The sequence below is a fragment of the Marinagarivorans algicola genome, from assembly GCF_001292705.1.
Taxonomy (GTDB): domain Bacteria; phylum Pseudomonadota; class Gammaproteobacteria; order Pseudomonadales; family Cellvibrionaceae; genus Marinagarivorans; species Marinagarivorans algicola.
The window spans coordinates 1-115,343 of sequence record NZ_LGAK01000001.1 but is presented as its reverse complement, the minus strand read 5'-3'; the positions used below and the strand labels follow the sequence as shown (position 1 = coordinate 115,343).

Below are 115,343 nucleotides of genomic sequence, written 5' to 3'. Positions count from 1 at the left end.
GCATCAATTATTTGCAAGCACAATCACAATTTAATAATGTGATTATTGCCGAAGGCATCGGCGCAGCCCGCGCACTGCGCTTTTTGCAAGCACTAGAAGCCGATGACTCACTTATCGACTCAACCCCTGAAGACATCGTCTTACAACACCCTTTGCGCGCGCTCGTTATCATTAATGCAGAGCATCATTTAACCGAAACACCTGAGCTCGATATACCTACCGCACTGGCCGCACTACCGATCCCTTTGCTAGACATTCACACACAACATTTTCAACAGCACTCAGCCAGAGCTGCACAACAGCTCAGTGCGCGTAAAAAAGCGCTGGCCAATAGCGATGTACCTATTTATGTGACGCGCACTCTTAATAGTGCGAGCGTCGACCAAAAAGGCGAACACCGATTGACACGTATTATCCGTGGTTTTTTATATCAGCATGCCCAAGGCAAAAAAGATACCCGCTAAGTGCCGTAAACTCCCCCCTGACTCAACTCACACTTTAGGCTACAATGCGCCCTTTTTTAAGCTGGTGAGAGTTATGAACCTAACATCCTTGACTGCAGTGTCTCCTATTGATGGCCGTTACGGCAGTAAAACCTCAAGCCTACGTGGCATTTTTAGTGAATTTGGCCTGATTCGCGCCCGTGTTGAAGTAGAAGTTCGCTGGTTGCAGCAGTTAGCCGCTCACCCGGCTATTACTGAAGTCCCCACATTCAGTCCCGAAGCCTCAGCGGTACTCGACAACATGATCGCTAACTTTAGCGAAGCCGACGCCGAAGCCATCAAAGCCGAAGAGCGCGTTACTAACCATGACGTTAAAGCTGTTGAGTACTTTATTAAAAAGCGTATTGCCGATAATGCCGAGCTCAATGCCGTGACTGAGTTTGTGCACTTTGCATGTACCAGTGAAGATATTAATAACCTCTCACATGCCTTAATGCTAAAAGCTGGCCGCGATGATGTTTTAATTCCTTTAATGCAAAAGATTGTTGACGCAATTGCCGATAGCGCCGACAGCTATGCTGATGTGCCCATGTTAAGCCGCACTCACGGTCAAACAGCATCGCCTAGTACTATGGGCAAAGAGTTTGCCAATGTCGCCATCCGCTTACAGCGTCAAATTCAGCAAATTAGCCACGTTAACATGCTCGGTAAAATCAATGGCGCCGTCGGTAATTATAATGCCCACATGAGTGCCTATAATGAAATCGACTGGCAAGCGAATGCCGAGACCTTTGTAAGCTCGTTAGGACTCACCTTTAACCCTTACACCACGCAAATTGAGCCGCACGATTACATTGCCGAGCTATTTGATGCGATTGCACGCTTTAACACCATTATGATCGATTTTAATCGTGATATCTGGGCGTACATTTCAATGGGTTTCTTTAAGCAAAAAACCATTGCCGGTGAAGTAGGATCATCGACAATGCCGCACAAAGTTAACCCCATTGATTTTGAAAACTCAGAGGGTAATCTAGGCTTGGCTAACGCTGTATTTGGCCATATGGGCGCCAAACTACCCATCTCACGCTGGCAGCGCGACCTTACCGACTCGACCGTCTTGCGCAACATGGGTGTCGGTTTTGGCTACAGTACCATCGCGTATGAGTCGGTACTCAAGGGCATTAGTAAATTGCAAATCAACGAAGAGCGCCTAGCACAAGACCTTAACAGTGCGTGGGAAGTACTTGCCGAGCCAATTCAAACGGTTATGCGTCGCTACGGTATCGAAAAACCCTATGAGAAGCTCAAAGCATTAACGCGTGGTAATACCATTGATCAAGCAACGATCAGTGCATTTGTTGAGACGCTAGACATGCCCGCACACGCCAAAAAAGACTTGCAAGCCTTGAGCCCTGCAACCTATATTGGCAATGCCATCGCGCAAACACGCGATCTACCCAATCAGCTGGCAAAGCTTAAATAACCATTAGCTAAAACCCTTTAAGTATTAGGGCTTTTCTACCCCGCATTAAACAACCCCAGCACACAAAAAGCCCTTTAATAAAGGGCTTTTTTTATTTTTAAATATTATGGTCTGCCACACCGGTTACCATAAGTTTTTGGTCGTAGCGGCCGCCGGTCTATTATCATGCAAAAAAAAACGCCCATCAAACCACTTACCCACCTAGGCGACTTGCCCGTACAAGACTTTTTACGCGACTACTGGCAAAAAAAACCGCTATTTATCAAAAATGCACTCGCCAATTGGCAAGCGCCACTCGACAGTAATGAGCTAGCAGGGCTCGCCCTTGAAGATAGTGTTGAGTCTCGGCTCATTATTGAGCAAACCTGCAAAAACCCCTTAAACAGCCAATGGCAGCTTGAGCATGGCCCGCTGCCCGAAGAACGCTTTGCAACACTCCCGCCCAGCCACTTCACCTTACTGATTCAAGCGCTGGACCAAATCTGCCCAGAAGCCCACGATTTACTTCAACAATTTAAATTCTTACCGCATTGGCGGGTCGATGACATTATGGCCAGCATTGCTCCTATTGGAGGCAGTGTGGGGCCACACTTTGATTACTATGACGTGTTTTTATTGCAAGGTACCGGCAGTCGCCGCTGGCAGATAGGCCAATCATGCAGCGAACAGTCGCCCCTATTGACCGATTGTCCATTAAAAATTCTGACGGAATTCGATACGCAAGCACAATATTTGGCGCAACCTGGCGACCTACTCTATATACCAGCCAACATCGCGCACTGGGGCATTGGCGCGACAGATGACTGCACCACTTATTCCATTGGCTTTAGAGCACCCAGTTATAGTGATATTTTGCTAGACCTAAGCCAAGATATTGCCAGCGAACTCAGCGCCGATATACGCTACCGCGACCCTGAAAATTTACCGGCCAATCTGGGGGGAGAAATCACACAGCAGGTCGTAGAGCAAATTGCTGAGCGCTGCCGCAACTACTTTACACCCGCACGGGTTGGTCAGTGGTTAGGCTGCCACCTGACCGAAGAAAAGCGCTGCAGTCCCGATATCACCACGGGTGAATTTAACACCGATCACCTCGTTATGACCGCTAATACCCGCGCGGCCTACACTGTGAACCCCGACACGCCAGCGCCTCCTAATATCGGCCACCATTTACATCATCACAACGCACCACCTGACTCAACAACGATCAACCAAAAGCCACAAGCCACCGTTTTCATTAATGGTCAAAGCTGGCAAACAAGTCTAACCTTAGCGTGTGCATTATGTAACTATACGGCCATTGAGCCTCAACATTATTCGGCTGATGATTGTGCCGTCATAAACCAGTGGATTGACCATGGATACCTCAACCTGCCTTAACCCACCGACCTTAACGCCGATTGTTAAGGTGCGCCAGGTGCGCTGGCCTGCAGACGCCTCGGCGCTCGAGTCCATTCGCGAGCAAGTGTTTATCAAAGAGCAAAAGGTCCCTCCACATATTGAATGGGACGGCCAAGAGCAAGACTCACAGCACTTTATCGCTTACTACAACGGCACGCCTGTAGGCACTGCACGCCTTGTTAAGCACTACAAGCTCACCCGTATGGCCGTTCTTAAGCATTATCGTAACCAAGGGGTTGGTAATGCTCTGATAAAAGCTGTCAGCCGCTCAGCGATGCATGCCGGCATGAGCGAGCTGACCGCCAATGCGCAGATTGATGCCCTTGGCTTTTATTTAAAACACAACTTCACCGTTACCGGTGATAGCTACTACGAGGCCAATATTCTGCATAAGCCCATCAGTAAACCTTTAGGCTTTAGTGCACCTTAAACCGCTCTACTCTAACGCCAATACATCAATCCAACAGCGGATCACACACTATGGCCCAACACAACGATGCAGCCATCACTCAGCCGCCAAGTACGCAACCTCCACAAGGCGACACTGGCGTCATTCGGTTTGACACTCTCCAAAGCGCCAGCGACGCCCTGTATATGGGCATTCAAACAGCGCAGCGTGACATCACTATTTTTTGCTACTCCCTAGAGCCAGCACTATACAGCTGTACTAACCTCACCAATCACATATCGCGCGTCGCCCGCCGCCATCGTAACGCCCTAGTACGCATACTGATTCAAAATCCAAAATCACTGTATGGCCATCAGCATTTGCTAGTCTCACTCAGCCAGCGCTTACCCAGCTCAATTCAAATACGTATCTTGACGCAAGAACACCCACAACCACAAACAGCCTTTTGCATTAGCGATCGCACAACCTTAGTCTTTTTTAATCAAGAATCCACCTATCAAGGCTTTTTTTGCCGCCAAGCCAGCGCCGAGTCTCGCCATGCTCTAGAGACCTTTGATCACCTATGGCAGCACTACGCTGTCGAAGATCCAGAACTCAAAGCCATCACCCTGTAACGCTAGTAATCATTCAGGCTTAGTGTACCCATATGACCCAAATCCGACATTAAAATATTGGCTGCAAATTTATCTGTCTAAGTGCAGGGGTAAGGTATTCAAACCGCGGCGCCAGCGTTAAACTTACGCACCGTACAAAAGGTTTGCTCTTGAAGGCTCTGCACAGAAGCCAGATGTAAAGGCCCCGCCCCCGCTCTCTACAGCGTTTTTCTCTACAGCGTTTTCCTCGACTGTGCTACAAGCCACTTCTGTTTAACTTTTTGCCGCATTGAACTCGATGAGTAATATGTTAATGTTGCCACGCTAATGATCGAGGCCTATCTTACATAGCTTTAGCTCAGCTCACACAAACTGGGTGGCTAGTATCTTTAGGCACATAATTTCTATAGGAAGAGATAAATCGTGAAAATTTTACATATTCAATATGCAGGTGATTTTCCGGAAGCATACAATCGCCTTATAAAAAATAATGGGAAAGAGAATTATTACGGACAAAGGTACTCCGTGAATTCGGTTGTACAGCAAGCGAAAAGCAATATAAGCGTTATGGTGCTAACCTTAAAGACAGAAGGCTATAGGGTCAAACTAGAGAACAATCTCATTGCCGTTGGAATGAATAAAAATAAAACCGACTACACTGCAATAGAAAATGAAATATCACAATTTTCTCCTGACTCCGTTATTTTACGGACTCCAGACCACAAGATTTTGAGATTTTTAAGAAAGCGCCAAATAAATACACTCCCCGTATTTGCTGACTCCTTTGAGAACATCCCCATTTGGAAAGTGAAAACGCAACTAAGACATTTTATGCTAGCAAGGGAGTTAAAATCTAAGTCTATAAAATGGGTTGCAAACCATCAAATCAACGCGGCTAAATCATTAAAAAATCTAGGCATAAACCCCAGCAAAATATTACCGTATGATTGGGAACACTCTGACAACCCATCAAACTGGAAAAAAAATATACCAAACAACTTAACTGAAAAGAAAATAGTTATTTTTTATGCAGGTACAATATCTCACTCAAAAGGGGTTTTTGATTTAGTTCGTGCAATGAGCGAGCTACATAAATTCGGCAGAGATTCCATTTTGAGAATTGCAGGAAAAGGAGACGAAGAAAAGCTGATTAATTGTGCTAGCAATCTGGGAGTCAGCAGTCAAATTGAGATGCTAGGGCTAATAAACCATGAAGAGGTCTTTTCTAATATGAATGAATCTGATGTTGTCGTTGTGCCAAGCCGTCATTCATATCCAGAAGGTTTACCGATGACGATCATGGAAAGTTTAATGGTGCACACCCCAGTGGTTGCATCAGATCACCCAATGTTTATTGGGCGTGTGGGCTTGAGAGGAAGCGTCGTTTTCTTTAGAGAAAGAGACTCAGTAGATCTCAGTGAAAAAATTGTATCAATTTGTAGTAACTTGGATACTTACAAAAAAATGAGCAAAAATGCAAAACTAGAATGGCAAGATCTCAATCTAAAGTTAAAATGGGCTGAAATGATAAATAAGTGGATCTCTAACCCTAGCGTTGATCTCTCCCAATTTGTGTTGAGTACTTGTGATCACTAACGGGCTCCTATGAGCCTTCATTTCTGGATAAGCGATCATTCAATCCTGAGGTACTCTTTATTATCCAAATACGACGTTAAAATATTGCTGGCAAATACGTGTTAAGCGTGCCATTTTTTACGCCTCTCGCATTGAACAATAGCATACCGTTTAGAGCGAGATATTGAGAGAGGAGGACGTCTTATATTGATCGCTTACCTTAGCAGATGCACTGTCTAACCCTTGCTTTCCCTGCAAGAGCTGACACTTAAATACCGAGAAAATAGTCCATCACACCCTATCAGGCGAGATTTTTCAGCTTGGCTAAATAGGTGCAATTCAGTATTGATTATGCACATAAAAAGCCTTACCTAGGACTTATTCACATCGTTAAAGAAAAGGCTTATAGGCATTACTTGCTTTACCAAAACGGCTAACATTAACACCCAGCGCATGCGCCCAACCTAAAAATAATTCACTATGTGCGCGCAAATTATTTCCTTTGCGCCCATTATAGTGCTGTCCTGTTTTCATAGAGCCATCAAGGTGACCAATCGTCATATAGGGCATATTTTCACGGCGATGATCATAAGTACTGAATTCACTTGTCGCAATAATCAATGTTGAGTCAAACAATGTGCCTGCGCCATCAGGAATCTCTTTAAGGCGCTGAGTCAGATAAGCCAGTCGCCCATAATACCAACGCTGAATACGAGCATGATCCCGCCTAGCCTTGACCTTATTACCATTGGCGTGGCCCATTTCATGATCGTGCCGCTGGTCATTACCTCGCGCTTCAAAGCCTGGAATATTCAGGTGTGTATAGTGCTGCCCTAGTGCCGGTACAGCCAATGTTCCACTTCCGCTAAATTGCATTAAAGAGCATCGCGTTCGATCTAGCGCTAACGCTGCAACAGTCGTATCTATAGCAATATCAACTAACTTACCGAAGTTTTCTGGTTTAGCCCAGTATTTGCTCGTATCTGTAGTGTTTCCATTGGTATTAGTCCAACCATTGGGCACATTAAAATTGACATTCACTGATGGGTCAGAACCTGATAGGTCAAGATTTGCAAGAGCTTCTTTTTCAAGCTTTTCGAATGATGCAAGAAGCACTTCCATTTTATGCCGGGCCTGCTCTCCACCTAAGCATTTAACAGCCTCAATTTGGGCCGCAGCTTGCTCTAAAAAATTGGCTCGCCCATAATCAGGGGAGTACCCCGTCATGGTGTTATTAGCTCCATCAGGAATTCCATTGCGAAACAATTGCATATATGTGTCCATGGGGTTCCAATTTGAACTACCAAATGTTCCTCCGCCAACACTGCGCGCTGGTGATGTATAAGAATCTGCAGCCCCCCTCCCCTTCACATGAGCACCATAAACAGGCATATAAATCGATGAAGCGCCTTTTCCTAAGCGAGACCCTATAACCTGATCAAAACTACCTTGCTTGGGTGTCCCGCCGGTTAATGCTCCGCCGACTGCTTTAGCATGATCATCATTCTGGCCTTCATCACCTGTATTATAAAAGCCACTATATAGATTGATATCTTGCTCATGTTTTTTGAGCGGCTGTAAAATATAGGTTGCCGCACCAGAGGTATCTTCTATAAAATTGCCGCTACGATTTCGATCAATCGCATCGCCCACAACCTCCCAATTATTGATATTATCAGGCCTAATAATATCAAGCCCATTAATACTCGCCCCCATATTAATATTGAGATCACCAAAGCTGCGTGGCCAATATGCCCTTTGCGTACAACCTTCGGGCGTGTACCAAATAATGCACCGTTTGAAATTAGTGTTTTGCGCTAAAGCCCTTTCTACAAATGAACCCATTAAAGAAGTAGAAGCTATTGCGGCTGTATTTGTGCGAATAAAATCGCGACGATTAAACTTTTTCATTAGTGATTGACCTCGCAACTCATCGCATGAGATTTAATATGTAACGCTTTAAAAGATTCGCTAGTGACCAACGTTCTAATGGCATCGTTAATTGATCCACCTTCGGAGACACCCGTAAAAATCTGATCAAAACTCGTGCTTTCGATTGCTTTCGGGTCTCGACCTAAGGCAAACCGATACAATTGACGTGAAAAACATTGAGCCATGGCCTGAGAGCTACCTAGTTTCAGGCCCAACTCCACTGGATTTTGATAAGACCCTGCAATATCGACCTGCATGGCCAAGTGACCTTGACGTTGAGCCCCGCCTGGATATAGCTTCCCAGAATCATCGTATGCATCAAAAATACGCCCTATCGGATCTACAATAATATGACACCCACGACAAGCAGAGGCTTCAGTTCTGTCTGAAGTATTTTCATTTTCAGCTGCCGCATCGGCAGGTGGTGGTGGCATAAAATCACAAAACATGCGCTCAAATATGACTTTACCTCGGAAAATGGTATTTTTATCGCGGCCATGATTGCCATGTGCTTGCAAATAATAAGCTTGCGTTAAAATGCCCAAACGCTGTGTATTCGCAGGCCAATGGTAAATTGCCCACTGACTTGTTGGCGCTGGCACACCATAATGCTCAGCCAACGTTCCATTAATAAAGCTGTAATCCGCCGTAAATAATTCACTCAACGGTAAATCATTTTCAAGAATATGCTTAATAAATCTCCGCGTTTCTTCATAAGCAGCGACCGTGACATTATTTAGATTACCAAGAGGGCGAGATGGCTGCATTCCGAGCCATTCAAAAATAAACCGCGTTGCAGAGCTAATAAACTGATCATCTGACATCATATTATTAACGCGCGACAATAATGTATCGAAATCATTCGACTGTGTTAATGCCTCAATAAAGGATTGCTGAGGTGGTGCGTCGTTCAGCGTATAAGATATACGTGTTGCCAATTCACGCGGTGTTAGGTGTAAACGACCTGCCGGCAAAGCTAGCTCGCCAAATTCTAATTTATACACAAAACGGTAATCTACTAGCATCAGCGACAACCCTGAACTCAGCGCCTCTTCCACATCAGCACCGGCATCAAAAGACTCGGAAATCACATGGGCTATACGATGGATATCAGGCGTCGTTGTTGGCGAGGGTGAACTCATCAATTGGTCGCACCGCTGAGCGCCACACATACACACACTATTGGCTGAGCTGCTATCTGAGCAATCATTTGCCATGTCTCCGAATAATGCTTTGCAATGCGCTGTTAAATTACATTGATCGGCAGGAATCATTGATGCATTGTTATTATTGTTATTTGAGACTACAGGCGCTGCAGATTTGACACCACGATAAAGAATCTCCATTGGCTCGGATAAATGATCTTTAACGCACTGCATAGTATTATTTTGCCAATTGCACTGAGCGGCAAATTGTTGCGCGATGGCTGACGCGATCACTTCAGCAGCACCTACCAGCTCTCGAAAATCCGATGATAAATCGGCCGCATTATTAGTGTATGCACCAAAGGGGCCCGTTGCATCACCTAGCATCGTCACATCCGGGAAAGCCTGTAAATCAAAAGCCGCACTCACTGTAGAAAAATATTGTGACGCAGTTAAACGCATTTGAGGGCTTTCAATATCACCATTTTCCAAGCTCTTAAGGCCCGTACAGCCGTTTTCTCCGACGATATCACCCTGCTTTGAGGCACACTGATCAATCACATCAGGAACATTATCCCCATCCGTATCAGCAGCCTTTTCCTCCGCAGAGCAGCCGGCTAATTGTCCAGCACTATCAACCGTTTGGTTGGCTGGCGTACTTGGGCATTGGTCTTCAGGAATTAAAACACCATCACCATCACGGTCACGCTGTTTTGGCGAGCATCCTGATTTAGTGACAACACTCTCTAAGTGTGTACCAGGGCAATCATCATAGATATCGGCAACACCATCTGAATCACCGTCATTTTGTGCCATCGATAGAATTTCAAAAGCAACGACACTGGCATTGTTTGTCGTACCAGTCAGCTCAATCAATAACTCTCCATCTGAGACAGTAATATTGTTAATCGCTTCGGTTTTAGCGATATTTTGGCCGCCAGCTTTTTTAAAAATATCGTAGCCTGTCAGTGCCTGCTGACCTTCAATAGACACATCCATAACCCGCTTATTCGCCTCTGTGAAGTACACCTCAGCAAGGTGCAACACCACATGATAAGAGCCATTATCAAGAGGTACTCGGTAGGACAAGTTACTACCCCAACGCTCTTTGTGGTAAAGCACATCATCAGTTGTATTGCCTACATCGTGACTATGATTACCCGTGGTAGCCCCCAAGGAGCCAGCATAATATTGCGCATCGTCTGCAATAAACACCGTACCATTGCGACTCACATACTGCTCACCACCGGCATTAAGGGCAAATACAACCTCTGATTTAGCCTGAAGGTTCTTGCACCCTGTCGCATCTATCGCTTTTTTATCTTGGGGTAATGTTTCACATAGATCATCAGAATCGGGGATGCCATCATGATCGGCATCACCGATGACCACTTCCGGAGCAAATTCAATCAACATAAAATTGGCAACATCTGTTGCACACGTACTGCCAGCGGTATCAGTACACACATTGGGGCGTGGCATGTTCGCTGAAATATAAGCTGCCAACCCCTCACGCTCACCACAATGACCCATCACTTTATTTGAGCATTGATAATCCCTAATTGCCAAGGCCGACCCGCCTTCACCCTTAGCTCCATGACAAGCAACGCAAGCCTGAGAAGAAAATTGTTTTTTGCCACGCTGATAAGATGAACAGCCATCAACATCAACCACTGCACCGAATACGGTATTTAAGCACCCGTCGCCTTCTATCGCGTCAGTAACACCATCTGCATCCATGTCATCTGTTCCTCCAGCAGCCGAGCTCGCAGAGCCCGTTGGCAGGCTCGAAACACTCGTTGAAGAAACCCCCAAGCTGCTCTTTGAAGAGCTCGGCTCAGTACCTGCAGAACAGCCCACCAAACAAACAACCAATAGAGCCACCACAGTATTAATAGGCAGCCAATCGATGCTTCTCAGTACATTTACCCGCATAATTAGACCCTTTAGTTAAACTATTATTTCTCTTCTATTCACGCATTGAAGATTGAAAACCACAAAAATAAAGTCATATTTGGTAAATTAGAAACCATACTCATAAACTTTATTTTTTATATCCTATCCCTCTTAAATAGAAAACAGTGAAATAAAAGTCTCTACCTGATCACAAATTCTTATTGTCTCAGTATCCCGCGTACAAGTTGAGAAGGCTCAACTGGCAATGAGACCCCACAAGGCCCAAAAGTCGCTGGTAGCTTCTCGATAGAGCAGAATTTGGGACGCTAGGCCTTATGGTATTGATTTTTTGGGTTTATCGAGAAGATAAGCCAAATTTAACGGTGTTTCGGCACATTGATCTTCGGTATTGGCCAGTCGCGCAAGAAAGAGGTTAGATGAGTACGATAAAGGCTTGTTATTGTTAAGGCTTGTTATTATTGTTATTGCCCAAAGGCAGCCTACTTCACCGGTCTGGTTTAACGAAATACTCTGAGCATAGTCGGTACGATTCTCCAAAGAAAACAGGGGGCGTTAAACGAGTTTGTGCCCCAGATGCAAAAGTCGGATCTGATGGTATTATTTTAGTTAATGACCTAATAACCATCAAAGCGGTAAATACGGCCATTTTCATTAATTTGCGCGGCATATTTTAAGGCTTCTTCGGGCGAGTAACTAAAATGCTTTATTAATGTACAAAAAATATGATAAAACTCATTTTTGATACTGGTCGAGAAAATACCCGGATCATCGCTTCCTAGAGACACAATTAAATTTGCATCGCCGTCGATAGCGCGCTCGGGTATTTTAAGCCAGCGAAAGACATGATGCTCGTGCATTGATTGGTAATGGCTAATTCTGATATTGCTCGTAGGCAGTGTTTCTATGACTACACCGTATTTTTCAATTTCATGCTGCACATACTGCTGTAATAACAATAAAGCATCAGCATCAAACCCCGTCACACACACCTTTGTTTTTTTAGCGCTGCGCATCAATACGCCTACATCAAACCAGCGCATACGCAGACATTCAAGCGCCTCTAAACCGACATGCTCTTTTGCCTTTTTAACCGCCTCTATTTCTTGCCAAAGCCAGCTGGTATAACTTAAGCATTGCCCCTGTAAATAGCCCTCTAGTGCTTCGGGCAATAAGTGGCGGTACTTGAAGGCGTCTTGCAGTACATCAATGGTCATTGGCGAGGGCAATAATAATGCTATTAAACGTCTAATCTCTCGCTCTACCCACTCTAAGTTAATACGGGTTGTATTTGTTGAAAGCACCACTTGCCGCACAAATAATAAATCATCTAGCCATGCACCTTGCTCCATATAAATAAATTTAGGCATAGGCTCAAACCATTGTTTGGGTAAAATCCCAATCGCTGTTGCGTGCCCTAGTCTATCGCCATTACGCAAGGCCAATAATGTCACAGCATCATGTACCGCACGTATACCACTGACTAAATGCTTAAAGTCTTCGCCTACGTGATAGGTAAAATGACGAATATGGTGATAACGACAAAAGCGATAAAGGCCCGCAAAAACATCCGGCGGTGCCTCTAGCTCATTAGCGGCCGCATCAATGCCGGTTAAAATCTTTTTTAGTGCGGGGTTATTATCGAGTAGCTCGACCAACAAATGCGCTTGCGTCAACAAATTATTGCGCAGTGTTTGGTAGTAGGCTTCGCCTGCTTTAGGCTGCCAAGGTCTTTTAATAAAATGCGTCACCAAGCGCAGTGCAGGCTTTTTAATGGCAGATACTTTAAGGGCTAAGTCATTTAAATCGCAGGCACTGTGTAAAGCGTATGGCTCGGCCCCTTGGTGATAACACAAAAAGCCTTCAAAAACCTTTGAGAGCAAATTGATATTTTTGGCATTGCTTGACTTAGGCGCAATACGGCATTCGAGTGTGGCAAGTTCAGCCGCACCGCTCGTACTATTGCCTTGCAATTGCCTAAAGCGAGCCTCATAGGCTAACTCTATATGCTCGCGCACACCATCGTCTGCAAATTTTTGAAACCAATCAAACCCCGCTTGATCGGTGCGCTGCACCGCAAAGCGCTGGAAGTTATTCATGCACAATATATACAATAAATAGCATGCATCAATCAGCGGATCAGGGGCTGCCTTTAACTGCGCAAGTAAGCGCACCTGCCAGTGCAGCTCGGCCAAGTGCGGTCTATGCTCGGTATCGCTGAACAAGGCTTTTTCTAATGGAAAAGATAGCGCTTCATGGTGTGTAGGCTCGGTGAGTACGCTCTTTAAGGTTTGTATCGCTTGGCGCCGCTGGGCTGGGCTGGGCCCGTTTAAACACAACAATAAGGCTTCGCGTACCTGCCTGGCCACTATGAATAAATGGTGAATATCATTAGGCTGTTTAAAGACTGTATTGGCGGCATACAAAAGCTTAACGCGCTGACACCTGAGCGAGTCGGTTAAGTACTCTACCGTTGCCTCTGGGTGGCATAATACATGGCACCATAAACTCTCGATACTGGTTGTGCCATTTAAATGCATGTGGCTTTCGTGTAGCCCTTGCCGCGCAATATAATCTTCGACCACACGGTGATAAACACACGGCAAGCTGCTATTGGGCACTTTCTCGCGCAATGTGGCCAAAAGCTCAAAGGGTTGATTAACCACAGCAGGGTGTAATTGCGCAACCAATTGATAAGCCACCACCGGCAATGCACATTGATTAGCCACCCAGCCTTGCCACGCATCAAACGCTTGCCTATCAATCGCTAAACGCCGATTATCTTGATCAAAATAATAATCAACCGCCTGCCCAAGCAATACACGCGACCAACTGCCGTCATCGTGTTTGGTTTCAATCAAATCATCCCAGTAACCTAAAAATACTTGATCGGGCCAGCGGTTATGTTTTTGCTGGCAGGCGGTATACACCACCTCTTTTAAGCCGCCATCAAAATCACATAACTCGCCCGTTAACAATAAAGGCATTTGCTTTAACACAAAATCAAATACCGCAGGCTCGGCCAAAAAAAACGAGTTAATTAAAATCATAATCTTCTCTATTTTTTAGTGATCTTAAATAGCGCCTACAATAGGCAAAGCCGAGACAAAAGCCATCATATGTAATTTATCACCCTCCTCAAACGCTTTAATCAATTCACAACTATCGCCATATACTGATTTTAAAATACTTTTTATATGATCAGAAATAAAATCTACGCCTTTATTATCTTTATTAATTTTTAGCAAATAAGGCAGCAATAGCGGGCAAGCGATTAGCGATGTGGTCAGAGGTAAATTTTCTTTAAAGGAATCACTTTTATAACTATTCAATGATATCTTTTCAAACACATTGTTTAAATTATTTTTTAGCTCATTCGATGAGAATTTAGTGTTTTTAGCCATATTTAAGCATGATCTTAAACTATTACTGCTGTTATTACCAAAACGAACCTCTTCAATAAGGACTGAATTAACTAGCTTCCAAATATAATTAGCCATCAAATCGTAAAGGGTCCACACTATTTCGCCATCAGTGCTATTCAACTTCCTCTTACTACCATTAATATTTGACAACGAATACATCAATCGCGTCCAAACCTTGCCGATTAGTAATGAAGAATACTGGCCTTTATTACACTCTTCAATCCACGTATATAATATATTAATTAATTTTTTATAGTTCTCACTGGGCGCTTCTATATCATCGATATCATTTTCATTTTCATTTTCACCGTATATTTCTCTAGCAATATCATTAACGTCAGCGTTATTTAAAAAAGTTGGTGAACCGTATGTTTTTATGGGTTCCAACTTATTAATCATATTTTTTACCGCATCTTCATCTTGACAGCCTAACAATTGAGCAGTAGAAGCAATCAGGCAATAAATTGAAATATAATCTCTGCCTTCATTGGCTGTAATAGCGGAATGCGCGGAAAAGAGAATAGTCTTTGAAGCCAAAAATGTCATAAATTGAATACCTTGTTTATTTATACTTCTCTCAAAACTAGGCAACGTAGTATGATTTATACATTTCATACCATTATTATCTGCATCATTGTTATACAATTTTTCTATTTCAGTATATAAAATACTTTTATTGACCTTTTTTAATTGCCTAGGCGTACGAATAACACCCGACCAAAATTGAGCATTGCCATGTGTTCCGGATTTAAAGTGGTTTAATATAATGGGGCTAAAATGTGCTGATACACTATAAACATCTTGGTAGGTTTGTAAGCCAATATACGATAAATAATCATTTGATGTACAGCCACCTCTAAGCAGGCCAGCCACATGGTTCATATAGATATTAGATGCCGCGCCACCGGTTAACATTAAGCTTAAAGCTTTACCTAGAGGGTTAACCCCATCTGAGGTGTAGCTGGCAATAACCGATGACAAGAATATTTGCGAAGCGTTATAGCTTTCATGGACGGCATCGGGGCGGTCGTAAAATCCGGTTTCAAGGTCGCCGTATTGGTGGCACAATGTAAATAAGGCCATGCCAATTCTATTAGGGTGAGCATAGGGGCTTATTAAGCTGTCGGCATCAATCCCTTCTTTTTGTAGGGCGCCGATATAGCTTGCCCTTAAAGCCGTCTTAAAGGCAGTATAATTATCGCTATCGTTAGCTGGGCGCTCGGCCCAAGCTTTAAGTATTTGTAACGTTGTGCGCACCGGTAACGACAATATAAAGTAACGGTACGCACCTACATGGGCAGGTCTTAAATTAAGCGCTTGTGATAGCATAGTCTCGATATATGTTTTAACAGGCTGACCTGTCTTATGATCTTTTTCGTTGTGATGATCAATTACATAAATAATACCTTGTTTAAACCGCTCATCGGCTAACTCACGAAAGCTCTTTAATTTAATGCGCTGCTCTACCGGTAAAATTTTGGCTAAATATTGTTGCTCTAAATGATCGACCAAGTCGACAGCGACTGTACTCTCAGGTTTTACATTAAACTCTTTTCCTTTTTTTTCTTTAACAATATAGCTGTACAGCTTTAAGTCGCCAGATATTAATATAACCAATTTTTGGTGTGTTAAATATTTACGTATCAGCTCTAAAGCATCGTACGCTTTGCTTGTATCGGTATCGACATCATCAAAGGCGACAATAAAAATATCTTGATTTAAAGCGCTAGCGGCACTATCAATCAACTCATGAAAACGCGCCTCTAAGGCTTGCCCACCCATGGCATGCTTTAACGATTTATTTAAAAACCAGGCGGCATCTTGATCTTTTGACTCTACACCACTATTGAGCAATTTAAGCCCTTCGGCCATGGCTTCTAGCTTTTCGTTAAACTGGCAGTATTTTTGATCGTCGCCACAACACGATAATTGATTTTTAAGCAATGCATTCAGCTTAGCCACCAAATCAACTAACAGATGCTGATGTGTTTCGACTAATGTGGGGTCAATAATAGTGATAGGCAATATTTTATCATTTTTGTTTTTAAAATATTCCTGCATCACGGCGCGTAAAAAAGTGGTTTTACCTGCACCGCGCTCACCGCCAATAAAAATTGTATTATTGTGCCTAGGCCGGTCAAACTCATGCAACCATGATCCATGCGTATCATCAGCGGCTGAGCTCGCTAAACGGTTAACGCCCTTGGCAATGGTATTAAGCAGCTGATCAAGTTTAGTTTTTGCTTCGTATTGAAAAAGCTGCTCGCCGAGCATACCGTTATTTTGCAGTGATTGGCGTAAATCAATAGTGATATTTGGCGCGCTTGTCGTGTGTTGCTCACTTTGAGCAGGAGAGTTGGCCGTGCGAGTTCCTTAAGGTCATCAAGGTTGTGACGCCCTGAGCTGCGCCAGAATTTACTGTTATTCAAAATAACAGTCTGCCTTAATTTTACAAAAGCATGCGGCCTTTTGCGCCATTTGTTAAAAATTTTGACCAATACCTTATCGCTTAAATATTTAGCCGCCAAAAGAGAGATTTATTCACAAAATATGTACTTGCCGTAATAACACTGCGAAATTAAAAAAATAAAATTTTTAGCATTTCACTATATACCAACATTCAACATTCAAAGCGCTCGGGCAGCACGATAGCGCTAATTCGAGAGAATAAATTCAATAACCCGCGCGTACAGACACAGCCAAAGGTACTTTCTGAGTATCAAAAAGCCAAAACCTAAAGACACCACAACTTAACGGCTCAACCGGCCTTATCTAATGCTTGAGCAGCCAAAAATTTTTGGGGTAACCGATGATATTCATTTAGTCGATGGGATCGGCAGCGCGTGAATATCCTACTCCCGCGGCATGGGTACATACCTGCACGTCAACCGGTGTTATAACCACATACCTAATAATCACACGCTTACCGTCTATATTAGAACGCTTAAATATCGATATTAACGCTTGCCTATTACAAACACAGCATTTTGAGCGTGAGCATTCGTCGCGCTTATGCTCTTTGCATTTGCGACACTGCGGATGCATTAACGGCGTGCTTTCGCAAGCGTTGCCCTGCCGCCATTGACTAAAGCGCTAACACCAAAAAAGGCCCCTTAACGGCGGCCTTTAAAGGGTGGTGCTTTGCTATTGAATGCCATCGCAATCAATAATAGGCTATCTCGTAGTCGCTAAAAAAAACGACTCGTCGATCGAGCTAGCCCATCATCTTTGCTGCAATATCATCGAGTGCTTCGCACGACTCAAGTACATTACCCACAGTGGCTTCGGCTGTTTCGGGGTCTAGGTGTAAGCTTTCAAAAAGCTTACTGGGGATAGGCATAGGCAACCTAGAGCCTATGCCTCTACGCGCGAGTAACTGCTCGGCCACAAACAATAAATGCGCGTACTCGGCGTGCTCACCTTGATAGCTGGGGTTAAATTGTTGCCTTAAGGCGGTAATCACCTCGCTTGGCATACTCCAAGTTTCGAGTAGCCAGCTCGATATTTGGCAACTACTCACTCCTACAATGCTTTGCTCTACGGCGTGGCTTTGGATATGAGGATTGGCCTCTAGGTGGCGACTGATATTCGCGTAATACGGCGGAAACACTTCAGCCAAAATAAGATGGCCAAAATTGCATAGCAAACCGGCTAAATACGACATGCCGAATGCTGGGCGATGCTCTCGGGGTATGCTCGTTACCAAACCCTCGACCACCGCCGCCACACAAATAGCATGCTGCCAATAAGCCGCTATTTGTTTTTGGCTCATGACGCTGGTGCTCATAGTTTTGCCCAAGGCTAAACCTAGCGCCAAGTTAAGCACCATATCAAAACCCAATACCCGCACAATAGCATCGTGTACCGACTTTATTTTGCCTGGCGCCGAATAATACGGTGACGCTGCCCAACTGACCACCTGCGCCGCCAATGATGGATCTAGCTCTACAATGTCCGTTAAATCGCTAATATCGGCTTCGGGATTGGCTCGCAATTTAATAATGCGCCGCGCAGTATCGGGTAAAGGCGGTAACTCTAAGGTATCTTCTAAGCGCTGCTTAATACGCAATTGTGTAAAACGCTGCACTGATGCGGCAATTTGTATATCATCATCGACACTCGACACCAACAATTCTGATACTGCCGAGGCGATACTCGCCACATTAGCCGCAGTCACCATGGCACAAAAAACCTCACGCTTTACCTCAAGCATTTGCTCGTGATCGCCGGTTTCTAGCCACAATGTGCCAAATTCTAGCAAGGCGCTATCGACCAACGTGATGTTTTTTTGCCATTGCGGTATCGCTGGTACCGCGGTTAAGCCCACCTCGCTGAGCGTGTGCGCTAACTCTTCTTGGCTGAGTGCTGTGAGGTTACGGTTAAACTCATTCGCGACGGCGTCTAAATTTAGCATGCGATTCCAAGGGAGCAGTACTTGCACTATGCCTTTGCTGTCTTTTAGCAAAAGCGATTTAACCAAACACGCTTGTGCACTCGCGGCTACTGGCTGCTTAGGAAGGGATTCGCGTAGCTCATAATGAATATTATTAGTTTCCAGCATTTGCAAAATACTAGCGGGCAATGGCATGGGGTATCCTCTTCACAAAATTAATCTATACCTTAAAATATAGCCCTCCAATTGATTAAAAAACAACCACTCATCGGCTAAAGCAACTCACCGACACACCCTTATAACTCAAGCTGTTATGGCAAGAGCTATCTGGCTAAAACTCTGCCTAATAGAGTCAAAGCAGTTATTAAAGCGTGCAAATACTGCCGTTAATGTATTAACAGCTATCACCATTAAAAGCCATTGGCCACGCCTTGGGTGCACAGTGCCCGCACCACAAGCGATTCACATTTGTCCGATAGCCACTAAACCCTTCACTTTATAGGGGTTAATCGCTTTTAAAAACGATTGCGTAAGGTTTGAAAATATCTATCGCACTTACTTGATTTTTGGTAGTCTGACCACCAAGATTAGCAAATAAGTAAGGCCGCTTTTTAAACGCGACTACTACTTACGCTTTTTAATGATTTTTATTATCTAGGAGCACGACCATGCAACAGGCCTATTCTGCCAGTTCCGTCAAACATATTGAGACTCACAAGGTCTTACGTAACACTTACAGCCTGCTATCTGTCACTTTATTAGTGAGCGCTATTTCTGCATTTATAGGTATGGCTATTGGCTTATCTCATATTATGGGAATGGTACTTTCTTTTGGTGCTATAGGGGTTTTGTGGTTTGTTTTGCCTAAAGTGGCTAACTCATCGAAAGGCATTTTGGCTGTCTTTGCCGTTGCCGCAATGCTTGGCGCAGGCCTTGCCCCTACACTTAGCTACTACATGGGCACCGCAAATGGCGGCATGATTATTATGCAAGCGCTTGGTGGTACTGCATTAGTGTTTTTTGCCTTATCAGGCTATGTCCTCACTACCCGCAAAGACTTTAGCTTTATGGGTGGCTTTTTGATGGTTGGCCTTATTACTGTTGTGGTAGCCAGCTTGGCATTTATGGTATTGGGTTTGTTTGGTATTCACATGCCTGCTGCTAGCCTAGCCATTAGTGCAGTTGTTGTTTTACTGATGTCTGGCTTTATTTTGTATGACACTAGCGCCATCATTAACGGCGGCGAAACCAACTACATTATGGCAACCGTTCGCTTGTATTTAGATATTCTCAACTTATTTACCGCATTGTTACACCTTTTAGGCTTTTTAAACGACGACTAAAATAGCCCTGCCGTAAATACTAAAAACCGCCCGTTTTACGGGCGGTTTTTTTATGCGTATCATTCGCCTTTTTATCATTGCGAGTTGCTTATTATGCTTTTTACCCTTGTTATTCATGCCGCTCCGCATTCACTACTGGGGAGCACCGCTTATAACGCGTATCAATTTGCGCAGTGCTTACTGCAAGAAGGGCACCGTATTCATCGTCTCTTTTTTTACGGCGAAGGCGTGCACAACCTCAATGCACAAGCCATTACCCCTCAGGGGGAGTTTGACTTACCCGCCGCATGGCAAGCACTGATTGAGCAATATCAGCTCGATAGCGTAGTGTGTATTGCCGCAGCACTTAGGCGCGGCGTATTAGACGACAACGAGCAAAAGCGCCATCAAACACCGCAACGTGCACTCGCTAACAACCTGCTCACTGGCAGCGAGCTTAGCGGTTTGGGCCAACTGATTGATGCCACTGCCCACAGTGATCGCACCATTACATTTGCCTAAAACAATCACAGCCTAGCCCCTATAGGAGGCCTGTAATGGAAACCCAAACACATATTGCGCAATACGACTTACTCTTTATTTTTAGCCACAGCCCTTACGGCAGTAGCTTAGGCCGCGAAGGCTTAGAGGCAGCATTGGCTGCTGGTGCCTTTGATCAAAATATGGCTATTATCTTTATGGGTGAGGGTTTATGGCAACTTAAAAGCCAGCAAGATACTGTTGACGCGCAACGTAAAAACCATCAAAAAATGACCAGCGCACTGCCTATGTTTGGTATTGATGCGCTTTACGCACAAGCCAGCGGGCTCGATGAGCGGCAACTCGATCTTAGCGACTTTTATCTAGCGGCTAAACCCGTTAGCGATGAAACTATTGGCGAGCTCATTCGCCAAGCCAAACAGGTACTGAGCTTTTAATGACGTTACATATTGTTAGCCAAAACAACCCTTTCGTGTTAAAAAACTGCCTTGCGGTGGCCGGCCCTAATGATGCCTTAGTGTTTATTAACGATGGCGTGTATGCGCTTGCCACTCATGCAGCTCTTGTAAAGCGCCCACTTACTTACGCCCTAGCACACGATATTACAACCCGCGGATTAACACTCAACCACTTGATAGAGCCTTTAAGTTATAGCCAGTTTGTTGCGCTTAGCTGCCAGTATAACCCTGTGCAAAGCTGGTATTGATATCGCGCTTAATTCAGCACACCACTGAAGGGGTACACCGCTGAACAGATGGCGATATTAACGCCTCCAGAGATGATGTATTAACAGATGACCTATCAACATAAAAGTGAAAACACATGAGTCACATTACAGCGCCGCTAGACGCTGAAGGTTTTTTATTGCGTCTAGAAGACTGGACACCTGACATTGCCCGGCATATTGCCCAGCAAGAAGGCATTACACTCACACCGGCGCATTGGGAGATTATTACCAGCTTACAAACATTCTATAAGACCTTTGAGGTTGCTCCGGCAATGCGGCCACTGAGCCGATACCTTGCCAGTACTTTGGGCAAAGAAAAATCAGGCAGTATTTATTTACTCAAGTTATTTCCCGGTAGCCCAGCCAAGTATGGCGCTAAGATTGCGGGCCTACCCAAGCCCGAAAACTGTCTGTAAAACGCCGAGTCACGCCACCTAACTATACGGGCATATAGGTGGCGCAGTAGGCAAGGCAAAATAGAAATGAGCCCCTTGCAGTACCTCAGACTCTAACCATAAGCGGCCACCATGCTGAGTAATAATTTTTTGGACAATACTTAATCCAATCCCGCTACCGCCGCCGTATTCTCGGCGCCCATGCAAGCGCTTAAACATATCAAAAATTTGCGCTTGATACGCTTGGGCAATACCAATGCCGTTGTCTTTAATGCCATAAATAATTTCATTGTGTGCTTGCTGGCAAGTGATGACGATATGCTTTTCTGTATTATCATTGTATTTCATGGCATTCGTTATCAAGTTTCTAAAAACTTCTGTCATTCTAACTCTATCACAATAAAGAGCGGCTAAAGGGGTCTCTAGGCTAACATATACATTAAGCTCTTCAATGCGAGGTAATAATGACTCTAAAACATCTACCAACAGCGTATCAATATCGACGCTGCCCATGGCCAGCTCGGCTTTGCCTAATCGTGAAAAGCTCAATAAATCACTTATTAAGCACTCCATATGGTGCGTTAAACGGGTAATACTGTGCAACATATGACGCCCATCAACATCTAATAAGTCAGCATAGTCTTCTTGTAAAAATGTAGCGTAATTTGAAATTCCACGCAGCGGCTCTTTTAAATCGTGGCTGGCAATGTGGGCAAAATCATCGAGCTCTTTATTCGAGCGCTTTAATGCTTCTGTCTTTTCTTGATTATCTTGTTGTAGCAATGTTTCATCGGTTGAATCCCATAGAACACCTCGGGCGCGAACAATGCGCTCTGCATCATCTAAAAAATACCGGTACTTGCCCGTCACCCAAATAACGCGACCAAACGCGGTGAGCATACGACAGCAAAACTCCGTTACCTCTAGCGTTTGCTTGGCCAGCTCGTCAACTAAGCGCACCTCGGCCAAATCGAGTGGGTGGATGTACTCTGATAAGCCCGCCACCTCGCCCGAAAAACTGCCCTCTTGCATATCTAAAATTTTATAAATATTCGCACTCCAGCGAATTAAATTATCTGATCGGCGCCATTCCCAGCTACCCAATCCCGAGGCATCTAAACCCAAAGCAATTAATTCATTACGCTGATTAAGGCGCTGTTTTTGCTCAAAGCGCTCTTGCAAGTTATTAAATACAATCACAGCACCTATATTTTTATTCTGGTCAGCTAACAACGGGGTACACACGTACTCCACTGGTAAGCAAGTACCGCTTTGGTGTGTAAAATATGCATCGCCTACACGTGTGCTCTGCCCTAATGAACAAGCTTTAAAAATAGGATCATCGTTATTGCCATCGTCCGTGAACACCGTACTATAAAAATTTTTGTGTAACAACGCCGCTTCGCTATACCCTAAAATGGTGCATGCAGCTAAATTCATATATGTCACACAACCACGTGTATCAATGCCGCACACGCCCTCACCTAAATTAGCCATCAATAAACGGAGTTGATTTTCGCTATCTCTGAGTGATTTTTGACTTTTAATCCGCTCAGAAATATCGGCTATTAACACCAATGTACGTATGGCGCCCGCCCACATGACCGGCGAAAAAGTCACCTCAACAGGTAAATAACGTGCATCTAACCCCAACATATTAGCCATTAAAATAATTGGTAATGGCTGGGTATTTTTTGCCGATTCCCCCTTTAATAGTTGCGTAACTAAATCTAAATCGCAATCAGGTAATACCTCTTTCAGACAGGTGTGACCAATCGCCAAAGCCATCATGCGCTGGGACATTTGATTGGAGTATATAATCACGCCGTCACTATCGACCACCAACAGTGACAGCGGCATAGCTTCGATAACACCGTTGAGTGTTTGCGCTTGCTTACGCCGCTCGGTCATATCTTCAGCAACACCCAAGATATAACGCGCCTTGCCCTGATCATCTAAAATTAAACTTTTACGCGTATATAACCAGCGCTGGCCAATCGCACTATCGACTAACTCTTCGCCCACCTCCAGTACACCACCATGCGCGATTAACTGATCCTCTTCTGCGGTACGGCGCTGCGCATCAAGTGGCGAAAAAAAATCATGCGCTGTTTTACCTTCATAGGCGCTTGGGTGCATACCTAGCACTCGCTCCACATGGTGATTAACGCGTAAATATTTTCTGGTGACGACATCTTTAACAAATACAAACAGCGGAATATTTTCGAAAACAGTATCTAAAAATATCCGCTCTTGTTCGAGTGCTTTTGAATGCTCTGTCACTGCTTGCTCTAGAGATTCGGCACTGACTAGCGCACTTAAAATAAATACTGAAAATAACGTTATTAATATTAAAGATAATATTGTAATCGGCAGTAATGCGCTTTGTAGTTGGTAATCGAACCATAATGGATCGTATACTGCCCTCAAGCGCCATTTGCGATCACCGACGTGTAGATCTTGCTCAAACGCAATGGTATAAGGCAATGCTGCTAGGCGCTCTATACCGCCCGAGCCAAACAACTTTTGCCCCGAGTCTATATCATCAATGTGAAAGGCATGATAGCGACTAGTATATTGCAGGCCAACCTCATACGATAAACTCGCCATATCAATAACAGCGGCCAGCAATCTTGAGCGATTATCGGCAAATAATTGATGAGCTAAAAGTACAATAGGTGAACCCGTAGTTTGCATTATTTGATCGGTATTAAGTGTACTATTTATAGCAATCAACGCGTACCGGCGTGGCCGCTCGGCAGCAGCTTGCAATGTGTATAGCATACGCTTGTCATGGGCTAAAGGGATTCGCTTAATCGACTCAAAGGCTTTGACGGGGTAAGTATGAGAAATATAATAATTCGTAATTTTTTTATCGTCATATTGAGCTGTGAGTAACGCCGTTGCAAAATAAGGAAGGTCATCATTCAGCGCTTGCTGAGATAAAAAGGCTTTTTTGGCGGTAGTGGTGTAAAGGCTATCAACGTGTTTTTGCTCGTTCATCAAAAAGAAGCGCAATGTTTGTATTTGCTGATAGACAGTATTTATGCGATCGCGAAGCTTATCGGCACTTTGAGTCAATAATGTTTTTTGCTCAAAAGATATATGCACCTTCAGTTGATGATACAGCACGCTATAACACATGGCCGATAAAAGAAATAAGCCCAGCATAGGCACAGCAATTTTTAATTTACGGCCAAAGTCTACTCGAGGGTTAGGCATTGTCACTAGCAAAACGCACGGCACTATAATCGCCACACCACACACATTACCCCAAAACAAACTGACAACCACATCAAACACAGGTAGTGGCGCATCATCAGCATCATACAACCATAGCGCTGGTAACAAGCACGCCACACATATCACAGCAGGAAACACTCCCGCCATAATAATTAAGCGCCATAACTGCGTGCCCCGAGTAAAAACCCACAAACTATCAACGCAAAATAAACGCACCCACTTAGCGGCTAAATAAGCCTGTAATGCTGGTACAAATACCAAACTGCTAATTAACAACACATGCGCTAAAAAAACAGATAATAATACCGGTGTATAGGGGTCATTGACTAAGCTATTAAAACTTAAGCGTTGGCTGAAAGCATAAGCAAATAGGCCACCGAGCATGATAGATAGCGTATGAATATTACCTCGTAATAATAACAGTGATACAGCGACTCCAGAAGCCGGCCAAAATACACTTTGATAACTCGCCGATGGGGCAAAATCAATACTCAGTGAGACACAACAATAATAAAGAAGACTCGCAAGTAAAAGCTCTGCCACTTTAGATATCAGTACACGCTCAGCAAGATACCGACTCAACGATGTAAAAATAGCGATAGCACGTACCGTGAATTGATTCATGACTTAAACCCAACACCGTCTTAAGCACCGCCAAGAATAGACTAAGGCTTGGGATTAATCAGCGGATAACGTTTAAAAAATGCAGGCCAGCCATCTTGTACCGACGAGGGTTTACCAAAATAAAACCCTTGCAATAGGTCACAGCCTACGTTTGAAGCCAGCGATAATTCGGCTTCTGTCTCTACACCTTCAGCAATAATATCGAGCCCTAAACTATGCCCTAATGCCGTTACCGCGCTAATCACTTTTTTATTGCGTGAGTCACGTGCATTATCTAAAAAGAAGTGCTTATCGATTTTTAGAGTATCTAAGGGTAACTTTGTTAGATACGCCATTGAGCTATACCCTGTGCCAAAGTCATCTACCGCTATGCGTAAGCCCTTATCATGCAAACGATTAAGTAACGCTACACTGCGCTCTGGGTAGAGCATAAGTGTTGACTCTGTAATCTCTAATTCAACCCGTGTAGGGTCGACTTGATGCTGAGCGATAGAGTCTTCTACCGAGCGCGTAATCGATTTGCTATAACAATAATTAGCAGGAATATTCAAACATAAATCAGCGCCAATATTGCCATCGGCCAGTTTTTTGGCTTGACTAAAAGCCTCAAAAAATAACCAATCATGAAAAGGATCGGCCAAACCTAATCGGTCGATCATTTCAATAAGCTCTAAGGCATACACCTCGTAATCTTTTCTTGGCCAGCGACTCAATACCTCTAATCGCCTTAAATCGTAACCCTGTGCGCTCACAATAGGTTGAAAGACTAGCGCCAAATCACCGTTGGCAATAGCCTTAGGTAAATCGCGCTCTAATACCTGCTGGCGCGTCCATTCGCGCTTGTATTTCTCAGAAAAACTAACAAAACTCAGGCCATCACTACGCTTGGCTCGCTGTAATGCTTCATCGGCTTGTTTTAATAAATCGTCACCACTACTGGCAGTATTGGGAAAAATAGATATCCCGATAGATATTTTTATGGTTTGATTTTTACCCTCTACCAAAATAGGCTGCTCAATCGCCTCTATTAATTTTTGTGCAATGCTATTGCACATATCCGTTTCTAGCTGCTCAAGTAAAATAGCAAATTCATCGGCACCTAAACGCGCGGGGCTATCTGTGGCGCGACAATTTTTACGGATACGGGCAGCTACTTCTTTTAATACTGCATCGCCATGCTTTTGACCATAACGATCATTCAGCGGTTTGAATTTATTAATATCAATATGCAAAATGGCACATTTTTGATTGTAACGGTTACATCGATGAATAGCTTGACCTAAACGATTGATCAACAGACTACGGTTTAACAAACCCGTTAAAGCATCATAGTGCGCGAGGTGCGTTAATTGCTTTTGTAAGTTTGCCGTTTGTAATGCACTACGAATGGCACCGTACAGCCTTGTCGCATCCACATCACTTTTTACCAAATAATCTTGCGCGCCGTTTTGTAGCATCTCAATGGCGGTGTCTTGATCACCTTCGCCAGTCAACACAATAACAGGCAGTCGTTCGGCAGCGTAGTCATGCCGAATATTCTTCAACACTTGTAGACCGTTCTCGCCCGGTAACTGATAATCTAAAATGCAACAACATGGGTTGAACTGCTCTATGATCGCTTGGATATTTAAGCCATCGTTACGCTCGAGCACTAACGGAAACTCATGCTTGTACTTTTTAAGGTAGCGTTTATAAGCTTTACGGTCATCGGGATTATCATCGATGATTAAAATAGGACGCTCTTGCTCGAGTGTATTGCTCATTCAATAGCCTCAAAGCACGACAAGGGTAAACGCGCGGTTTGCAGCCAAAAGGCAATAATATGATCAATAGCCTGCATAAACCCTGCCGAATTCAGCGGCTTTGTTACAAAGGCGTTCGCGCCCGCCTGATAGCTACGCTGAATATCACGCGGGGCATCTGAGGTGGTCAGCATAACGGCCGGTACATACTGGAGGCTCTGGCGAAGACTCTGCAGTAGGCTTATGCCATCTTTTCCTGGTAAATTAATATCCAAAAGCAATAAGCCTATCATTGACTGCTTAGATTTTTCATCGGTTAAGTACGCTAAGGCTTTTTCAGCCTGCGCAAAATGAATTAATGGGTTGTTTATCTCGAGGCGACGTAACGAGCGCTTAAGCGCCAGTACATCATCATCGCTATCATCCACGACACAAATCACTGGCATTTGATAGCTGACTTGTTTATCTGCGCTTACCACTCATGTAACCCTCAACCAGTCCTGCCTAGAAAACCCATCAATAAAAATGTGGCACCTTAATTGAGCATAGTTGATGACTTAAAAGCTGCAACACACACTCAGCTAAAGCCACTATTTAGCTAAGCTTTGCGTTACAATAATAGCCGCTAACCCAGCACCCACAGCTCCCAAGAAAGCTCACCCAGAAGGTACTCGCATGACCCAAGATGAATTAAAACAAACCGTCGCCCAAGCCGCCTTAGACTATATCGCACCTAAGCTTACGCCTACGAGTATTCTAGGTATTGGCACAGGCTCTACGGCTAATTTTTTTATCGATGGGCTTGCCGCTTATAAGCAGCACTTTGCCGCTACAGTTGCCAGCTCTGAGGCGAGCGCACAGCGCTTAGCCTCACTTGGGATTAAAGTACTCGACCTTAATGAGGTCGAAGGCCTCAGCCTATATGTCGATGGTGCCGATGAATGCAATGCCGCCCTTGAGATGATCAAAGGGGGGGGCGCAGCACTCACACGTGAAAAAATAGTCGCCGCCACCGCCGATGAGTTTATTTGTATTGCTGATGAGAGCAAAATGGTAACGACTTTAGGACACTTTCCACTACCTGTCGAAGTCATTCCCATGGCGCGCGCATACGTCACCCGCGAGCTCGAAAAGCTCGGCGCCACCGTGGTCTATCGCCAAGGTGTCATCACTGACAATAACGCCGTTATTTTAGATGTCCACGGTCTTTCCATTACCGAAGCCAAAGCTCTCGAGGCGCAAATCAATCAAATCGCTGGCGTTATTACTAATGGCTTATTTGCAGCGCGACCGGCTAATATATTACTTTTAGGGACTCCCGCAGGCGTTAAGACCCTATACGCCAAAAACACCTAATGCTTAGGGCCGAGGCAATAATAATTTGCCTCATTGGTGTAGAGTTCTGTTTTATCGGCAAGGTGCTCGAAGAGGCGCATGCTGGGTACGTAATGCTTTGAGCAGCACCGCTTAGGAAGTAGAAAACACGTTATTATTGGATCATGTACTTTTGCCTCGCGCCTTCGCTCGGCCTTACCCATAGCGCGCGAATCTTCATATACTCATAACACCAATGCTTATGCTAGAATTGTGACCTATTTTTAGATGCACCCTATTGCTGGTGCGATTTGTTCGGTGCGTCGCAGCTTACCTGCCTCACCGCTTTTTCAATTGACAATAGATGTAGGTAACCATATGTGCGCGGAAAAAACCTCTCTCGACAAGAGCAAAATCAAATTTGTATTGTTAGAGGGTGTTCATCAATCAGCCGTTGATACTTTACACGACGCTGGCTACACCAATATTGATTATCTCAAAACAGCATTAACCGATAACGAGCTCATCGAACGTGTCAAGGATGCGCATTTTGTTGGCTTGCGCTCGCGAACACAACTCACACGCGCCGTCTTTGAAAAAGCCGAAAAACTCATTGCTGTAGGCTGCTTTTGTATTGGCACCAACCAAGTCGATCTACAAGCGGCACAAGAGTATGGCGTGGCAGTTTTTAACGCACCCTACTCCAATACCCGCAGTGTTGCCGAGCTTGTCATTGCCGAAGCTATTTTATTATTGCGTGGTATTCCTACTAAAAACGCCGGCTGTCATCGCGGTGAATGGTTAAAATCTGCAGCGGGTTCTTATGAAATACGCGGTAAAACACTTGGCTTAGTGGGTTACGGATCCATTGGCTCACAAGTTAGCGTATTAGCCGAGGCCCTGGGTATGCGCGTTATTTTTTGCGATGTCGTTAACAAGCTCCCAATGGGTAATGCCAATCAGGTCGCCAACCTTAAAACATTGCTTGCCGAAGCCGATATTGTGAGCTTACATGTTCCCGAGATTGCCGACACCAAAGATATGATGGGCGCAAAGCAATTTGCTCAAATGAAAAAGGGTGCCATTTTTATTAATGCCGCTCGTGGTACTGTTGTTGATATTGATGCACTCGCGGGCGCATTAGAGAGCGGCCACTTAGCTGGCGCAGCTATCGATGTATTCCCCGTAGAACCTAAAGGTAATGACGACGAGTTTATCAGCCCATTGCGTGCTTTTGACCACTGCATTTTGACCCCACATATCGGCGGCTCAACCGCCGAGGCACAAGAAAATATAGGCTTAGAAGTTGCCAGTAAATTGGTCAAATACTCCGATAACGGCACCACCACCAGCTCAGTTAACTTCCCCGAGGTGGCTCTGCCAACACAAACCAACGCACACCGCTTATTGCATGTCCATAGTAACGAGCCGGGTATACTGGTTGCCATCAACCAAGTTTTTAGCAGCAATAATATTAATATTAGCGGTCAGTACCTTCAAACCAATGAAAAGGTAGGCTATGTTGTGGTTGACGTTGCTAACTATAAAGAAGAAGTGCTAGAGCAATTGCGCAATATTCCAGGTACTATCCGCTGCCGCGTATTGTTTTAATTACATATCGAGCGAGATATTGACTGCACTCAACACAAAAGAGGCTTTGGCGCCTCTTTTTTTACGCCTAAAACACATAGACCAAGGCCAATATATGGAGTACCTTTTTAAACAACACTTTAAAGTACGCGACTATGAATGCGATTTACAAGGTATTGTCAACAATAGCGTTTACCAAAATTATCTCGAACATGCACGGCATGAATTTTTACTCAGTAAAGGAATACACTTTGCTGAGCTTGCGCGTCAAGGTGTTAACCTCGTTGTCATACGCGCCGAACTAGACTATAAAGCCTCACTCAGAAGCGGAGATTGCTTTTGGGTTGGCGTTAACCACACGCCCAAAAGCGCCTTACGCGGCATTTTTAGTCAAAGCATTTATAGCGATAACGGGGCGGGCAACACGACGTTAATTCTCAATAGCCTATTCACTTGGGCGGCAATTAGCCCCGAGGGTAAGCCACTAAAGGCTCAGCACATTATCGACAAACTACACTACGACCCCGCCGCCACTAAGACGCCCGCACAGCCAACTAAGGGTTAGAACCTGAGAGCCAGAACCTGAGAGCTAGAACCTGAAACTAGAACCTAAAAACCTAGTTTAAGATATAAATTTGGGTGCATGGGATTACAGCGGCTGCGCCAAGCATCAATCTACACATGAAGAGCTAGCGAATTAATCTAAATTACGTTTGGCGCTTGCTTTGGTTAGCTAAAAATCGTCCAACAGCATCAACCAACGGCTGACGAAATTCCGCCGATTCATTCACCAAGTGATGCTTGGCATTCTTGATCTCGACGTACTCCATATTGTGCACCTTGGCCTTAATAGCCCGTACGTTATAATGCCAATCAACTACACGATCGCCATCACCTTGCACCAATAAAGTCGGGACATTTAGTGGCTTTTGCTGCTCAAAATTATTGGCCCACTTACGCATAGCCGCCACCCAGCGCACAGAAAGATGCTTGGTCTGCAAAATATCATCAGTTGCCAAAAAATGATTAAACGCCTCATCATGCGAGTTAACCACAAAAGACCGAGTGATGGTGTTAGTCAGTGGTGAAAATAACGTATAGGCAACATTGACCCAGTGCCAGCGCGCAGGCCGCACCAGTGGCGCCAACAAAATTAGCCCCTCATAGGGCTGCCTACCGCGCCGCGCCGCCAAAAAGCAGTGATTCAATATGACAGCACCGCCAGTACTCTGCCCCAAGCCATACGCGGGCCCTTGCATACGCGGCTTAAAATACCGTACACAATCAGCCAGCACCGCGGCATAACTATCAAAACTATCAATTACTGTTGCCTCGCCGTCACTGAGACCATGGCCGGGTAAGTCTATTGCTACTACCGAGTAGCCTTGATCCAACAAATAGCGTACAGCGGGCTGATACAAACCAACATGATCAAATAAACCGTGAACAACAAAAACCGTGGCCTTGGCCTCATTTAGGCGCCAATAGTGTGTTGCAATACGCCCTAAGCGTCCCGCTTTACCTTCGGGTATACGATAGCCACAATAATATTCAACAGCCAACCCTTTTAAGGTATATAAAAAGCCGTAGTACTCCAAATAACTGTACAGCGCAGGCAAGTCAGTATTTGTAGTGCGACACATACGATCTAATGAAAATGCACTAAACGTTTTTTGTAATCTTAAGAGACTATGACGATCAAACATGAAATAGAACACAACAATGAAATAACGGGCTAGGGTAATACTCTTATGCTTCTTTTCCTAGTGCGAAGAGACGATTTTTAGGCAGGCGTCATGTAATAACACAATAATCACACCTCACGCGTGACTTCACTGTTTGGATAAGGCAGTTAGCTGTAAAGATGAATCACAATAATGCTAAAGCCACTCAAGGACTCAAATCAAATAACACACCACAACTCACCCAAGTGCTAAACCCCACAAAAGTACCAGAAATAATCTAACAATAACTCAGGCCATAATAGCTAACAAGCATTTCTAGCGTAGCACAAAAGCTCGAAGATTTTGTATTTGTATTATCAAACACTTACCGCCGCACCGCCAAGGTAATTCAATGAGACAAAAAGGCTCAACATACCTTAACGGCACTCACAGACCGCAAGTTAAACAGCATGCCACAGCAAGGGAACGCTAAGGCTGCGGGAGAATGCAGAGAGTAAGCGATAAGAGTCTATAGACAAGCGAAGTGGGTTGATTGAATGGCACAATTACACACCTCGTAGGCCAAGCGCACCACAAATACGTAAACCACAGCCCAAAAGATTAACATGATAACATATCGCTTTGCAAAGTCACCTCGGTGAAATACCGTTATTAACACATCCATCATTAACGCATCCATCAATACGATAATACACCACTATTTGCGTACCCACCTCGCGCTCAAACCTCACAGAATCTTGTATTAATGATCAGTGTAAAAACTGATTATTATAAAAATACATGCATGCAACGTATGCACTGCACACCCCATCTATTATACCGTGCCATCACCAATACTTACGCTCTATGCCGCTAGCCCCACGACATAGCACTTTTGTATCACACCTGTCAGGCATCATATTAATTCATCCATCATAGAACTAAAAAATATAACTAAAAATAAATAAAATTAACTTTAAAATAACAAAAAAATCTATGAATTTTATAAAAATGTTATACCTTACCCATGCGCTTATAATAAATTGCTATTTTATAAGACTCCTAAAAATACATTAAAAGATAGCTATCAATACATTTTTAAATACTTACTATTAGCATTTGATAATAATAAAAATAATGTATACATCTTGGATGCACGCTAGGTATTTATTTTCTCAATTATGGCGCGACCTATTTTTTTATCTTAGTTCCAGATAAATGTAGCTTATTTGTTTTTGTGTGATCGGATCGAGTATAACCTGACTTATTAGTGTCACACAGATCATCAATAGCATATTATTTTATTGCGTTGTTAATCATTAAAAAATGATAGCGCAATAAAAAATAATCTATCCCAATATAAAATAAATAAAGCAGGATAAATACATGAAAAAAATACTCACAACTTACATAACACTATTCGTTATTAGTTTTTTAAGTGTTAGCGCGTCCGCCGCATCATGGCCTAATAGCACTTTTTCTAATTTAGATTACGGGCTTTACTGGTTTGGCTCGGGCGATAATTACCAAAAAGCCATACCGGGTAATGCTAATCCTTATTACAATAAAAACAAAAAGACAATCATTTATATTCATGGCTGGCTCATAGATAGTTCGGTCAAAAAAATTCGCGAATCTTTTGACGTAAGTTCACGCGGCGGCCCCGAGGAAAATGTCGCTGAGGGCTGGATTAATGCGGGTTACAATGTAGGCATCTTATATTGGAATCAATTTTCAGACGAAAGCGAAGTCAAAGATGCCGAAGCCAAAATTTGGACGGCAGAAGGCCCAAAAGCCATGCGCTGGAAGCGACTCAACGGAAGTTATAGTAATGTCACGGGGGGCGATAATGTCACCCAATTACTGTATAAAAATTTAATCGCTAACCTCGCCGACTTTCAAGGCCCTGAGTTACGCATTGCAGGACACTCTTTGGGTAGTCAACTAGCGCTGACGCTGTCTGACGCATTACTGACCGGCGTGCAAACGAATAACCTTCGCGCTCAACTACTCCCCCAACGCGTTGCACTGCTAGACTACTTTTATTCTAATGGCGGAAAAGCCTATCTCGGTAATGCCTGGGTAGGCGAAGAGTCACGCAATATAGCCAAGCGCTTAATCAATAACGATATTGCTATTGAAGCGTATCGCACCAGCGTTGTTACAAGTAGCTTATTAGCTGGCGATGCCAACAATGCACTCATTGATATTATTGCTTTCACTGAAGTGAAGCCTTGGTATTTTGCTCCATGGGAAATCGACAAAAAACACACTGCTGCACGATGGTATTATTTTTGGTCTTTCTCGTTTGCCTCACCCACCATCAAAGGAACTCGAGATGATGGAGCAACAGCGAGCACTAGTACCAGCAGAATAAAAGAGCTTATGCAGAGCACACAAAAACTTGTGCAACGTGAAGGTGTATGGACAAGAACACCAGGTGACGACCAATTCATTTACAAAAACAAATAAACAGGCGTCACGCAACATACTAAAAGGATAGCAATCCAATAAAAAAGCCCTGTATTTTATCCTGCGGTTTTTTTATTGGATTTGTGATGATAGGCGTTAGCTTTTAAGCATATCGATGTGTGCAATACCATCCTCATCGTACTGCTCACTCACAGCCTCAAACCCGAGCGAAGCATAAAAATTCTTTAAATACACTTGAGCACCAATTTTAATACCCTGCCCAGAAAATGTCTGCTCCGTGAAACGAATGGCTTCAAGCATTAACGAGCGACCTATTGCTAACTTTCTAAATTTTTTTACTGTCATAACGCGGCCTATAGATGGCTGCTTATATTTAATACCTGGATCCACCACACGCGCATAAGCAACTAATGTATGATTTAATGTCACCATTAAATGCCATGATGCAAGATCCATCTCATCGGCCTCTTGATACGCGCATTGCTGCTCAACAACAAACACGGCCTCACGAGCCTTTATGATTTCGAATGCCTCTAAAGCGCTCAGCACCTCTAAGCGCGACCACTTGAACTGTAATTGCATGTATACTTACCTTAAATACAACAGATGTTTAGAGCAGACGAAAAAACCTATCACTGCCAATAAAATAAGCGGTATAGACACCAAGATTGCACCAGCCACCCATACTGGGAATAACCTCTGAAGCTAAAAGCGCACTTCAGCACGGCCAAATGAGGACTTAGCCAGAGCATAGCCCTTCTGAGGTGCTGAGGTATCTATCACCCAGACAGCACTCAGTCAGTAGCTGTACATAACAGGATTGATCGCTTACTCTCACATTTTAGTAGACTATTATAGCCTTGAGAGCCAATAAGGGTTATCACGACCGCCTCAACACGGCATAATAGGGCTGATATGCACAATACTTTGCAACCGTCAGACTAAGAGAAGACCCATGGGAAGAACCTACGAAAATCGCAAAGCCTCGATGGCCAAAACCGGCGCAATGAAAACAAAGCTTTACTCTAAGTACGGCAAAGAAATTTATGTATGCGCTAAAAACGGTGGCTTTGACCCCAGCGCAAACTTAAGCTTGCGCCGCTTAATTGAAAAAGCTAAAAAAGAGCAAGTGCCAAGCCATGTTATTGATAAAGCCATAGACAAGGCCAAAGGCGGCGGCGGTGAAGATTTTGTGACTGTGCGCTTTGAAGGTTTTGGCCCAAGTAATTGCATGGTAATCGTCGACTGCTTAACCGATAACAATAATCGCACCTTTGGCGATGTACGTACCTGCTTTAACAAAGCCAAGGCAAAATTAGGCGCACAAGGCTCAGTGGCTCACATGTTTGACCACCGCGCCGTATTAACCTTTAAGCACGATGACGAAGACGCCGTCTTAGAAATCCTTATGGAGCAAGACGTGGATGTATCGGATATTCGCAGCGAAGAAGGTAGCATTACCGTATTAACACCACAAAATGACTTTTTTAAAGCAAAAACAGCCATTACCGAAGCCTTTGGTGACATTATATTTGACGTGGAAGAAATCACTTTTATCCCGCAATTGCATACCGAATTAAAGGCCGAAGATGTTGAGGTGTTCGATAAATTTTTAGAGCTACTTAATGATTGTGATGACGTACAAGAGGTATATCACAACGCTGAGTTACCCGACGAATAAACAACGTCAGTACTTCGCCGAGCCTACACGCTTAATACACCAGTAGACTCGCCGGAACTCTTTTGGAGGGGGATAGCCCCTCCACAGTAAGGTGCCAGCATGCTAGCAAGCGATACTTAAGCTGACACCAATGCCGTAAAACCTTTAACCGACTTCAATGCTGTATCAACAGCAGGTATTAACCAAGCCTCTTATCTCAAGGCCGATGCAATAGGTAGGGTCATAATAGCTTGCTCAATTAGAAGGACGCTATATAAGCACTCTCGACAGTTTGCTCCTGCACTGTCTAACCCTTACTTTCCCTGCAAGGCCCCGCGCTTAAATGCCCAGAAAATAATCCATCAGTACCCCATCAGGTGAATTTTTTCAGCTTGGCTGAATAGTTACCAGAAAACAAGCATATTGAATAATGGACTTCCTCCTTGCCCCTCAGTGCAGCAAAACTGCACCTGCACCGCCCATCATTAAAGGCGTTACAGCTTCTCGCTTAGAGTGCTCAACCCCAGCAGTCGTCATACTGTCTTTTTCGGCCATTTCAATTGCTGCGTATTGCTCACCCAAAAATGTATTCAATTCGCATGCACCTGTATTTAACGATGCTACATCAAGTATCGCTAAACGATTTAGCAAGGCTGTTGCTTTTTGAAAATGACCTTCCGCAATAGCCACCTGGATTAAAAACTCTACAGGCTTGCACAAATGCATGACACTAAAGACATTATTGGAATTGCATTCGCTGCGTAGCTGGGCAATATCCAGCGCCGAATTCAAAAACAGAGTCGCCGCCTCAAGGCGGCATTGCACATATGCTTTGGTACCACGGCGCATCACCTCAGCCCACTGACTGAACGCCTGAGTTTCACTACCACACACTTGCTTCGCATGGTAAGCACAAAAATATTGAGATTTCATATGAGGTTTCATAGTGCCATCCTATTTAACTGTCAGTCATTGAACATCAAGACCAAACGCTTAAAGCACAGAAGTACACAGTGCATGAGTTATAACGCTTAGCGGGTTTGATTACCACCCATAAATAGTAATGATTATCATTTGCTTTTGCAAGTTTTTATCACTGCTTAGTTTTTGAGGTCATTTTAGCCAGCCACAAGGCATGGTAAGCACACACAAAAGCCCCTTACTCTTGAGTGAAAGGGCGAAAAGCTCCCTAAAAACCAACACCTCACCATAATCTTCCTAAATTGTGACAAAGTAGACAAGCTTCCCCCCCACAAGAACACTACATAAAGGTGTGAAAAAAGGTAAATTAATATGAATACTAACCGAATTGAATGACCGCGGTTAATCACCTTTACGAGTTAATAAGTTATGAACTATTGTTTGATGAAATGGGGAATTTTAACCAGCTGCATTGCGCTGGCTGGATGTAATAGCGAATCAAGTCAAGAGGAACCCAGTCGCGATGCAAATGTAAACAGTAATATCTCCACAAGCAGTGCGCAGACCTCAAGTCAATCAAACTCAAGCCTTAGCGAGAATGCAGGCAATGAGGCTACTAATAGTCATCAATTAGTCATTAACGCTCACCACCCTTCTGCTGGCGCTATTAATATGGCCCTCGTTAGTACCATTACAGTCGCTTTTAATAAAGAAATTATGGCGCAAAGCTTTAATGATGAGCTCATTACACTTAGCTCTACTCAAGGCACAGTTTCTGGTACCTTAGAGCATGACGGCAAACGCTTTACCTTTACCCCCTCAACCCCGTTATCACCTAACACACAATTCACCGTGCGTGTTGATCAAGAGGTCATGTCACAAGATGGCTTAACCGGTAGCGAGTTGAGCTGGCAATTTACAACAACAGCCAATGTTGGCGCGACTCCGCAGGCGGTTATTGATACATGTATGGATGAGCGTGATATTGCAATGCTTGACAGCGTTAACAATGCTAGGAGTCAAAGCCGAGTCTGCGGCAATGACGCAAAGCCGGCAACCACACCTTTACGCTGGAACTGCTTAGTTGAACAAGCGGCTCAAATACATTCGGATGACATGGCGAATAATAACTTTTTTGACCACAGTGGTAGTGACGGCAGTGATACCGGCGACCGGCTAACGCGCGTTGGTTACAACTACCGTGGCTGGGGTGAGAATATTGCCGCAGGGCAGCGCAATGTAACCTCTGTTATGCAGGGCTGGCTCGATAGCCCAGGTCACTGTCGCAACTTGATGTCAGCAAGCCATCAAGAGTTTGGCCTAGGCTATACACTCAACAACAATACAACGTACAACCACTACTGGACACAAAAATTTGCCTCGCCGCAATAGCAGTTCAGGCAAACAAGAAAGTAGAATCACAAAAATACAGCGAAAAGATGCTCACTATTAAAAACAGGAAATACCCGCAATACCCTGTGCGTAGTGCGCAATCGCTGTATCGTAATCGGTGAGTTTAAGCCCACCTAACGCATAAACAGGTAGATGAGCTTTAGCGATTAAGCGGCCAAATGTCGGCCAGCCCAGCGATGCGCTTTTAGGGTGAGAGGTTGTAGTCTTAACAGGAGATAAATAAGCCGCACGAGCAAATTGTGCGGCTTGAATAAGCTGCTCGGCATTATGACAAGAGGCCGTAAAGGTGTACTCTTTGTGTCGATCAATATTCGACTTATCAAGCAAAACAGGCACTAAAGCAAAGTGCCTCGAGCATACATGAATCGCTGTAAAGATTTGGCAACGCTCGTGCATCCATTGATTCTTCGCATTCACTAAGTGTGTCGAGTTGACCCAGACTGGGCAAGCCTGCGGCACGGGCTTTGATGCCATGGGCAACGACCGCAACTGCTGATACACCCAAGTGATATCGTCAAAAGGCAATTGAGGTGAACGCAATTGAATGCCACCGGCACCACGATCTAAAGCGTTCACACAAAACTGAAAAACATGCTCTTTGCTCCCTGTAGAAGGGGTGATTGCCATAACCCGAGGCAATGTGAGCGCATTCACAATAGGTGTATTGGCAGCCGGAAAAGCGTATTCAGTGAGTTGCGATAAAGGTACCCACTCAAGCGGCTGCCCTTCTTGGCCTTTGGGTTCACCTTTGAAGTCAGTTACCCGCAAAACATCCAGTAATACCTGCTTATCGCCATAATCGTGCTGTATTTGAATAAGCGCCTCAGTGCTAAGCACTTGGATATCCAGCTCTTCTAGAAGCTCACGTGCGAGTGCCTGAACCAATGTTTCACCGGTCTCAACTTTACCACCAGGGAATTCCCACAGGCCGCCTTGGTGTTGATGTAATGCGCGTTTTGCCAGTAATACTTGACCGTCTTTAACAATAGCGCCTACCGCCACATGGACCACCTGAATGGTTCTCTGTCTACTCACTTTCGCCGTCATTAACTGCGGTACTCCGCATTAATCGTAACATAATCATGCGATAAATCGGAGGTCCATATCTGCTCACAACTATGGCCACGACCCAGCTCAACACGCACAGTGAATTCGGCATGGTCAACAACCGCTTGCCCTTGTGCCTCGGTATAACTAGCTGCTCGTTCACCTGCGCTCACAATACAGACATCATCTAAATAAACATTCACTTGACTCGTATCAAGACTGGGCACACCGGCATACCCAATAGCACACACTATGCGCCCCCAATTAGGGTCTGAGGCAAATAAGGCGGTTTTAACCAAAGGCGAATGCGCAATAGCATAGGCCACCTTTAAACACTCATCTTTAGTACTACCTTGCTCAACACGTACACCAATACATTTAGTTGCGCCCTCTCCATCGCGCACAATGGCTAACGCCAATTGCCGATGCACATCGCACACAGCAGCTAGTAGCTTATTATATAGCTCGCCAACCGGAGCACTTAACATAGGAAAGCCAGCTTGACCTGTCGCTATTAAAATACATGCATCATTCGTGGATGTATCACCATCAATACTAATGCGATTAAACGATTGATCGGCCGCCCTTTTTAGTATGCTATCTAATAGCGGCTGGGCCACCACGGCATCAGTGGCAATATAGGCGAGCATAGTGGCCATGTTAGGCCTAATCATACCTGCACCTTTGGCAATACCTGTGACCGATATTACCTCACCATCGTGCTCAAACTGTACGCTGGCGCCTTTTGGTCGAGTATCGGTTGTCATAATCGCTCGGCCAGCGGCAGACCAACCATCGAGCGATAGTGTTTGTAGCGCCTGCGGCAAGGCAGCTATGATTTTGTCAACCGGTAAATACTCGCCAATCACGCCCGTAGAAAACGGGACAACTTGGCGAGGCACAATGGCGGTACCCAGTTCGTCATGCGCGAGTTTAGCCAAAGCATCGCAACAGCGCTCGGCATCGGCGAGACCTCGCTCACCGGTGCAAGCATTCGCATTGCCCGAATTAATAAGCAAGTAACGTACGTCGCCACGATCAATATGCTGACGACCCACCGTCACTGGTGCTGCACAAAAAGCATTTTGTGTAAATACACCTGAAACCGTCGAGCCTTCAGCAGCAGCCATTACAACAATGTCTGCGCGATTAGGGTGTTTGACCCCTGCTGCTGCCGTTCCCAGTGTTAAGCCTGCGATAGGGTGCATCCGAGGCCAAACTTGTTCACCAACCGCCATAGTCTACCCCTTTCGTAACGGTTACTACGCCAACTTGCCATGGCAAGCTTTATATTTTTTACCCGAGCCACAAGGGCACGCATCATTACGCCCTAATTTAGGGCCGGCGCGCATAGGCGTTTGTGCAGGCGCTTGTGGTGCAGGCTCTTGCGGTGCATTCAATGCCGAGGCATCATCATGCTGCAATTGTTGATTACGCATTGCTTGCTCAGCATCCATTCGACGCTGCGCTTCCATCAAGTGCATTTGCTCTTCAGTCATAGGCTCAACCTTAAAGAGCACCCGCGTAACATCATGCTTAAGAGTGACCAGCATGTCATTAAACAACTCAAAGGCTTCGCGCTTATATTCTTGTTTGGGGTTTTTTTGCGCATACGCGCGTAAACCAATACCTTGACGTAATTGGTCCATGCTTTGCAAGTGCTCTTTCCATAAATTATCGAGCACATGCAGCATCAATTGTTTTTCGAGGCCGCGCATAACGCCCTCTAAGCGTGCACACTTTTGCTGATAGTAGTCATCCATTGCTGCGATGATTTTTTTGCGCAAAGGCTCTTCATAAAGCTTTTTATCTTCGCTTAACCACTGCCCAATAGCCAAATCAACGCCAAAGTCGGCTTTTAACACCTCCTCTAATGCAGGCACATCCCATTGCTCAACAATTGATTGCGGTGGAATATGGTTAGAGATAATTTCATCAATCACCTCTTCACGAATACCTGCAATCGCATCTTCAATGCTGTCCATTTCCAATAGATCATTGCGCTGCGTATAAATCACTTGGCGCTGATCATTGGCCACATCATCGTATTCTAGTAACTGCTTACGGAAATCAAAGTTGCGCCCTTCGACTTTACGCTGAGCTTTTTCAATAGCGCGTGTGACCATTTTTGCTTCGATGGCTTCACCCTTTTCCATACCGAGCGAGCTCATCATATTGCGCACGCGGTCAGAAGCAAAAATACGCATCAAATTATCATCAAGCGATAAATAAAAGCGTGACATGCCTGGATCACCTTGGCGACCTGCACGTCCACGTAACTGATTGTCAATACGGCGCGACTCATGTCGCTCAGTACCAATAATATGCAAACCACCACTGGCTTTTACCTGCTCATTGCGCACTTTCCATTCGGCTTTTAATTTTTCTATTTGCTCGGCAGTCGGATTGTCGATTTTTTCGACATCGGCTTCCCAGCTGCCGCCCAATTTAATATCGGTGCCACGGCCAGCCATGTTGGTCGCCACTGTAATAGCGCCTGGCCGACCCGCCTGGGCAATAATATCGGCTTCGCGAGCATGCTGTTTGGCATTGAGCACCTCATGCTTGATACCGGCTTTTTTAAAGCGTTGCGAGATTTCCTCAGAGCTTTCAACAGAAGCAGTCCCCACTAAAATAGGCACCTTTTTATCTTGCAGTTCTTTAACCTGTTTAACAATGGCATCGTACTTTTCACTGACCGACAGGTAAATAAGGTCGTTGAAATCTTGCCTTGCAATAGGCTTATTGGTGGGAATCACCACAACATCAAGATCGTAAATTTGACGAAACTCTACCGATTCTGTATCGGCAGTACCGGTCATACCCGATAACTTATTGTATAAACGGAAATAATTTTGGAAGGTCGTAGAGGCGAGTGTTTGACTTTCATTTTGAATGGTCACGCCTTCTTTGGCTTCGATGGCTTGATGCAAGCCTTCTGATAAGCGGCGACCGGGCATAGTACGGCCGGTATGCTCATCAATTAAAATAATTTGATCATCTTGCACCATATACTCAACATCGTTGCTATATAGCTTATGCGCTTTTAGCGATGTGTGTACATGATGTAATAGATTTAAGTTGCTTGCCGAGTATAGGCTGTCGTTTTCGCCCATCAGCTTATTATTGACTAACCACTTTTCAACAAGCTCATGACCTTCTTCGGTCAATTCTATTTGGCGGCCTTTTTCATCGATTATGTAATGCCCTTTTTCAGCCAAGCGACACACTGGCGGCTTAGCCGATGCATCAACGACCACAAGATCTTTATTCTGATTGCCCGCTTGCTCTAGCGCCTCGTGAAGACCACAAGGTTTTTTCTGCCCTTCTAGCAGAACCTTTGAATATTGAATTTTTTCATTACGCTCACCTTGTGAGTCAGCGACAGGCTTTAAGGTCGGTGTCAGTACGTTCATAACACGGTACAGCTCTGAGCTATCTTCGGCCGCACCCGAGATAATCAGAGGTGTACGTGCCTCATCAATCAAAATCGAATCCACTTCATCAACAACCGCAAAATTCAACGGCCGCTGCATGCGATCTTCTTTGCGCAGCACCATATTGTCACGCAGATAATCAAAGCCAAATTCATTATTGGTACCGTAAGTGATATCAGCATTGTAAGCATCGCGCTTTTCTTCTTGCGGCTGCATAGAGGCAATCACACCCACAGTTAAACCTAGTGCTTCATAGAGCGGGCGCATCCATTCAGCATCGCGCCTAGCCAAGTAATCATTCACTGTCACCAAGTGTGCGCCGGTACCAGGAATAGCATTTAAGTACACGCCCAGTGTCGCCATAAGCGTTTTCCCTTCACCGGTGCGCATTTCGGCAATACGCCCTTCATGCAAGGTGATACCGCCAATAAGCTGTACATCATAATGGCGCATGCCCATCACGCGATGACTCGCCTCACGACACACCGCAAAAGCTTCGGGCAATAAGGCGTCTAAGGTTTCACCGCCTTGGTGACGCGAGCGAAACTCTTGAGTTTTGCCCTTTAACTCTTCATCACTTAACGCTTTAGTCTGCTCTTCCAGCGCATTAATTTTTTTAACGAGCTTGCGCATACGCTTAAGCTCGCGGTCATTTTTAGAGCCAAATAGCAGTTTGAAAATATTCAGAGTCATAGCAGTAACTTTATTGTGTAAGCCGCCATCAGCTGGCAAGGCTTTGGGTTTTTATGAGGTACATCAAGGTTTTTAAAGGCCTAAATGACGCATTGTATATGGAGCAAGAAAACAAAAACGCAATAGCGCATCGTTGGACTCGGCAGAGGGATCAGCGGCTTGCGCGGCGGATATAAGAGGCGGGGTCGACAGCGCGACCGTGCTTATAGACTTCAAAATGAACATGGGGACCTGTAGAGCGACCACTGGATCCCATTAAGGCAATAAGCTGCCCTTTTTTTACAACATCGCCTGCTTTTACAAGGTTTTCCTTGCAATGAGCATAGCGGGTTTTAAAACCATTGCCGTGATTTATTTCTACAAGGTTGCCATAGCCATAGCGCTCAGCAGACCACGTGACGACACCAGCAGCCACAGCAACAATATCACTGCCGTCTTTCCCAGCAAAATCAACACCACCATGCCACGCAATTTTACCACTGAAAGGGTCGGTACGACGGCCATAATGCGAAGATAAGTAGCCTTTAGTGATCGGGCGGCCCGCAACAAAAATGGATTCTTGCACTTTTTGGTTAGCCATCAGCGCCTCTAAAGTTTGCAGCTGATGTTGCCTGTCGTCAATTTTAAAGGCTAAATCATCAATCATATCCATGAAGGTGGACACTTCAAAATTATGATTTTCTAACTCCTGTGATGGGCCACCGAGCGCAGGAGGCTGCGTAAAATCAAACTCACCAGGCTCGATTTTTGCGGTCATCATCATGCGCTCGCCCAAAGCATCTAAGCGTACTAAGCGCGCTTGGAGCTCAGCCACACGCAAGGTTAAAGCAGCAAGTTTATTTTGCGCTTGCTGACGTGTTTTTTCGACTTCTTCTTGCTGAGCAGAGAGTGTTTGCTGCCACGTTTTAGAGACTTCAGCAGTCAGGATGCTATGACTACTTTTTACACTCCACTGTAAAGCCATTAAAGTAACAGCAGCAATCGGCAGGGCTAACAAGCAAGCAAGCAAGATCGTCTTAGACCAAAAGCCTAAGGTAATTGTTTTTGTACCGCCGTGGCGCTTGCTAATTAAAATGAGTTTCACAAATAGACTTTTGTAGTATTTAATAGAATTTTTTGTAACAGCTGGCTTTATTGTTAACGTATAAAACAAACTGAGCGAACAAAAAGCAATCAATAAAGATAAAATTTAAGCATTAAATAGCGATAATGCCATTTTAATCCGATTAAGATTGTGTTCGCAAGAATATGTCATACAAAATGCAAAAAGCCAACTCTTGATGAGTTGGCTTTTTGCATTTTGTAAAGGTTGGTTTGACCGGTTAAAGGCCAATCGTACATTGGCGCGCTGCTATTTAGGTTATTTTACCGCAGCAATGTAGGCGATACTACGTATTCATTATCACCCTTTAAGATGCTTAAATAGCCAGAAAATAATCTGTTAGCGCCCTACAAGGTACGGTTTATCAGCTTGGTAATAATTACGATACTTCCAAGTAAAAATGGAAAGCTTAGCAATTAAAGGCCCCTTATCCCAAGAGATGGGTAACCCAGAAGTAAACGCTGGAAATTAAGCCACCGCTAAAGGCTTTTGATAAGCAATGGGCGACTCTTGGTTCTCCTCAAAAGTTGCTACTTCCCAAGCATCAGGCTGGCGAAGCAGTTCTCGCAATACAAGATTATTCAGGCCGTGACCTGATTTAAAGGCTTTAAATTCACCAATTAATGTATTGCCAAGCAAATACAAATCGCCGATCGCATCCAGAATTTTGTGCTTGACGAACTCGTCTTCATAGCGCAATCCGTCTTCGTTCACAATGCGGTATTTATCGACCACGATGGCGTTATCAACACTACCCCCTTTTGCCAATCCTTTTGACCGTAAATATTCTATTTCATGCATAAAACCAAAAGTGCGCGCACGCGAAATCTCTTTAACAAATGAGGTACTCGAAAAATCAACAACAGCATCTAGTTTTTTGCCTTTAAAAACAGGATGGTCAAAATCAATAGTAAAAGACACTTTGAAGCCATCAAAAGGTAATAAAGTTGCCACTTTATCACCATCGGTCACGGTAATTTCTTTTTTGATACGAATAAATTTCTTAGCCACAGGCTGCTCTAAAATACCGGCCGACTGAATCAAAAATACAAATGGGCCTGCACTGCCATCCATAATAGGTACTTCAGCCGCACTTAAGTCGACAATGGCATTGTCAATACCTAAGCCCGCCATAGCAGAGAGCAAGTGCTCAACAGTTGAGACCCGCACATCACCTTTCATGAGTGTCGTTGAAAGTGTGGTATCACCGACATTGGTCGCCTTAGCCTCTATTTCAACAATAGGGTCTAGGTCGACGCGACGAAAGACGATACCGCTATCCACCGGTGCCGGGCGCAATGTTAAATAGATTTTTTGCCCAGTATGCAAGCCAACGCCAGTCGCGCGGATTTCATTTTTAAGCGTTCGCTGTTTAATCATTAAAACATATTCCTGTTAGCGGTCATCATGATGACCGCTAGATATTAGGCGTGCTCTATACAGCCTGTTTTTCATTATATATAGTGTGTGAGTATGCCGCCCCAAGCATGAATTCAAACTGAATATACGTGCGCAAACCCAAGTCATACCTCTAGTCGGTGAAAAAGGCTGTACGCGCTTAAAAACACAAACACCCCACCTGAAAAAACAGGTAGGGTGGCATTCTAATGGCGCGGGGAACAGCCTCCGTGCAACGCCAGTTCAATGCGATCTTACAAATTGCGCTAGTTTAAACTAAAAGTAAACCAAAAGCGCGGAGTTGAGCATGACTATACTGCCCGTTAGTCGGCTTGACGGCGTAAAAAGGCTGGAATGTCCAGATATTCCATGTCACGCGCCTTTTCATCGAGCTTAGGCGCAGCGCTCGAACTTTGATTGCGCATAACCGTGGGTTTATCGAGTACGGCATAGTTAAGGCCCCCATCGGCAGTGCGCGTATTATCGACGACTTTTTCTGGCTTTGCGGTTTCTTCTTGTGCCGCAACAGCACCTAAGCCAGTAGCCACTACGGTTACTTTTAGTGTATCGCTCATCTCCGGGTCAATCACGGTACCCACAACAACCGTCGCATCGCCTGAAGCAAATTCTTCAATCGTATCACCCACTTCGTTAAACTCACCCAACGATAAGTCCATGCCGGCAGTAATATTGACCAATATGCCACGCGCACCGTGCAAGTTAACGTCTTCTAACAGTGGGCTACGTATTGCCGCTTCAGCTGCTTCACGAGCACGGTTTTCACCTTTGCCAGTACCACTCCCCATCATGGCCATACCCATTTCGCTCATCACTGTACGCACATCGGCGAAATCCACATTAATCATACCTGGACGGATAATTAAATCGGCAATACCCTGTACGGCACCCAGCAATACATCATTGGCGGCTTTAAAAGCATCGATCAGGCTCGTACTTTTACCCAATACGGCCAGTAGTTTTTCATTAGGAATCGTAATTAACGAATCAACGCGATCTTTTAATTGCTTAATACCTTCATCGGCAATCGCCATGCGTTTGCGACCTTCAAACGGAAAGGGCCGCGTGACAACCGCTACCGTTAAAATGCCCAGCTCACGAGCGACCTCAGCAACTACCGGTGCAGCCCCTGTACCAGTACCACCACCCATGCCCGCTGTAATAAACACCATATCGGCGCCTTGTAATGTCTCGGCAATGCGATCGCGATCTTCCATTGCCGCTTCGCGTCCTACGTTAGGGTTAGCGCCAGCCCCCAAACCTTTGGTTAAGTGACCCCCTAACTGCACAACTGTTTCGGCACTCACATTTTTAAGGGCTTGGGCATCAGTATTCGCGCAAATAAAATCAACGCCTTCGACTTGCTGCTCAATCATATGGCGCACAGCATTACCGCCACCGCCGCCAATACCTACGACTTTAATAACCGCGTTTTGCGGTATGTTATCTACCAGTTCAAACATAGTTTTCCCCTATCGTTCCCCAGCTTAAATTTACCAAACGAAACTAGACACTCTAGTTTGTTATAAATTCATTCTTTATTATTAGCCATCTTAAGTATGCATTGTTTTTTGATGTCTGCTTTATCCAATGCGGCCGTTATTTTTTGATTATCTTGTTATTAGATTGACTGCCAACCTTAATAATTTTAGGCTATAGAGCGCTTTTGTGCGCCGCGTAATCAACACTCAATACTGGGTGTACTATAAATTACGCTGAAACCAACCTTTTACACGAGTCCACGTGCTATCTGATGGCTCAAATGTTTCTGAGTCATCGGTGTTCCCCTGCTGTTTTAAACCATATTGCAATAAACCCACACCTGTAGAGTAAATAGGATTATTCACAATATCTCTAAGTCCTGTAATATTTTGCGGTGAGCCTAGACGCACAGGCATATGGAATATCTCTTCCGCCAACTCAACAACACCTTCCATTTTGGCGGTGCCACCTGTTAATACAATACCTGCTGGTAACATATCTTCAAAACCACTGCGTCTAAGTTCTGCTAAAACTAAGGTAAATAACTCTTCATATCGCGGCTCAACGACCTCTGCCAGCGCTTGACGCGACAAGTCCCGTGGCGGGCGCTCTCCCACGCTAGGAACCTTGATAGTTTCTTCGGCACCCGCCAACTTACCCAGCGCACACGCATATTTTATTTTAATGTCTTCGGCATGCTGGGTCGGTGTACGTAAAGCCATTGCGATATCATTCGTCACCTGATCACCCGCAATAGGAATGACACCTGTATGACGAATAGAACCCTCTGTAAATATCGCAATATCTGTTGTTCCACCACCAACATCAACCATACAGACACCAAGCTCTTTTTCATCTTCGGTCAATACGGCATAGCTAGAAGCTAGTTGTTCCAAAATAATATCATCAACATCAAGACCACAGCGCCGAATACATTTTTCAATATTTTGCGCAGCATTCACCGCGCAAGTCACTAAGTGAACTTTAGCCTCCAAGCGTACCCCTGACATACCTAAAGGCTCTTTGACACCACCTTGATCATCAATACGGTACTCTTGGGGCAGAATATGCAAAATTCGCTGATCTGCCGGTATTGCAACTGCCTGAGCGGCATCTATGACCCGCTCAATATCTTGTGAAAAAACCTCACGGTCTTTAATTGCAACAATCCCGTGGGAATTTAAACTCCGAATATGACTGCCAGCAATACCCGCGTAAACTGAGTGTATTTGGCACCCCGCCATAAGCTCGGCTTCTTCAACAGCTCGCTGTATTGACTGCACCGTTGAATCAATATTAACCACGACGCCTTTTTTAAGACCACTAGAACGATGCGAGCCAATACCCACTATTGATAGCTCACCCTCAGGCGAAAGCTCTCCGACTATTGCTACAACTTTTGATGTACCAATATCGAGCCCTACAATCATTTTACTACCACCGGACTGCGCCATTACCTGTGCCTCAAAAATCAACTTGACTATTTATTAGCCTTTATCACTCTGCGCGGCAACTCTTGCTCGCTTAATGTTATTTATACAACGTTATAACTGGTTTTAACTTGGTGCGCTCGGCTGAGTTAGCGCTCTGCGCTGGCTCGCCATTTTCTTTTAGCCTGAGTGGCATCATCATTTTACATAAATAGCCACATCAACTCTGCGCGATATTGACACTGACTAATGTACGAGGCCTCATCAAAATTCACGCAGCGTGCGAGTAGTGCTACACATATCGCTTTTTGTGCTCTCTTGGTAAGCTCCTAGCCAGACGTATTGCTTAGTATTTGTCGGCATTTACACTTCACAATTACTGACCATCGATTGCGACCGCAGTATCTTGCTTCCAGCTGATGGCAAATCCCTGTTTATATCGCATATCAACCGTTTCTATATAGGCAGCATGATGATTTAAATCATGCTGCAATACCCGCATCAGCCGCTGTAATTTCTCTATTGAATCATCTCGCCCTAATTTAATAGTTACCGCCGGCGCTATTGTTAAAGACCATGCCAAGGTATTATCCAACTCTAATACTAAAGGTGCAAATTGATATTCACTTAACAACTTTGCCATTAGAACATATTGTTGCATTACACGTTCGGTATATCGATCATCGGCCCTCAATAAAGGTAGATGATTTAATTCAGTTTTGTTACTTAAATTGACAATTTCGCCTCTTAAATTTAAAAAACCTTGATTATTCCAACGTGCGATCGGCTGTTGCTCTATGATTTTTATTAATAACGTATCAGGCCACTGCCTTGCCACCACCGCGCGATCGATCCAAGGGTGCTTCTCTAGGTGGCTTTTTAACGCCATTATATCCAATTCTAAGAATGTGTTACTGAGCTTTTCAGCTACCAAAGCCTCAATATGGGCTTGCGAAGCGTATTTGAACTCACCTTGAATACTGACATTTGCAATCGGCCTATTAGTATACTCTTGTATTATTTTTAAGGGCTCGATCTTGTATAAACTCCACCCCATAAAACCTAACAGGCTCACCAAGACTAAGCTCATGCCGATACTCTTCCAAGGTACTCTATACCTTGTTGCAACTTTGCTTGTTGCTTTGCGCTTTTTAGGGCTGGCTCCGCGCGTAGGCTTAACCGCAGCCCAAAAGACACTCAATTTAAGCCTCCAATACCTGAGAGGCTATACGCAACATTAAATCTTCAAAAGATAGGCCTGCCGCTTGAGCTGCCATAGGTACTAGCGAATGCGTGGTCAAGCCTGGGGCAGTATTCACCTCTAACAAATAAAATTTTCCATCCTGATCGGCCATAATATCGACTCGGCCCCAACCAGTAGCACCAACCGCGCTAAACGCACTTAATGCTAGCTGGGACAATAAGGCTTCATCCTCAGAATTTAAACCGCAAGGGCAAAGGTATTGAGTATCATCAGCCAAATATTTTGCATTAAAGTCATAAAATGTACTATTAGGCTCTAATTTAATCGCTGGCAAAGCTACACCATCTAATATGGCAACTGTGTATTCAGCACCAACAATAAATTGCTCTGCCAAAACACTCGTATCGTATTGCGCCGCGTCATTATAAGCTTGTTGTAGACTTTCAGCGGTATTAACACGACTCATACCGATGCTAGAGCCTTCATGAGCAGGCTTAACCATAGCCTCACCACCTAGATAATCGATCGCCTCTTGCCAGTTAGTGCTTTGCGTTAACGTTAAAAACCGCGGCGTAGGCAGGCGCATACCACACCACAATTGCTTCGTGCGTAATTTATCCATACAAAGTGCAGAAGCTAATACACCACTTCCCGTGTAAGGAATATTTAAGCTTTCCAGTAAACCTTGAATTTGTCCGTCTTCACCACCCACGCCATGCAGAGCAATAAAAGCACCGCTAAGTACTGTATTTTGCAGTTGTTCGATGAAGGGATACTGAGTGTCAATGGCTAATACCTCAACCCCTTGCGCCCGCAACGCCTCTATTGCGCACACACCGCTTTGCAAGGAGATTTCTCTTTCAGCTGAGGTCCCACCGTATAACACGGCAATTGTTTTCAGTGATGATGCCACCTCGTGATTATTCAAAGGTGTTAGAGTCCGACTGTCATTATTCAATTGTACTTTTTGCTCGCTCATCCGCTCACTCCACATCACTGAGTTTGTCAACTTTTGGAGCCATTAACTCTGCTAAAGTGGTATCGAGCGTTGTCGCTAAGGTGCCAACATTACCAGCCCCCTGAGTAATAACGATATCGCCTGGCTTAACCATTTTTTTCAGTACTTCAGGTACCTGCGCTATATCTTCAACAAACACAGGCTCCACAAAACCGCGAGCGCGAATACTACGACTTAGATGCCTACCATCAGCACCTGCAATCACCGATTCACCCGCGCTGTAGACTTCGAGTAAAATTAATTGGTCTACTGAGGACAAAACATCAATAAAATCCTCAAATAAATCCCGCGTACGCGTATAGCGATGGGGCTGATAAATCATTACTAATCGGCGAGTCGGCCAACCCTCTCGAATAGCGGCAATAGTCGCGGCAACTTCGCGCGGATGATGACCATAATCATCCACTAACATGGCTGTCGTTATGGTTTTTTTTACAGACTCAGAAGTGTTCGGCAAAGCATATTCACCATATATTTCAAAACGTCGCCCCACCCCTGCAAATTCCTTTAACCCTTTTGCAATAGACTGAACATCCAAGCCTTCTTCTAGGCTAACCGCCAACGCGGCTGTAGCATTTAAAATATTGTGCTTACCAGGCAAGTTCACCTGCAACAACAAAGGTTCATTTTGATGAGGCGTCTTCACTTTAAAAGTCTGTGACTTAGCCGTTTGCACAACATCAAAAGCTTGATAGTCGCACATTTCACCGAAGCCATACGTAATAATTGAACGTGACACTTTCGGCAAAATACTTTGTACAATATCATCATCACCACAGACGACAGCTAAACCATAAAAAGGCAGGTTGTGCAAAAACTCAATAAAGGTTTTCTTCAGTTTTTCAAAGTCTCCGCCATAGGTCTCCATATGATCGGCATCAATATTTGTCACAATCGATACCATGGGCTGTAAGTGTAAAAATGATGCGTCACTTTCATCGGCTTCAGCAAGTAAGTAGCGACTTGCACCTAGCTGTGCATTACACCCTGCGCTATTTAATAACCCACCAATCACAAACGTAGGGTCCTGCCCTGCCGCTGCAAAAATCGCGGCTAATAAACTGGTGGTTGTGGTTTTACCATGCGTGCCTGCAACTGCAATACCGTGCCGGTAACGCATCAGCTCAGCGAGCATTTCGGCACGCCTTACAACAGGTATTCGCGCTTTTTTGGCGGCGGCCACTTCAGGGTTTTCATGATGAATCGCACTAGAATTAACAACGACATCGACGCCCTCTATATTGCTCTGATCATGACCGATAAATACTTTCACACCCATACCTGCTAGGCGCGCAGTTGTCTTTGACGCCTTCACATCAGAGCCGGAAATATCATAGCCTTGGTTTAACAATACCTCAGCAATACCACTCATTCCTGCACCACCTATACCAATAAAATGAATGCGACGAATGCGGCGCATTTCTGGCGTTTGGTAAATACTAATATCAGACATTTAAATACTCCGCACAATACCGACTGACCCTTTGTGTAGCGGTTTGTTTTTTATAATATTGACCTAAATTACTTTTACTGTCGATGCGATCACTTTGCATCAGCGCTAAATTAGCCATTTCTTTTAATTTGGCGTGGTTAGGTAAAAGCTGTTGTAATTGCTGAGCGAGATACTGAGCTGTTAAATCAGATTCTGGACATAAAATAGCTGCACCCTTATCACTCAACCAGCGAGCATTCGCTGTTTGATGATCATCGATAGCATGCGGGAAGGGCACAAGAATTGATGCAGCTCCAACAGCGGCCAGCTCAGCAATAGTTAAAGCACCAGCGCGGCAAATCACTAAATCGGCAGCTGCAATCTGCTCGGCAACATTGTCAATAAACTCAGGCAGCTCGACATTAAATAGGGGCCTATGGAGCTGTAAGGTTTGATAAGCTTCAAGTGCTTGCTGACGTGTCGCAGTGCCTGATTGATGTACAACATGCATTGGCATTGTTTCAGGCAACAATGCTAATGCCGCTGGTACAGTTTGATTAAGAGCTCGCGCACCTAAGCTACCACCGAGTATCAACACATTAAATGTACTCTTTTGAGTAGCAAAGCGTAACTCAGGTAATGGCTGTTGATAAAACACTTCACGCACAGGGTTACCGACAAAAACACCTTTATTTAAAGCACCTGGAAAACCACATAAAACATGTTGCGCTAATTTAGCTAATATTTTATTTGTACTGCCGGGTGTCGCATTTTGTTCATGCACAATTAATGGTACTCCCAGTAAACGTGCTGCAATGCCCCCTGGACCTGCAGCATAGCCACCCATACCCAAAACTACATTTGGTTTAATTAACTGAATAATATGGCGTGCCTGCATTATTGCTTTTGCAATAGCAAAAGGCCCTGTTATGAAGCCCAGCCATGATTTACCCCGTAATCCGGCAATATCAATAGTATGTAAAGGGATAGTATGTGCCGGGACAATTTTAGCCTCTATACCGCGTGTGGTGCCGATCCAATGAACCTCAACACCGCGCTGTTGTAAGTGCTTGGCGACTGCCAAAGCAGGAAACACATGGCCGCCCGTGCCGCCAGCCATGATTAATATCTTTGAAGTAGCCTGCGCTTGTGTGCAAGTGCTTTTATTACTCATCATTCAGCTCCCAACCCAAGCGTAAAACCAACGCAATCAATGCGGTACATACCAGTAAACTGCTACCACCAGAGCTTACAAAAGGTAGTGTCAACCCTTTAGTTGGCAACAAGCCAGAGGCTACCCCCATGTTAATGAATGCTTGCGCGCTGAATAACATAGCGACCCCCATAGCACAGTAGCTAGCAAAAAAAGCTTCTTGCTTATATGCCTTAAAAGCTAACAATAAAATACGCCACACCAATATAACAAAACAAGCAACTAACACTAATGCACCGATCAAACCAAACTCTTCTGCCACAATCGAAAAAATAAAATCAGTATGTGCTTCAGGTAAAAAGAACAATTTTTGCAAACTATTGCCCAAACCCAACCCAAACCATTCGCCACGACCAAATGCAATCAACGATTGTACTAACTGATAACCGCTAGAAAACTGATCCGCCCAAGGATCTAAAAAAGTTACGAGACGTTGCCAGCGATAAGGTGAGGCGACAGCCATGAAGGCCAAACCCACAACGGCTAATAACGCCAAAAACACAAATCGTAATACAGGAACACCAGCTATAAACATCATAGCTCCGGCGGTAATACATAAAACAACAGAACTACCAAAATCTGGCTCAAGCAATAATAAAATCACAAAAGCACCTAAAATAACGAGCAGCTTAAAAAATGCACTCCACCCATTTTTAAACTCAAAAGTACGACGACTTAAAAAACTTGCAAAAAACACTATAAAACAAAACTTTGCCGCCTCAGAAGCTTGAAGTGAAAAAGGACCCACGCCCAACCAACGACGACTACCATTCACCATCTTCCCGACTCCAGGGATAAGAACAGCCACAAGTAACGCGATACCAATAATCAAAAAAACAATACCTAAACGATTCCACGCTTGACTGGGCAAGCTAAAAATCATTATCGCACCGACCAACGCTACGCATAAATAAAGCGCATGGCGTTTAAAGAAAAACCACGGATCTTTATAGCTATGTGCGGCCAAATCAATAGAGGCTGACAAAATCATGACCAAACCAAAAGACATTAATGCCAGCACGACGGTTAACAAGTACCAATCAAGACGCGCAAGTCTTACTTTCCAGTCAGCGTGATTTAATGCACTGTGCGTATTTAAAAACAGAGCACTCATGAAACAATGTCTCTGACGACTTGAGCGAATATTTCACCTCGCTGTTCAAAATTTTTGAACATATCAAGACTCGCGCAGGCTGGCGATAATAAAACCACATCGCCATCTCTCGCCTGAGCATGTGCAAGCTTAACGGCTTCTGGCAGAGTATTCGCTGACGACACGCACAATGTTGCAATATTATGATGAATGAGGGTTTTTATTGTGTCGCCATCCTTGCCAATAACAACAACACTCTTAGCATAGGCTTGTAATGCTGGTAATAATGGCGAAAAATCAGCACCTTTACCATCACCGCCTAAAATAATATGTATGTTCTTTTGATTAGCTAAGCCTTCTAACGCGGCAACAGCCGCTCCAACATTCGTCGCTTTTGAGTCATTAATATAATCGATACCGGCACTATAAATAATGCGTTCACAACGATGTGCAAGACCTGCAAATTGCTTAAGTGCTGCAAGGCACGACTCAATGGGAATATCTGCGGCCTCGGCAATGGCCAAAGCTGCGCAAGCATTCATCATATTGTGCTTACCGGCTATTTTTAACTTGCTCGCAGCGACTAGCTTATTAAAACCTCGTACCAAGTGGCCTTCGCTAAAACCGTATTCTTTTAAATCTGGCTCACCCGCTGTAAAACAGACGCGCTTAACGCCATCAGCAATCGGTGGCTCGGTTAAAGGGTCTTGCTTATTGAACACAACCGTTTTTGCACCAAAGGCGACACGCTGCTTTGTCAGGGCGTACTCTATAAAGCTCTCATAGCGATCCATATGATCAGCGCTGACATTCAAAATAGTTGCTACAACAGGTTTGAGTGATGATGTGCTTTCTAACTGAAAGCTCGACAGTTCTAGAACATATAATTCAACATCAGAACTCAATGCTTGTAATACGGGTAGGCCAATATTGCCCGCCACTTGCACTGAAATATTGGCCGCCTTAGCCATTTCACCAACCAGCGTGGTGACTGTCGACTTACCATTTGAACCAGTAATCGCAATGACCGGCGCTTGTACGGCGCGAGCAAATAGCTCAACATCACCAATAACCGGCACGCCCGCAGCTAATGCTTTTTGAATGACCGCCGTTTTACGCGACATACCAGGGCTAATAATAATTTCTTGCGCATGCACAAAAAGCTCTTCATCTAGAGCACCTAGCTCAATTGCTAAACAGGGTAAATCTTGCTTCACTTGCACTATGTTTGGCGGGTTTTTTCGAGTATCGCAGGCAACAACATTAACGCCTTGTGCCAGTAAATAACGAGCAGCCGAGACACCCGACAAACCAAGACCTACGACCAACGTATATTTATTTGTAGCAATTAGGCTCACATCACTTCCTCGTATCGCTTGTGATTATCGCAATTTAAGTGTCGCAAGCCCTAATAAGACAAGCATTACAGTAATAATCCAAAAACGGACAATAACGCGTGGCTCAGGCCAGCCTTTTAATTCGAAATGATGATGTAGTGGCGCCATTCTAAAAATCCTTCGCCCTGTCAATTTAAAACTACCCACCTGTAAAATCACGGAAACGGTCTCCATAACAAAAACACCAGACATTACAAAAAAGACAAGCTCATGACGAACGATAATAGCAATCACACCTAATGCACCACCCAGCGCTAAAGCACCAACATCACCCATAAAGACTTGTGCAGGGTAGGTGTTAAACCATAGGAACCCTAAACCTGCTCCGGCTAGGGCGGCACAAAAAACAATTAACTCCCCTGCACCGGCAATATAAGGCACATGTAAATAAGCTGCGTATTTTGCGTTACCCACTAAATACGCAATAATGCCTAATGCCGCACCCACCATTACAGTGGGCATGATCGCCAACCCATCTAAACCATCGGTTAAATTCACAGCATTAGAGCTACCCACCACCACAAAATATACCACCAGCAAATAAGCCGGCCCTAAATTAATGGCTATATCTTTAAAAAAAGGAATAAAGAGCTGTGTTTCTACAGGAGTTTGTGCCGTGACATATAAAAAAATTGCCACTATAAAAGCCGCTGTTGACTGCCAAAAATACTTCCATTTAGCCGGTAAACCTTTGGAGTTTTTTTCCACAACTTTACGGTAGTCATCCACCCAACCGATGGCACCGTACGAAAAGGTAATAAACAAAACAGCCCATACATAACGATTCGTCAAATCAGACCAGAGGAAGACGCTGACCCCTATCGCAAATAAAATCAATGCGCCGCCCATTGTCGGCGTGCCTTGTTTACTTAAGTGGCTTTGTGGACCATCATTGCGGACCGATTGACCTATCTGCAAAGAAACAAGCTTGCGAATAAACCAAGGCCCTAAAAACAAACAAATGCTTAAAGAGGTCAATACACCCAAAATACCACGCAATGATAGATAACGCACAACATCAAGAGCACTAAAATGCGGCTGTAATAGCTCCGCCAACCAAACTAACATGCATTTACTCCTTACAATACTCAAGTAATAGCGGTATAAGTTGATCAATACCTGCGGTACGTGAGCCTTTTAATAATATTGTGGCGTCATGCGATAAGTATTGACTTAACCACTGCGCAGCACTTCCTAAATTTTCAAAAATATGTGTACTATTAAAAGATTCAGCGGCCAATGCCGCTAAATTACCAATAGCCACGACATGCGTAATGCCTTGCTCGAAGGCATAGAGCCCCATAGAGGTATGCTCTACCGTTTCACCACAACCCAGTTCACCCATATTACCTAATACCAAAATGGCTTTATGCTCGGCGTTAGTGCTGTGGTTTTTTTGACTGACCAAAAAATCAATTGCCGCGCGCACCGACGCTGGATTGGCATTGTAGGCGTCATTAATTAACGTCGCTTTTTGTGTTGGATATAAAGGCGCAATTAATTCCATGCGACCTTTTTCACCGCGATAACAGGAAAGGCCGTGGCTAATAGTATTTAAATCAATACCCGCCGCTAATGCGCACGCTGCGGCAGCTAAAGCATTAGCAACAAAATGCGCGCCTAATACATTCAACGATACAGCTTGCTGCTGACCTCCAAAGTGCATTGTAAACTGGCAAGCACCCTGTCCATTACACTGAATATCAGTGGCATAGATCACAGGTATCGGCATGTTAGGTTGTGGCGAACGCGTACTGAAACCGATTTTTTTGAGCCCTTGCGTTTGCGCCATATATTGAGGAGCGTAGGCGTCATCACAATTAATAATGGCTATTTTGTGGCGACCATTATTATTGTTAAGCGCGTCATAAATTTTACCCTTCTCTGATGCGATAGTTTCGATGCTACCAAAGCCACCCACATGTGCCGCACGTACATTATTCACCAAGGCAATATCTGGCTGAGCTATTTGTGCTAACGTGGCTATTTCACCGACACCACTGGCACCGATTTCAATCACCGCATAATCATGGCTAGGCAAAAGTCCATTCAATGTTAAAGGCACGCCAATATGATTATTATAATTACCTTGCGTAGCTAATGTGCTGCCAGATAATTCAAGAATATTGCGTAGTAATCCTTTAACAGAAGTTTTACCGCAGCTCCCCGTGATAGCCACTAATACACCATTAAAATGTGCACGAATAAGCCCCGCAATTAAGCCCAGAGCAATAGTAGTATCATCCACTAACAGTTGAGGCACCGAGCAATGCTCTACTTTTTGATCGGTTACAATCGCGCAAGCACCCGCTAAAATGGCCTGCTCAATAAATTGATGTCCATCAAAATTATCGCCTCGCAAAGCAACAAATAAATCACCTTTTTGAAGGTTACGCGTATCTGTTGAGATATTTGAGAATTCGCAATCACTGATCAGTGACTCGCGCTGATCGGGATTTGTTATTTTACCCTGCAAGAGAGAAAGCTTCATAGGGCCCCTACTTTTTTATTAACTTTCGCTTTATTGCCTTCCATATTTTTTAAGCGTCCTAAAGAAGCCAATATCCTCGTTGCAACATCTGCATCACTAAAAGGCTTTTTAATATTGCCAATAATTTGAAATTGCTCATGCCCTTTGCCTGCAATTAATACACAATCGCTTACTTGAGCATGGCCCAGTGCATACTCAATAGCCTCTTTGCGATCAGCAATAATATGAGCCTCACGCTCACAGCCTTTTACTATGTCAGCTAAGATACTATTAGGGTCTTCGCTTCTTGGGTTATCGCTCGTGAGTACAATTTCATCGGCTAGCTCTTGTGCAACGGCTCCCATTTGCGCTCGCTTTCGCTTATCGCGATCGCCACCGCAACCAAACACTACCCACAAACGGCCAGTAGCATGCGCTCTTAAAGCTAACAATGTTTGCTTTAAGGCATCAGGGGTATGCGCATAATCAATGACCACTTGAATCTGCTCGCTCATCGCTAGCGGCTGCATGCGCCCTAAGACAGGCTCTAAGTGTGTGATGGCTGCCACTACACGCTTAAAATCAGCCCCTTCAACAACAGCTGCACAAATTGCTGCTAAGCAGTTGTAAACATTAAACTCTCCATAAAAAGGGGAGTGCACCGTCGCGCTCCCCCACGGAGATACAACATCAAAAGAGGTACCGGTAGGTGAGGCTTGAATATTTTCAGCCATCACACTGTTAGTATTTACACGTTTTTGATCATTCTTTAATCCGTAAAACAATACGTGGGCATGCTTAACATCAGTCAGCATTGTTTGAGCAAAAGGGTCATCAGTATTAATGATGCACGTCGTCACACTTGGCATCGCAAATAAACGTTTTTTAGCCTCGGCATAAGCTTCTAATGTCTTATGATAATCTAAATGATCTTGGCTAAGATTTGTGAAAATAGCCGTTTTAATCGGTAGGCCTGCCACTCGCTGCTGATCTAAGCCGTGCGATGAGATCTCCATAGTTACGACACTGACTTGCGCTTCTTTGAAGCTGGCCATTGCCTTGTAATTCGTTAAAATATCGGGGGTTGTCATGCCTGTCAAGAAAGGCTTTTCACCATAAACACCAACACCCAGCGTACCTATAGTTGCCACTTGGTTATGCGATTTTGCGGCCAATAATAATTGCGCCACTAATGAAACCAGCGTGCTTTTACCGTTAGTACCTGTTACGCCTACTATAGGGGGGAATGTGCATGAGCGGCCGTAACGTAATTGCGCCAGCGTTTGTAATTGCTGAGCTAAATCAGGTACATAAATAATAGGCACCGCTTGAGGTATCGCGTCTCTATAAGTAATAGAAAATTTGGCCTGGCGTGTATCGCTGGCTTGTGCATGGCAAAGAATAGCGTGCGCACCGGCACGTATTGCCGCCTCAATAAAGTCATCGCCACCCAAGCAAATAAACACATCGCCTGACGCTATTAAGCGACTATCTAAACGCAAATCACCAACAGCGAGGTTGGCGATAGCTTCGGGGAGTTGGTGGGGCTCCAATAAGGTCGCCAAAATCATATCTTTCATCGTCGTGCTACCTGCTTAACACCTTCTGCGTGCTGGCTATTATTCGGTGGAACATTTAATAATCTCAATGAGCTATCGGTGACACTCGCAAATACAGGTGCCGCAGCTTCACCACCGTAATAATGACCACTCGTGGGCTCGTTAATTACAACAACTGTCACGACTCGCGGATCATTGGCAGGTGCCATACCGGCAAATGTTGCAACATATTTATCATCGGCATAACCATTTTCACCTACTTTATGTGCCGTTCCTGTTTTACCGGCTGTCAAATAAGCGCTGGTTTGTGCACGGGTTGCAGTACCGCCACGTTCGGTCACACGTTTCAGCATAACCGCTATTTGATCAGCTACCTTAGCGTCAACAACCTGTGTTGCTGCCGGAATTTCATCTTGCTTTAATAAAGAAATAGGCCGAGTTTGACCGGAATTAGCAACGGTGACATAAGCTTGCGCCAACTGTAAGGGTGTAACAGTTAAGCCATAACCAAAAGCTAAAGTCGCTGTTTCGATCGGGTGCCACTTAGAGCGGCTAGGTAATACGCCTAAGCTTTCACCAGGAAAACCAGTACCTGTACTTTGCCCAAACCCTAAGCGCTCAAACATGGTGCGCACAACATTTTGCGGTAAATCGAGTGCTAGTTTACTAATACCTACCTGACTTGATTTTTGAATCACCGTGCCTAGGTCAATTTCGCCATAATTACGCGGATCAATAAATGTTTTTCGCCCTACGCGCACAAAACCGGGGTTTGTATTAATAATGGATTCGGGTGTGTATCGACCGGTCTCTAAGGCCGCCATCACCGTAAAGGGTTTAACCGTAGAGCCCGGCTCAATAACATCGGTCATCGCACGATTGCGCGTTTGATTGGGTTTAATATTGGCCCGGTCATTAGGGTTATACGATGGCTGATTCACCATTGCCAGTACTTCACCGGTTGTCACATCTAGCATAACAATCGAACCCGATTTCGCCTTTTGCACTGACATGGCCAATTTTAGCTCGCGATAGGCTAAATACTGTAAACGCAAATCAATACTTAAGGCGACATCTCCACCAGGGCTTGCCGAGCGAACGACACCCAGATCTTTGACAATATTACCTTTTAAATCTTTGATCACACGTTGAGCCCCTGGAGCACCCGCCAAATGATTATCCAGTGCGAGCTCCATACCTTCTTGGCCAATATCATCAATATTGGTAAAGCCCACTAAGTGCGCAGCCACTTCACCGGCGGGGTAGTAGCGCTGATACTCTCGCTGCGCAATAACACCTCGTATCTTTAATTGCGTTGCATTCGCAGCTTCATGCGGTGGCAATTGCCGAGCGACATACATAAATTGTTTATTTGAAAAGCGTTGTAACTTTTTCGTCAAATCTTTAGCCGATAAATTGAGCGCTTTTGCTAAACGTACAATATCGTTTGGTGCAATCACTTGGGGGTTCACCGCAATAGACACCACCGGTGTACTTACTGCCAATAACTCACCATTGCGATCAGTGATTACACCGCGGTAAGCGTTGATTTTTTGCTCGCGTAATGTACGCGCCTGACCTTGGGCTTGCAAAAAATCATGACCTTTTTCTTGCCCAGGCATCACTTGTAAATACGATAGGTGCCAAATCAATGCCGCAGGTAATACCGCAACAACACAACAAATTGTGCCAAAGCGCCACTGTTTAAACCAAGCACCCTTTGATGTGCTCATTGGTCATTCACCACAACCACTTCATGCCCGCTCGGAACACGCATCTTCAACTGCTCTGTCGCAATTTTTTCGACACGCGCATAGGACGCTAGCGCACTTTTCTCCAAGAGTAACTGACCTTTTTCGACTTGCAGGCTTTGACGATGATCATTCAGTTGCGCAAGCTGTGAGGTATGCCTGCGCACATCAAATGTCACATATACAACACTGATCGCCGACGCGACAACGCTCAGCCACAAAAAAGTCACCACTGATACTTTACCTACAGACACAGCCATTAATAAATCCCCAACCTAATACCCACTAGGCTTAGATAATGGCGCTAACTTTTCGGCTACGCGCATAATCGCGCTGCGCGAGCGAATGTTTTCACCTAGCTCATTATCTGAAGCTTTGACAGGTTTCGTTAAAATACGTAATTTTTTATCCAACTCAAGATCTTGAATGGGTAAGTTTTTAGGTAATTGCTTACCTTGAGCGCCCTCTTTAAAAAAACGCTTTACAATCCTATCTTCAAGGCTATGGAAGCTAATAACAACTAAGCGCCCACCAGGCTTTAAAATATTTAAAGCCGCAGGCAATGCAGCACTCAGGTCCTCTAATTCGCCATTAATATGGATACGTAAACCCTGAAAAGCTCTTGTCGCAGGATTTTTATCACGCTCCCAACGCGGATTCGCCTTAGTAATCACATCTGCCAAGTCGAGTGTGCGTTCAAAAGGTTTATCGGCGCGACGCTTTACAATGGCCCCAGCAATACGCTTTGCAAAACGTTCTTCTCCGTAATCTTTCATTGCACGTGCAATGTCTTCTTGCTTAGCCGTATTGACAAAATCAGCTGCACTTTGCCCCTTAGAGCAATCCATGCGCATATCTAAGGGGCCATCATTCATAAAACTAAAACCGCGCTCGGCTTGATCAAGTTGCGGGGAGGACACGCCTAAATCCAATAATACGCCATCAACCAAACCTGCATAATTATCGCGTTGGGCAACCTGCTTCATATTCGCAAAAGAGTCATGCTCAATACTAAAGCGTGAATCTTCAGTTTTTAGTGCCGCACCCACTTCAATCGCCTGTGGGTCTTTGTCAAAAGCGACTAACCGAGCACCGCTATCTAGCCCATTTAACAAGGCGCGGCTATGGCCACCACGGCCAAAAGTACCATCAATATAAACACCATTAGGATCAGTGATTAATGCTTTTACTGACTCTTCAAGTAAAACGGAGTAGTGCGATGGTGATGTCATATTAAGTTATTATCCGTTGAGATATTCAGTACTTGTCTATATACCGTACATGCCTATACACAGTACAGGCTAATAAAGCTGTTCTTAAAAAGAAGATATAAACCCTAACCTTAAAGTGATAGTGCTAGCATTTGTTCTGGCATCTCATCATCTTGTGCTTCGGCAAGAGTGGCCAACCAAGCCTCTTCATCCCATAGCTCAAATTTTTTACCTAACCCTACTAATATTAATTTTTTATCGAAGCCGCCATATTCTCTTAACGTAGGAGGCACTAATATCCGACCATTACCATCAAGTATTAAAGAAGTTGCGTAGCCAATAAGTAATCTCTGAGCTCTCAGGGCCGCACGATTAAAGGTGGGTAAAGCCTCAATCTGAGGAAGAATAAGCTGCCATTCCGTTTCGGGATAAATTAGTACACACTTATCTTGCGTATGCGCAGTCATCACTATTTTGGAGGCACAGGTAGCCTCTAGGGTATCCCGATGTTTAGCCGGTATAGCCAGTCGCCCTTTAGCGTCCATATTAATATTATGACTACCTTGAAACACAAAACCCCACCCAGACCAGATAGTGAACCACAAAAACCCACAATTAACCACATTAAACCACTACTCATCACTATATGTGCGATCAAGGTAAAGTCAAGTAATCCGAAAACCAGCCAGATAAAAGGCAGCGCGTTTACTGCTCTTAGCGGCACGTTAGCCGCTTTTAAACTATAAACAGCAATAAAAGCTCGCCTGCTTAGAAGTAAAAAAGCACCTTTAAGCCCTAATACGCGCACAGCACTGGTGCACTCATGCCGAAAGAACGCTAGATGACAAGACACAGACTGACTTTAAGCGCTGAAGGACCACGCAGTCGTTGAGCGATAACCACTGACATCTCAAACAGCTCGACGCATCCGCCGCAGACTAAATACCCACGTTAAAGACATTCATTAAGCGGTGTATACATTAGGCCGTTGAGCGCAGATTAAAAAAATGGCGAACCCTAGGGCTCGCCATTTAGTCGAAATAAAAGGAGTTGGCCGATAAGCCGGGTTCTGTCGTGGACAATCATTCATCTGGGATATGTGTCGCCACACACCTCAAGCAACCTACCCGAACCCAACGCGGGCCACGCCATACGGGTTCCTATTTGGTCTTGCTCCGAACGGGGTTTACCATCGCCATGAACTGTTGCCAGTCATGCGGTGCGCTCTTACCGCACCTTTTCAACCTTACCGTTAGCTACCGAAGTAACTACTTAGGCGGTACACTTTCTGCTGCACTTTCCGTAGGCTTGCGCCCCCCAGGCGTTACCTGGCGTTCTGCCCTATGGAGCCCGGACTTTCCTCCCCTGTTAAAAACAGAAGCGATTGCCTAGCCAACTCCGCCGCGCATTCTATAGGTTTATAAGCTTTTCTCAAGGAATTAATGATAGATAGCGACACTAACAGACTCTATTCAGAGGTTTTTACTGGGCAATACGCACCTAGCCCTCTAGATTAACTTAGCACCATCACTTTAAGATGCCGCACTGATCATTACCGCTGCCGCTTATATCGCAGCAGAGGTTTTGCAATAGACCCGCTAGTTTACTGACGCCTTAACCGATTCAAACCATTCAACGCCGCCACACGGTAAGCTTCGGCCATAGTGGGGTAGTTAAAGGTGGTATTGGTAAAATAATCTATATTATTGGCTTTGCCTTCTTGATTCATAATGGCCTGGCCAATATGGACAATTTCGGCCGCTTCTGCGCCAAAGCAATGGATACCTAAAATTTCCTGAGTATCTAAGTGGAATAGGATTTTTAACATGCCCACTTCATCACCACTAATTTGCGCGCGTGCAGTGTCTTTGAAAAAAGCACGACCCACTTCATAAGGTACTTTGGCTGCGGTAAGCTCGGCTTCGGTTTTACCTACCGAGCTGATTTCAGGTAGGGTATAAATACCCGTCGGGGCGTCGGTCACTTTGCGCACATCACCACCAACAATTGAATCAACCACGGCGCGCCCTTGGTCATAAGAAGCACTCGCAAGGCTAGGCCAGCCAATGACATCGCCGGCGGCATAAATAGTAGGCTGTGCTGTACGGTACTCATCATCAACATCGACCTGACCACGGCCATTCGCCTCAAGGCCAGCACTACCCAGCATTAGACTGTCCGTATTCCCTGTTCGGCCGTTACACCACAAAAAGGCATCCGCTTTAATCCGCTTACCCGATTTTAAATGGACCGTGATCATTTCATCAGTCGCATCTAAAAAGTCAAAGTCTTCGCCGTGACGCACCAGCACACCTTTATTGCGCAAGTGATAGCTTAGGGCATCGGTAATTTCGGTATCTAAAAACGATAACAAGCTATCGCGGTTATTAATCAGGTCAACTTTCACACCTAAACCCGAGAAAATAGAGGCGTATTCGCAACCAATCACACCCGCACCATAAATCACTAAGGTACGTGGTGTGTGCGCCATTTCTAAAATGGTATCGCTATCGTAAACGCGTGGGTGCGTGAAGTCGATATTAGTCGGGCGATATGGGCGTGACCCCGTAGCAATTAGAATATTTTTAGCCGTAATCGTATCTGAGGGGCTATTGTCGTATTCAACAACGACCGAATTGGGGGTAACAAAATGCGCAAGGCCTGAATGTACACTAATGCGATTGCGCATAAAATAGGCTTTGTGCATCGCTACTTTACGCGGAATAATACTCTTAGCCGCCTGTAAAGCCGCAGGGTAAGTAATATTATTAAACGAATTGGTACATAACATTTCAGGCTGCTTGCGAAAATTAATCACCTGCTTAACTACATGCCGCAAAGCCTTAGAGGGAATCGTTCCCTTATGGGTACAGTTACCGCCTAGCTCGCTCTGCACATCAACCACACCCACACTTAAATCAGATTTAGTCGCTGCCATCGCAGCGGCCTCGCCTGCCGGTCCTGCTCCTATTACCAACAAGTCATAATCAAAATCAGCCATTTAGTTCTTCACTCCGCACACTAGGGTTAACAGCTTCTTTGAGCTGTTTCGTAAATTTTTAGTCACTATTGAGAAGCACCGAAATTAGGCGCTAATAAATCATTGGCTGGGCCGCTCACGCTATCTGCGACTTTATGCTCCTCAACTTTACGTACCTGTAAAGTCTAATCTTGCCTCCCTCTATGCTGATACAAAGTCTACCTATGATCCATGCGGAGGCCGGCGCTTACATGCCCAAAAAATAATCCATCGGCACTCTATAAGGTGACGTTTTCAGCTGGGCTGAATAGCTACAATTTTACTGTTTGGTAAATTTGTAGCTTCGCCACATTGGTTTAATCTTTTTTTGATGAGGCATCATAGGCTTGAGCATTATTGGTCGATGTGCTGCCTTGCGCTATGCGCTCTTGCTCATCTTCGCATTTTTTTGTATCTCCGCCACAAATATCGCAGGCGGTATCCATATTTAACGCGGCCATCCCACCGCAAGAGCCTTTAATAGGCTTACCCCTAAAAATAACGCCTACGGCCATTGCCGCAATCATTAACGCAAGAAAACAAAATGCCAATACAAATGTAGCCATAGTGGTTACCTCTAAAAATGGGCGCCAAATAAGTCGACGCTATTTGTGAGAATTAATTTAAAAAATAAGGTTCAAACATTGCGCTATGCCGTGTGATAAAGCGATCGCCTGCGCGCTCGATAATGTACACCGCAATACCCTCTTGCTGCGCTAACGCTAACGCAGCTTCGCCACCCATAACACTAAACGCCGTTGCCAATGCGTCGGCCTTAGCGGCACTTTCGGCAATCACAGTCACCGAAGCTAAGTTATGCGTAATAGGCTGCCCCGAAACCGGATCAATAGTGTGGGAAAAACGCACGCCATCTTGTTCAAAATAATTGCGGTAATCGCCCGATGTTGCCACGCCCACTTCTGAGACCTGAATAGGCTTAATACTACCACCTGAAACGGGGCTTTCTACACCAATGCGCCACGCTGTACCATTGGCATTATGACCGTGTACACGCAACTCACCACCAATTTCTACCATAAAGTGATGGAAGCCTTGCTGCCATAAAAAATCAGCCACTTCATCAACACCATAGCCTTTAGCTACAGCCGAAAAGTCAAGTGACACGGGCTTTAGTTTTTTAATCGCCTTATCGGCAGTGTTAATAGCTATAGCGCGATAATCGACCCGCTCTAACACGGTGTTAATTTGCGCTAAGCTTGGTGCAGCATCTTTATGCCAGTCGGGGCCAAAACCCCATAAATTCACTAATGGCATCACGGTCGCATCAAAGGCACCAGCACTTAAATCGCTCACCTCGCGACTGAGTGTTAACACCGCCAAAAAGCGAGGCGAAACCGTTAGCCACTGCTGTGCGGGGGCAGCATTGATAGTCATAATTTCAGAGTCTTTAATATAGGTAGAAAGGCTCTGGTTAAATTCTTTTAATAAAGCATCGACAGCCTGTTGTGTTTTGCTTGCCGCGTGTTGCTGTTCAGGGCTAACCACTACTTTAATAGTATAAGTCGTGCCCATCGTATTGCCGCTATAAGTCACGGTTTGCCATTGTGGCTTCTGATCGCAAGCGGCCAATAAAGAAAGCGTAGCCAATAATGAAGCTAGTAATAGCGCTCTGGCTTTAACAGTAAGATACAACAAAATTCCAACCACTAAGAAGGGTAAAACAACTGATCATAAATACAATAATGGGGGCACAATAAAAAACTGCAACTTAAAGACACTTAAGTTGCAGTTTTTGCATTGGCCTAATTACCCACCAAAATCATCTAGCATGATATTCTCATCTTCTACGCCTAGGTTTTTCAGCATAGTGATGACAGATTGATTCATGATTGGTGGGCCACACATATAAAACTCACAATCTTCTGGGGCTGGGTGGTCCTTAAGGTATTGTTCAAACAATACGTTATGAATAAACCCCGTTAAACCTTCCCAGTTATCTTCAGGTTGTGGATCGCTCATGGCGACATGCCATTCAAAGTTTTCGTTTTCTTCGGCTAATTGATCATATTCATCTTGATAAAAAAGCTCGCGCAGTGAGCGCGCACCATACCAAAACGAAATCTTACGCTTAGACTTTAACCTGCGTAGCTGATCAAAAATATGCGAACGCATAGGCGCCATACCCGCACCACCGCCAATAAATACCATTTCAGCGTCAGTATCTTTAGCAAAGAACTCACCAAAGGGGCCATAGACCGTAATTTTATCGCCGGGCTTTAAGCTAAATACGTAAGATGACATTTGGCCCGGTGGTAAGCCTGTTGTGCGTGGTGGTGGCGTTGCAATACGAATATTGAACTTTACAACACCCTTCTCTTCGGGGTAGTTAGCCATTGAGTAAGCACGGATTACAGGCTCAGTGACTTTGGATTCTAACTCAAAGAATTTAAAGTGCTCCCAATCACCACGATACTGTTCTTCAATATCAAAGTCTTTAAAGTAAACATGATGAGCAGGTGCTTCTAACTGCACATAACCACCGGCACGAAAGTCTACGTTTTCGCCTTCGGGCAATTTTAACGTTAACTCTTTAATGAAGGTTGCCATATTCGGGTTAGACTCAACGGTACATTCCCATTGCTTAACACCGAATACATCATCTTCAACTTCAATGTGCATGTTTTCTTTAACGGGTACTTGGCAACTTAAACGCCAACCTTCTTTGGCTTCGCGCTTGGTAAAATGAGATGCCTCTGTGGGTAGCATTTCACCACCACCCGACTCAACAATACACTTACATTGCGCACAACTACCACCGCCACCACATGCAGAGGGCAAGAATAAACCCGAGCCTGCAAGCGTTTGCAGTAATTTACCGCCAGCAGCCGTAACGATTTCTTTTTCGCCATTGACTAAAATGGTTACATCGCCACTCTCAACGAGCTTGGCGCGCGCTGACAAAATAATGCCAACTAACACCAGCACGATGAGGGTAAACATGCCCACACCTAAAATAATTTCAATATTCATTTAACTGTTACCCTCGCTGTTATAGATCGATGCCGCCAAACGACATAAAGCCCAAAGACATCAAACCCACAGTGATAAAGGTAATACCCAAACCTTTAAGGCCATCGGGTACGTCACTGTATTTCATTTTTTCGCGAATACCGGCAAGTGCCGTAATCGCCAACGCCCAACCAACACCCGAGCCAGCACCAAACACAGTACTTTCTACAAGATTGTAATCACGCTCAACCATAAATAAAGCTGCACCCATAATCGCGCAGTTTACGGTGATCAAGGGCAAGAAAACACCCAAGGCGTTATACAAAGGTGGGAAGTACTTATCGAGTACCATCTCCATGATTTGTACGATAGCTGCAATCACACCGATGTATGAGATTAAGCCTAAAAAGCTTAAATCAACATCCGGTAAACCAGCCCAAACTAAAGCGCCATCGGCCAGTAAATAGGTATAGATCACGTTATTCACGGGGACTGTAATGGTTAACACTACAACAACCGCAATACCCAAACCTAATGCAGCATCAACCTTTTTAGAGATTGCTAAAAAAGTACACATCCCTAAGAAAAAGGCCAAAGCCATGTTCTCGATAAAAATCGAGCGGACAAATAAACTCAGTAGCTCTTCCATTACAGAACCTCCGCCGTCTTAGTGCTATTGTGTGCAATCTTGAACTCATCACGCTCAACTTGTGAAGGCTTAAAGGCACGAATACCCCAAATAATTAAACCAATCAAGAAGAAGGCGCTAGGTGGAAGCAGTAATAGGCCGTTAGAAATATACCAGCCGCCCTCGGTGGCTAATGGCAAAATTTCAAAGCCTAATAATTTACCTGAACCAAATAATTCACGAACCACGCCTAAGATAATCAAGAAGAAGCTATACCCCAAACCATTACCAATACCATCTAGAAAGCTTGGAATTGGTGGGTTTTTCATGGCAAATGCTTCAGCGCGCCCCATTACAATACAGTTAGTAATAATAAGGCCAACAAATACCGACAACTGCTTACTTAAATCATAAGCAACCGCTTTCAGTACTTGGTCAACCACGATCACCAGCGACGCGATAATGGTCATCTGTACAATAATACGAATACTACCTGGCGCATGGTTACGCACTAACGATACAAAAAAGTTAGAGAATGCCGTTACCGTGGTCAATGCAATACACATCACCAAGGTAACATTCAAACTACTTGTGACCGCTAAAGCGGAGCAAATCCCAAGGATCTGCAAACCAATAGGATTGTCATCTAAAATAGGTTTAAACAGTAATTCTTTAGCTTTCATAACTAAGCCTTACCTTTTTTCATGTTAGCGATGAATGGACCATAACCATCTTCACCCAACCAAAATTGGATGAGGTTATGAACACCTTTTGTGGTCAAAGTCGCGCCAGATAAACCGTCAACTTTATGCTCAGACCCCTTAGCCGAGGTATCAACTGAACCCTTAATCACAGCAATAGCGATCGAACCATCGGGGTTAAACAGCTTTTTACCTGGCCATAAAGCCTTCCAACGCGGGTTATCCACTTCACCGCCGAGCCCTGGGGTTTCTTTATGGTCATAAAAACCCAAGCCTACAACCGTGTTCATGTCACCTTCTACCGCTAAGAATCCATACAAAGTACCCCATAAACCGTAACCGCGAACAGGTAAAACCACGATTTTTTTGCCACTATCGGTTTGTGCGATATACACTTTGGCGTAATCTTCAACACGACCAATCTTAGCAATGTCATCAGACTTAGGTAGCGGTTGTGATGTACTAGGTTCTTTAGCTGCTTTGGTTTGATCGTAGCCATCGGGTGATACAGCCGTTGAGAATTTACCCGTTTCTAGGTCGACCATTTTAACAACGATGTTTTCAAACTGCTTTTCTACCGTACTCGCAGGATCTAGCAATCCTGCGGCTGATAGAATATTACGTTTAAAGTCGAGCTCTTTGTTAGCAATTTGAGCCGGTTTCAATAAAACCGCTGCCGTTGAAACAATTACCGAGCAAACCACACACAAAAGTGTGGCCACAGTAAGCGTTTTTGCAATGCTATCTTTACTAGACACGCGCTAACCTCCGCTTGATATTTGATTGAACCACAAAGTGGTCAATAAGAGGGGCAAACAAGTTAGCAAATAAAATGGCTAACATCATGCCTTCTGGAAATGCGGGGTTAACCACACGAATAAGTACAACCATAAAGCCAATTAAGGCACCATAAATCCACTTACCCTTATTGGTCATAGACGCTGACACAGGGTCGGTTGCCATAAAGATCATACCAAAGGCAAAGCCACCAATAACCAAGTGCCAATAGAACGGTAAGGCAAACATCGGATTGGTATCGGAACCAATCGCATTGAGTAACAAAGAGGTCACTGTCATACCCAAGAACACACCAATAACAATACGTAATGATGCAATACCTGTGGCCAACAAAATAGCGCCGCCAATAAAGATCGCCAACGTCGAAGTTTCACCCATTGAGCCCTGTACAGTCCCAAAGAAAGCATCAAACCACGTTATTTGCTGTGCCAATGCATCAATACCCTGCGAAGAGGCAATCGATAAAGCCGTTGCACCGGTGTAACCGTCAACTGCAGTCCATACCGCATCACCACTCATCGCACCTGGGTAAGCAAAAAACAAAAATGCACGACCGGTTAAGGCGGGGTTTAAAAAGTTTTTACCGGTACCGCCAAAAACCTCTTTACCAATAACCACACCAAAGCTAATTCCCAAAGCCGCTTGCCATAAAGGAATACTAGGCGGCAAAATCAAAGCAAAAAGAATCGAAGTCACAAAGAAGCCTTCGTTGACTTCATGCCCACGCTTCATAGCAAATAATACTTCCCAAAAGCCACCTACAACAAACACGGTCAAATACACCGGTAAGAAGTACAAGGCACCCAGAATCATATTATCCCAAATGCTACTGGCATCATGTGCTGTCAACATGGCCGCTAGCGCACCGCGCCAACCTTCTACACCCGCCATACCCATATCGGCCAGCACAATATTGGCTTGCAAGCCTGTGTTGTACATACCAAAAAACATGGCTGGGAATGCACATAGCCAAACCGTAATCATCATGCGCTTAAGGTCGATACCATCGCGTACATGAGCAGTCGTTTTTGTGACATCACTGGGCTTATAAAAAACAGTATCGACTGCTTCGTATAAGGCATACCAACTTTCCCATTTACCGCCTTTATGAAAGTGCGGCTCCATGCCATCTAAAATTTTGCGTAAACTCATAGGTTAGCCCTCCACTTCAATACGGGTTAAGTTGTTACGCAGTAACGGGCCATACTCGTATTTGCCGGGGCAAACAAAAGTACATAACGCCAAATCTTCTTCGTCCAACTCTAAAGCACCTAAATGCTGCGCAACTTCGGTATCGCCAACAATAATGGCGCGTAGTAATTGCGTGGGCAAAATATCTAAAGGCATTACCTTTTCATAGGCACCAACTGGCACCATCGCTCGCTCACTACCGTTGGTACTGGTGGTAAAGTTAAATAGCTTATTGGTGAGCTTAGAAACATAGATATTCAATACCGAGAATTTATCAACACCCGGGCGTAAATAATGAATCATCTCGCGCTCACGACCTTCTAAGAGCACGCTCACTTGGTTGTGGTAGCGCCCTAAAAAGCCCAATACACTTTTTGCATTACGGCCACCAAAAACAGAGCCACTCACAATGCGGTTTTCGCCAGCTTTTAATTGGCCTGCTGTGAGCTCTTCTAGGTTGGCACCTAAGCGAGTACGCACTAACTTGGGCTGTTCAACTTGCGGACCACCTAATGCCACAACGCGCTCAACATTCAGCTTACCAGTGGTAAATAACTGACCAACAGCAACCACATCTTGATAACCTATCGTCCACACTGTTTTATTTGCACTAACAGGGTCAAGATAATGGATATGCGTACCCGCATTACCCGCTGGATGCACGCCGCTAAAGGCTTCATATTGTACCTGCGCTGTTGTACTCTTAGGTATCTCCGCACCTTCAGCATGGCATACAAATACTTTGCCTTCGGTTAACTTACTGAGGACCTCTAGGCCTTGTAAAAAAGCCTCAGATTTTTCAGCCAACACTACCGCTGGATCTGCCGCTAGTGGATTAGTATCCATTGCGGTAACAAAAACAGAAGCTGGTACGCTCTCAATCGTTGGGACCTTACTAAAAGGACGGGTGCGCAAAGCAGTCCATAAGCCCGATTTGACTAAGGTGCCTACCACATCATCACGCTTAAGTGAGACCAGCTGATCAGCTTTGTAATGTGCAAAAATTTCAGCATCATCACCTTCGATATCAATCACAATAGATTGAAATACTCGGCGTTCGCCACGATTGATTGCGGCTACGGTGCCAGAAGCTGGTGAAGTGTAGATAACACCAGGCGTCTTTTTATCGGAAAAAAGCTCTTGTCCGAGTTTGACTTTATCGCCGACCTGCACAGCCATAGTGGGTTTCATACCGTGGTAATCAAACCCAATAACTGCAACAGAGCGTACGTTAAGGCCATCCTCAATGGACTGCTGTGGCTTGCCTGCAATAGGTAAGTCCAGCCCTTGACGGATTTTTCTCATACGTCTTTGCCTAAGTTAAAGTTGAAAATAAAAAATTAAAACGAGTGAACATTGCGACCCCAATATTGTGTGTGAGTCAGGCTAACAACATTAGGGTCTAAATTTTTGGCTCAACACAACCTATCACGAGGATTGTGTGCGTCTATTTTAATCAGCGTGTCAGTTGTTTACGCGCGCACCTACTTTGTGTATTTAACGTACAGAGCATAGAGTATAATGACTCAGTGCTGGGCAAAATAGCTACGCAAAATACAAATAGACTTTAGGCTTAGCATTAAAAAGAAACTTGAACTTAGCAATCCGAGCACTATATGCTTGCCTTACAGCCGACAACATGTTGTATTAAACGCCGATAAGGGCCGGCCTTAGCCCTAAAAAAGCGCGCTAATTATAGAGATTAGACAAGCAAAACTCCAGCGCTTATCGCGGCAAGTTACCCCCACCCCCCTATATACCCTCACGATACCGAAAGCCAAAACCATTCAGTTTTACAGGGTCAGTCAAATAGGCGTGATAAAATAGATATACTTTTGTGATACTTTTGTGATGACCTAATAACATGTTAAACGCAAACTCACGCTCGACATACCCGCCACCAACACGCACACATCACAACAATAATCATTCATATTAAAAGGCGCGGATGCACACACCAACCTCGGGAGCACCTCATGCAACACGTTTCACACCTCATTGCTGTAACAGCGCTAGCGGGCATACTTAGCGCTTGCGGCAGTAGCGATAAAAAAGAAGACACCTCAACGTCAAGCAGTAGCGTCAGCAGTGGCGTCAACAGTACCAGTAGTACAGTGAGTTCTAGTTCTAGCAGCGCCACCGCGGGTGGCTTTGAAGCTTCGATCAGTGACTTTATTACCTATGCCGATTGGGATGTTGTCGATTACAGCACCGGCAGAAGCAATCCCGGTGGGCTGGGCGATGCCCACCAAGCTGGCAACGACCACTTTACCCGCAAGACCTTTATGAACGAACTCGCCAAAAATAGTACCGGCGAGTTTACCGAAGGCTCGATTATCGTCAAAGAGACTTTCACTTACACCATGGGTGATGACGGCTGGGAAAAAACCTATGCTGAAGCTGGCGGCCTACTCGCCATGGTGAAACGTGGCGGCGGCTTTAACTCAGACCATAATGGCTGGGAGTGGTTTATGTTAAGCAGTGACCTATCCAGTGTGATCGCCCAGGGTGACAACCTTATGGAAGGTGCTTGTAATGCCTGCCATAGCAAAGCAGCTAGCCAAATCGGCGGCATGGACTATTCATTCCCTAAACCTACAGAGTTTGTTGCCGAGCCGAGTATTTTTGCCGACTACCAAAACTGGGATCTAATTGAATTTGATACAGCACCCGACAACCTCAGTGGTAGCGCACATATTGACGATGCCGATCTACGTCGCGTCTATCAAAAACAAGTACTCGCCAACCCCTCCGAAGCAGGTGAAATGGGTTACCCCGTAGGTACAGTCCTTGTTAAAGACATCACAAAAGACGATGAAATAAAACAAGTTGTTGCCATGGTCAAGCGCGGTGGTAATTTCGATGCCGCTAACGGCAATTGGGAATACTTTATGCTAGATCCTAGCGACCCTACCGTTATTGCTAAAATGGAAGGCAATGAAGTACGCGGTGCTGTAGCCATGTGTATTGGCTGTCATAGCAAAGCCAAAGATGATACCGGCACAGATTTTGTGTTCAAACACAGTAATGCGCCTTTTAACACCAACACCGAAGGCGAATATGTCGCCACAAAGAGCATGCTCAGCAACTATACTAGCTGGCAAGTCTCCGATTACACCATTGGTATCACCAGTGACTTTTTAGGGGGTAAACACGGCTCAACCAATGCTGAAAATGCACGCCTAGTCTTTGAAAACACACTCGCCGCAGCACAGTCGGGCACCGACGACTACGCACAAGGCTCAACCATCGTTAAAGAGGTTTTTACAACCAAAGATGGCGAGAAAGAATTTGCAGGCACTTTTGCCATGGTTAAACGCGGCGGCAACTACAACCCCGATGGCGCAGGTTGGGAGTGGTTTAACATGAATAGCGATAATATGGTAGTCGCACGCGGCCAGCTCGCAGGCTGTATCGGTTGCCATGCTAAAGCAACCGATGCCAATGGCGTTGACTACACATTTACCAAGCCCAGCGAATTCGTGGGTACACTCGATGATATCAAAGACTATAAAAGCTGGACAAAAGTTGATGAGGTCACCGGCGACAACCTCGCCAACGGTGGTGCCCACTCAACCAGCGGTACGCGCAAAACTTACAAAAAACAAGCCAGCGCTAGCCCATACACCGAAGCAGGTGAATACCCCATAGGTACAATCATCGTGAAAGAGATCACCAATACTGCAGGGTCTATCACCAACTTATACGCTATGATCAAAAGAGGTGGCAGCTTTAATGTCAACGGCGGTGGCTGGGAATGGTTCACACCTAGCACAGACTTAAGCAGCGCTGGCAGCTTGGGCGCTGGCTCTTTTTGCGCTGGCTGTCACGGTAAAGCAGGCGATACCACACAAACCGACGCGAGCTTCTTAGGCGCCGACTATGTGTTTTACAAAAAAGATGATCCCGTCCCTATGCCCGTTACAATGTAATGAGCAATTCTCATCAGCGCTCATTTCCGAGTGCTGATGAAAAAGCCCGCCAGTGCAAAACTGGCGGGCTTTTTTAGTTTTTAACCACCCATCATTCAAAGATATCAACATCGAGGGGGGCACGAATAGATTGTAGACTAGACTACTCACATCAAATTTATACTCTTGGGCTTTAATATTCCGCTGGGTCCAATCTTCCCTATCGTTATACAACTTATACCGGTGTACAGCCTCACCTTGGCTTTGTGCATACTCAGGAAGTCGCTATCAAGACCCCATCAAGTGATGCTTGTCGACTCGGTTAAATAATTATGCTGTTAATAATTAAAAGTAAGTCACTATTCGGAGGTAGCGAAATTGGGCACTCATGAATCATTGTCTGGGCCGCTCAAGCCATCCATGGGCGCTATATAAGCACGCTCGACAGTTTACTCCTGTACTGTCTAATCCTTGCTTTCCCTGCAAAGCCCGGCGCTTAGACACCCAGAAAATAATCCATCAATCCCCTATCAGGTGAATTTTTCAGCTTGGCTGAATAGTTACAAAAATAATACCGTACAATACAACGTGTTTTAACAAGCCACCTCACCGTCAACAGACGACAACTGCTGCACGGCCCTTAACAAATCTTCACGGCTATAAGCCTGAGTATCTATTTCTTTGAGTTGCCACAAGACAGCCCAAGCGGTACTCTGGCCAGGTGCAATAGCCCCATATGCACCTTGCTGCTCTATTTCGATATAAGGATTAGCAGGGTCACCATGGGCATAGATTTCAATCTCAGCCTCACCCGGCGCCACGCTCGCCTCAGCGATTTGTGGAAAGCTTTTCTTCAATAGTAAGCCATTACACATATTCGCCAGCCAGCCTTCACTATTGTTTGCAAAAAGTTTTAAGTTTTGCTCAAGCCCAGCAGGTGCATAATGATGCCAAAAACTGTCACCTTGCACCTCTATAGATAAATTAGACTGAACCAAAGGCGTACTTGCTGCTTGATAAAACGTGAGTCCACCCGCTATACGAGTGATTTCCCACGGAGCAAAAGTTACAGTCTGAGCGTTATCAATAGGGTTATACATACGATATTCGATACTGAATCCTTGTATCGCAGGAGTGATCATTTTGGTTAATACAATCTGCGTCAGTGGGCAAGGCTCACTGGTAAATACCCACGTATCATCAGCGGAGCTCACTTGGTATGGCTGGCTATCTAATACCGACGGCGGTGGCCAACCCCAAAAGTCCTGTGGGCTAGGCCAAAACGTAGACCCTACTTGCGGACCCGTGGTAGTAAGACAGTTTTTACCATTCACACTAAACGCGATAATACGAGCACCAAAAGCCGGATCAACCACTAAAGTATAGGGGCCATGCTCGATGGTAATAGGCGCTAATAAAGAGCTTGGCGGTGTTAAATCAGCCACACATACATCCTTCTAATAAAAGCAATTAGATTACACCAAGGCGTGATACAAAAAAAGCGACTCAACGACTCACCCGTATGGCCTTAAGTATTGCATCAACATCGCATTGCCATTACCTATACACATACGTAATCACAGCTTTTTGCCCTTTGGCCTGATCACTTTGTAAATTCACTGTACCTTGAAACACCTTTAAGCGTCGCTGGGCGTCATACACAAGCGCAAGCTCACCAACAAACCAGCGCAAAAAGCGATTACTCGCTTGCACATGTAAACACATGAAAGCTTCGCTATGCGTATTGCAAGCATCTAACGGCTTTCGTATCACACGTAAAGGCAAGCTTCTTAGGTGAGCAATAGAACCAAATTCAAAAAACACTGGCTGACCGTTAACCAAAGCCGACCACTGTGACCGCACAAATGGGTCAAAGCCAGCATCAACCACCAGCAGCGGTGATTTAGCTAACCACTGCGTTTTTAAAGCTTGCGCTCGATCCTTTCGATACACAAATTTTAAGCTGTCATCTACATACATGGAGCGCCTTAGTTCACCCGAGCGATAATCTATTTGCTCCACTGATGGAGCTATACCTTCACGGTCAAAGGGCTGATATGCCAATGTTTTTTTAGCAATGATCGCCTGATCTTTAATACTGTAATATTCGACCCACCACGTCTTTTGCTCGGCAGGGTATTGTGTTGTTATCACTGAATGATATTCGCAATATAGCAACACGCCTTCAAAATTGTGCGCACTCCCCACTATTTTAAGCTGCTTAGGTACATCTACTCGCTTGTTCGCCACAACGTGAGGTTCAACAGAATCAGTGCGCTGAATCATAGAGCCCTGTTTATCCGCTGAACCATGCTGTGCAGGCGTGCCAGCGCGGACGGCAGCCTCATAATCAGGGCATTTCTGCTCGATGGCATCACTGGGAATATTCTCAGCTTGAGCGCACAAAGCAACGCTCCAAAAAGCCACCACAACCACAGTCATACACCACTGACTCACATGCTGATAGAGGCTGTTTTTTGGATCTACCGTATAATATTGCACGGGGTTATATCGCACTAATCGCAGAAGCATTATGGGTCAGTGTCTGGACGCGCTGTGCTTTTTGTGCGGGTAACAAACCCGCCACCCACACCAGCAAAGGCATCACCACCATCCATACCATACCAATCAATACAACGCCAAAGCTTGCGTCAACAAAGGCATAAGTGTCGCTTAAGTGCGCACCCGCAAGATAGCTCAGCGGCGCAAAGATAGCTCCCATCAAGCTTGCCAAGGCAAATCGCTTGTAAAGAAAGGCAAAGCTACCATGAAGCGATATTGCAAAGCCCGCCCAAATAGTCATTAGCCACAAAGGGGGTAGGTGTCCAACCAGTGCTGAGTCCCAAATAGGTAAAAGTAATTTAAAGCTCTCAACACCACCACCAATCACAAGACAGGCAATAATTAATAGAAATTCATTCTTCCAGTTAAAATGCTTTTTTAAGGCGCGATCCATTAACAAGAAATGTAAAAAGATAATGGGCACACATAAAGCCAAGGCAGAGCCATTGCCTGCTAACACCGCAATAAGCCATATTGCCTGAAAACTTAAAAAATTTGCTACTAGAAACCACGCAGGCATTTTATTCACTTTGATCACCTCTTTTTATTTAAAAGAACGCTGTACTCCAAAGAATCAGTGGCTTTAGGCCTAGGATAAAGAACCTGTAATTATTGAGCAAAATAAAAACACCATGCTACAAGGTAGCTAAGCGAGATATAACATCGGATCACAAGGTCTAGACCCACAAAATCACGGATGGCTTGAAGGCCCAGTGAATCATTCGTGAGTGACCACCTTCAGTACCTCTAAGTTTCAAAGCAATATAATAAGTATCAAAGCAATATTAAAAAGAAGGCAGCTCTTTACAGCGTGGCTTCGCTAATAATATCTGCGAGGTACTAATAACGCGCTCTCTGAAACCGCCTTCACAATAACACAGGTAAAAATCCCACATGCGAATAAATACATCATCAAAGCCTTGCGCCTTCACTGCATCTAGCTTACTCATAAAAGATGCTTTCCAGTGCTCTAACGTTTTCGCGTAATGCATAGTGATATCATCAAGCCCTACGATTTGCATGTCGGTGTCTTTGCGCACATGCTGCGCAATAACTTCATTAGAGGGCAGGCAGCCACCAGGAAAGATATAGCGCTGAATAAAATCAACGTTATCGCGCTCAGTATGGTAGCGCTGGTCGGCAATAGTGATCGCCTGAATCAACATTTTACCATCGTCCTTTAACAATCTAGAGCACTGCTTAAAGTATTCACTGTAGTATTGATAACCTACGGCCTCAATCATTTCTATCGATAGTAATTTATCAAACTGCCCGGTGATATCGCGATAGTCGCATAGCTGAATATCAACTTTTTCTTGTAAGCCTTCACGCGCCACCCACGCTTTGGCATATTCATACTGCTCTTGGGAGATAGTGACAGAAGTCACTCTACAGCCAGTCGATTGCGCAGCATAGATTGCCATGCCGCCCCATCCGGTTCCAATTTCTAATAGATGATCATCCTCACTCAAGCCCAGACGCTTGCAAATATGCTGCATTTTATAAGTAGAAGCTTCAAGTAAGGTGGCTGTTTTTGATGGATAAATAGCCGATGAATACAGCATTGTTTCATCTAAAAATAGCTTAAAAAAGTCATTACCCAAATCATAATGTGCCGATATATTCTCGCGTGCCTTATCTTTTGAGTTGGCATTCATTTTATGAAGAATATTAGCGATGAGCTTAAAGGCAAAATTCCATTTAGAGTCCATACCTATCACTACATCCATATTCATAACAAAAATACGAATAACCTGCGTTAAATCAGGCGAGCGCCAAGCGCCTGCCATGTAAGCTTCGCCGGAACCAATCGTACCATTGAGCATCACTTTACGGTAAGCACTACGATGCTCGACAAAAATATGCCCCACAACACTAGCCGTCTGCGCATCTTCACCAAAACTATAAACCTCGCCGTCATCTTCGATCGTCAGATGGCCGATAGTCATTTTTTGCAGGGCATTTAATACAATTTTTTTAGCAACGCCGTCTAAAAAATTTTCTTTTATCTTAGAGTCTAACTTTTTATCGACAATATCAATAGACTTCATGGTGCACTCCGGCATAATCAACGGCTTTGCATTGCCTGCAGTTCAATATATTAAATTAATACTTGCAATACATTATTTAGTATGGGGGTAAAAAGGTGTACGCTTTAACAAAAGCTTTAAAGCCTGCCAATAGATCGCACACATCACTTTTACGGTCATCAAAGGGTATAGGATTAATATTTTATTTAAGCTTGCAGCCGTAATGGCTTTTTCCTCTAGCACCAAGGTGGCATCCAGCACCTTGTATTCATCGGGCTCACTGGTGCCATGGTTTATTACAGAAGGTACCTCTGAGTCGCAGCCCTTGGCAACACCATGCGACTGCCAGTTCTCCAAATGAACCGATAAATGTGAGCTTGGCACATTACTAAACCACTGATAACGCATGGCCATAGGGTTAAATGGCGAAACATGTAGACTCTTCTCAAAAGAGATACTTAGGGCATGCTCACCATCGACCGGTAATACATACGCATGGCGCTCATTCCATGGCGTATTATTCACTTCAGCTACAATGGTTTCTAGCGTTTCACCACTTTCGTCAAAACAATAATAAATTGTAATGGGGTTAATAATAAAACCAAAATAACGCAAGTTCGCCAACATGCGTATTGGCCCACTGGGCCTTTGCCCACGGTGTAACTGCACGTGACTGCGCACAGCCTCATCCAATGATTGACGACTATCACCCAAAAAGTCATCGCGCTTAAACCTAGCCAAAGCAAAGCGTGCACGCGACCATAAAGGCGATAGCGCCAAGACATCATCTAATTCAGCTAAATCTAAATACATCATAAACACGTGATACTTAAAAGCATTGTGCGTCGGGTTAAAGCGCCTATGGCGCACCCATCCTTGATAAATTTTACTCTTTAGCGCTTTAACCTTGTTCATTATAAGTATCTTATGAGTTTATTCATGGTGTGAATATTGTAACGCGCATTGAAAACTGCAGGCTATCTTTGTGCCTCCCCCAAGCGCTCGGTAAAGGGGTCTTGAGTTAAAGTATCACCTTCTAAAAACTGCGCCACACGAGCGGCACTTTTGACGCCATCTTCGTGAAAGCCATTAAACCAATAAGCACCGCAAAACCACGTTTTATTGACCCCATTAACCTCACCCCAGCGCTCTTGTGCAGCTATGGCCGCCTGTGTAAAGACCGGATGGGCATATTCATATTCACCCAATATTGCAGCATCATCTATTTTTTCACGTGCATTTAATGTGACGCAAAATTCTACAGGCGCATCAAGACACTGAAGGATATTCATATTATAAGTCAATACTGGTGGCTTTTGAGCGTCATCACCTAATTGGTAATTCCAGCTACTCCAAGCCAGTTTATGCTTGGGCAATAAACGCTGATCAGTGTGCAATACTACACTGTTGGGCCGGTAATGTATGGCACCTAATACCTCCTGCTCTGACGCGCTAGCATCACTCAATAGTGCCAGCGCCTCATCGCTATGGCAGGCAAAAACAACTTCGTCAAAGCACTCTCGCTGACCGTCGACGATAAGCTCGACACCTTTTAAGGTCCGCGATATCTGTGTAATCTGGCTACCAAGTCTAATGCGCTCTTTGTAGCCTTGAGTAATCTTGGGGATATAGGCGTGACTTCCGCCTTTAATCACTCGCCATGTAGGTCGTTCGTTCACACTCAGTAAGCCGTGATTATGACAAAAACGTACAAAAAATAGCAGCGGAAAATCAAGCATTTCACCTAATGACGACGACCAAATAGCCGCCCCCATCGGCAGTAAATAAAAATCGCGAAAGGCATCACTATAGCCATGTTGCGACAAGTATTGCCCCAATGTTTGTGTCGCATTGATATCACCAGCTTGAAAATCTCTAACAGCTTCTTTATTGAAGCGTAAAATATCGCGAATCATTCGCCAATGCTTAATCGAGAAAAAATTGCGCCGCTGACAAAACAGCGTATTAATATTTTCACCGGCGTATTCATAACCACTGGCGCTATCACTCACGCTAAAACCCATAGTAGTCGCTTGCGTGTCAACACCCAGCTGTTTTAACAATCGAATAAAGTTAGGGTAAGTCCAATCATTATAAACAATAAACCCCGTATCAATCGCATAACGATTATTTTGCACCTCTACCGTTTTTGTCGCGGTATGCCCACCTAAGCGACTGGCTTTTTCGAAGACTGTAATATCGTGATGCTTATGTAGCAAATAAGCGGCCGTTAAACCCGACACCCCGGTCCCTATAATTGCTATTTTTTTAGATGTCATTATTAAACCCTTATTAGACCTGTGAACCTACGATTGCATTATTGTAACTATTAAAAAGTACCGAGTAAGAGATACCGAGATTGAGTAAGAAGTACCGAGATTGGGCACTAGCGAATCATTGGCTGGACCGCTCAAGTCATCTGTTGCTTTATAGGCCTCGACTTTATGCCCATACAAAGTCTAATCTTATACATCCTTATACAGGTGTACTGTGCACCCCTTGCTTTTCCTGCAAAGCCCAGCACTTAAATACTCAGAAAGCAATCCATCAGTACCCTATTAGGTGAAATTCTCAGCTTGGCTGAATAGTTACATTATTGAATGATTAAGCATTAAACCCGTGTAATTTTGGGCCCAACAAAACGCACCCATAAACCATCAAACAGACTTAAAAAACGCAGTGGCCAACTTAATCGACGAGGGAAATCAATCAGTGCTTTACGCCGGTTAACTCCAGTAATAATACGCCTAGCCGCTTGTTCTGGGGTTATCATAAATGGCATAGCAAAATCATTCTCGCTCACCAAAGGCGTTGATACAAAGCCTGGGCGCACCAGTGTCATATCTAATGCATGGCGGCTTAAATCAATACGTGCCGACTTCACAAAATACTCTAATGCCGCTTTAGCTGCGCCATACGCTTGCGCACGCGGAAAAGGTAGTACACTGGATAAGCTACCAATCGCCACAAACTGGCCACGCACTTGGCTGTTTAACAGTAGAGGTTTGGCTAAATGTAGCGTCCTGATAACACCCAAAAAATTAGTCTCAAAAACCCTTTGATATTTATCAGGTTCAAAATCTAGCGTATCCTCGTACTCACAAATTCCCGCGCAAGCAATAACACAGTCAAGGTAATCTGTGATCTCTTGCAAAGCCGCGCGCGTCACAGCCATATCAGATTCGGTGACATCAAAAGGTAATATTTTAACGCGGCAGCCCAGCTCGGCAGCCAGTCTACCTAAAGCCTCTTTATTACGACCGCTGGCAATCACAAAATTACCCGCCTCCACCAATTGCACCACCAACGCTCGACCAATACCCGATGTCGCGCCCGTTACCCAGACACAAGCGCCATTCAAGCCAATTGGTATAGGTTTTTTGGGCCTAGGCGCTTCAAGAATAGAGCGTTTATTTGGCATATCGACTCCCATCTAAACGGGCACTAAAAGCACGGCCTGTGGAGGCTGCGGTACCGGCCAAATGATGATTAATTTTTTGTATTGCCCAACCAATTACTGGAAGATGGCGGTAAACCATTTGTCCCATATCATAATAATCTTCTTGTGCAATGATACGCCCCGCCCCTTCATCGAGAGTCAAAAAGCTCCCCCCGCTCAACGCCAATGCCTTGCCACCCGCTAATTTGGGATTACTATAATGCATAACCCAACGTAGAAAAGCTTGCTCACCCTGCACTACAGTAGCTGTAAATTCGAATTGACTGTCGCTACCGTCGCACACATGCTGAAAATATTGCGTTAAGGCATGTAAACCCTCAACCGCGTGAATGGGGTCTGTAAATCTCACATCGGGATGGTAAATCTCGGCAAGACGGCCGATGGCCTCTGTATCAAAGGCTGTATACAACGCTTTGCATTTATCGATAATTTCGTGATTATTTACCATCTTGCCATCCATAATATTACACTGAATAATGGGGTACTCATAATGTTGTACTCACAATAAAACCAGATGCTTACAAGCCTTGTTACGACAAACCACTACCCTTGGATGAGCACAATCAATGGTTGACATACTGGATTGATCGTAACTCTTTAAACATCAGTCATACAGACATGAGGCACTACCTAGCCCTGCGCGCTCTTTAAGCGCTCAGCACTAATAATGCCAAAAACATCTATCGATACCTGACAGATCTTAATACCCGATCGAACGAGGCTCATCCGCTTGACTAGATAAGTACAATTATCGCGCCAACTGATCCAAGCCTTAAGCATTACCGTAAAAGCTAACAACTAACATCCACTAGCACTCACAACATTGCGGAACCGCTATGGCAAACCCCACACCTCTTACCACAGTAAAGCCCGGTGAGCAGCGCACAGATACTTGGAGCGAGCTTCTCGGGCGCGTCGGCGAAGCGCAGGATCAACATGCCTTTAAGCAACTATTTGATCACTTTGCCCCTCTGATAAAAGGCTTTTGCTTGAACAATACCAATCAAAGTTTTGGGAATGACGCCGCCGAAGAAATTGTGCAAGAGGTTATGCTAAAAGTGTGGCAAAAAGCTCCAAGTTACGACCCTAGTAAAGCGGCAGCCTCCACTTGGATATACACCGTAATGCGCAATGCGCGTATCGATATGATGCGCCGTAATAAACGGCACCAAATCGACAACAGCCCCATTGAAGTCGATGATCTATGGGATGAAGACAGCACCACAGGCCCCGTCGTGCAGTTTCAACGCTTGCGCGACGAGGAAGTCGTGCAAGCTTCATTTAAAATATTGCCCAACGAGCAACGCCAAGCACTAACAGAGGTGTATATGAAGGGTAAATCTCACAGCGAAGTCGCCAGTGAAACAGGTTTGCCACTTGGTACTGTCAAATCACGTGTGCGCATGGGCTTACAGAAGCTTCAGGCGCATATCGCTGGCACCGCTCACGCAAAGGTACAAGCATGAATCATACAGCCTCTGGCCGCTCATCCTCCGGCCGCCCAACACTATCTAACACAAGCTCTTCACCAGCGATTATTAATCATCACCCCGATGCTAATATGCTCGTTGAATATGCCAGCGGCAGCCTTCCGTGGGGCCTCAGTATTGCAGTATCAGCTCACTTGCAATTATGTCAGCACTGCCAGCAACAGCACGCCAAACTGAGTGCACTCGGAGGGTCATGCCTCAATGATGCGCCTAAAGAAGCGGTAAATGATGACGCCTTTAGCCGGCTGTTAAGCAATATCGACAAAGCGAGCACTCCAGCAGAAGACAAAGTTATTGAACACTGTCAGCAAACTGCCGCACAAACACTCGTTAATGCGAAAAGGGCTGGTATCAATGCCGAGCACTTACCACGGGTAGTTAAAAAGCTTTTACCACCACAATTGCGCTGGCAAAAAATTTCTAATGCACTTAAAAGTGCACGCCTAATAACTGGTCAAGGTAAGCACGAGGTGGCTTTTCATAAGATAAGTAAAGGGGGCAAAGTTGTTGAGCATGACCACCGCGGTCTAGAGGTCACTTTAGTCCTCGAGGGCAGCTTTTCAGATGAGGAAGGCATTTATTGCCCAGGCGATTTTCTCGTAAGAGAGCCAGGCCAAGTTCATAGGCCTACCGCAAGCCAGAACCAAGACTGCCTATGCCTTTCAGTGTGCGAGGCGCCAGTTAAAGTAACCGGGCTATTAGGCACTTTGCTCAACCCGTTTTTAAGTATTCAACCAGCGTAAGTATACGGTACCATTGACTTTCAATGGTACCGATATTCGATAACCACTAGAGATCACACAGCACAAAAGCCTCAAAGAAAACAGCACCATAAAATGCTGGGAGCATCCTAAGATAACCGCGCTAAGATAACTAACTAAAAATACCAAATGTGGGTAGCAATGAGTTATTGAGCCGTCATTCAAGCCAGCCATAGCGCTATGGCTAAATAAGACCCATAATCGTCAAGGCTTGATGAGCTATTAAGCCTACCATTAAAGCGCTACTCTAATAGCACACCAACGATAAACCATATCTTGAATAAGCACCAAGCTTATAGGTTTTCCAAAACTTCTTCATAAGTCCATACTTCCCAGCCGCCAGGAAATCCCACTTTATCTTTATCACTTAGCACAATGGCTCTTCGCAGTCTTGGCCATGCTAACAGCGCATAGCCTTTTTCGGCCAAACAATAAATATCTGCTGGCTCAAATTGCTTTAATACTGTAATTAACGGCTGCCATTTACGCGGGAAATGATAGCTTAGTTGACTCCATGAGAATTTAATAGTTTGCGAAGCGATCATGCCTAAGCCTTGCTCTTCAATATAAGCTCGACGCCATTCCCAATAGCGCTGAGCATAGGCGTGTAACAATACCGCCTCGCTCATGATTGCCACCTTTGCAGTGCCATCTAAACAACAAATACACGTTGGGCCGTTTAAATCAAATAAGCTGGCATCACGCACTAAACCGGGCGAATTTTTGGGTAGCGGCCAACGGCAATGATTACACTTTTCGACTGTTTCATTCCCCCCAACGGCAAAAAATTTAAGTTTTTCGCCGGGCATCCAATAACCATACTCCACATCTGGAAAATACTCTGTCGCATGCCACTTAACATAACGGGCAAAATCAAAATCGGCTCGTAGCTCACTCTGCTCGGCCGACGATAGCGAACGGTAGTTTTGATACCCTGTCATGACCAAACAATGATGACATACTTCAAAAGCGCGCTGATGCTGCCACGGCTCAGCAGCCTGGACTCGGTTAGCCACCCATACTGTACGATCAACCCCACTCAAGGCATTGCAACAAGGTTTTAAGTGCACTTGATAATAAAAACTATCTCGTCGCTGCTTATTGGCAATTTCTGGTACTTTGGCAGCAAACACAAAGACCGGTACGCCTTTATAGCGCCAACCTGCTGAGCAAGACTCTAAACTACTTAACGATGTCTCGAAGCCTTTTGATAACTCTGTATCAATCAAACACGTTATTGCGGGTGCAAGGGCGCTTTTAGAATCCCACTCAGACTGAAAAGCACTTTCCACGCTTTGCGTTTGCCCGAGTACTGAAGGGTCGCGGAAAATACTCAACGCATTGTCGTTTAACTGCTTAAAATAGTGCGCCCATTTAGCCAAATTACACTACTCCTCCAAAATCGACCGTATACGCGAGTCCGAATTTGTTACCACCCTAAATACAACTCGCTTAGAGCGCTCAACATCCTCATTACCTACAGCATCAGGAACAGGGCGAGACGAAGAGTAGCCAACAGCCGCAACATTTTTGAGTATCCATGTACGATATGACTCAACCGAATCTAAGAAATAAAGATACTCCAATACTGAGCCTGCACGGCGCTGTGATAACGATAAATTTTTGAAGTAACTATCGCTTGCATTGTACTTATCGCTCCAACTTGAGCTGGTATGCCCCTCGATATGCACACCATTTATCGAATCTTGATACGGAGACAAAACAGCCATATAACGCGGGAAGAACTTATTTAACACTGCACGATAATTTTCTGTGATTTCTACATCGCCAGTCGCAAACATCGCATCCGAACCTTGAAAAGTAATCTCAAGCTTCTCTTTATCAAGGTAAGCACCCCAGCGCTTAAAATCTTTTTCAAATTCGCGGTTTAACGATTCGTAAATCGCTAGTTGATTTTCCATATAAGAGCGAGCAATTTTACGGACTTTCTCGCGCTCTGTATTCGCAGCGTTCATCATAAACATTGCAACACACAAAAAGACCATCATCAGGCCGGCCATTAAATCAGACACGCTAATCCACTCAGAGCCAGAGTCATCGGCATCCGCTTTGGTGGAAAACTCAATCATTATGAGACCTCTCTTGACCGCTCAAGCACACGCTGCATCTGATTAATTAACTGCTGATAATCACGGGTAAACTGACCGCTAATCGTAGCAAGCGCCTGCCCCATAGAGCTCATAATTTCATCAACCTCTCCCTCCATGCGTCGACCAATCATTGCTTGCTGCTCAGAGACATTAAGCTCCATCTTAGCAAAGCTCGAGTGAATAATATCAGTCAACGAGTGCACTAGCTCTTGATGAACTCTAATTTGGCGATCAGAAATTTCACCCACCGAAGAATGATAGGCAGATACGCCTTTTTCGATAAAGCCCTGCATAATATCAGTATCGACATTAGACACCGACTCAAACGCTTGTGCAACCTGCCCGATATGATCCCCTAAGTTTTTACTGTGCTCCGATAGCGCAATTAAAGAGCTCTTAACGGTCTCTTCTGCAAAAAAGGTAAGATCAGAAATATTGGCATTAAATAATTCAACTTTATTATTGATTTCGGGGATAAAGTCAACCACCTGCATACTGCGGTCGCTATAATCGAGCAATTTTTCGTTCAATTCAGAAAACTGTGCATTAGAGCGGTGTACCAGCTCAAACAAGTTTTCCATTTTAGAAAAGTAATCGCCAAAATTTTCATTCAAATGATTCAGTCGCTCAGCCATATCGACCATTTCTCTGGCATTAGAGTGGCTGAGTGCAACCATTGCGCTGGCATTTTCATCAAGATCTTTAAAGCTGGTAACAAAGCCGGCTAACGAAACCTCTACGGACTTGAAGCTATCGCTAAAATCCAGTAATCCCTCACCAAATTGCTGATCAATTTTCTTATTAAACTCTGTAACAACTTCTCGCAGCTCTCCTACAATCGAATCGCTCAAGGTGGCAGTAAAGCGCTGCTGCTGCTCTTGGCTATGCTTGACAACCGCTTCAATCGCACCGAGTGCATTAATCACATCGATCGGTTTTACTACCTCTTCACGGATATCAGTCGGGTATCTAAAATAGCGCGTAATGACTTTGACAACTAAAGAGAGCGCAATACCAAAAACGCTCGTAATAAAAGCGGTTTTTAACCCTTCTAGTAAGTTAAATATACTGACATCTAGCTCATTGATATTAAAGTGAAGTAATCCAATAATAATCCCCACAAAGGTACCCAAAATACCCAGAGAGGTTAAAAGAGCCGGTGCATTTTCAACAAATAAGACGCACCGATTAAACAGCCTCAAAATCACTGTAATGAAGAACACGGCGCACATAAACCACAAAAAAAACTCAGTCGTTTCACCCGCGCTGACGCTCACAAGTACAGAATATATAAAACCGGAAATCATTAGACTCTTCTACACATAGATGAGGGACTTAATGAAATATGTAAGCCCCCGAAACAAGAAAGGCCGCAGTAAATCTGCAGCCAATAAAAAGACGTGCTTCAAGTTAACACTTAGGTTGTTTCATTCAGTAGCTCTTCTTCCTCATCACGTGTCTCATCAAGGAGATCCATACCCGAAGCGACAGGCGGTAATGCATTAACCATCTCTTCGCTTAAAGTATGTGATGAACTCAACTTAGACTTAAATTCATTATAGCGATCTTGCTTACCCTGCTCGCCAGTTACCATATCAATGGTACCTCTAAACTTACCGCCATCCGCCAACTTGATTCTAGGAGCAATCAAATTACCTTGCACGCGAGCCGTTTTGCAAATTTCAATAAGGTCATCAGCAAAAACATCGCCTTGTAATGTCCCGTTAACCAATACTGTTTGAGCGTGGATGTTCGCTGATACAAGACCGCCACGGCCGATAGATAAGTTCTGGCCACCCATCGATACGGTACCATCAACAACGCCTTCAACGTGCAGATCTTCGGCACCGATCAACTCGCCTCGAAATTGGATATTTTTACCAATATAAGACGACGATCCCGAACCATCGGCTTTCATACCACTTAAAAATGATTTGCTCTTACTTTCTTGATTTTCTTTGGGCTCTAACGGATTTGTCATAAAACAGCACTCTACAACTAAGGAAAATTAATAAAAATACGCCAATCCTTAGCTACTCACTTAAATGCTACAAATTCCCGCTGTGCATTTCAAAACCCCGCCTAAACGAGCTCTACAACCTGTAAATATACAACACATTTCATTAACACGATATATACTTATCGATTTTATCACTGTTAAAAATCACTCGGATTAATCAACATGACTATAAGCTAATCTCTACAACACCCTAGTACTAGGCATGGCAAAGCCTATACTTAACACTGCAAGGTTAATATTCATTAGTAAATAAATATCTTCAATTATTTGCATTAGCCTGACATAACACCATGACAATTAGAAAACAGTAGGTGCATCAAAAGGGCCACTCAAAAAAACCAATTTTTAAAACCCAAAAAACTAATACAAAACAACTAAAAAAACAAAACTAAAACCAATAATAAAAACTTATAAAAATTAATACCTAAAGAAAAACGAGTATTATCCTTGGCGTTCCATAAAAATCCGCAAGTTTAAGAGTGAAAAAATAAAATCGCCCCCAAACCGAAATAAGCCTTAAGTATTAATTCATATTTAAACCAGCAACTTATTCATTAAAAATAATAGTCATGATTTATCACAGCGCTCTTCTCTTTATTGGCATTACTTATTAAAGTGTCTTATAAGCCATTATCTTACGCTAAAAGACAATTCCGCTAAAGCCCCAAAACAAGCCGTTAATCAATGATAAATAAAATACATAGGAATTAAAGGTGGCTTCACTTAACAAGAAAGCCACAAGCTACAACATCGCCTCGATCATCCCTAAGCTAAGCCCGTCCTCAGCCTGGCGAACGCTCAAAAAATAAACATTCTGCAGTATCTTATTCATCTTATACCCCGTAAAATTCATTCAAAAGGGTTACCACCGCACAGCGCTACAATAAATAAGGTGACAACCTCCCGTTTTAAATCTAAGTCAGCCCTAAGCATCAGCACATGGGTGTCAATATCTCCAATATCAACAATTAGGCACCTAGGATGTACATTATTACCATCACGTCTTACTCGATTCGCTGTTAACAGCCGCCTAACAACCTTACACCTGTGGATGTGATCAATAGGTGTATAACTTACCTAAGCGACAACACATAAAGATATGACCAATAAAAACAAAGACCGCCCCCAAAAACATAGTAATGACCCCTTACACGGGATAACACTTGAGCAAATACTCACCTCTTTAGAGGCTCGATATGGATGGGAAGAACTCTACAGAAAAGTAAACATTCGCTGCTTCGGGTATGACCCTTCAATCAAGTCAAGCCTTAAATTTTTGCGAAAAACCCCTTGGGCCAGAAGCAAAGTAGAGACACTTTATTGTCGAACTCACAAGCGATAGCGTGCTTAAAGCCTTATAAAATAGTGAAGACTAAAAAGATAGTGATATTCTTATATAAAATCTAATCACACGCACCCACGCTGAAACTGATAACCACATCTATATTCACACACTGTAAATACCTATAAGTGCCCTATTGATGATACTTTCAGCTTGCCCCAAAAGTCGAAGACTTATAACACACACCTCTAACGCATACTCCATACAAAACAATGACAATGACCGATCAAGCCATAAGTTACTGCTCTATTTTAAAAAGAGCCTGGCCGATTATGCTGGCCAATATTGCCCTGCCTTTACTAGGGCTCATTGACACAGCCATTATTGGTCATTTAGGTGGCACGCAAGATTTAGCCGCACTGGCCATAGGTGCGATTGTGATTAATTTTATTTTTTGGAATTTTGGCTTTTTACGCATGAGCACTACGGCACTCAGCGCTCAAGCTTGGGGGCAAGGTAAAGCACTCTCATTACTGCGTATCGGCCTACGCGCCTTAATCATTGCAAGCGCGCTAGCATTATGCATTCTTTGTCTACAAAAACCATTAACGCTATTGGCTATGACTCTTTTGGCTCCTCCCTTAGAGGCCTTAGAGGGCGCGAGTACATATTTGGCCATACGCTTATGGGGTGCACCGATCACATTGATAAATTATGTCATCACGGGCTTATTAATTGGTCTTTCTCGCAGTAAAAGTATTTTAGTGTTACAAATTACTTTAAATAGCTTAAATGCCGTTTTTGATTTGCTACTAGCAGGAGTACTGGGTTTGGGTATTACCGGCATTGCTTACGGCACGGTAATCGCCGAAGTTATCACTGTGTTTATCGGGTTCTATATATTGCATTTAACTTGGAGACAATTAGTCAGCGACAATCCCTCACTCCATAGCGTTAGCCTGCTAAGTACTTGCTGGCAGCAATTACGCGAATCTCAGTTTTGGGTATCGGTACACTTTAAAAAAATACTGCGCAGCAATCGGGATATTTGGATAAGAACCTTTTGCTTACTCTTAAGCTTTATGGGTTTCACCCATTTTAGCGGCCAACTCGGTGCCAATACACTTGCGGCCAACCACCTACTTTTACAGATTATTGCATTTAGTGCATTCTTCTTAGATAGCTTTGCGTATGTGACAGAAGCCGATACCGGTAAAGCGATAGGCCAGCGCTCGCGGCGGTTATTTATACAAGCCACTCAAAAAACCAGTGTTTTAGCCGCGATAACCGCTATTGCATTAGCCGGTATAATCCTAGTATCGGGACCTTGGGTGATTAACCAGCTTACAGCAACTAGTCGTATTAACACGCTCGCCATTGAGCACTTATATTTATGCGCTATTTATATTGCTTTAAGTGCTGGCGCCTTTCAATTAGATGGTATATTTATAGGGGCGAATTACGGTAAAGCACTACGTAACGCATCGATAACCTCGGCATTACTCTTTTTTATTCTATGGTTAAGCTTCTTGCATATTTATGGCTTAATAGGTTTGTGGATTGCTTTTATTAGCTTTATTGTTTTACGCGCACTGTGTCTCAGTGTGTATTGGCCAAACTTACTGAGCACCCATTTTAGCACCAACAAACGCTAAAATAGGCTTAAACCGTAGCCATAGACTAAGCATGACTTAATGTTAGCGCTTGTACGCCCTGCCAGCTTTCACCCGCTAACAGTGTTTTAGGCTTATCGACAATCGCTGCTTCTATGCATAGCATATTCAAGTATTCATCGTTGTCCATATCCTTTAGATCCATAGCACCCTGTGCACCGGGGTTCCATACCACCACATCAGTAAAACCGGTTTTACTGATGTGCTTAATGACTGGACCATCCGTTAATTTTAAACTGTCGGGCGCATCAAAATATACGCGATCAAAGGCACCGGCTAATTGTAAGGGCTCACTATTAGCAACATACCTATGACTTAACTCGGTTCCATTATCCCAATAAGTGGTGCCTTCAAAACTGCGAATATTCACCGCAGTATAATCACTAACGGCAAAATACGTATGTAGTGCGCCACTGAAATCAAAGCGTTGGTCGCCGGTATTAGCAACCCCTAGCGTCATGGTTAATTGTGTGGGTGTTAAATGCACTGTGAGTGTTAATTCGAAAGCATGCGGCCATAGCGCACGTGTTTGCTCATTATCGCTTAATGTAAAAACAGCCTCGGTTTGGTCATTATTGATACCACTTAAGCGCCACTCAATATTGCGGGCAAAGCCATGTTTGGCGCCACTACCAAAGGCTGCAAACTGCGGAAAGCAAACCGGCACCCCACCGCGAATTGCTTTACCTGGTACAAACTCACTGCCCTTAGCAACAAATATTTGCTCACCCAACTCGGGCGAAGGTATCCATGAGGTAATATGCGCACCTTGATGGTAAATGGTGGCCGTAGCGCCAAAGGGGGTTTTAAGGGTAGTTTTATTCATGCTAGAACCTTTTTAGTAGCAGATTTTTTAGATCGCGATTCACAAGCCCCGCCATGAGACGCTTATGGATGATTGACTGGGCCGTTCAAGTCATCAAAGCGGAGACTACTCGCGACGCCTATTTTTTTGATCTCTTGCAAAAAAATCCAACAGCGCTCTCTCAAGCCCAACCAATAAGCCAGACTCAATAGCATCGCACACTGTTATGGGAGGTAGCGTTGTAACGCTTCTTCACATTGGGTTTTTCCTAATGCAATAATATGTGCGGCGCGATCAAACTCTAAAGTACCGCAGGCATTGCGGGCAATTTCAATTAAAATATCTGGTGGGTAAACAGCCAATTTTTGTCGTGCAATACTACTTTGCATTGCATCAAAAGCCTGATTGGCAATGTCATAGGCACTCCATTTTTGAGTAATTACCTGTTGATCAAACACCGGAAGCTTAGCTAAAAATTGATCGATACTTGTGCGTAAAATAGAGGGTAGAGAATCACTGGCTTCTATTTTTTCATTATTATCGACTGCTGTATTCGGCCCTGCATCTAAAGGGCCACCCAAATTAACAGCAATAATAAGATCCGTTGTATCACTAAAAGCTGGGGCAATAGGCACAGGGTTTAGCACGCCCCCATCAATGAGATAGGAATTTTTATAAGGGACTGGTGTAAAAAATAACGGCAATGAAATAGAAGCTCGAATAGCTTCAAATAAACTCCCTGAATTAAGCCATACTTCTTTTTCTTGACTAACATCAGCCGCTACAGCAGTAAAGGTTATAGGTAAATCCTCGATGCGCTGATCACCTACAATATCAATCAGTTTATTAATGATTTTGTCACCTTTAACCAAACCATCGCGCCCCCAAGACATATCTAACAGCCTGAGTACATCCATCCGAGTTAAGGCGCGAATCCATTGTTCAAATTCATCAAGCTTACCCGCAGCATAAATACCCCCAACCATCGCGCCCATTGAGCAACCAGAGATTGAGCGAATATCGTAGCCCCTGGCTTCCAAAATACGAATAACACCAATATGCGCGAGGCCGCGCGCGCCCCCACTGCCTAACACTAACGAGACTGTTTTACTCATATCACTACCGTCAGAACTATGATTTAGAAAACGACCCGTATAAACATAAGCCACTGAGTCCATTGTATAATCGATAGGTTAAAACACGATAAAGCACAGACTTCAAAACGCCTTGCGCTATATTTTATTTTTTATGCTTAGATCTCTGGGTGGGCCTTGCTTTCGTTGTACTCGCTTTCGTTGGGCTAGTTTTAAATCCCCCTGCTTTGGGGCCAGCAGCCTTGCCTCGGTAAGCGGTATTCTTTTTAATATTGGCCCTTGAGCTACCCGCTTTATGCGCTACACCTTTATGGCCGGCCGCTCTACGAGGGCGACTACGCTGCAAGACTTCTTCAGGGACTAAAGCATGTTCACCACTACCTATCAAGTCTTCTCGGCCCATCTCTTTAAAAGAGGCGCGCAGCAAGGGCCATGTTTTTTCATCATGGAAACGCAATAAAGCTTTTTGAAAGCGTCGCTGCTTTAAATTGCGCGGCGTATGCACTTTACCACTTTTATAACTCACCTTACTCAATGGGTCTTTTTCGGAATAGTACATCGCCGTCGCTAATGACATAGGCGAAGGATAAAAAGTTTGTACTTGATCGAGTCGGTATTTATTCTTTTTTACCCAAAAAGCTAAATTAATCATATCCTCATCTTCACTGCCTGGGTGGGCGGCAATAAAGTAGGGAATAAGGTATTGTTTTTTGCCGGCCGCTTTTGAGTACTTATCAAATAATATTTTAAAGTCATCAAAGGTACGAATACTCGGTTTCATCATTTTATTGAGTGGGCCTTCCTCTGTATGCTCAGGAGCAATTTTTAAGTAACCACCCACATGATGGGTTACCAGCTCTTTAACATATTCAGGATCTTCTAAGGCTAGGTCATAGCGTAAGCCCGAAGCAATGGCGACTTTTTTAACACCTGGTATTGCTCGTGCTTTACGATACAACTGGGTTGTTGGCGAGTGATCGGTCACAAGGTTTTTACAAATCGTGGGGAATACGCAGCTTAACCGGCGGCAATTGGCGTGTATTTGTGGGCTTTTACAATTGAGCATATACATATTAGCTGTTGGGCCGCCCAAATCAGAAATAGTCCCGGTAAAGCCTGGTGTTTTATCGCGTATTTGTTCGATTTCGTTAAGAATCGACTCTTCTGATCGACTTTGAATCACCCGGCCTTCATGTTCGGTAATCGAGCAAAAAGAGCAGCCCCCAAAACACCCGCGCATGATATTCACAGACGTCTTAATCATTTCGTAAGCAGGGATCGTCGCATCGCCGTAACTTGGGTGCGGTACGCGCGCAAAGGGTAAACCAAACACCGAATCCATTTCGTCGGTTTCAAGCGGGATCGGTGGCGGGTTAACCCACACTTCGCGATTGCCATGCTTTTGCACAATAGTCCTAGCATTTTGCGGATTAGATTCTAAATGCAATACGCGCGACGCGTGCGAGTACAACACGCGATCGCCGCGCACTTTTTCGAACGACGGTATACGAATCACAGTTGTATCTTTATCAAGCTGGTGTTGGCGATGCATAGGCATAGGAATAATCCGTATGGCCTCTTCCGGTACGTCGTCGGGCTCTTGCATGGCCACATCGGTATAAAAGTCGCCGCCATCAGCAGCTAATGCAGGGATATCACCACCGCTATTGGCATTGGTTTTACACTCACTGCTACCCATTTCTTTGACTTCGTAGGGGTTGGCAATAATGTCAATATTTTTGGCCCAGTCAACACGCGACGAATCAATAACAGTCCAGCCCTCGGGCACGGCTTTTTTCACCACGGTTGTACCGCGAATATCATGCAGGTCTTCAATTTTTTTACCGTTGGCAAGCTCGGTCGCCACGGTGATAATGGCCCGCTCGGCATTACCGTACAACAAGATATCAGCGCCAGAGTCTACCAAGGTCGAGCGGCGCACTTCATCACTCCAGTAGTCATATTGCGCAATACGGCGCAAACTCGCCTCAATACCCCCGATCACAATGGGCACATCTTTATAGGCTTCGCGGCAGCGCTGGGCGTACACGGTAACGGCGCGATCCGGGCGCTTACCACCTTCATTATTCGGGGTATAGGCATCATCGTTACGCATTTTTAAATCGGCAGTGTAACGATTGATCATCGAATCCATGTTACCGGCGCTTACCCCAAAAAAAAGATTGGGTTTACCGAGCACTTTAAAGGCATCGGCACTTTGCCAGTTGGGCTGCGCGATCATACCCACCCTAAAACCTTGAAATTCTAATAAACGGCCAATAACAGCGCCACCAAAACTGGGGTGATCGACGTAGGCATCGCCATTGACAATAATAATGTCGCAGCTATCCCAGCCTAAATCGTCCATTTCTTTACGGCTCATGGGCAAAAACGGCGCAGAGCCATAGCATTCGGCCCAATACTTGGGGTAAGAGCACAAATGTTGTGCGGTTTTGATCGGGTCTGGAGTGTATTGCTTAGCGTTAGACATAAATAAATAGCGGCTTTAATAAAGGTAGGGGCAAATATGCTGCCATTCTACCAGAACTCACGCCCGCAAGCCCTACCGCATATCTAAACAAAAAAACAGCTAAAACATTATAAAACTTGGGGGTTTAGCGATAAACTGGGCTGGCTCGCAAACTGCGTTAAAAGGGGCAAGGGCTGAGCCCAGCTACAGCCGTGCCCTTAGTGGGGTGCGTAAAATTAAGTGTATGGGCATGCAACAACAGCCGCGGCGCCATCGCCTGGCTACGCTCATTGCGATACAAATCGCAGCCTAATATCGGGTGCCCAAAGGCCATGCTGTGAATACGCAACTGGTGCGTACGGCCCGTTAACGGCGTAAAGCAAACTTTGGTGCGCGCAGGATTTTGTAGCCGCGCCACAACGTGATACTCGCTGATGGCCGCCTTACCCGTTGCCGCACAGAGGGTTTGCTTTGGAAAATGGGCGGGGTCTTTGGCAATGGCATATCGTATATCACCATAGTCACGGTCCAGCGTGCCATCGAGTATCGCCACATACGTTTTACTCACGGTACGCGCTTGAAACTGCCGCGTAATAGTCGCATTAGCCCTTCTATTTAGCGCCACCAACATAATGCCCGATGTGCCAAAATCAAGTCGATGCGCCAACGCCGCCTCTGGGTAAGCCCGCGCGCCCTGCCCCACTAAACGCCCTTGTGTTAAACGGTAATGCACCGAGTCTTTATTTAACGGGTTTTTGCCCGATAAACTCAGTAAGCCACTGGGCTTATCGATCAATAAAATATCATCATCATAATAAAGAATACGAAGCTCATCATGGCAAGGCGGAGCAATAAAATTATCAACAATTGGCGTAGGCATCTGTTTTTTTTGGGGTTATCAATGAACCACACATTATCACACGCTAAAAAGGCGGGGATGTATTACTTTCAAAAACAAATGATGCACAACTCACAGGTACTATGATTAGACACCAATGGGGTATTGAACTTAACGACATCACTTTAACGATGTGCATGCATTACACATTAAAAGCCAATAAAGCCCACAATTCAGGAGTTACTAGTGTGACAAGTAGCATGAGGTTGATAACAACCGTAAACCAAAAAACAATTCTAAAACGTATTTTTTGGGTTTTGTGTCTAAAAGATTGCTGGGCGAGCATGGCGCCGGGCCAGCCCCCTAACACTGCACACAAGTGTAGTGTGTTTTCGGGGATACGCCATTGGTTGTTAATGGCAGCCCGCTTATCCTTCCAGTACAGCACATAAGCCATAAGGCTTAATAGCGCATAAACGTAAAGAGCCGCATAATTTAGCTCTGCCCATAAAGTGGCATACGCTAAAAAGCCCACCAAAATAAAAATAGCTGCCGCGTTTATTTTTTTTGTCATGGTTTTAAGTGTTTAAAAAAAGACTTTGTGCCGGCCATATCTATTTTATGGTTGGTTAATTTTTTGATGCCAATCAGATTTAAAACCCAGTAGTAGTATGGCCTCGACCACTACAAATAGTGGCCCAATAATTAAACCGCGCATATCATCCATAAAGGCCGGTTTTTTACCTTCAAAATAATGCCCTATAAATTGCAGTAACCAACCTACAGCAAATAGCCCTACGCCCAGCAATAGCCATTGCATGGTGGGCAATTGTGCGGCCGCTATGCCTAGCCATACCGCAACTAACAGCAAAGCCCCCATAAACAACCCCAACAATAGATGTAAGCGCACATAAAAAATAGTGCAAAAAACAACTAATACAAGCGCTGGTGTTATCGCCACATCGGCCAGCAACAAGCTTGGGCGAGATAGCAAAATAGCCACAGCAATCACGATCATAGGAATACCCATAAAATGAGTGGCAACATTACGCCGATCTTGATGATATTTTGCGTATTGCGATAAATGCTTAAATAGTGCGCTATTCATTGACTCAGCCATAATGCATGCTCTCTATTGAAGTAATAAACCCTCTTGTGAGTCAAGACGGTATTTTATGAAAACTGAAACTGATAATACAAGAAGACCTATAAAAAATGTAACTATTCAGAGGTCCGGAAATCGGGCGCTAATGAATCATTTGCTGGGCCGCTCAAGCCATCCATAGTCGCTATATAAGCGCTTTCGGCGCTTAAATGCCCAGAAAATAACCCATCAGCACCCTGTTGAGAGATTTTTTTTGGTTCGGCTGAATAGTTACTAAAAAATATAAAAAAAATGCCTACAGGTTAAACCAGTAGGCATTTTTAAACATGTGCAATACTAAACGTTACAGCGCGGCTAACAACTGATTCAATGTTGTACTTGGACGCATAGCTTGGCTCACTTTTTGAGCGTCGGGACGATAGTAGCCACCTAAGACTTGCGCACTACCTTGGGCAGCAATTAACTCGCCAACAATCACTTGCTCTTGGCTAAGTAGCGCACTCGCCAACGGTGCAAATTTCGCTTGCAAAGCAGCATCGTCGGTTTGTGCCGCTAGCGCTTCTGCCCAGTACATGGCCAAGTAAAAATGGCTACCACGGTTATCAATAGAGCCCAATTTACGCGCTGGTGACTTATCGTTATCTAAAAATTTAGCCGTTGCGACATCCAGCGCTTTTGCTAAAATTTTGGCCTGGCCATTGCCTGCCACTTCACTGTAATGCTCGAGCGAAGGCGACAACGCCAAAAACTCACCCAGTGAATCCCAACGCAAGTAGCCTTCTTTTTCGAACTGCTGTACATGCTTCGGCGCCGAACCACCAGCACCGGTTTCAAACAAACCGCCGCCGTTCATTAAGGGCACAATCGATAACATTTTAGCCGATGTACCTAACTCCAAAATAGGGAATAAATCGGTTAAGTAATCGCGTAATACATTACCTGTCACCGAGATAGTTTCTAAGCCTTGCTTGACGCGCGCTAGGGTGTACAAGGTGGCATCAACCGGCGCCATGATATGTATTTCTAGACCGCTGGTATCGTGCTCGGCTAAATAGGTATTCACCTTTTTAATTAACTCAGCATCGTGTGCGCGATTTTCATCTAACCAAAATATCGAAGGCGAACCCGTTGCTCGTGCGCGATTAACCGCTAATTTAACCCAGTCTTTAATGGGTGCATCTTTGGTTTGGCACATCCGGAAGATATCGCCAGCTTCAACGCTTTGCTCAAGCAAAACCTTACCGCTGCCATCAACGGCGCGAATCGTACCGGCGCCTTCGGCTTCAAAGGTTTTATCATGCGAGCCATATTCTTCGGCTTTTTGGGCCATTAAGCCCACGTTAGGTACGGTACCCATAGTGGTTGGGTCAAAGGCGCCGTGCTCTTTACAAAAATCAAATACCGCTTGGTAAACACCGGCATAACAACGATCAGGGATCAGGCACTTGGTATCTTTTGGCTTGCCATCGGCGCCCCACATTCTGCCCGAGCTACGCAACATGGCCGGCATAGAAGCATCGATAATGACATCGCTAGGCACATGCAAGTTGGTGATGCCTTTATCAGAATCCACCATAGCCTGCTCTGGCTGTACGCTGTAAACCGCTTCAAGATCGGCTTCTATTTGTGTGCGCTGCGCTGCGGGTAAGGTTTGTATTTTGTTGTATACATCACCAATACCATTGTTGGTGCTAACACCAAGATCGGCAAAGGTTTGCGCGTGCTTATCGAAAACGCTTTTGTAGTACACCGCTACAGCATGGCCAAAAATAATAGGGTCAGACACCTTCATCATGGTGGCTTTTAAATGCAGTGAAAACAAAACATCTTCGGCTTTGGCGGCAACAATTTGCTCTTCAATAAAAGCCACTAATGCTTTTTTGCTCATAACGCTAGAGTCTAGTACCTCACCAGCAAGTAAAGGCGCAGCTTGCTTTAATACTTTTACACTGCCATCGGCAGCGACAAATTCAATGTGAAAAGTATTGGCTTCGTTGAGGGTGATAGACGTTTCGCTACCATAAAAATCACCGCCACTCATACTAGCAACGTGTGACTTGCTAGTCGCACTCCACGCGCCCATTGAATGCGGATGTTTGCGGGCGTAGGCTTTAACAGGGACTGGCGCGCGGCGATCAGAGTTACCTTCGCGCAATACGGGGTTTACTGCGCTGCCTTTGATTTTATCGTAACGTGACTGAATCGATTTTTCTTCGTCGGTTTTTGGCTCTTCTGGGTAGTCGGGTAATGCATAGCCTTGCGCTTGCAGCTCTTTAATGGCTTCTTTAAGTTGCGGCACAGAGGCTGAGATATTAGGCAGCTTGATAATATTCGCTTCGGGAGTTTTGGCTAACTCACCGAGCTCAGCCAGAGCATCGCTTTGGCGCTGCTCTTCTTGCAAAAACTCAGGGAAGCAGGCCAAGATACGAGCCGCTAATGAAATGTCTTTTAGCTCCACTTCAATATTTGCGGCGCCAGTGAAGGCTTGAACAATGGGTAAAAACGAGTAAGTGGCAAGCGCGGGGGCTTCGTCGGTTTCGGTATAAATAATCTTATAATCGGACATTCAATTAACCTGCCTTAGAGGAGTATCTGCAAAATGTATGGCTCACGCATTGCGTACACTAACAATCGTTAACATAACAGTGAGCACAGGTGAAAACGGGCGCAATTATAACAGCTCAGCAAGCTCCTTAACAGTAAAGGAATTTCAGCTCATTAAAGCTGAAATTTAGCGCTTTTAATTACATTTCGATGCAAATAGCAACATAATTTATTAGACCTTAGAGAGGGCCACAACAATATGGGCGCGCCCAGCACCTTTTAATAACGCGATTAAAACACTAAACGGTTAGGGGTACCTAACTTAAGAACTGCAACAATTATTTAAGAGCGGCACAATAACCTAATAACCGCGATAGTCAGGGACTGCCGTCAGCTAGAGACTACCGTCACCTGCAAACCATGCTACACTCGCTGCTTATTGACTCTCAAAAATACAAACCATGCTAAAACGTTTACTGAAGCTTTTATCGCCGTCTAGCAGCGCTGCATCTGCTGGCAATCACACTATGACAGCCACACGCAGCGATCACCATGTGTCATTGCATGGGCTCAGCCCTAATGCGGTGAAAGTCTGCCAGTCACTGCAACAAGCAGGCTACCAAGCTTATATTGTCGGTGGCGGTGTGCGCGATAGCCTATTAGAAGCCAAGCCAAAAGACTTTGATGTTGCCACCGATGCAACACCCGAGCAGGTGCGCCAAGTCTTTCGCAGCTCGCGCATTATTGGGCGCCGCTTTAAAATTGTGCATGTGCGTTTTGGCCGCGAGATTATTGAGGTCACAACTTTTCGTGGCAGCCACCAAACAGGTAAACCGCATAACGCTGTGCAGTCAGAGCAAGGCTTACTATTGCGCGATAACGTATATGGCGACCTAGAATCGGATGCTCTGCGCCGTGACTTTACGATTAACGCCCTCTATTATGATCCCATCAGCGAAACCTTAATTGACTTCACACATGGCCTTGAAGATATAAAATCGCGCACGTTGCGCATTATTGGCAATGCTAGCGATCGCTATCGCGAAGACCCTGTTCGCATGCTGCGCGCTGCGCGCTTTGCCGCTAAATTAGCCTTTAAGCTAGAACCTGCAACCGCCCAACCCATTTTATCGCTTGGTGAGTTGCTCGATCATATCCCCGCCGCCAGACTCTTTGAAGAAGTACTGAAATTAATGCTCGGAGGATCGGCAACGGCCACTTACAATAGTCTGCGAGAATACAACCTACTGACTCACTTATTTCCAGGCGCTACACCTTTAATCAATGACAGTGAGTTTAATCAAAAGATGATTGAGCTTGTGTGCGTCAATACCGACAAGCGCATTCGCCAAGGCAAACGCGTGACGCCAGCGTTTATTTTTGCTGTATTTTTATGGCTACCATTACAAGCAGAAATTAAACGCTTACTGGCTGAGGGTATGAAAATAGGCGATGCGAGAAATGCCGCCGTTGCCAGCGTTATCAGCCAACAACTGACACGCACTTCGATTCCTAAGCGCTTTACCTTACCTATGCGCGACATCTGGTATTTACAGCATGTGCTGGCTACGCGCCCAGGCAAGCGCTGTTTTGGCGCGCTCGAGCATCAACGCTTTCGCGCCGCCTATGACTTTTTATTATTGCGCGAAGACGCCGGCGAAGATTTTAACGGCGCAGGCCGCTGGTGGACGGAGTTTCAATTTGCTGATGAAGCTCATCAACAAACCATGGTAGAAGCGCTCAATACCCAACAAACCAGTAATAAGCCCAAGCGCAAACCGCGTCGGCGCAAACCCAAAAAAGATCACTCCACTCACGACAATAGTCCACCGCCCGCTAGCGATTAACTATGTTAAATACTGTGTATATTGGTTTAGGCAGCAACCTAGATCAACCCTTGCAGCAAGTCACTCAAGCACTCGAAGAAATCAATGCCATCACAGGTACCACACTCGTGAGCCACTCACCTTGGTACAAAAGTACTGCTGTAGGACCCATTCAGCCGGACTTTATTAATGGCGTCGCCAAAGCGCATACCTCACTCGATGCCCATCGCTTTTTAACAGCACTACAAGCTATAGAGCAAGCGCACCAGCGCGTACGCAAAGAGCACTGGGGGCCGCGCACTTTAGATTTAGATATTTTGTTGTGGAACAACGACACTATCGCGACCGAGCGCTTAACAGTGCCGCATGCATTTATGACAGAGCGCGGCTTTGTATTGCTGCCGCTTAATGATATTGCCAGCGAGCTTAGCTTGCCTAACGGTACCCCCCTCAAAGCGCTGGTACAACAATGCGATCAAACAGGTATCGAGCAAATTTAATGCGCATTGACTCGACACTTTTTATTGGCTTTTAATCTTAAGAATAATAGCGATAATTTCATATTTAATCGCTTGGCTTTTTTCTTTATTGCGGAGCGCCCTAATGGCTTACCTACAAGACCCACTCGTTAAACCCGTGACTATTCACACTCTTCAAAAACTTAAGGCCCAAGGTGAAAAATTTACCTGTGTTGCCCTGTATGATGCCCCCATGGCGGCGATGGCAGAGCAAACCGGCGTAGAGACCGTATTAGTTGGCGATAGCCTTGGGATGACTGTTTTAGGGTATGACTCTACCCTACCTGTGACGATGGAGCATATGCTTTATCATGTGGAGGCAGTTGCACGCGGCAATAAAAAATCGCTCATTTTAGGCGATATGCCCTTTATGAGCTATGCCACCGTTGAGCTCGCCATGCACAATGCCATGCGCATTATGCAAGCCGGTGCCCATATGGTCAAAATGGAAGGTGGGCAATGGTTAGCTCCCACAGTAACCATGCTAGCAGAGCGCGGTATTCCCGTGTGCGCACACTTAGGGCTCACCCCGCAATCGGTGAATAAACTCGGCGGTTTTAAAGTGCAAGGGCGCACACAAAAACAAGCCCAAACGCTCTTAAATGATGCCCAAGCCTTGGCCCAAGCTGGCGCCGACTTATTAGTGTTAGAGTGCGTTCCAAGCGAGCTGGCCAAGCAAATCAGTGAAGCGGTGGCCACCCCCGTAATTGGCATTGGCGCAGGCAAAGATACCGACGCACAGGTGTTGGTAGTCAACGATATTTTAGGGCTTACGCCTAAACCCCCAAAGTTCAGCAAAAACTTTTTAGTCGAAGCCGGGGATATAGCCGGGGCACTAACCCAGTACGTCGGTGATGTCAAAGCCGGTATTTTCCCTGCGGCTGAGCACGGCTTTGAATAACGGCACATCGGCTATGCATACCTAAACTTATGCACACCTAGGCCTATACACACCTAGCATCATAAAGCGCTCGCCAATGCGGGCATTTTATGATGGCGCAGCTATTCAGCCTAGCTGAAAAAGCTCGTCTCTCTTATGATTTAAGCTTATCGGTACTAATAACACCCGCAGCAGCAAGCTGCTCTAGCATCAGCGCACTTTTTGCTTTAAAGGCATCGCGCAATAGCCGCATAGCCGGCGTAATCGATTGACGACTCGGGCATATAAGCCATAGCTCTGAGGTACGTGGTGTAAAGTGCGGCAAGACATTGACCACTCGACCCGCGAGCAAATCAGCGCACATATCAAGACACGACTTCACGGCAACCCCTTTACCGGCCACACACCATCGTCGCACCAAGTCACCATCATTACTGGCGCGATTACCCCGCATTTTGACCGTATATTCTTCGCCTTCACGGGTAAAAGCCCACACGTTATAAATGACATCGTGCAGCTGATAAAACAACCCGTTGTGCGTGGCCAAATCGTGCGGGTGCGCAGGGGTACCTTGCTGCGCCAAATACGCTTGCGTGGCGCACAACACGCCCGGTACATCGCAAATTTTAAAGCCGTACAGGTTAGAATCTTTAGGAGGTCCGTAGCGCAGCGCCATATCCACCGAATCGCGATAAAAATCGATGGTGCTATCGCTGATTGTGGCTTTTAAACTAATGTGAGGGTGCGCATCCATAAAGTCATCCAACCAGGGCATTACCACATTGCGCCCCAAATCAGACGACAGTGACAAGCGCACTTCACCTTCAACTTTACCGTCGCTACCGCACATAGCTTGCTTAGCCTGATCCAATAGGAGCAATGCTTTTTCGCACTCGGGTAAATAGCGCTCGCCAGCACTCGACAACCTAATTTGGCGGGTTGTACGAATAAATAACTCAGCCCCTAAGGCCGCCTCTGCACGCTTAAGGGCGGCACTCGCCGTGGCCATACGCATATCTAAATGCGCGGCCGCTTTTGTAATGCTGCGAAACTCGGCAACTTTAAGAACAACTTGCAGGTCTTCTAATAGCACTTTGCTCATCTCACATACGGTTTAATAATATTCAAGACTGTTAATCATAAGGCATTCAGTTATTATCAAATATAATTTGATAATTATTCAAAGATTACACTATTTATTATATTAACAACACCGCCTAATATACTCACAAGCCAACCACATTCACCCACACTCACGAGTCATCATTATGAGCACAGCAACGACGTCATCAAGCAACACCATGAAAGCCATCGGCTACACCCAGTCACTGCCTATTAGTGATGCATCCTCACTCTTGGACGTAGAGGTTGCCCAGCCTATTGCTACCGGCCGCGATTTACTGGTTAAAGTCAAAGCCATTGCCGTTAACCCCGTCGATTACAAAATTCGCCAAAACATGCCCCCCGCTATCGGCGAAACAAAAATTATTGGCTGGGATGCTGTTGGCGAAGTGATTGCCACTGGTGCAGCTGCTAGTCACTTTAAGCCTGGCGACACTGTATTTTATGCTGGCGACCTTAACCGCCAAGGCAGTAATGCTGAGTACCAATTGGTTGACGAGCGCATTGTAGGGCACAAACCCAAAAGCCTAGCGGATGCCGAAGCCGCAGCCTTGCCGCTCACCACAATTACCGCATGGGAGCTATTATTTGACCATTTAGCCATCGAACAGCAAGCACCCGAGGCCACGACAACAACACAGGAAGTACTACTGGTCATTGGCGCAGCCGGTGGTGTTGGCTCTATATTATTACAGTTAGCCAAAGCTATTACAGGTGCTACCGTGATTGCTACCGCGTCACGCCCTAGCTCACAAGCCTGGGTTAAAGCACTAGGCGCCGACCATGTTGTTGACCACTCTAAGCCTTTGCAGCCACAAATTGAAGCGCTCGGTTTAGGTCAAGTCACCCATATCGCCAGCCTAAACAGTACAGAGTATTACTACGATACCTATATCGAGCTCTTAGCACCTTTTGGCAAAATCGCTATGATTGACGACCCCAAAGCACCTCTAGAGGTGATGAAACTAAAGCCTAAAAGTTTATCGCTACATATTGAATTTATGTTTGCCCGCTCAATGTTTAATGCCGCCGACATTCAAAGCCAAAGCGAGCTACTCAACCAAGTCTCGAGCCTTGTTGATCAAGGTTTTATTAAAACAACCATCGGCAAAAATTTAGGGGCTATCAACGCCAAGAACCTGCGAGCCGCTCACGAGATACTCGAGTCGGGCCAATCAATCGGCAAGCTAGTACTAGAAGGCTTTTAAACCCCTCAGGCGTCATTCACTTAAGTAGAACACGGCGTCTACCTTCATCAGTGCTTGGCCTATGCTGACACTGACAAGTGCTCACTACAGATGCAATGAAAGCGCTTCCATTTTAGCGGGGTCATTATCCACAAAGCGTACCACCACTTTAATGCCTCGGCTGGCAGCATTGGGCTCTACCGCTTGCACGCTATGAATGTAAGCATTAATAGTGGCAATTAATTGCTCGTTTTTATCCGCTAAGTCAACAACCGCCTGATCAAAAACGCAGGGTATTTGATCAGGTCGTACCAAAAACACTCCTAACGCCTGCAAAGAAGCCTCGCGTACCGCGCACTCCAAAGGCGCTTTGCCAGCCAAACGTAAGACTGCTCTGCCCTCAAAATTGCCTCCTTTTGCTTTTTTGGCCGCAGGCTTGACCTTTGGCTCAGCGCTTGCTGCCTGTGGACTAGCAAATGGGTTAACCACGGCCGGTTTGGCTTTGGGCTTGGTCGCGCCGTTGGTTAATAACGACAGGGAGTCTTGTTGTACTTTTTTGTCGGGATCGCCGCCAGGCTTTAAGCTGATATTCAACTTTTTAAGTTGTTTAGCAACTTTGCGGATCAGCTCTTCGGGGGTAAAAGGCTTAGAGATGTAATCGTTAACCCCTGCCTGCACCGCTGCCATAACATGCTCGCGGTCACCACGACTGGTAATCATAATGAAAGGTGTTTTGGGTGTGGGGGACTCTTCTCGCAACCACTGGAGTAGCTCTTCACCACTGAGTTCTGGCATCTCCCAATCCGACAAAATAAGATCAGGCTGTTTTTGCTTGATAATCACTCGGGCGCGAGCGCCATCGGGCGCCTCTAATAGCTCCACACCCTGCACCATTGTACGAAGGGTACGCTTAATCATATCGCGCACAAAAGTAGCATCATCAGCCACCATAATTTTTACCGGCATTACAGACCTCTTTCATTCAAGTCTCAAAAATCTCAGCCGCACCCATTCCAGCGGGTGAACCTCTCTTTTAGGTTAGCTGGTTTTTGCTTGCAAGCGCCCTTGGCACAAACAATATAAAGACTTAAATAATCTTGTAGGCGTATTTTATATACCGAAATTGACATGCGACGCACCCACTAAAGCAGAGCATGGATTTTTATTGCGTCAAAAATTCGATGAGAGATTGCGTATGAGCGGTCAGAGAAACTAACCGAAGGTTATGCGGCGCATAGAGCTTACATAGAACTGTGGACAAAATCTATGCACAGAACCTATTAGAGCCTATTAGAACCTATACAAGAGCCAGCTTGGCATACAGCCAAGCGTGCATGTTTTTGTGGTAGTGGTAAAGGCAGCCCAAAGGCCGCCTTTTAAAACATCAAGGTGTTACTAAGGCATGGTCACCGTAAAGGTTTTCACCTCATTATCTAAATTATACGCACTGGTCGTATTATCGGCGTCATAGGTGACAAAGTCCAACTCGACAGCCTCTATACCTTCTCTTTTGAGTACCGCGGCACTGATGGTAAATGTAAAGCTACCCTCTACAATATTGTTACCCGTCGCCGGGTTAGGCTCTATAATTTTATCCACCTCTGGAAAATCATAAAAGCTCTCTTCTGCGGTATCGGTAGCTCGGTAGCCTCTTAACTCTATACCAAATTTTTCGTCAGGCCGCGGCTCTGTTAATCGGTATTTATAATCGAGTGTAATGCCAGTATCTTGCTCGCTCGAAAGTGTAGTGGGCACAGTATTTTTAAGCGCGGTTTCAAAGAGTCCCGAGTAACAGCTGCTAGGCATAGCCTCTACTTTTTCATGCGTTTCGATAAAGATATCCTCAGGCTCTTCCTCTCCTACATCAGCCGTTTTTAGTAAATCACCGTCAAAGCTAAAAGAGAGTGCTCTTTTTTCATTGTCAAAACGACTTTTGTAGTGATAACTGATGCGCCCCTCTTCATTTATCGCCTCCTCGAACATCGCCGAAAATGCGTACTCAAAAAAGTCACAATGATAATACGAGACAACGCCATCATCACCAATAACCACCACTTGATCTTGGTAATCCTCACTAGCTACATCTTCTGGGTCTTGAATAGTCAGCCAAATGCCACTAAATTCACTTTTAGGCCCTTGGCTACTACTGGAGCCGTCGCTACTTGTAGAGCCTTGACTACTAGAATATTGACTACTGATATCTTGACTACTGGCACCTTGACTACTGGGTGTCGGTGAAGACTTAGAATCACTCCCACAGCCACTCATAAATAAAGTCGCCAAAGCCGTTGCCGTCGCTAAAGTCATTTTTTTATTCAAACACATTAAATATTCTCTTATGAAGTTATTGATCAAGAATCAAAGATAACATAGCAATTAATCATAAAAAAATGCTATTTCATAAAATGTGCGCTAATTTTAAACAAAAAAGGCACACTTTTAACCTCATATTTTTAATGCTTCACCGACACTACCTACCCTTATAAACTGTTTATGGCCTGCTTATCAAAAAAGGCGTCATAAGAATCTTTTAGGCGCCAATTAATTTATTTATGTATACTGGACCTAAGCGCTGATGCACCCATATTGAGCAAAAAAAGGGATCACCGTGACTTTATTTAAGCCTCTAAGTTACGCGTAAACACCCATTTATGAGCTGTAGACTCTGCGGCGCTAAAGCCATAACCGGCCACATCAAATGCTTTGAGTTGCTCGGGCTTGGTAATGGCGTTTTTAATGCAATAGGCACTCATTAAACCGCGTGCTTTTTTGGCATAAAAGCTGATGATTTTGTATTGGCCATTTTTATAATCTTTAAAAACAGGCTCAATAATATCGGCATTTAATTGCTTAACTTTTACCGCTTTAAAATATTCGGTAGAGGCTAAATTAACCACGGTATTACTGCCTTGCTTTTTCAGCTCAGCATTTAATGCATCGGTAATCATGGTACCCCAAAAAGCATATAAATCTTTGCCGCGATTATTGGCAAATTTAGTACCCATCTCTAAGCGATAAGCTTGTATCAAATCGAGCGGGCGCAACAGACCATAAAGACCGGACAAAATGCGTAAATGCTTTTGGGCAAAAGCAAAGTCATCACCGCTAAAGTTAGCGGCATCTAAACCTTGGTATACATCACCATTAAAGGTTAATACCGCAGGGCGCGCATTACTGAGTGTGAAGGGCTGCTGCCACGCTTGAAACCGCTCGTAATTGAGGGTCCCTAACTTGTCTGACAGTTTCATGAGTGTACATATATCGTGTGGCGCCAAGGACTGCAATTGCTTAATGAGCGTTGCGGCCTCGCTTAACAGTGCCGGCTGAGTGGCTTTAACGTTAGGTAGCTCGCTAGTTTCGTCTAAATTTTTTGCGGGGGATATAACCAGTAACACGCTGTGACCTTTTATTGAAGTACAAGTAAATATTGACGTAAAAGTCAATCCGAAAAGACTCGATTATTGCGGTTTAAGAATCTCTTGCCACCAATTGAGTGGCGTTTCGCCGTCTTCTTCACTGTAAACATTACCGTATAACCACACACTACCATCGTGCATAGCTGCATTTAAAATAGCTTCTATTTTGTCAAAGCCACAACTCACATGAATGGTAAACACCAACATACGCGGGGTTTCTATATCTAAATCGCCCCCTAGCTTTTCAAGCTCTGGCGTTAAGCGCTCAGCCACAGCCGCAAGATCATTTTTGCTAAAGACTCGAATACACACATTACCACTGCGCTGGGTTAGCTCAAATTGGCCGCTTTGTTTGTTGAGCATTACCACATCGCCACCGGCCAAACCTTTAATAAACGCAGGCGAGCGCACTAGTTGACAAGCGTTATCCTCGCGCACATTCACCTGCAGCTTTTCAGCCACTTGTTTGCCATCGGGGCCAATACCCGCATACATTTCAATCACACTTAACGAAGACATAACACTCCCTACAGACGGTTTCAAAAAGCCTCCATTATACGGAATACGCCACTATAAGGGCGAGAAAACTGCGCAATACAAAAAATGTAGACTCACACACACTAAAAGAACTTTTGTTTACTCAGCGATTAGCAGTCCACTCTTTATAGCTCAACATCCAGCCTAGAGATCATCACATCATCTAGCTCAAGCCAAAATGCCTACTGCCTATCCGTGCCAGCTTCCGCAAGCACGTCGAAGGCGAAGCAGGCTTGATGGTTGCAGAAGGCGTCTTATACAAGCGCTAGGCATTTAATCACTCACACTTCAATTAAAATGTGGTGCCCAGCACCACATTCCCCTACCATAACGCCTTGATTATCACTACACATTTGAGGCGTTTTTTATGGTTCCTGCTTTGGCCATTACCGGCCTAACCAAAACTTACGGCAACGGCTTTACCGCACTAAAAGGCATCGACCTTACCGTCGAGCAAGGTGATTTTTTTGCACTACTGGGCCCCAATGGTGCCGGCAAGTCGACTACGATTGGCATTATTAGCTCACTCATCCAAAAAACCACTGGCAACGTGAGTGTTTTTGGCTGTAATACTGACACTCAATTTAGCCAAGCGAAACAGTATTTAGGCTTAGTGCCCCAAGAATTCAACTTTCACGTCTTCGAAAAAGTCTTTGATATTGTGGTTAACCAGGCAGGTTATTATGGCCTACCTAAATCACAAGCGGTTAGCCGTGCCAATGAGCTACTCAAACAACTCGATCTATGGGATAAACGCGATACACAAGCGCGTATGTTATCGGGTGGTATGAAGCGCCGCCTAATGATTGCCCGCGCGCTGGTACACAAACCTAAGCTGCTGGTGCTAGATGAGCCTACCGCTGGGGTAGATATTGAGCTAAGGCGCTCTATGTGGGAGTTTTTACAACGCATTAACCGTGAAGGCACTACCATTATTTTAACCACGCACTACCTCGAAGAAGCCGAGCAATTGTGCCGCAATATCGCCATCATTAATGACGGTAAAATTGCCGAAAACACCAATACCAAAGAGCTACTCAAGCGCTTAGATTGTGAAGTGTTTATTCTCGATTGCGACATACAGCCCAATACCCTTCCCCCACTGCATGGCTACACGTTGACACAAAGTGACGAAAATACCCTAGAGGTCGAAATTACAAAAGGGCAGTCATTAAACGCCGTCTTTAATCACTTATCGCAACATGCCATTAACATTACCAGTATGCGCAACAAAACCAATCGCCTAGAAGAGCTTTTTGTAAAACTTGTCAACAAAGGGACCGCATGAACATTCAGCAGTTATGGGTGGCTTACGCCACTTTAGTCCGCAAAGAAATCAAACGCTTTACCCGTATTTGGGTGCAAACCTTATTACCACCTGTTATCACTATGAGCTTGTATTTTATTATTTTTGGCAAGCTTATTGGCGAGCGTATAGGCGAGATGAGCGGCACGCCCTACATTACTTTTGTGGTGCCTGGGCTTGTGATGATGGCGGTTATTAACAACAGCTACTCTAACGTGGTGTCGTCTTTTTTTAGCGCCAAATTTAATCGCAGCATAGAAGAGCTGCAAGTTAGCCCTACACCCAGCAGTATTATTATTGCCGGCTATATTAGTGGCGGTGCACTGCGGGGCTTACTGATTGGTATTATTGTAACAACTGTTTCGTTCTTTTTTACCTCGGTCGCTATTCACAATGTGTTTATTACCTTGGTTGTGATTGTTTTAGCGGCCGTTTTATTTTCGCTCGCGGGTTTTATTAACGCGGTGTTTGCCAACAGCTTTGACGATATTAGTATTATCCCTACTTTTGTATTAACACCACTCACATATTTAGGCGGTGTTTTTTATTCTATCGATATGCTGCCAACATTTGGTCAGATTTTATCGCAATTTAACCCCATACTGTATTTAGTCAACAGCTTTAGATACGGCATATTAGGCATTAGCGACATCAATATAGGCGCCGCTATTACCGGTCTCTGCCTTATGGTTGTAGCCTTGTATGGCGTGTGCTGGTACTTATTAGAAAAAACCCATAAACTCAAACAGTAATAACAAACCTTAATCATACGAACTAAGTCATCAAATATTCAACAATGCCATTGCTGAGTAATTACATTGTTGAGCAATGGCATATAGTCCACTATTTTTAGTAAAAACACTATGACTGACACACAAGACACTAAAGAACATAATAATCGCTTTGGCCTAGAGCTGGCACTAGGCCAACAACAAGCCTACCAAGACCAATACAACCCCGCATTACTACAACCCATTGCACGCAGTATTTGCCGAGAGCATCTACCTTTGCAAGCATTGCCTAACCAGCAATTTAAAGGCGTTGATATATGGACAGGCTATGAACTGTCTTGGTTAGATGAAACAGGCAAGCCCTGTGCAGCGATTGCTGAATTTAGTGTGCCTGCCAATAGTCCTAATATTATTGAGTCAAAATCATTTAAATATTACTTAAATTCATTTAACCAAACACGCATTAACCAAACACAATTAGAAAAAACTCTGATTAACGATTTAACCCAAGCCGCTGGCCAACCTGTAGGACTGACGGTGATTAGATTAAATGATTATCAACACCCACCTACTTGCATTCAAGGTTTTACCTGCGTCGATGATTTAGCTCTCGCCAACCCCAGTTATATACCCAGTGCAGCACTATTACAGCCTATCGCATTAACCACCGACGATAGCGCAGCACCTCACACAAAAAAACAACAACTATTTAGCCATTTATTAAAAAGTAACTGCCCCGTCACGGGCCAACCTGATTGGGCCAGCGTATGGGTAGAAGTAGAAGGCGCAGCTATCACCCCTGAAAGCTTTTTGGCTTATATCGTAAGCTATCGCGGCCACCAAGATTTTCATGAAAACTGTGTAGAGCAAATGTACTGTGACTTATGGCAAACCCTAAAGCCTAGTAGTTTATGGGTGTATGCCCGCTACACTCGCCGCGGCGGCTTAGATATCAACCCATTTCGCAGCAGTCATAACCAGATACCACCAAGCATTAAAGGCGCAAGGCAATAACAGCTTTAATAAAAGACGCTCGATGACAATAGATAATAGATAAGGCAATGTGAGCTGAAAGAGTAATAATTGCTTTCATTTAGCATTGCCTTTTGTACCTAAAAACGCGTATTTAAGATCCTT

General features: G+C 44.7%; 93 protein-coding genes and 1 other RNA gene (1 of these 94 running past the window's edge). 29 read left to right on the top strand and 65 right to left on the bottom strand.

The window, feature by feature from the left end; translation table 11 throughout:
• From AC438_RS00465 to AC438_RS00440, 6 genes are all read left to right on the top strand, one after another.
• Nucleotides 1-464 carry the 3' portion of a DUF3530 family protein gene (locus AC438_RS00465; RefSeq protein ID WP_053979303.1) on the top strand. The gene continues 826 nt to the left of window position 1, outside the view, so the window shows 464 of its 1,290 coding nt (coding positions 827-1,290); its start codon lies beyond the left edge, outside the window; its stop codon occupies nt 462-464.
• A 73-nt stretch (nt 465-537) separates the two neighbouring features.
• Nucleotides 538-1,929 carry an adenylosuccinate lyase gene (gene purB, locus AC438_RS00460; RefSeq protein ID WP_053979443.1) on the top strand — a complete coding sequence of 464 codons (1,392 nt, stop codon included), beginning with the start codon at nt 538-540 and terminating at the stop codon, nt 1,927-1,929.
• A 165-nt stretch (nt 1,930-2,094) separates the two neighbouring features.
• Nucleotides 2,095-3,309: a cupin domain-containing protein gene (locus tag AC438_RS00455; RefSeq protein WP_053979302.1), complete on the top strand. Its 1,215-nt coding sequence runs from the start codon at nt 2,095-2,097 to the stop codon at nt 3,307-3,309.
• Entirely contained in the window at nt 3,287-3,760 is a 474-nt protein-coding gene (locus AC438_RS00450) for a GNAT family N-acetyltransferase (protein WP_053979301.1), read from the top strand. Before AC438_RS00455 ends, AC438_RS00450 begins: the two co-directional genes overlap by 23 nt.
• Before the next feature lie 50 nt (nt 3,761-3,810).
• Nucleotides 3,811-4,353, top strand: coding sequence for a DUF7931 domain-containing protein (locus AC438_RS00445; RefSeq protein ID WP_053979300.1), 543 nt, complete (start codon nt 3,811-3,813; stop codon nt 4,351-4,353).
• Nucleotides 4,354-4,755: 402 nt separating this feature from the next.
• Nucleotides 4,756-5,928 carry a glycosyltransferase family 4 protein gene (locus tag AC438_RS00440; protein WP_053979299.1) on the top strand — a complete coding sequence of 391 codons (1,173 nt, stop codon included), beginning with the start codon at nt 4,756-4,758 and terminating at the stop codon, nt 5,926-5,928.
• Nucleotides 5,929-6,297: 369 nt separating this feature from the next.
• On the opposite strand, the gene AC438_RS00435 is transcribed toward AC438_RS00440, so the two are convergent.
• From AC438_RS00435 to AC438_RS00410, 5 genes are all read right to left on the bottom strand, one after another.
• Complete coding sequence (locus AC438_RS00435; RefSeq protein WP_053979298.1) at nt 6,298-7,818, bottom strand: DUF1552 domain-containing protein; 1,521 nt, start codon at nt 7,816-7,818, stop codon at nt 6,298-6,300.
• On the bottom strand, nt 7,818-10,919 hold the full coding sequence (locus AC438_RS00430; protein WP_082353807.1) for a malectin domain-containing carbohydrate-binding protein: 3,102 nt from the start codon (nt 10,917-10,919) through the stop codon (nt 7,818-7,820). The genes AC438_RS00435 and AC438_RS00430 overlap by 1 nt, the downstream gene beginning before the upstream one ends.
• Before the next feature lie 596 nt (nt 10,920-11,515).
• The gene (locus AC438_RS00420; RefSeq protein WP_082353805.1) at nt 11,516-13,948 is read right to left on the bottom strand and encodes an amidohydrolase family protein; all 2,433 of its coding nucleotides are present in this window, start codon (nt 13,946-13,948) and stop codon (nt 11,516-11,518) included.
• 24 nt (nt 13,949-13,972) lie between these two features.
• A complete protein-coding gene (locus tag AC438_RS00415; RefSeq protein ID WP_053979295.1) occupies nt 13,973-16,597 on the bottom strand; it encodes a hypothetical protein in 2,625 nt (874 codons plus the stop codon).
• 940 nt (nt 16,598-17,537) lie between these two features.
• Complete coding sequence (locus tag AC438_RS00410) at nt 17,538-18,911, bottom strand: HDOD domain-containing protein (protein ID WP_053979294.1); 1,374 nt, start codon at nt 18,909-18,911, stop codon at nt 17,538-17,540.
• 473 nt (nt 18,912-19,384) lie between these two features.
• On the opposite strand from AC438_RS00410, the gene AC438_RS00405 reads away from it, so the two are divergent.
• From AC438_RS00405 to AC438_RS00385, 5 genes are all read left to right on the top strand, one after another.
• Nucleotides 19,385-20,059: a Bax inhibitor-1/YccA family protein gene (locus tag AC438_RS00405; protein WP_053979293.1), complete on the top strand. Its 675-nt coding sequence runs from the start codon at nt 19,385-19,387 to the stop codon at nt 20,057-20,059.
• Between the two features lie 93 nt (nt 20,060-20,152).
• Nucleotides 20,153-20,560, top strand: coding sequence for a sulfurtransferase complex subunit TusD (gene tusD / locus AC438_RS00400; RefSeq protein ID WP_053979292.1), 408 nt, complete (start codon nt 20,153-20,155; stop codon nt 20,558-20,560).
• Between the two features lie 35 nt (nt 20,561-20,595).
• Nucleotides 20,596-20,976: a sulfurtransferase complex subunit TusC gene (gene tusC, locus AC438_RS00395; protein WP_053979291.1), complete on the top strand. Its 381-nt coding sequence runs from the start codon at nt 20,596-20,598 to the stop codon at nt 20,974-20,976.
• Nucleotides 20,976-21,245: a sulfurtransferase complex subunit TusB gene (gene tusB, locus AC438_RS00390; protein ID WP_053979290.1), complete on the top strand. Its 270-nt coding sequence runs from the start codon at nt 20,976-20,978 to the stop codon at nt 21,243-21,245. The genes tusC and tusB overlap by 1 nt, the downstream gene beginning before the upstream one ends.
• Before the next feature lie 116 nt (nt 21,246-21,361).
• Complete coding sequence (locus AC438_RS00385; protein WP_053979289.1) at nt 21,362-21,682, top strand: TusE/DsrC/DsvC family sulfur relay protein; 321 nt, start codon at nt 21,362-21,364, stop codon at nt 21,680-21,682.
• A gap of 18 nt (nt 21,683-21,700) precedes the next feature.
• On the opposite strand, the gene AC438_RS00380 is transcribed toward AC438_RS00385, so the two are convergent.
• Genes AC438_RS00380 through AC438_RS00370 form a run of 3 tightly spaced genes read right to left on the bottom strand, consistent with a single transcriptional unit; the run spans nt 21,701 to nt 27,749 of the window.
• Entirely contained in the window at nt 21,701-25,528 is a 3,828-nt protein-coding gene (locus AC438_RS00380) for a PAS domain S-box protein (protein WP_053979288.1), read from the bottom strand.
• Nucleotides 25,529-25,569: 41 nt separating this feature from the next.
• Nucleotides 25,570-27,291, bottom strand: a complete 1,722-nt coding sequence (locus AC438_RS00375) for a two-component system response regulator (protein ID WP_053979287.1) — start codon at nt 27,289-27,291, stop codon at nt 25,570-25,572.
• Complete coding sequence (locus AC438_RS00370) at nt 27,288-27,749, bottom strand: response regulator (protein WP_053979286.1); 462 nt, start codon at nt 27,747-27,749, stop codon at nt 27,288-27,290. Before AC438_RS00370 ends, AC438_RS00375 begins: the two co-directional genes overlap by 4 nt.
• Nucleotides 27,750-27,945: 196 nt before the next feature.
• Between AC438_RS00370 and rpiA the strand changes: the two genes are divergently transcribed.
• The 3 genes from rpiA (at nt 27,946) to AC438_RS00355 (ending at nt 30,739) form a co-directional block, all read left to right on the top strand.
• Entirely contained in the window at nt 27,946-28,626 is a 681-nt protein-coding gene (gene rpiA / locus AC438_RS00365; protein WP_053979285.1) for a ribose-5-phosphate isomerase RpiA, read from the top strand.
• Between the two features lie 336 nt (nt 28,627-28,962).
• Complete coding sequence (serA, locus tag AC438_RS00360) at nt 28,963-30,195, top strand: phosphoglycerate dehydrogenase (RefSeq protein WP_053979441.1); 1,233 nt, start codon at nt 28,963-28,965, stop codon at nt 30,193-30,195.
• A gap of 94 nt (nt 30,196-30,289) precedes the next feature.
• Complete coding sequence (locus AC438_RS00355) at nt 30,290-30,739, top strand: acyl-CoA thioesterase (protein ID WP_053979440.1); 450 nt, start codon at nt 30,290-30,292, stop codon at nt 30,737-30,739.
• A 142-nt stretch (nt 30,740-30,881) separates the two neighbouring features.
• On the opposite strand, the gene AC438_RS00350 is transcribed toward AC438_RS00355, so the two are convergent.
• Nucleotides 30,882-31,880, bottom strand: coding sequence for an alpha/beta hydrolase (locus AC438_RS00350; RefSeq protein WP_053979284.1), 999 nt, complete (start codon nt 31,878-31,880; stop codon nt 30,882-30,884).
• Between the two features lie 1,344 nt (nt 31,881-33,224).
• Between AC438_RS00350 and AC438_RS00345 the strand changes: the two genes are divergently transcribed.
• Nucleotides 33,225-34,310, top strand: coding sequence for an alpha/beta hydrolase family protein (locus tag AC438_RS00345; RefSeq protein ID WP_156312561.1), 1,086 nt, complete (start codon nt 33,225-33,227; stop codon nt 34,308-34,310).
• Between the two features lie 96 nt (nt 34,311-34,406).
• On the opposite strand, the gene AC438_RS00340 is transcribed toward AC438_RS00345, so the two are convergent.
• Nucleotides 34,407-34,853, bottom strand: coding sequence for a GNAT family N-acetyltransferase (locus tag AC438_RS00340; protein WP_053979283.1), 447 nt, complete (start codon nt 34,851-34,853; stop codon nt 34,407-34,409).
• A 373-nt stretch (nt 34,854-35,226) separates the two neighbouring features.
• On the opposite strand from AC438_RS00340, the gene AC438_RS00335 reads away from it, so the two are divergent.
• Nucleotides 35,227-35,952: a YebC/PmpR family DNA-binding transcriptional regulator gene (locus tag AC438_RS00335; protein WP_053979282.1), complete on the top strand. Its 726-nt coding sequence runs from the start codon at nt 35,227-35,229 to the stop codon at nt 35,950-35,952.
• Between the two features lie 429 nt (nt 35,953-36,381).
• Here AC438_RS00335 and AC438_RS00330 read toward each other — a convergent pair whose 3' ends face one another.
• Nucleotides 36,382-36,876 (bottom strand): hypothetical protein, encoded by a 495-nt coding sequence (locus AC438_RS00330; RefSeq protein WP_053979281.1) that lies wholly within the window; start codon nt 36,874-36,876, stop codon nt 36,382-36,384.
• Between the two features lie 405 nt (nt 36,877-37,281).
• Here AC438_RS00330 and AC438_RS00325 point away from each other — a divergent pair, with 405 nt between their 5' ends.
• Nucleotides 37,282-38,244, top strand: coding sequence for a CAP domain-containing protein (locus AC438_RS00325; RefSeq protein ID WP_082353803.1), 963 nt, complete (start codon nt 37,282-37,284; stop codon nt 38,242-38,244).
• A 57-nt stretch (nt 38,245-38,301) separates the two neighbouring features.
• Here AC438_RS00325 and AC438_RS00320 read toward each other — a convergent pair whose 3' ends face one another.
• The 30 genes from AC438_RS00320 to AC438_RS00180 all read right to left on the bottom strand — a co-directional run bounded on the left by AC438_RS00320 (nt 38,302) and on the right by AC438_RS00180 (nt 73,832).
• Nucleotides 38,302-39,300, bottom strand: coding sequence for a Nudix family hydrolase (locus tag AC438_RS00320; RefSeq protein WP_162230663.1), 999 nt, complete (start codon nt 39,298-39,300; stop codon nt 38,302-38,304).
• 11 nt (nt 39,301-39,311) lie between these two features.
• A complete protein-coding gene (argJ, locus tag AC438_RS00315; protein WP_053979278.1) occupies nt 39,312-40,550 on the bottom strand; it encodes a bifunctional glutamate N-acetyltransferase/amino-acid acetyltransferase ArgJ in 1,239 nt (412 codons plus the stop codon).
• A 24-nt stretch (nt 40,551-40,574) separates the two neighbouring features.
• Entirely contained in the window at nt 40,575-43,442 is a 2,868-nt protein-coding gene (secA, locus tag AC438_RS00310; RefSeq protein ID WP_053979438.1) for a preprotein translocase subunit SecA, read from the bottom strand.
• A gap of 151 nt (nt 43,443-43,593) precedes the next feature.
• The gene (locus tag AC438_RS00305; protein WP_053979437.1) at nt 43,594-44,526 is read right to left on the bottom strand and encodes a M23 family metallopeptidase; all 933 of its coding nucleotides are present in this window, start codon (nt 44,524-44,526) and stop codon (nt 43,594-43,596) included.
• 486 nt (nt 44,527-45,012) lie between these two features.
• Nucleotides 45,013-45,924: a UDP-3-O-acyl-N-acetylglucosamine deacetylase gene (lpxC, locus tag AC438_RS00300; protein ID WP_053979277.1), complete on the bottom strand. Its 912-nt coding sequence runs from the start codon at nt 45,922-45,924 to the stop codon at nt 45,013-45,015.
• Nucleotides 45,925-46,265: 341 nt separating this feature from the next.
• The gene (gene ftsZ / locus AC438_RS00295; protein WP_053979276.1) at nt 46,266-47,423 is read right to left on the bottom strand and encodes a cell division protein FtsZ; all 1,158 of its coding nucleotides are present in this window, start codon (nt 47,421-47,423) and stop codon (nt 46,266-46,268) included.
• 240 nt (nt 47,424-47,663) lie between these two features.
• Nucleotides 47,664-48,896, bottom strand: coding sequence for a cell division protein FtsA (gene ftsA, locus AC438_RS00290; protein WP_053979275.1), 1,233 nt, complete (start codon nt 48,894-48,896; stop codon nt 47,664-47,666).
• Between the two features lie 352 nt (nt 48,897-49,248).
• Complete coding sequence (locus AC438_RS00285; RefSeq protein WP_053979274.1) at nt 49,249-50,073, bottom strand: cell division protein FtsQ/DivIB; 825 nt, start codon at nt 50,071-50,073, stop codon at nt 49,249-49,251.
• Nucleotide 50,074: 1 nt separating this feature from the next.
• Nucleotides 50,075-51,055, bottom strand: a complete 981-nt coding sequence (locus tag AC438_RS00280; protein WP_082353797.1) for a D-alanine--D-alanine ligase — start codon at nt 51,053-51,055, stop codon at nt 50,075-50,077.
• A 4-nt stretch (nt 51,056-51,059) separates the two neighbouring features.
• Complete coding sequence (gene murC, locus AC438_RS00275) at nt 51,060-52,547, bottom strand: UDP-N-acetylmuramate--L-alanine ligase (protein ID WP_053979273.1); 1,488 nt, start codon at nt 52,545-52,547, stop codon at nt 51,060-51,062.
• Complete coding sequence (murG, locus tag AC438_RS00270; RefSeq protein ID WP_238376287.1) at nt 52,540-53,703, bottom strand: undecaprenyldiphospho-muramoylpentapeptide beta-N-acetylglucosaminyltransferase; 1,164 nt, start codon at nt 53,701-53,703, stop codon at nt 52,540-52,542. Before murG ends, murC begins: the two co-directional genes overlap by 8 nt.
• Nucleotides 53,693-54,853, bottom strand: a complete 1,161-nt coding sequence (gene ftsW, locus AC438_RS00265) for a putative lipid II flippase FtsW (RefSeq protein ID WP_082353793.1) — start codon at nt 54,851-54,853, stop codon at nt 53,693-53,695. The genes murG and ftsW overlap by 11 nt, the downstream gene beginning before the upstream one ends.
• Complete coding sequence (gene murD / locus AC438_RS00260; protein WP_053979272.1) at nt 54,850-56,190, bottom strand: UDP-N-acetylmuramoyl-L-alanine--D-glutamate ligase; 1,341 nt, start codon at nt 56,188-56,190, stop codon at nt 54,850-54,852. The genes ftsW and murD overlap by 4 nt, the downstream gene beginning before the upstream one ends.
• Nucleotides 56,191-56,214: 24 nt before the next feature.
• Nucleotides 56,215-57,297 (bottom strand): phospho-N-acetylmuramoyl-pentapeptide-transferase, encoded by a 1,083-nt coding sequence (gene mraY / locus AC438_RS00255; protein ID WP_053979271.1) that lies wholly within the window; start codon nt 57,295-57,297, stop codon nt 56,215-56,217.
• A gap of 4 nt (nt 57,298-57,301) precedes the next feature.
• A complete protein-coding gene (locus tag AC438_RS00250; protein WP_053979270.1) occupies nt 57,302-58,720 on the bottom strand; it encodes a UDP-N-acetylmuramoyl-tripeptide--D-alanyl-D-alanine ligase in 1,419 nt (472 codons plus the stop codon).
• Nucleotides 58,717-60,279: a UDP-N-acetylmuramoyl-L-alanyl-D-glutamate--2,6-diaminopimelate ligase gene (locus AC438_RS00245; protein ID WP_053979269.1), complete on the bottom strand. Its 1,563-nt coding sequence runs from the start codon at nt 60,277-60,279 to the stop codon at nt 58,717-58,719. Before AC438_RS00245 ends, AC438_RS00250 begins: the two co-directional genes overlap by 4 nt.
• Nucleotides 60,276-61,991, bottom strand: a complete 1,716-nt coding sequence (locus AC438_RS00240) for a peptidoglycan D,D-transpeptidase FtsI family protein (RefSeq protein WP_053979268.1) — start codon at nt 61,989-61,991, stop codon at nt 60,276-60,278. The genes AC438_RS00245 and AC438_RS00240 overlap by 4 nt, the downstream gene beginning before the upstream one ends.
• Nucleotides 61,988-62,269, bottom strand: a complete 282-nt coding sequence (gene ftsL / locus AC438_RS00235; protein ID WP_053979267.1) for a cell division protein FtsL — start codon at nt 62,267-62,269, stop codon at nt 61,988-61,990. Before ftsL ends, AC438_RS00240 begins: the two co-directional genes overlap by 4 nt.
• Before the next feature lie 15 nt (nt 62,270-62,284).
• Nucleotides 62,285-63,241, bottom strand: a complete 957-nt coding sequence (rsmH, locus tag AC438_RS00230) for a 16S rRNA (cytosine(1402)-N(4))-methyltransferase RsmH (protein ID WP_053979266.1) — start codon at nt 63,239-63,241, stop codon at nt 62,285-62,287.
• A gap of 110 nt (nt 63,242-63,351) precedes the next feature.
• Nucleotides 63,352-63,792 carry a division/cell wall cluster transcriptional repressor MraZ gene (gene mraZ, locus AC438_RS00225; RefSeq protein WP_053979434.1) on the bottom strand — a complete coding sequence of 147 codons (441 nt, stop codon included), beginning with the start codon at nt 63,790-63,792 and terminating at the stop codon, nt 63,352-63,354.
• A gap of 470 nt (nt 63,793-64,262) precedes the next feature.
• An RNA gene (rnpB, locus tag AC438_RS01125) (RNase P RNA component class A) lies at nt 64,263-64,620 on the bottom strand.
• A 203-nt stretch (nt 64,621-64,823) separates the two neighbouring features.
• Entirely contained in the window at nt 64,824-66,221 is a 1,398-nt protein-coding gene (gene sthA, locus AC438_RS00220; RefSeq protein WP_053979265.1) for a Si-specific NAD(P)(+) transhydrogenase, read from the bottom strand.
• Nucleotides 66,222-66,556: 335 nt separating this feature from the next.
• Nucleotides 66,557-66,805: a (Na+)-NQR maturation NqrM gene (nqrM, locus tag AC438_RS00215; protein WP_053979264.1), complete on the bottom strand. Its 249-nt coding sequence runs from the start codon at nt 66,803-66,805 to the stop codon at nt 66,557-66,559.
• 52 nt (nt 66,806-66,857) lie between these two features.
• Entirely contained in the window at nt 66,858-67,895 is a 1,038-nt protein-coding gene (locus AC438_RS00210) for an FAD:protein FMN transferase (RefSeq protein ID WP_053979263.1), read from the bottom strand.
• A 111-nt stretch (nt 67,896-68,006) separates the two neighbouring features.
• Entirely contained in the window at nt 68,007-69,230 is a 1,224-nt protein-coding gene (gene nqrF, locus AC438_RS00205; RefSeq protein ID WP_053979262.1) for an NADH:ubiquinone reductase (Na(+)-transporting) subunit F, read from the bottom strand.
• Between the two features lie 19 nt (nt 69,231-69,249).
• Entirely contained in the window at nt 69,250-69,858 is a 609-nt protein-coding gene (gene nqrE, locus AC438_RS00200; RefSeq protein WP_053979261.1) for an NADH:ubiquinone reductase (Na(+)-transporting) subunit E, read from the bottom strand.
• Nucleotides 69,858-70,520, bottom strand: coding sequence for an NADH:ubiquinone reductase (Na(+)-transporting) subunit D (locus AC438_RS00195; RefSeq protein WP_053979260.1), 663 nt, complete (start codon nt 70,518-70,520; stop codon nt 69,858-69,860). The genes nqrE and AC438_RS00195 overlap by 1 nt, the downstream gene beginning before the upstream one ends.
• A 2-nt stretch (nt 70,521-70,522) precedes the next feature.
• Nucleotides 70,523-71,296, bottom strand: coding sequence for a Na(+)-translocating NADH-quinone reductase subunit C (locus tag AC438_RS00190; RefSeq protein WP_053979259.1), 774 nt, complete (start codon nt 71,294-71,296; stop codon nt 70,523-70,525).
• Nucleotides 71,289-72,488, bottom strand: coding sequence for an NADH:ubiquinone reductase (Na(+)-transporting) subunit B (locus AC438_RS00185; RefSeq protein WP_053979258.1), 1,200 nt, complete (start codon nt 72,486-72,488; stop codon nt 71,289-71,291). Before AC438_RS00185 ends, AC438_RS00190 begins: the two co-directional genes overlap by 8 nt.
• Nucleotides 72,489-72,491: 3 nt before the next feature.
• Nucleotides 72,492-73,832, bottom strand: a complete 1,341-nt coding sequence (locus AC438_RS00180) for a Na(+)-translocating NADH-quinone reductase subunit A (protein ID WP_053979257.1) — start codon at nt 73,830-73,832, stop codon at nt 72,492-72,494.
• Nucleotides 73,833-74,503: 671 nt separating this feature from the next.
• Between AC438_RS00180 and AC438_RS00175 the strand changes: the two genes are divergently transcribed.
• On the top strand, nt 74,504-76,459 hold the full coding sequence (locus tag AC438_RS00175) for a cytochrome P460 family protein (RefSeq protein WP_053979256.1): 1,956 nt from the start codon (nt 74,504-74,506) through the stop codon (nt 76,457-76,459).
• A 572-nt stretch (nt 76,460-77,031) separates the two neighbouring features.
• On the opposite strand, the gene AC438_RS00170 is transcribed toward AC438_RS00175, so the two are convergent.
• From AC438_RS00170 to AC438_RS00135, 8 genes are all read right to left on the bottom strand, one after another.
• On the bottom strand, nt 77,032-77,883 hold the full coding sequence (locus AC438_RS00170) for a hypothetical protein (RefSeq protein ID WP_053979255.1): 852 nt from the start codon (nt 77,881-77,883) through the stop codon (nt 77,032-77,034).
• A 112-nt stretch (nt 77,884-77,995) separates the two neighbouring features.
• On the bottom strand, nt 77,996-78,940 hold the full coding sequence (locus AC438_RS00165; protein WP_156316948.1) for a hypothetical protein: 945 nt from the start codon (nt 78,938-78,940) through the stop codon (nt 77,996-77,998).
• Nucleotides 78,941-78,944: 4 nt separating this feature from the next.
• Nucleotides 78,945-79,520 (bottom strand): DUF2878 domain-containing protein, encoded by a 576-nt coding sequence (locus AC438_RS00160; protein WP_238376292.1) that lies wholly within the window; start codon nt 79,518-79,520, stop codon nt 78,945-78,947.
• 265 nt (nt 79,521-79,785) lie between these two features.
• Nucleotides 79,786-81,051, bottom strand: a complete 1,266-nt coding sequence (locus AC438_RS00155) for an SAM-dependent methyltransferase (RefSeq protein WP_053979433.1) — start codon at nt 81,049-81,051, stop codon at nt 79,786-79,788.
• A gap of 72 nt (nt 81,052-81,123) precedes the next feature.
• Nucleotides 81,124-81,945: a DUF1365 domain-containing protein gene (locus tag AC438_RS00150; RefSeq protein WP_053979252.1), complete on the bottom strand. Its 822-nt coding sequence runs from the start codon at nt 81,943-81,945 to the stop codon at nt 81,124-81,126.
• A 62-nt stretch (nt 81,946-82,007) separates the two neighbouring features.
• Nucleotides 82,008-83,309 carry an NAD(P)/FAD-dependent oxidoreductase gene (locus AC438_RS00145; RefSeq protein WP_053979251.1) on the bottom strand — a complete coding sequence of 434 codons (1,302 nt, stop codon included), beginning with the start codon at nt 83,307-83,309 and terminating at the stop codon, nt 82,008-82,010.
• Nucleotides 83,310-83,641: 332 nt separating this feature from the next.
• Nucleotides 83,642-84,451, bottom strand: a complete 810-nt coding sequence (locus AC438_RS00140) for an SDR family NAD(P)-dependent oxidoreductase (protein WP_082353790.1) — start codon at nt 84,449-84,451, stop codon at nt 83,642-83,644.
• A complete protein-coding gene (locus AC438_RS00135; protein WP_053979250.1) occupies nt 84,441-84,938 on the bottom strand; it encodes a nuclear transport factor 2 family protein in 498 nt (165 codons plus the stop codon). Before AC438_RS00135 ends, AC438_RS00140 begins: the two co-directional genes overlap by 11 nt.
• A 388-nt stretch (nt 84,939-85,326) precedes the next feature.
• Here AC438_RS00135 and AC438_RS00130 point away from each other — a divergent pair, with 388 nt between their 5' ends.
• Together AC438_RS00130 and AC438_RS00125 are read left to right on the top strand one after the other, a co-directional pair.
• The gene (locus AC438_RS00130; RefSeq protein ID WP_053979249.1) at nt 85,327-85,956 is read left to right on the top strand and encodes a sigma-70 family RNA polymerase sigma factor; all 630 of its coding nucleotides are present in this window, start codon (nt 85,327-85,329) and stop codon (nt 85,954-85,956) included.
• Complete coding sequence (locus AC438_RS00125) at nt 85,953-86,723, top strand: ChrR family anti-sigma-E factor (protein ID WP_053979248.1); 771 nt, start codon at nt 85,953-85,955, stop codon at nt 86,721-86,723. Before AC438_RS00130 ends, AC438_RS00125 begins: the two co-directional genes overlap by 4 nt.
• A 311-nt stretch (nt 86,724-87,034) precedes the next feature.
• Here AC438_RS00125 and AC438_RS00120 read toward each other — a convergent pair whose 3' ends face one another.
• From AC438_RS00120 to AC438_RS00105, 4 genes are all read right to left on the bottom strand, one after another.
• Nucleotides 87,035-88,123, bottom strand: a complete 1,089-nt coding sequence (locus AC438_RS00120) for a hypothetical protein (protein WP_053979247.1) — start codon at nt 88,121-88,123, stop codon at nt 87,035-87,037.
• Between the two features lie 6 nt (nt 88,124-88,129).
• The gene (locus AC438_RS00115; protein WP_053979246.1) at nt 88,130-88,831 is read right to left on the bottom strand and encodes an OmpA/MotB family protein; all 702 of its coding nucleotides are present in this window, start codon (nt 88,829-88,831) and stop codon (nt 88,130-88,132) included.
• Nucleotides 88,831-90,159 carry a MotA/TolQ/ExbB proton channel family protein gene (locus AC438_RS00110; protein ID WP_053979245.1) on the bottom strand — a complete coding sequence of 443 codons (1,329 nt, stop codon included), beginning with the start codon at nt 90,157-90,159 and terminating at the stop codon, nt 88,831-88,833. Before AC438_RS00110 ends, AC438_RS00115 begins: the two co-directional genes overlap by 1 nt.
• Before the next feature lie 110 nt (nt 90,160-90,269).
• Complete coding sequence (locus AC438_RS00105) at nt 90,270-90,833, bottom strand: bactofilin family protein (protein WP_053979244.1); 564 nt, start codon at nt 90,831-90,833, stop codon at nt 90,270-90,272.
• 1,138 nt (nt 90,834-91,971) lie between these two features.
• Here AC438_RS00105 and AC438_RS16445 point away from each other — a divergent pair.
• On the top strand, nt 91,972-92,214 hold the full coding sequence (locus tag AC438_RS16445; protein ID WP_082353785.1) for a VF530 family protein: 243 nt from the start codon (nt 91,972-91,974) through the stop codon (nt 92,212-92,214).
• Nucleotides 92,215-92,432: 218 nt separating this feature from the next.
• The gene (locus AC438_RS00100) at nt 92,433-93,809 is read left to right on the top strand and encodes an MATE family efflux transporter (RefSeq protein WP_053979243.1); all 1,377 of its coding nucleotides are present in this window, start codon (nt 92,433-92,435) and stop codon (nt 93,807-93,809) included.
• Between the two features lie 25 nt (nt 93,810-93,834).
• Here AC438_RS00100 and AC438_RS00095 read toward each other — a convergent pair whose 3' ends face one another.
• The 7 genes from AC438_RS00095 to AC438_RS00065 all read right to left on the bottom strand — a co-directional run bounded on the left by AC438_RS00095 (nt 93,835) and on the right by AC438_RS00065 (nt 102,705).
• On the bottom strand, nt 93,835-94,653 hold the full coding sequence (locus AC438_RS00095; protein ID WP_053979242.1) for a D-hexose-6-phosphate mutarotase: 819 nt from the start codon (nt 94,651-94,653) through the stop codon (nt 93,835-93,837).
• Between the two features lie 203 nt (nt 94,654-94,856).
• Nucleotides 94,857-95,747: a patatin-like phospholipase family protein gene (locus AC438_RS00090; protein WP_053979431.1), complete on the bottom strand. Its 891-nt coding sequence runs from the start codon at nt 95,745-95,747 to the stop codon at nt 94,857-94,859.
• Between the two features lie 124 nt (nt 95,748-95,871).
• A complete protein-coding gene (locus AC438_RS00085) occupies nt 95,872-98,217 on the bottom strand; it encodes a YgiQ family radical SAM protein (RefSeq protein WP_053979241.1) in 2,346 nt (781 codons plus the stop codon).
• Between the two features lie 157 nt (nt 98,218-98,374).
• Nucleotides 98,375-99,076, bottom strand: a complete 702-nt coding sequence (locus AC438_RS00080) for an RluA family pseudouridine synthase (RefSeq protein WP_053979240.1) — start codon at nt 99,074-99,076, stop codon at nt 98,375-98,377.
• A gap of 160 nt (nt 99,077-99,236) precedes the next feature.
• The gene (locus AC438_RS00075; protein ID WP_082353780.1) at nt 99,237-99,608 is read right to left on the bottom strand and encodes a DUF1294 domain-containing protein; all 372 of its coding nucleotides are present in this window, start codon (nt 99,606-99,608) and stop codon (nt 99,237-99,239) included.
• 45 nt (nt 99,609-99,653) lie between these two features.
• On the bottom strand, nt 99,654-100,154 hold the full coding sequence (locus tag AC438_RS00070; RefSeq protein WP_202904679.1) for an Mpo1 family 2-hydroxy fatty acid dioxygenase: 501 nt from the start codon (nt 100,152-100,154) through the stop codon (nt 99,654-99,656).
• Nucleotides 100,155-100,482: 328 nt separating this feature from the next.
• Nucleotides 100,483-102,705: an NADP-dependent isocitrate dehydrogenase gene (locus AC438_RS00065; protein ID WP_053979239.1), complete on the bottom strand. Its 2,223-nt coding sequence runs from the start codon at nt 102,703-102,705 to the stop codon at nt 100,483-100,485.
• 505 nt (nt 102,706-103,210) lie between these two features.
• Here AC438_RS00065 and pcnB point away from each other — a divergent pair.
• From pcnB to panB, 3 genes are all read left to right on the top strand, one after another.
• Nucleotides 103,211-104,530 carry a polynucleotide adenylyltransferase PcnB gene (gene pcnB, locus AC438_RS00060; RefSeq protein WP_238376286.1) on the top strand — a complete coding sequence of 440 codons (1,320 nt, stop codon included), beginning with the start codon at nt 103,211-103,213 and terminating at the stop codon, nt 104,528-104,530.
• A 2-nt stretch (nt 104,531-104,532) separates the two neighbouring features.
• Nucleotides 104,533-105,009, top strand: a complete 477-nt coding sequence (gene folK / locus AC438_RS00055) for a 2-amino-4-hydroxy-6-hydroxymethyldihydropteridine diphosphokinase (protein WP_053979237.1) — start codon at nt 104,533-104,535, stop codon at nt 105,007-105,009.
• A 103-nt stretch (nt 105,010-105,112) separates the two neighbouring features.
• Nucleotides 105,113-105,928: a 3-methyl-2-oxobutanoate hydroxymethyltransferase gene (gene panB / locus AC438_RS00050; RefSeq protein WP_053979236.1), complete on the top strand. Its 816-nt coding sequence runs from the start codon at nt 105,113-105,115 to the stop codon at nt 105,926-105,928.
• 133 nt (nt 105,929-106,061) lie between these two features.
• On the opposite strand, the gene AC438_RS00045 is transcribed toward panB, so the two are convergent.
• Entirely contained in the window at nt 106,062-107,009 is a 948-nt protein-coding gene (locus AC438_RS00045) for a LysR family transcriptional regulator (protein WP_238376285.1), read from the bottom strand.
• Between the two features lie 166 nt (nt 107,010-107,175).
• Here AC438_RS00045 and AC438_RS00040 point away from each other — a divergent pair, with 166 nt between their 5' ends.
• Nucleotides 107,176-108,237 (top strand): zinc-binding alcohol dehydrogenase family protein, encoded by a 1,062-nt coding sequence (locus AC438_RS00040; protein ID WP_476638767.1) that lies wholly within the window; start codon nt 107,176-107,178, stop codon nt 108,235-108,237.
• A gap of 84 nt (nt 108,238-108,321) precedes the next feature.
• Here the strand turns inward: AC438_RS00040 and AC438_RS00035 are convergent, their stop codons facing one another.
• The 4 genes from AC438_RS00035 to AC438_RS00020 all read right to left on the bottom strand — a co-directional run bounded on the left by AC438_RS00035 (nt 108,322) and on the right by AC438_RS00020 (nt 112,151).
• Entirely contained in the window at nt 108,322-109,182 is an 861-nt protein-coding gene (locus AC438_RS00035) for a response regulator (protein WP_053979234.1), read from the bottom strand.
• A gap of 429 nt (nt 109,183-109,611) precedes the next feature.
• Nucleotides 109,612-110,541 (bottom strand): hypothetical protein, encoded by a 930-nt coding sequence (locus tag AC438_RS00030; RefSeq protein WP_053979233.1) that lies wholly within the window; start codon nt 110,539-110,541, stop codon nt 109,612-109,614.
• A 293-nt stretch (nt 110,542-110,834) separates the two neighbouring features.
• On the bottom strand, nt 110,835-111,611 hold the full coding sequence (gene yaaA, locus AC438_RS00025) for a peroxide stress protein YaaA (RefSeq protein WP_053979232.1): 777 nt from the start codon (nt 111,609-111,611) through the stop codon (nt 110,835-110,837).
• Between the two features lie 63 nt (nt 111,612-111,674).
• Entirely contained in the window at nt 111,675-112,151 is a 477-nt protein-coding gene (locus tag AC438_RS00020; RefSeq protein ID WP_053979231.1) for a DUF4265 domain-containing protein, read from the bottom strand.
• Between the two features lie 385 nt (nt 112,152-112,536).
• Here AC438_RS00020 and AC438_RS00015 point away from each other — a divergent pair, with 385 nt between their 5' ends.
• The 3 genes from AC438_RS00015 (at nt 112,537) to queF (ending at nt 115,220) form a co-directional block, all read left to right on the top strand.
• On the top strand, nt 112,537-113,457 hold the full coding sequence (locus AC438_RS00015) for an ABC transporter ATP-binding protein (protein ID WP_053979230.1): 921 nt from the start codon (nt 112,537-112,539) through the stop codon (nt 113,455-113,457).
• Nucleotides 113,454-114,227, top strand: coding sequence for an ABC transporter permease (locus tag AC438_RS00010; RefSeq protein ID WP_053979229.1), 774 nt, complete (start codon nt 113,454-113,456; stop codon nt 114,225-114,227). The genes AC438_RS00015 and AC438_RS00010 overlap by 4 nt, the downstream gene beginning before the upstream one ends.
• Nucleotides 114,228-114,338: 111 nt before the next feature.
• Nucleotides 114,339-115,220, top strand: coding sequence for an NADPH-dependent 7-cyano-7-deazaguanine reductase QueF (queF, locus tag AC438_RS00005; protein WP_053979228.1), 882 nt, complete (start codon nt 114,339-114,341; stop codon nt 115,218-115,220).
• Nucleotides 115,221-115,343 lie beyond the last annotated feature (123 nt).

Coding starts and splice junctions, on each gene's coding strand:
- lpxC (WP_053979277.1), bottom strand. CDS start 45,924: ATGATTAAACAGCGAACGCTTAAAAATGAAATCCGCGCGACTGGCGTT.
- AC438_RS00420 (WP_082353805.1), bottom strand. CDS start 13,948: ATGATTTTAATTAACTCGTTTTTTTTGGCCGAGCCTGCGGTATTTGAT.
- AC438_RS00145 (WP_053979251.1), bottom strand. CDS start 83,309: ATGACATCTAAAAAAATAGCAATTATAGGGACCGGGGTGTCGGGTTTA.
- folK (WP_053979237.1), top strand. CDS start 104,533: ATGTTAAATACTGTGTATATTGGTTTAGGCAGCAACCTAGATCAACCC.
- AC438_RS00340 (WP_053979283.1), bottom strand. CDS start 34,853: ATGCAATTACAGTTCAAGTGGTCGCGCTTAGAGGTGCTGAGCGCTTTA.
- AC438_RS00180 (WP_053979257.1), bottom strand. CDS start 73,832: ATGAGAAAAATCCGTCAAGGGCTGGACTTACCTATTGCAGGCAAGCCA.
- AC438_RS00325 (WP_082353803.1), top strand. CDS start 37,282: ATGAACTATTGTTTGATGAAATGGGGAATTTTAACCAGCTGCATTGCG.
- AC438_RS00065 (WP_053979239.1), bottom strand. CDS start 102,705: ATGTCCGATTATAAGATTATTTATACCGAAACCGACGAAGCCCCCGCG.
- tusB (WP_053979290.1), top strand. CDS start 20,976: ATGACGTTACATATTGTTAGCCAAAACAACCCTTTCGTGTTAAAAAAC.
- murC (WP_053979273.1), bottom strand. CDS start 52,547: ATGTCTGATATTAGTATTTACCAAACGCCAGAAATGCGCCGCATTCGT.
- AC438_RS00380 (WP_053979288.1), bottom strand. CDS start 25,528: ATGAATCAATTCACGGTACGTGCTATCGCTATTTTTACATCGTTGAGT.
- AC438_RS00160 (WP_238376292.1), bottom strand. CDS start 79,520: ATGCCTGCGTGGTTTCTAGTAGCAAATTTTTTAAGTTTTCAGGCAATA.
- AC438_RS00095 (WP_053979242.1), bottom strand. CDS start 94,653: ATGAATAAAACTACCCTTAAAACCCCCTTTGGCGCTACGGCCACCATT.
- ftsZ (WP_053979276.1), bottom strand. CDS start 47,423: ATGTTTGAACTGGTAGATAACATACCGCAAAACGCGGTTATTAAAGTC.
- rpiA (WP_053979285.1), top strand. CDS start 27,946: ATGACCCAAGATGAATTAAAACAAACCGTCGCCCAAGCCGCCTTAGAC.
- AC438_RS00185 (WP_053979258.1), bottom strand. CDS start 72,488: ATGAGTTTACGCAAAATTTTAGATGGCATGGAGCCGCACTTTCATAAA.
- AC438_RS00015 (WP_053979230.1), top strand. CDS start 112,537: ATGGTTCCTGCTTTGGCCATTACCGGCCTAACCAAAACTTACGGCAAC.
- ftsL (WP_053979267.1), bottom strand. CDS start 62,269: ATGGCTGTGTCTGTAGGTAAAGTATCAGTGGTGACTTTTTTGTGGCTG.
- AC438_RS00445 (WP_053979300.1), top strand. CDS start 3,811: ATGGCCCAACACAACGATGCAGCCATCACTCAGCCGCCAAGTACGCAA.
- AC438_RS00135 (WP_053979250.1), bottom strand. CDS start 84,938: ATGGTAAATAATCACGAAATTATCGATAAATGCAAAGCGTTGTATACA.
- AC438_RS00375 (WP_053979287.1), bottom strand. CDS start 27,291: ATGAGCAATACACTCGAGCAAGAGCGTCCTATTTTAATCATCGATGAT.
- AC438_RS00280 (WP_082353797.1), bottom strand. CDS start 51,055: ATGAGCGAGCAAAAAGTACAATTGAATAATGACAGTCGGACTCTAACA.
- AC438_RS00430 (WP_082353807.1), bottom strand. CDS start 10,919: ATGCGGGTAAATGTACTGAGAAGCATCGATTGGCTGCCTATTAATACT.
- AC438_RS00455 (WP_053979302.1), top strand. CDS start 2,095: ATGCAAAAAAAAACGCCCATCAAACCACTTACCCACCTAGGCGACTTG.
- AC438_RS00410 (WP_053979294.1), bottom strand. CDS start 18,911: ATGCCATTGCCCGCTAGTATTTTGCAAATGCTGGAAACTAATAATATT.
- AC438_RS00415 (WP_053979295.1), bottom strand. CDS start 16,597: ATGCTCGGCGAGCAGCTTTTTCAATACGAAGCAAAAACTAAACTTGAT.
- AC438_RS00070 (WP_202904679.1), bottom strand. CDS start 100,154: ATGGCTGAGTCAATGAATAGCGCACTATTTAAGCATTTATCGCAATAC.
- AC438_RS00195 (WP_053979260.1), bottom strand. CDS start 70,520: ATGAAAGCTAAAGAATTACTGTTTAAACCTATTTTAGATGACAATCCT.
- AC438_RS00010 (WP_053979229.1), top strand. CDS start 113,454: ATGAACATTCAGCAGTTATGGGTGGCTTACGCCACTTTAGTCCGCAAA.
- AC438_RS00100 (WP_053979243.1), top strand. CDS start 92,433: ATGACCGATCAAGCCATAAGTTACTGCTCTATTTTAAAAAGAGCCTGG.
- nqrM (WP_053979264.1), bottom strand. CDS start 66,805: ATGGCTACATTTGTATTGGCATTTTGTTTTCTTGCGTTAATGATTGCG.
- purB (WP_053979443.1), top strand. CDS start 538: ATGAACCTAACATCCTTGACTGCAGTGTCTCCTATTGATGGCCGTTAC.
- AC438_RS00110 (WP_053979245.1), bottom strand. CDS start 90,159: ATGATTTCCGGTTTTATATATTCTGTACTTGTGAGCGTCAGCGCGGGT.
- AC438_RS00130 (WP_053979249.1), top strand. CDS start 85,327: ATGGCAAACCCCACACCTCTTACCACAGTAAAGCCCGGTGAGCAGCGC.
- nqrF (WP_053979262.1), bottom strand. CDS start 69,230: ATGAATATTGAAATTATTTTAGGTGTGGGCATGTTTACCCTCATCGTG.
- ftsA (WP_053979275.1), bottom strand. CDS start 48,896: ATGGCGCAGTCCGGTGGTAGTAAAATGATTGTAGGGCTCGATATTGGT.
- AC438_RS00030 (WP_053979233.1), bottom strand. CDS start 110,541: ATGTGTTTGAATAAAAAAATGACTTTAGCGACGGCAACGGCTTTGGCG.
- mraY (WP_053979271.1), bottom strand. CDS start 57,297: ATGTTAGTTTGGTTGGCGGAGCTATTACAGCCGCATTTTAGTGCTCTT.
- AC438_RS16445 (WP_082353785.1), top strand. CDS start 91,972: ATGACCAATAAAAACAAAGACCGCCCCCAAAAACATAGTAATGACCCC.
- nqrE (WP_053979261.1), bottom strand. CDS start 69,858: ATGGAAGAGCTACTGAGTTTATTTGTCCGCTCGATTTTTATCGAGAAC.
- AC438_RS00105 (WP_053979244.1), bottom strand. CDS start 90,833: ATGACAAATCCGTTAGAGCCCAAAGAAAATCAAGAAAGTAAGAGCAAA.
- AC438_RS00085 (WP_053979241.1), bottom strand. CDS start 98,217: ATGTCTAACGCTAAGCAATACACTCCAGACCCGATCAAAACCGCACAA.
- AC438_RS00115 (WP_053979246.1), bottom strand. CDS start 88,831: ATGATTGAGTTTTCCACCAAAGCGGATGCCGATGACTCTGGCTCTGAG.
- AC438_RS00155 (WP_053979433.1), bottom strand. CDS start 81,051: ATGAAGTCTATTGATATTGTCGATAAAAAGTTAGACTCTAAGATAAAA.
- AC438_RS00335 (WP_053979282.1), top strand. CDS start 35,227: ATGGGAAGAACCTACGAAAATCGCAAAGCCTCGATGGCCAAAACCGGC.
- AC438_RS00450 (WP_053979301.1), top strand. CDS start 3,287: ATGGATACCTCAACCTGCCTTAACCCACCGACCTTAACGCCGATTGTT.
- argJ (WP_053979278.1), bottom strand. CDS start 40,550: ATGGCGGTTGGTGAACAAGTTTGGCCTCGGATGCACCCTATCGCAGGC.
- murG (WP_238376287.1), bottom strand. CDS start 53,703: ATGATGAGTAATAAAAGCACTTGCACACAAGCGCAGGCTACTTCAAAG.
- rsmH (WP_053979266.1), bottom strand. CDS start 63,241: ATGACATCACCATCGCACTACTCCGTTTTACTTGAAGAGTCAGTAAAA.
- AC438_RS00355 (WP_053979440.1), top strand. CDS start 30,290: ATGGAGTACCTTTTTAAACAACACTTTAAAGTACGCGACTATGAATGC.
- ftsW (WP_082353793.1), bottom strand. CDS start 54,853: ATGAGTGCTCTGTTTTTAAATACGCACAGTGCATTAAATCACGCTGAC.
- AC438_RS00240 (WP_053979268.1), bottom strand. CDS start 61,991: ATGAGCACATCAAAGGGTGCTTGGTTTAAACAGTGGCGCTTTGGCACA.
- tusC (WP_053979291.1), top strand. CDS start 20,596: ATGGAAACCCAAACACATATTGCGCAATACGACTTACTCTTTATTTTT.
- queF (WP_053979228.1), top strand. CDS start 114,339: ATGACTGACACACAAGACACTAAAGAACATAATAATCGCTTTGGCCTA.
- AC438_RS00385 (WP_053979289.1), top strand. CDS start 21,362: ATGAGTCACATTACAGCGCCGCTAGACGCTGAAGGTTTTTTATTGCGT.
- AC438_RS00405 (WP_053979293.1), top strand. CDS start 19,385: ATGCAACAGGCCTATTCTGCCAGTTCCGTCAAACATATTGAGACTCAC.
- AC438_RS00090 (WP_053979431.1), bottom strand. CDS start 95,747: ATGAGTAAAACAGTCTCGTTAGTGTTAGGCAGTGGGGGCGCGCGCGGC.
- AC438_RS00345 (WP_156312561.1), top strand. CDS start 33,225: ATGAAAAAAATACTCACAACTTACATAACACTATTCGTTATTAGTTTT.
- panB (WP_053979236.1), top strand. CDS start 105,113: ATGGCTTACCTACAAGACCCACTCGTTAAACCCGTGACTATTCACACT.
- AC438_RS00330 (WP_053979281.1), bottom strand. CDS start 36,876: ATGAAACCTCATATGAAATCTCAATATTTTTGTGCTTACCATGCGAAG.
- AC438_RS00020 (WP_053979231.1), bottom strand. CDS start 112,151: ATGTCTTCGTTAAGTGTGATTGAAATGTATGCGGGTATTGGCCCCGAT.
- AC438_RS00150 (WP_053979252.1), bottom strand. CDS start 81,945: ATGAACAAGGTTAAAGCGCTAAAGAGTAAAATTTATCAAGGATGGGTG.
- AC438_RS00435 (WP_053979298.1), bottom strand. CDS start 7,818: ATGAAAAAGTTTAATCGTCGCGATTTTATTCGCACAAATACAGCCGCA.
- AC438_RS00350 (WP_053979284.1), bottom strand. CDS start 31,880: ATGTTTGATCGTCATAGTCTCTTAAGATTACAAAAAACGTTTAGTGCA.
- AC438_RS00250 (WP_053979270.1), bottom strand. CDS start 58,720: ATGAAGCTTTCTCTCTTGCAGGGTAAAATAACAAATCCCGATCAGCGC.
- AC438_RS00035 (WP_053979234.1), bottom strand. CDS start 109,182: ATGCCGGTAAAAATTATGGTGGCTGATGATGCTACTTTTGTGCGCGAT.
- AC438_RS00075 (WP_082353780.1), bottom strand. CDS start 99,608: ATGACAAAAAAAATAAACGCGGCAGCTATTTTTATTTTGGTGGGCTTT.
- sthA (WP_053979265.1), bottom strand. CDS start 66,221: ATGGCTGATTTTGATTATGACTTGTTGGTAATAGGAGCAGGACCGGCA.
- AC438_RS00045 (WP_238376285.1), bottom strand. CDS start 107,009: ATGAGCAAAGTGCTATTAGAAGACCTGCAAGTTGTTCTTAAAGTTGCC.
- secA (WP_053979438.1), bottom strand. CDS start 43,442: ATGACTCTGAATATTTTCAAACTGCTATTTGGCTCTAAAAATGACCGC.
- pcnB (WP_238376286.1), top strand. CDS start 103,211: ATGACAGCCACACGCAGCGATCACCATGTGTCATTGCATGGGCTCAGC.
- AC438_RS00080 (WP_053979240.1), bottom strand. CDS start 99,076: ATGCCTACGCCAATTGTTGATAATTTTATTGCTCCGCCTTGCCATGAT.
- AC438_RS00125 (WP_053979248.1), top strand. CDS start 85,953: ATGAATCATACAGCCTCTGGCCGCTCATCCTCCGGCCGCCCAACACTA.
- AC438_RS00040 (WP_476638767.1), top strand. CDS start 107,176: ATGAGCACAGCAACGACGTCATCAAGCAACACCATGAAAGCCATCGGC.
- AC438_RS00175 (WP_053979256.1), top strand. CDS start 74,504: ATGCAACACGTTTCACACCTCATTGCTGTAACAGCGCTAGCGGGCATA.
- AC438_RS00140 (WP_082353790.1), bottom strand. CDS start 84,451: ATGCCAAATAAACGCTCTATTCTTGAAGCGCCTAGGCCCAAAAAACCT.
- serA (WP_053979441.1), top strand. CDS start 28,963: ATGTGCGCGGAAAAAACCTCTCTCGACAAGAGCAAAATCAAATTTGTA.
- AC438_RS00245 (WP_053979269.1), bottom strand. CDS start 60,279: ATGAAAGATATGATTTTGGCGACCTTATTGGAGCCCCACCAACTCCCC.
- tusD (WP_053979292.1), top strand. CDS start 20,153: ATGCTTTTTACCCTTGTTATTCATGCCGCTCCGCATTCACTACTGGGG.